Genomic DNA, 115,343 nt, shown 5'->3' on the forward strand with positions numbered 1-115,343 from the left:
GGCCAGCTGATTGTGGTAGGGCTTCCCGGGCAGGAGGTAGACAGCGGCGTTACCGAGATGATCAGAGACTATCATGCCGGCGGAATCATTCTGTTCGACAGAAACATGAAGAACCAGCAGCAAGTGGGAGAATTGAACAGCCAGCTGCAAAACCTGGCCATGAAAGATCCCCTGCAGATTCCACTCATGGTGAGTATTGACCAGGAAGGCGGCCTGATTGTCCGCATGAGAGACCAGGTGGCTCCAAAAGCTTCTCAGCATGATTTGGGAGTGAAAAAGAACCCGCAAGCGGTCTATCAGCAAGCGTCCACTACTGCCAAAGAGCTGTTGAACATGGGAGTGAATGTAAACTTTGCGCCTGTTCTGGATATTTCGGATAAGGATTCCCGATCATTCGGATCAGATCCAAAGCTTGTCAGCAGCTATGGGGCGCAGGTCATTAAAGGCCTTACAGATGGGGGTATAACAGCCACAGTCAAGCATTTTCCCGGTAATGGGAGAAGCAGCATTGACCCTCATAAGGATACGTCTTCGGTGCAGGCGGATAAGAAAGAACTTGAAAGCAGCGATATCTACCCGTTTAAATCCATGATTGACCAAATGGATAATGATAAGTTTTTTGTAATGGTGACACACATCAAGTATCCAGCCTATGATCAGGAGAATCCAGCGAGTTTGTCTTCCAAAATCAAAATCGACCTATTGCGCAAGCAGCTCGGCTTTAAAGGAATTGTTGTGACGGATGACCTGGAGATGGGAGCTGTACATAAATATTACAGCAATGAAGATCTGGGTTATAAAGCGGTCGAAACAGGGGCCGACCTGCTGCTTGTCTGCCATACGCTGCAAAGCCAGAAAGAAGTGTACAACGGAATCTTATCAGCTGTGCAATCTCACAAGCTTTCAGAACAGCGGATTGATGAAGCTGTCGAGCGCATCTTGCGTTTTAAGCTGAAAAATGAAACGTTGAAAAAAAGCGGAATGCAGGAACTGAAGCAATAAAGGAATATGGTGCTTAATCGATGAATACAAAAAGGAAGGAAGCAGGCCATAATAAGCCCGGCTTCCTTCCTTTTCTTTTTGTTCAAGCTTCATACCTAGTTGATTTATTATTTAATATTGATTTTCCAAGGTCCGTTGGCTTGAATACCGATGGCGTAAACGGAATCCTCTGGTATGTTTTCAACAGTGGAACCATGATAATTGCCAATTTCGTTGGCTAGCAGTACTGAGTCGTTGATCTTGACTATAAAATTTTCACTTCCAGAATGGGAGAGAGTAAAGGTACGCGCTCCAGAATCCATTTGTACAAATCGTACATCATCTCCAGAACCGCTAATTGTGCCTTTTTCCTTTTTAGGAATTTCTTGACTGCCCTGGATCGTCCAAGGTCCGTTGGCTTTGACGTTCAGCATGTACTTGCCGCCGTCCGGAATAGCAACCAGCCGTTTACCCTGGTAAGAGCCGATCGCATTGACCAATAGATCAACATCATTGCCGTTCTCGTCCAAAAGTTTAACAATGAAGTTTTCCGAGCCTGAATGTTTAGCCTGGAATACTACAAAACCGGGTTCAAGTTCAAACTGTTTTGTGGCTGTATCTCCCGTACCTGACATTTTTAGTGCATCAGCTTTACGCTTTGCTGCTGCCGCTGCCTTGGCTTTTGCTGCAGCTTCAGCCTTTTTCTTAGCTTCAGCAGCAGCCTTGGCTTTTTGTTTAGCTTCAGCTTTTGCCTTAGCTTCTTCTTTAGCCTTTTGTTCTGCTGCAGCCTTCTGTTTAGCTTCGTCCTTAGCCTTAGCTTTTTCTTCTTTAGTAACTTTTTTTGAAGCCTCTTTTTTAACTGCCTTGTCATCTGTACTGGCGGTCTGTGTTGTATCACCTGCTCCACTTGTAGACACAGCTACTATGAAAATCACAGCACAGATTCCGGCAATTACAAAATTCTTTTTAGCTTTTCCGTTCTTCTTCACCAGGCTAATAAGAGCTAATATTATAAAAACAAAAAGAGCAATTAAACTAGTAAATCCAAAAAACATTCCCATTATTATCTCCCTTTTTTAACTGCGTTTTGTAACATCACAAGAAAAGCTAATCACATGAAAGTGATTAGCTAAAGCTTTTTTACGCTCCAACGTTCTGCCCGGCTGGAGTAGAAGTAATAATTCCTCGAGCTTGCAGCTCAGACTGTGTTTGCTCATCTGAAGGACGGTATCCTTTTTCCAGCAGATCTTTTATATTGATTTTGTTATAAACGAAAGAAAAGATAATTCCAGGAATCCAAGCTCCAAACCCAAAGGTAAATACTGCAGCTAATGCTCCAGTAATGAACATGATGGCTGCCCATTTCAAATCTCCTCTGAAAAGAGCTGGAAAGAATCCGAAAAAGAAAGTTGTCCAGCTAAAACCAATTTTTACTTCTTTTACTACCCCTGCTTCATTTTTTAATCTTGCATGCATTAAAGCATCCCCCTTTTGACCCATGTAGAAATTACTAATTGATTATACCACTATATTAAAAAATATGAAGTATTTTACATAGGAAATAATTAACTTTATTTTAAATAAGTGTAAAATATAATAATTTCCTATCGAAATTATTACTCGCAAGATATATAGGAAAAAAATACCACTATTTTATAAATAAACATAAATATTAAGTAATGTTTAAACGAGTAAATTGTCCCTATATACGCTCCTAATATTTACAATTACGATGTGAAAGTTTGCACCCCCAATGTTAGACACAACAATCAATGGGAGGTGCAGTTTTTTCATGGCCAAGTATTCTTTGGAAACCAAATTAGCTGCTGACGAACTAGTCAAAGCTTCTGAACCACAATAGATCGATTTTATGGCTTTTTGACATAACGGCGATGATCTATAAAACTAGTACGAAATTACCATATAATAGTTATTTCTATATAAAAAACAGAAAATATGGTATATTTTTTCATGGAAAAACCTCGAAATTTTAGTAAATATATCGAATGATTTAGCGATATCTGTCAATAACACAGGGTTCAATTCTTGTTTGAAATTCAAATTCGTAAAAGAGGTGGCAGTATTGAAAGGTATTATTTTGGCCGGAGGTTCAGGCACGAGATTGTATCCGATTACAAAATCGATATCGAAGCAGCTTGTTCCAATATATGATAAACCTATGATCTACTATCCGCTGTCGGTATTGATGCTGGCGGGGATCAAAGAGATCCTGATCATTTCCACTCCTCAGGACATACGGCAGTTCAGGGAGCTGCTTTCGGATGGAAGCGGCTTGGGTCTAACCCTTTCCTATGCTGTCCAGGAAGAACCAAGAGGGCTTGCTGAGGCATTCATTATAGGAGAAGATTTTATCGGTTCAGATAAGGTTGCGTTAGTCCTGGGAGATAATATCTTTTACGGGCAGGGGTTCTCTGAGACACTGTCACGAGCCGTATCGGTCGATGATGGAGCGGTTGTTTTCGGCTATTATGTTATGAATCCAGAAGACTATGGCGTGGTTGAGTTTGACAGCAACGGTAATGCGGTAGCATTAGAAGAAAAGCCAATTAATCCGCGGTCGAATTATGCCGTACCTGGGCTGTATTTCTATGACAATGATGTTGTGAATATTGCAAAAAAGGTTGAACCCTCCCACCGCGGTGAATTGGAGATTACTTCGATTAATGAGGAGTATCTTAAGCAGGGCCGATTAAAAGTACAGGTGCTTGGCCGGGGTATGGCATGGCTCGATACAGGCACACACAGCAGCTTGCTGAAGGCGAGCAATTTTGTAGAAGCTGTACAGAACCGGCAGGGGCTCTATATCGCGTGTATTGAAGAGATCTCTTACCGAATGGGCTACATCAATGAAGCACAGCTTCTTGCCCTGGCAGAGCCTTTGAAAAAGACCGATTACGGAAAATATTTAATTCGTCTTACCGATCGAAGCAGACACTTGTCGGAAATACAGTAAGGGGTTGTGTGAACAGATGAAAACGTATTTAGTTACCGGCGGTGCCGGGTTTATCGGCGCTAACTTTATCCATTATATGCTGAACAGGTATGACAGCATTAAGATCATCAATGTAGATAAACTCACGTATGCCGGGAATTTAGAAAATGTAAAAGAGTTTGAGGGAAATCCTAACTACCATTTTGTACAGGCTGACATATGCGATAAGAGTCTGGAGGACGTTTTTAACAAGTATGATATCGATTATGTCGTAAACTTTGCGGCTGAGTCCCATGTAGACCGAAGCATTGAAGATCCGGAAGTCTTTGTGAAAACGAACGTACTGGGTACTTTGAATCTATTAAATCTTGCAAAGAAGAGCTGGTCTGTCGGTGATGATCTCTATAAAGAAGGAAGGAAGTTTCTTCATGTTTCCACCGATGAGGTGTACGGTTCTTTAGGGGATACCGGATTCTTTGAAGAGAGTACACCGATCGACCCGCATAGCCCGTATTCATCCAGCAAGGCATCTTCTGATCTGATGGTCAAAGCTTATTTCGATACGTACAAATTGCCTGTCAATATCACCAGGTGTTCCAATAACTACGGGCCGTATCAATTCCCGGAGAAACTTATACCGCTAATCATCAATAACTGCCTTAAAGGGAAGGACCTTCCTCTGTATGGCGATGGACTGAACATCAGGGATTGGCTTTATGTAGAGGATCATTGCAAAGCGATTGATATGGTGATTAACAAAGGAAATCCGGGTGAGGTGTACAATGTCGGGGGACACAATGAACGCACCAACATTGACATCATGAAGACCATTATTCACTATCTTCAAACCCATGTGGATGCGAATATCTCGGAAAAGCTGATCACGTATGTGACCGACCGCAAAGGGCACGATCGCAGGTACGGCATCAATCCTGAAAAAATCAAAAGGGAACTTGGCTGGGTACCGGATACGAACTTTGAGGACGGTATTGTTAAAACCATTGAATGGTACTTAACGAGTCAAGATTGGATCAAGAACATAGAGGACGGCAGCTATCAGCAGCAAACCTATGTAAACGTGCAGGAATAAAAAGGTGAAGGGGGTATTCTGTCTTACAGGGTAGCTCCTTCTAACGTATCGCCGTCTTAACGATTGAAACGGTATAGGGGAGGAAGAATGATTGAAAGTCTTTGTAAAAAAGGCCATTAAAAAGTTAATGCTTGGCCATCGAATCAGGCATATTGAAATAGAAGACAACAGCAAGCTGAATGTTACGTTTGATCAGTTAAGCCAGCTCTCGGGAAAAAAATATTTGGTGTTAAAAGATAAAGCGACGGGCAGAAGGCTTCAGAGCAAAATCGAGCAGAACAAGACATCTATCGATCTGACAGAGCTGCATGAAATGTCCGACACCGGCAAGATTGATTTTTACCTTAAGATCTATCTGTTCAACCGTACGCTGCAGACAAGGATCACGCACAACCATGACGTTCCATTGTTTGAACATATCGATGAAGAACGAAAGAAGAAGTTCCGTTTTTATAAGACGATCAGAAATAATGTTTCATTGATGACGGAAAGAACGTCGTTCCGATGCACACTCCTTGAAATCAAGCCGATGGGAAGCAATTTTTATCTTTCAGGGGAAGTTGAACCTTTGGAAGATATGAAGCCGGCTTCGGTTGAAATGGTGCTGGTAAGAAGGGATACACGGCAAGGCTTCGGATATAAGTTTGAACTCAAAAAACCAGGCAGTGAAAACTTGTACACATTCAATGGCATGGTGTTTATTGAAAAGCTGAGAAGCGCCCTTGCGATGAACTCGCGGTGGGATGTCTTTTTCCAGCTGAGAGATGATAAAAATAACCTGATCCACCGTGAAATCATGAACACGCAGGGCTTCAGAAGCTACGAGCGGGAAGAGTACAGGTACCTTGAAACGGCACAGCTGAATGATCAGCATGTGGCGGTCCTTTACGCTACGATGGGGAAAAACAGCCTGGCCCTCTGGTATACCGACAAGAGCCAGTTTGCGAGAACCTATCAGATCGCCAAAGGAAAGAGCATTTTTAATGAAGTCAGCGAAAGAGAAAAACTCAACAGCAGGATGGTGTTCTTTGAGAGTTTCCTGGGGAAAAACTATTCCGGAAATCCAAAATATATTTATGAAGAGATGATTCAAAACAATAGATTTAAAGACTTTATCTTCGTCTGGTCCTATTCAGGTTCAAATCCAGAATGCATACCGGGTAATCCGATCATCGTGAACCGGGAGTCTGAGGATTATTATAAGTATTTGGCGCGTGCGAAGTACTGGGTCAGCAACATCATCCTGCCGATCCACCGGAAGCGCGAAGGCAACGTTTATTTGCAGACTTGGCACGGTACCCCGCTGAAGAAATTGGGCTTTGATATTGAGATTGAAGGACCGGAAACACTCGCTCGTGAAAACTTCTATATCGAGTCTCGAAACTGGGATTATCTCGTTGCAGCCAACAAGTATTCCAGCGATATTTTTAAACGGGCATTTAAGTTTGATAAGAAAGTACTGGAGGCAGGGTATCCTGCGAACGATATTTTTTATCAGGAGGATACTCCAACCAATGCACAGTCGCTCAAGGAAAAGCTTAATATTCCGGCTTCCAAAAAGGTCATCCTTTATGCGCCAACCTGGCGTGACAATGAGATGGCGAATTCATGGGACCATACATTTACACTGCCGTTTAACCTCGATGATCTGTATAACAAGCTGAGTGATGAGTATGTTCTCGTTCTGCGCATGCATCACCTTGTATCAGATATGCTGGAAATTGATCCGAAGTATAAGGATTTTGTCTATGATCTTTCCAAATATGATGACATCCAGGAGCTGTACACCCTTTCAGATCTGTTGATTACGGACTATTCTTCCGTGTTCTTTGATTATGCCAATTCAAAGAAACCGATTCTGTTCTTTGCGTATGACTATGAAATGTACAAAGACAACATCCGCGGATTCTATCTGGATATGGCTAAGGATCTTCCGGGGCCGGTCATCCATACGGGGCCGGAGCTCATTCAGGCGATTCAAAACATTAATTCCGTGAAAAGGCAATACGGACAGAAATATGAGGATTTCTATAACGAATACTGTTCCCTTGAAGACGGGAATGCCGCGAAAAAAATAGCAGAACTCGTGTTTAAATAAGGCTCTTTCGTAACCTTTGTTGCTCTTGGGAGTGGTTGATTTCCGTTTCAAGATGCTCGCTTTTACCGGCGTAAACGCCTACTTTCGCGGGGCATGCGCTGAACCCCTCGGCGCAAGCGCCTACGGGTTTCACCTGTCACGCTCGTCCCGCAGGACAAGGAAGGCTTCGGCAGCGTTATATCGCACGAAGAAAATGTGACGTTCATTTTCGAGGAGTCTCGCACCTTGCACTCCAATCAACTTGTCAATGAAGACCCTTTACAAAATTGTTCCAAAGCAACAATCTTTTCGAAAACAGTCTTAAATAATAACGGATATAAAAGAGGTGTCGGCGGTTTTGAAGAAGAATATCTTGGTTTTCCCTTGTGGATCAGAAATCGGTCTGGAGATTAACAATGCCCTTCGATTTGTAAAGGGCTATGCGTTATTCGGAGGTTCGAGCGTTTCTGATCACGGGAAATATGTTTATCAGAATTATATTGATGGAATTCCAAACATTGATGCACCAGATTTCATCGATTACATCAATGAAGTCGTGAAGAAATTTAATATCGATTATATCTTTCCTGCCCATGACAGTGCGGTCCTGAAGCTCGCTCAGCATCAGGATGTACTGGGGGCGGAAGTGATTACCTCTCCAAAAGAAACCTGTGAAATCTGTCGATCGAAAAAGAAAACATACGAGTATTTTGCAGATTCTGCGTTTGCCCCTGGAATGTATAGTTCGGTCGACGACATTCCAGAATACCCGGTCTTTTTGAAGCCGGATGTTGGACAAGGCTCTAAAGGCGTTGCGCTAGCTAAAAACCGCAGTGAACTGGAGTACCATATAGAGAAAAACGCAGATCTGCTTACGCTTGAGTATCTGCCGGGCAAGGAATATACGATTGATTGCTTTTCCGATTTTAACCGTGAACTCCGGTTCGTCGGAATGCGCGAAAGAAAAAGGATCAAAAGCGGGATCAGTGTGAACTCGGCTTCACTGGAACCGACTGCTGTCATCCGGAAGATGGCAGAAGAGATCAACAAGAAGCTGAACTTCCGCGGTGTATGGTTCTTTCAGGTGAAAGAAGACAAAAACGGAGAATTTAAACTTTTGGAAATCTCGCCAAGAATCGCCGGCACGATGAGTTTGTACCGAAACAAAGGAATCAACTTTCCATTGTTAAGCCTGTTCGACCGTCAGGAGTACAAGCTTGATGTGATTGAGAACAATTTTAGAATTGAAGTCGACCGTGCCCTGATCAACCGTTTCACGCTGGATTTTGAGTATGAACGGGTATTTATTGATTTTGATGATGCCATCACGAAGGATGAGAAGATTAATCCGACGGTCATGATGTACATCTACCAGTGCATTAACAAGGACATTGAACTCGTCCTCATCACCAAGCATGCAAGGGACATTAGGGAAACCCTGACTCATTTAAAAGTAGATCCCAGCATATTCAGTGAGATCGTCCATATCACCAAAGAGGATGACAAACATAAATACATCAAAAATGATAAGCCATCTATTTTTATTGATGACTCGTACAGCGAGCGGAAGATGATGAAAGAGATGACCGGGATGCCTGTTTTCGACCTGGATGCCATTGAATGTCTCATTGACTGGAGAAACTAATATGATTACTGAATTAAAAATTGAGAAACCGATCCCTGTGACAAAGCCAAAGCTTCCGGACTTCGAAATCTACCAGGAGTATATTAAGGGAATCTGGGAGAACAAGTGGCTCACGAATGACGGACCGCTGCATGAACGTTTTAAAGAGAGCTTAAGAGGATACCTGGGTATTAATCACCTTGAGCTGTTCACGAACGGCCATCTTGCGCTGGAAACAGCGATCAAGGCACTGAATATAACAGGAGAAGTAATCACAACGCCGTTTACGTTCGCGTCCACGATCCATGCGATCGTCAACTGCGGATTGACCCCTGTTTTCTGTGATATTGAGATGGAAAACTTCACGATCGATACCGATCAGATCGAAAAGCAAATTACGAGCCGTACGAGTGCGATCATGGCAGTTCATGTTTTTGGGATGCCATGCAATCTTGAGAGAATTGAAGAATTGGCTCAAAAGCATAAACTGGCCGTGATCTATGACGCGGCGCATACATTCGGGGTCGAAGTGAACGGCAGAAGCATCGCCGATTACGGAGATGTATCCATGTTCAGCTTTCATTCGACGAAGGTGTTCCATTCGATTGAAGGAGGTTTGCTGTCGTTCCGGGATGGTGATTTGGCGCCAAGGCTAAAAGCCCTGAAAAACTTTGGGATTACTTCTCCTGATTCTGTTGACTATGTGGGGACGAATGCCAAGATGAATGAGTTCCAGGCGGCGATGGGGTTAAGCAACCTTCAGACCATTGATGAAGATATCCATAAACGAAAACTCGTTCACGATACCTACATCGAGCATTTGAGTTCGGTTGAAGGGATTAGGCATCTGCCGAATTCCATGGAGAATGTGAAGCATAATTATTCGTACTTTCCTATTCTGCTGCACGATCAGGAGACAAGAGATCAGCTGCATGAATCGTTAAAGAACTACAACGTATATACGAGGAAGTATTTTTATCCGTTGTGTACAGAATTCAGCTGTTATGCGGAGTATAAGCAGGATATGCCTATAGCTTCCTCCGTCAGTGAACGCATCTTATGTTTGCCGATGTATACGGAACTGGAAACAGAGATTGTCCATCAAATTTGCAGCATAATCAGATACGAGTTAGGTGAAGGAAGATGAATAACTACAAACTGAGTGTCGTCGTACTGGTCTATAATACGGAAGAGTTTTTACGAGATTGTCTGGAGTCCCTCGTGAATCAAACATTAAAAGGGATTGAGCTCATTCTCGTTAATGACAGCAGCCCGGATAACAGCCACCTGATCCTTGAAGAGTACCGTGAAAAATACGATAACATCACGGTGATTCATCAGGAGAACAGCGGCGGTGCGGTTGCCGGCAACAACGGGATGAAGCGTGCGACCGGCGAGTATGTTACGGTTATGGATTCCGATGATATCGTTCCATTGGATGCGTATGAAAAACTATATAAAAAAGCGAAAGAAACAGATTCCGATATCGTGATTGGGAAACCAAATATATTGGTCAATGGAATTCAAAAGGAGATTATCTATAAAAGGGAAAGGGATGTTTGGAAGAGCAGCCGGGAAGTGAACCATTTGCTTGAGTTTCCCGATATCTTTTACGATGGTTTCTATTGGAATAAGATCTATAAGCGCGACTTCATGATTGATAATGAATGCTTTATGCCTCCGGGGATGCTTTATGCCGACCGGCCGATGGTTCATAAAGCCTTCACAAAGGCGAAGAAGATCAATATCATTACAGACACGGTGTATTTGTGGAGAAAACGTGAGGAAGAGACGGATAACAAATCCATTACCCAGATGAAGAATGATATTAAAAATTTTCTGGACCGCATGAGCTCTCTTCACCATCAATTGAATTACTTCGACAGCCTGCAGGATGAAGAACTAAGAACCGCTTTTCTGAAAAGAAACATCGACAGGTTATTCTTTCCGATCAAAGGGATCGCAGAAGATGAGGAATTCAGAGAAGTATATCTGCGTGAAGTAAAAGCCGTGTTAAGCAGCATAAAAGATGTATATGACAATGACTTGGGTGTCCTGAGAAATCTTTATATCTACATGATTTTAAACGACCTGACAGAGGAATTGCTGTTTTATCTCTCTGAGGAACCGAATGGCCCCATCGTTGAGGAGAACAATCACTATTATTGGGCACTGCCTTTTTTTAGGGATGGCTCAGAACGAATTCCCGATGAATTTTATCGTATTAAAGTGCTGCTGGCGAATTTTGTTAAAATCAGAAGCATTCAGTATTCGGATCATCACTTAACCGTAAGCGGGTTAAGAATTCCGAACGTCTTTGACGTTGAAACGGCGACTGTTATACTCAGATCAAGAACAGACGTCACGGATCGTATTGTGATGCCGCTGGAGGAAAACGGCGATGGAAGCTTTTCTGCTGCTGGAGAAGTGGACCGGCGAAACGAATCAAGTATCTTTGATATCTATGTTGAGTTTATTGATATCAATGGGACCGAGAGTATGTTCCGTGTTTCCAGCAAGATGGTGGAGAGCACGATTGAAGACCAGAAAGCCAATAACAGGATTTATTTCACGGGCAAGGGGAACTTATCACTGCTGATTTCTAATCTTCGAATCTCTCAAGTCACTTGTGATGAACAAAGGATCCTCCTTGATGCGAAGGGGTGGAATACCAATATCGGTTTCTTTATGAGGGACAGGCGATCCAAGGAAAAGATCTTTTTTCAGAAGCTCGATGATTCACAGTTCCAGCTTCCATGGAAGTATTTTCTTGAGAAGCATAGCTCATATGATTTGTACTACCGGCTGATCAACGACAATGTAAGGATCAGTGCCGCCCAGTTTGACCGTTTTGAACCTCAGCTCATCCGTTTCGATGACCGATACATTGATCTGTATAAAACGGGCAATAACAACGTATCCCTCATGTCGTTTACAATGATCAACCGGATTACAGGGAAATTGAAAAAGCTAATAAAAAGAAGAAGTAATGCATAAATGAAGCATACCAACTCATGGTGAACTGTATGCTTAATAATAGAAAGTTTAATTGAGACATGACCTCGGTATTGTTCCGGGGTCATTCTTTCGATCACGTGTTGAATTGCAGTATTTCTTGTAACCGAATGGAAGTACGTTTTCGATTGTTTGGAATAGCGAAAGAGCTGACTCATAAAAAGCGAGGCAGCTCTTTTTTACTTTTCCCTGGGTTATTTCTAGTACGGAAGGGATTTCCATTCATTTATTGTATTAACATGAGTTGAACCGAACTTGGCACTCCAATTGTACGTACTATTAACCGATATAATTGAGCTCGATTTTAAAATTGGCCCACCACTCATTCCACTTGTCACATACGAAGAATGAATGATTGCATTGTATTGAACATCAGTTATGGATCCAGCACTTTTATATAAATAATAATATCCGGAACCCTCCCCTTTATCAGTGGGGTACCCATATGAAATGATAGAGTTTCCAATCCCTGAAGTCGAACTTATAGGCAGATGATAGGAATGGCTGGAGTCAATTTTTATGACTGCGTAATCATATTGTACATCTCTTAAATAAATTTCACCTTCGTTAGGAGCAGTCGAGTTTATCCATCCGATTGGAGCATAAGCTTTGGTGGATGACCATCCGCCATAAGGGAGGGCTGTACCATTATCGCCTGGATAGACAGACCAATAGGAATGGAATTTATGAGTATATGAATCAAATACACAGTGAGCTGCAGTAAGTACGGTGGTTCTGTTTAAAAAGGTTCCAGAACATACATACCAATCGCCGCTTGCATCTTTAAAATCAATTTGTGCCATAGCGTTGTAAGGACTTGTAGTCGTGTTCGTCACTTTCACTCTATGATCTTCAGCAAGTGCAGTAACATCAGAATTGGTAAAAGATATCCCGCTATTAAAAACTGATCTATCCTTTCCTTGTATAATGTCTCCTTGAGAACTAACAGAAGCAAATTTATTTTTCATATTTTTTATTTTATTTCGTTCACTTGCACTAAATTCTTTTACGGGCTTCAGTTTAGCGCTTTTAAGTTTTTCATTTAATCGCGAAACTTTGTCTTTTTCTAGTTTTCGTATATCGATGTTATCATAGAGCTGACTCGGGCTTCCTAATTTTTCTTGTTGTAAAGGGGCTGCCTTGAGGGGAGTTAACAGAGGAGCAACAATGAACAAACATAACAATAAAAAGCTAAGTTTCTTCATATTTCACATCACCTCCTAATACTTTAATGTAACCATTTAAAAATAGGAAAAAAGGAGGAGTTATGCTGAAATACCTTATACGTATCTTGCTTGTCATTTTGTTAGCAAGTTGTTCTTTAACAGGAGAAAAGGACCATTTGAGGTCAAAGGAGATCACCTTGCAAATTGTTAATACACAGGAAAAAAATCAGCATTTCTTACTTACGGTTATAACTGTTGGAAAAGAAACAGATCAGGCCGCCGTATTACCAAAAAGTTTTATCATCATTACAAATGAAAATAAAGAAGCAAAAGTTAAGTTGGATTTGACGACTAAATACACCATTAAAGTAGCGAAGACCACTGTAAAAAACATTAATGAACTCCAAAATAAGAAAAAAGGTGGACAAAAAGTGGCAGGTCCCCTTTTAGCAAATGTTGAATTCACACCTACCAAACATTCAGACACATTGAAAATAAAAATAAATAACAATAATCATTAAAAGTACCCGAATTGCCAAATAGGAATGATCGCTCAGAGCGAAGACAGCAGGCTTAAACGGCGAGGGACATATTTGATATGCTCTCTTTTCGGATGATAGGGTGAACGAAATAGTACATCTCCCTCCTTCTCTATTAAATGCAGATAGCAAAGAAGTGGATACGGACAAGTTGATCACTATTGAAAAAATAGGCCCTTAACTGGTAAACGCAAAAGGGGCTGTCCAAGAAGTCTGTAAGCTGTTGATTTCCGTTCCAGGCTGCTCGCTTTCCGCGGGGCGTGCGGTGAGCCTTACCGGCGTGAACGCCTACTTTTTGGTGCAAGNNAGTCTCACCTGTCACGCTAGTCCCGCAGGACAAGGAAGGCTCCGGCAGCTTTTTATCGCACGAAGAAAATGTGAAGTTCATTTTCGAGGAGTCTCGCATCTTCCACTTCAAATAACTTTTCATTGAAGATTTTTCAAGCCAAAAAGGGGCTGCCTGAAGGTCAATTTTCGACTTTCTGACAGCCCCTTTTTATAGGGAATAAACCTCAATTTTATGTAAGCGCCCCGATCCGAATTAATAAAAGCATATTTGGATTGTGCCTGGTTGCTTTTTTGTTTTATTATTGCAAGAAAATTTCAACATTTACTCTTCCTGTTAACATTCGACAATTTTTGCCGTTAATACTAGAGTAATAAATTTAACGAATAAGGATGAAACCACATGAAACGATATACCGTACTTTTTGTAATATTGGCCGCTCTTCTGATCAACAGCGGCTGTTCGATGGAAAAAGCGCAGTCCGCTGCCGCAAAAAAGAGAGTGAAGATCGGCATCATGCTTTCGGATGCGGGGCTTGGGGACCAGTCGTTTTCAGATGCGGGGTTTGCCGGTCTGGAAAAAGCACGTGACGAACAGGACATCGTCTTCAACTATCGCGAGCTTGCCACAAGCAAGAGCTATGAAGCCGGGATTGAGTCACTTGTAAAGGAAGGAAACGACCTGGTGATCGGACTTGGATTCTCCATGCAGAAGGACTTGGAAAAGGTTGCTCAAAAGTATCCAAAACAGAAATTTTTATTGATTGATTCTCAATCCAAGCTTTCGAATGTCTATTCCATTACCTTTAAGGAAGAAGAAGGATCCTACCTCGTCGGGGCGATTGCCGGAATGAAGACGAAAAGCAATGTGGCAGGATTCATCGGAGGTGTGGATGTTCCGTTGATCCGCAAGTTTGAGAAGGGATTTATCCAAGGAATGAAAGCTTTGAATCCTAAGGCGAAAGTGATTTCGGAATTTGCGGGAACGTTTGATGATGACAAACTCGGCGAAAAAATCGCCAAAAAGATGATCGCTAAAGAAGCGGACTATATTTATCCGCCGGCTGGATTTACAGGAGTCGGGGCCTTGCTGGAAGCGCAAAAAGCAGGAGTTTATGCCTTAGGCGTGGATACGGACCAGTACTACCTTGCAGAAAAAGCGATTGCCACATCGATGGTGAAAAAAGTGGATGTTGCGATCTATCAAGCAGCAAAACAGATGGCCAAAACAGGACATCTAAAAGAAAAAGACAGCGTGCTCGGCATCAAAGAGGGCGGCATCGACATCGCCCCGATCCGTGTGATCCATCTAAACGCCAAGCAGCAAGCCAAATTGAATGAGTTAAAGGAAGGCATCTCACAGGGAACGATTCACATCGAGCTGTAGAGGCCAGAAGGAGTTTACACCATGAAATTGAAAGCAAAAATTTTAATGATATCGATTGTGCCGCTGCTGCTGTCAGTGATCATCATCGGCTATAACATTTTTGGAATGACGAAACTGAATTCTTCAACGGAAAAGATAGTAAAGGTTTTAGTAGAGGTGGAAGAGCTGAACAGCTCCGCCAAGAGCCTTGAAAAATCATTAAGTGCCGACTCCCTGAACATTTCAGCGAGCAATACGAATGATGTGGCCAATGATTTTCAGACACTGAATTCTGATTACAAAAAGATGAAAAAAGGGCTGACAGATAAAAAACAAATACAGCTGATTGAACGGATCGGCAGTAAATTCGATGAGCTGAAAAGCGAGTCTGATGTTGCTGTAAAAGAAGGTGACCAGGCAGAGATCAAACGCCAGTCCCTCAGGACAAAAGGATTAATCAATGATGTGTATCAGCTGAAGCAGCAGATCAATGATCAGTACGAATGGATGCAGGAGGATCTGAAGGAAAAGATTAAGGGCATGATTACTTTCTCAATGGTTGCTCTTATCATTTTGGTTCTCGGAAGCCTTGTCCTATCCATCATCATGACCCGCAGAATTGTCGATCCGCTGAAAAGGATTACCGAAAATGCTGGGGAAGTGGCTAACGGAAATCTGGCTGTACCAGCTGTTACGGTACGAACGAAAGATGAAGTGTACGAATTAAATCAGTCGTTCGGTCAAATGATTGATAACTTAAGAGCCGTTATCACCCAGGTCGGAAACGGATCCGGGCAGGTTGCTGCATCGGCAGAACAGCTTATGGCGAGTGCGGATGAGACGATGAAAGGAAGCGAATTGATTACAGCCTCCATTCAGCAGGTCTCAGAAGGGGCAGAAAACCAGACGAAAATGTCGGTTGAATCCGTCCGGTCTGTTGAGCACAGCAAAAACGCTGTTGAGCAGATCTCCGAAAATGCAGCATTGGTGCTTGAACTGGCGGAGAATGCGAGCGAACAGACGCAGCAGGGCTCGGCGCTTGTGCACGATACACTTCAGCAGATGGATTCCATTCATCACTCGGTGACAGGAACCGACCAGGCATTGAATGACTTAAGCCAGCGTTCCGTGGAGATCGGTTCGATCCTGAACATTATCAATGATATCGCTGAACAGACGAATCTTCTTGCGCTGAATGCAGCGATTGAAGCGGCACGCGCAGGGGATGCGGGTAAAGGGTTTGCCGTCGTGGCCAATGAGGTCCGCAAGCTTGCTGACCAGACACGGAAATCTGTACTTGATATCTCAGCTATGACGAAACACATTCAGGAAGAAACTAAGAATACGGTCACATCGATCAATGATGTGAAGGAAAAAGTAGATTCAGGATTAGAAATCGCTCAAAAGACTAATGAATCGTTTACTACTATATTAAATGCGATCGTTCAAGTAACGCAGCAGATCAAGGAAATCTCCGCTACCTCTCAGAAGATCAATGAGGAAGTGAGCCAGGTTTCCGGCCATGTTGCCGAGATGTCGAACGTAGCGGGCACAACGTCCGCAAGCGCCATGGAAGTGGTCGCGGCTTCAGAAGAACAGCTCGCATCCATGGAAGAAGTAAACGCAGCAGCCACATCTCTTACCAATCTTGCTGAAGAACTGCAGGATGTTGTTTCGAAATTTAAATTGTAGAAAAATAATGGAGCTGTCCAGAAAGTCATAGACTGACCTTCTAGCAGCTTCTTTTGTTTAGAAATCTTCGATGACAAGTTGATCGAAGTGGAAGATGCGAGACTCCTCGAAAATGAATTTCACATTTTCTTCGTGCGATATAACGCTGCCGAAGCCTTCCTAGTCCTGCGGGACGAGCGTGACTGGTGAAACCCGCAGGCGCAAGCGCCGAGGGGTTCAGCGCACGCCCCGCGGAAAGCGAGCAGCCTGGAACGGAAATCAACTGCTTCCAGATATCCAATCTAACAGCTTATTAGACAGCATCATTTTTTCTGTAAAAATTAGAGAGTTCTTCAAAAAAGTAAAAATCTACTAATCGTGTAGGTCATTAGACCGATAATAGGTATATAACTATCTTTTTTATGCAAACGACTAACTGGGAGACTTACTATCAACATGAACATGATTACTGAATACTATCGGCTGCCATTATTACTGCTTTCTATATTTATTGCCTGTGCAGCGTTCTATGCCACACTCGATTTAGGAATTCGAATAGATAAAACAAGAGGAAGACTGCGCTATTTATGGCTTTGGGGCGGGGCCTTCACGATGGGAATGGCATTTGGTCGATGCAAGTTGCCCACTATCCAACCATTCAGGAGAAGCCTTTACTAAAAAAAGCAGATGAAGCTTTATACTTGGCAAAACAAAACGGACGAAATCAGGTTCGGTTTACATAAAAACAAATAGAACAAGAATGGAAGGGAAATGAGACGTGGATCAGGTAAAGATTGAAATTGGACAAGAACTGTTAGACGATCTGTATTCCTCTAGCAATATCTTGCTTCTTCGAAAAGGTACAGTCATTAATGAAATTCATATGCGTCTGCTGGCCAAGTATGATGTGAAAACGATCAAAAGAGACAGCATCAGGCAGAAGCCTCTGTCAGAGGAAGAAAAAGTGAAAAAGGTATACCAAGAGACCCTTTCAAAGCTGAAAGAGCAGTATGCGTCCATTTATAAAAAGGAAGTCTTAACGAGTGAAGATGCCACCAGTATAAAAGGGGCCTTCTCAGGGTTGGTCACCAAGGACAACATCTCACTCATTCAGCTTAAGGAACAGCTCAGCCAGGATGAATATTTGTATCAGCACAGTCTGAATGTTGGTTTGATCGCAAGAAAAATTGGCCAGGTGCTGTATCTGAGCAAGAATGAACAAAACATGCTTGCACAGATGGGTATCTTTCATGATGTCGGCAAATTCAAGATCGACCCGGCGATTCTGAACAAACCAGGACGATTGACGGACGAGGAATTTGAGATCATGAAAAGGCATCCGCAGTATGGCTACAATCTTTTAAAAGAAGCGGGTATCCCTCAGGAAATTCTACTTGGTACACTGATGCATCATGAACGGCTGGATGGAACGGGGTATCCGAATAAAGTCTCTTCGCACATTCCATTTTTAGTCCGGATCCTGTCTGTGGCGGATACGTTTGATGCCATCTGCTCCAGAAGAGTTTATAAAGACAATCGGTCGATCTTTTTTGCCGTGGATGAGCTCATTAAGGATGCACGGGGAAATCGGCTGGATATTGATGTGGTCATACCGTTTGCCAACTACTTGATGGAAGCTCTGAAAGAAAGAAAAATTCCGCTGCGCAATGGGAAAACAGCGGAGATCCGCCATGTGTTCCCGGATAGGCCTAACCAGCCGATCCTCGAGGTAGAAGGCTACCTGCCGCTGAACTTGAAGGAGTCGGGGCTGACCCTTTTGCAGGTGGCGAGTGTATAATATTTGATTGCTCTTGCGTTTTGCGAGGGCTTTTTTTATTTGGTTTTGTTAAAGGATAATGTTGATTTTCTATCATATTGGGCTTCTCATACTGATGTTTAAAAGAGACCCTCAAATCTTTTTCTCCAATAATAAGAGCTATACAATGGTGAGTGCAAAGGTGCCATTTAAAGGTGCCAGGCACCACTCATTACACAAGTGTGTAATGGCGGTGCCTGGCACTCTATTTGCTAGACTAAATGATGTTTTAGATAAACACCATATGTTTTTAATAGCTCCATGTAATTTGGAGGGGGATCTAAATCAGGTTTTTTTTGCCGCACCATTGCAAGTGCCTGATCACGCTCTAGGTTAAATCTCTGCATAAAAAAGGCGGTTATAAAAAATCCCAAACGCTGATAGCCGGCTGTATCATGAACGAGAATACGGTACCCTGAATCAAGCAATTGGTTCATTTGGTTCATCATTTTTACTACCCATGGGATATCCGGAGCATAATATACCGTCAACGGAGCCCAAATCATTACACGTCCAGAAAAGTCAAACGGAGGATCATCCGGAGTTGTTCTTAAGTTAATGATAGCTGTGATATTCTGTTGAATAAATCCCCAATCTTCACTCCTGATTAGACCACCAATATACAGTTTACCTGGAATCATTTCTACCATTATTCATCTCCTGGTTCAGTCCTTTTAATGTATTTATATTGCAGGCGGCGGTCTTAGGGAACAAAGCTTTATTTAGGGATTGCAACGATATTATTAAATAAAAACTTAGGGGCTGTCCAGAAAGTCGAAAATTGACCTTCAGGCAGCCCCTTTTTGGCTTGAAAAATCTTCAATGAAAAGTTAATTGAAGTGGAAGATGCGAGACTCCTGCGGGACTAGCGTGACAGGTGAGACTCCCGCCGGTGCCTGCACCAAAAAGTAGGCGTTCACGCCGGTAAGGCTCAACGCACGCCCCGCGGAAAGCGAGCAGCCTGGAACGGAAATCATCAGCTTACAGACTTCTTGGACAGCCCCTTTATGTGTTCTCAAAGTATGAGTATAGCAGCTGCCACTATGATTATAGATCTATGGCGGTCATAAAGGGGATACAGTACTGTTTTTGCAACACTTAATAGGTGATCGTACTATTTTAGTAGCACTTGTCCTATATCTGAATATGCTAGACAGTGAAGGATGCAAGGTGGTTTTTCTACGGCCCTTTTCATTTTCAGAACAGGCCGGTTGGACAAGCGTGCATCCATTCGGAAATTAAAAATTTTTATAGAAAGTTAGGGATATAGATGTTCGATTATCAAATGGGCGATATGAATGTGATGAGCAATACGTGCAATTCATGCAATAGTGGCAATACGGAAACTATGGGCACCATGGGTACTATGACAAATGAAGAGGTATTTGAAATTGGCGCCAATTGCCTGTTAGTACTCAAAAACCGCTTTTTTGCAGTAGTAGAAATAGAGTCGGCGGTTCCAAATGTTGAGCTTTCAGTGTATGTGATCATCCGTATAGATCAGCAAACCGCTATGCAGCTCCACGATGCTGGATTGGAATTCTGTCAGATTCAAAATAGTATTCCGGTAGCAACAGAGGGTGTAAATGTAGAGTTTCAATGCATTTTTATCAATAAAAACCAGGCGTTTGCTTTATTTGATGTAGAAGATGATTTTGACCGGGCGGTGTTTGTGAGAATTCCTTTGGATGAGGCGAAAAAAATGATCAGGAGGGGCGTACCACAGTGCACCGTTGTTGATGCACGAAACCATCATTAAAAAGGTGCCAGGCACCACTCATTACACAAGTGTGTAATGGGGGTGCCTGGCACCTAATTCTTTATTTCTTTGCTTCGTCGATAATACGGCCCTCAACTTTAGGGTCCACCGTTTTGAGTTTAGCTACATAATCTCTTAGGTTTTCCCAATCAGAGAATCCTAGGTCGGTAACTTTACCGGCTTCGTAGGCTTTTTTGAACACTTCGAAGTTGTCTCCGCCTTTTGCGGTAAAGGCATTGGTAGCCACGACATATTCTTTTGCTGGGTCAAGAGCAGTGAATTGACCTTTTGTTTCCTCAACTTCAGCAGAAACAACGCGCTGTCCAACAGGTTTGCTGCTGTCATATTTCAGTTTCATTCCTGACATATGAAGGAATGCGCCGCTCTCTTTTGGTGACTGGTCTACGCTGTGCTCAAGCGCTTGCTTGATTTCAGCTCCAGTCAGTTTCATTGTTGCCAGTGTGTTGCCGAAAGGGAGAGTTGTAAGTACTTCTCCTAGCGTGATGTCGCCTGCGTTAATTGCTTCACGGATTCCGCCGCCATTTTGGAACGCAATCATAGTTTTACCATTTAATTGTTTCGCTTTATCAAGCATGGCATCTGTGATTAGATTGCCCAGAGCAGTTTCGTTGCTTCGTACGCTCTCTCCGCCATCAGAAGAACGAGGGTTTGGAAGGGCGTTTACCGCAGTTGCTCCAGTTGACGTGTTTTTCAAATCATTAATCTTTGAAGAGTATTTCTTAAGCATTTCCGCTGCTTCAGGGTCATCCTTCTGGTCAGCGAGTTTAATTAGTCTGCCTTCTTCTTTTACTACTTTTCCGTCCTGGTCAAAATCAACATCCAACGTACCAAGGTTATCGCTGTATTGGCCCGTTTGAACGATAACGGTGGAGTCTTTATCCTTGCCGTCTTCGTCTTTGGATACAACAACTGGTGCATTAAGCTGTGTATGGCTGTGTCCGCCTACGATCACGTCAATGCCATCCACTCTTTTAGCAAGCTCAAGGTCATTATCGTACGCAGGGTTGTCGTCATAGCCGATATGAGTTACTGCGATGATCTTGTCGATACCTCGGTCTTCAAATGATTGTACTGCCTTTTGTGCCTGTTCCAAGTAGTTTTGGAATTGAACTTTTTCTGGGCTTGAGATGTCTTTCGTTTCTTCAGTGGTCAGCCCGAAGATTCCAACTTCCTCACCGTTTAATTCTTTAACAATTCCCGTGTAGATGTTTCCGTTTTGCGGCGCTGCACTGATCTTTTTCGTTTGCAGGCCATTAAACAGGCTGTCCTGCGAAAAGTCCACGTTTGCGCTGACAAAAGGAAAGTTTGCTTTTTTTACAAATTCGGATAACGCTTTGTGTCCCTCCGGGCTTGCGCCCAGATCGAATTCATGGTTCCCGAATGTCATTACATCGTATTTTGCAAGGTTCATAAAATCAAGGTCTGCTTGTCCTTTGAACTCGTTAAAGTAAAGGGTACCCGAGAAAACATCGCCTGCATCGATCAATAAAGAGTTAGGCTTTGCAGCACGCACGTCTTTGATTGCTGAGATGCGTTTTGCCACGTTATCAATGTGAGCGTGTGTATCGTTTGTGTGCATGATGGACAATTTGAAGTCCTCAGGTTTTTCACCTTTTAGGTTGTACTTGTAGATGCCGAAGCCTTTATCATCCGTTTTCCCAGTGTAAGAGATCTTGCTGTCCGGAGTAAGGTACTTTGCTCCGTTTGGAGAAGAAGTAAACGTAACGTCTGCGTCTCCTTGGATCGGTGCGATTGACCAGTTGCTGTCAGCCGTGGGAGTGATCTCCTTTTTCTCTGTGATATAGTCCATCAAGATTTGACGGTTTTCTTCTGTAGAGTCAATGACATACTCCGCACCTTTAATACCAGGGAAGTTTCCACCGCCTGATGCGCGGTAGTTGTTTGTCACAACGATGAAGTCTTGATCCGGATCGATCGACTTGCCGTTGAATTTCAGGTTCTTGATACGGCTGGAATCTGAAATTTTCACGCCTCTTACGTCATAGCGAGCTGGTTTTGTAACATCGATTTGGTACGTTACACCGTCGATCACATCGAAGTTGTAAACAGGGAAAGTATCATTAAGCAGCTTTTGCTCTCCTGCTTTGTTCGGATCAATCGTGTTGAACTTGCCTGCCGACATTTCAAGCCATTGCTTGATGTCAGACCCTTTTACTTTAATTGCTTTAATGGTGTTGTCATAAAGATACAGGTCAGCGGCGTTGCGGATCGTCAAGTCGCCTTTGTTGATCTCTGTGTATTCTTCCACACCGTTTCGTCCTGCTTTAAATGGTGCACCTACAGATAGAATTGGCAGGTCTTTGTATTGCGGTTTGTTGGCTGCGATGTATTTTTCCGCATACCATTTTTGCGCGTTCGTTACAACCTGTACGGAAGGATCGTCTTTTACAAGCGCGAAGTAGCTGTAGATATCATCCGTTGTTTTACCGATTGGCGTGTTGACGTATTTGATTGTTGCGTTGACGTCTTTTCTTACCGCGTCAACGATTTCCGGATCTTCGTCAGCTTTGTACCCTGTGTTTTTATTGAAAATGGCTTTTGTGGAGGATTGCGTATTGTTGATCTTCCATTTTCCTTTTACTTTTTGTAGATTAAGATCGATGATTCCAAGGTTGCTTCCGCCATAGCCGGCTTGAACAGCAGCTACACCGTTAATCGTTCCTTTTGCGTTATCCACGCCAGGAAGGACATTACCTTGTGCGTCTTTAAAAAGCGCATCCAGCGATTTTTCATCGGCGGCAGGGAAAACTTTGTGCGTATGAGAGAACGTAATTGCATCGACTCCGGACACTTTGCTCAAGGCATAAATCGTATCTTCGCTGTTCTTGATGTCGCCATTGAAACCAGAGTGAGCCATAACAACCACAACGTCTGCACCGGCTTTTTTCATTTGCGGTACAAATTTTTGTGCAGTTTCGACGACTCCTCGGGCCGTTACTTTGCCTTCGAGGTTGTTTTTATCCCAATCCATGATCTGCGGCGCTACAAGGCCAAGGTAACCGATTTTCACAGTGGTTGTTTTACCGGTTTGGTCTTTCACTTTTTTCGTAACGATTTTATATGGAGTGAATTCGTTTTTATCATTATTCGGGTTGCTGTCTTTGTCTTTTTTATAGATGTTGGCATTGATGTAAGGGAATTTCGCACCCCTGACCGCATTTTGCAGGAAATCCAAGCCGTAGTTGAACTCATGGTTTCCAAACGTAGCAATGTCATAGCCCATGAGATTCATAGCTTTATAGACTGGGTGGACTGCACCCTTTTTAAGTGGGTTGACTTTCGCTGCATACGTTCCGAGTGGAGTTCCTTGGATCAAGTCTCCATTGTCGACAAGAACGTTATTCTTTACTTCATCGCGTGCTTCCTGGACGAGAGTTGCCGTTTTGGACAGGCCGACGACGTCAGATGGAGCGGATTTGTAATAATCATAAGCTACTAGATTTGTATGGATATCTGTTGTTTCCATGATGCGAAGTGTCGTAGGTGATGTTGATACCGGAGTTGCGAGGTTCGAGCCAAACTTGCTGGTGCTGCCGTTGTAATTCTTAACGACAAATACCTGTACCCAGTAGGTTGGGTTTGTTGAATCGAAATAAGCAGAAAAATTGGAGCTTTTCTTGATGTCTGTTTCTACTGCTGCTTGTGAAACGGGTGTTTTGCCTTTCATAAGCTGAAAAACGACAGCTTCTTTACCCGGGTTCCCTTTTTTAGGGGTAACCGTTACAGAAGCTTTCGTGCCTTTTGAGAAATCCACATATGGTGCAGATATTTCAAATGGTACTTTTGGAGCAGGTTTTTTAGCAGGTTTAGAAGCGGCGAGCGTTGGACTGGCTAATTGGGATGATACAAGTCCGACTGCAAGTGATGATGCCAATAACTTCTTGAACGAGCGTGTAAACGACATAGATTCACAGCCTTTCAATTTTTTGCACTGCTAGATTAATATATCACGAAAGACCTAGAAATTTATAGATTTTTTTGAATTATTTTGAAGATAAAAGAAAGTGCGGGGAGTGGTGCCAGGCACCCCTTTTTGACATATGTCAAAACGCGGTGCCTGGCACCAAAAACACAAAAAACAAATCAAAAAAGGATTCGACAGATTTTTGTGGAAATTAATGGGCTGAAAGAAAGTTCGGCCTAACGGGGTACCTGGCTGAGGAGGAGGATGCGGATGGAGAACACCCTGCCATGCAAGGGATGCAGAGGACTATGCTGCGGACCGGTTGCCATAACAGAAGCAGAGCTCAAAAAAATAAAAAAGAAAGTGAAGACCATGCCGCAGAAACTGCGGAGCGAGCTGGAGAACCAGAAACGCTACTACGGAACGTGCATCTTTTATGATCTGGAGCAGGACAAGTGCGGCATCTATTCGGCAAGGCCAGAAGTATGCCAAAAGTTTGGCTTTCATAAAAGCCTTGTTTGCTTTAAGAAGCCGGAGCTGGCGGTAAAGGAGGATCCTTCGCTGAATAGAAGGGTGCCAGCGGGTGTGCTGTCGGTTGATTATACGTGGAAGGATTTTAAATGAAGAAAGGGGCTGTCCAGAAAGTCGAAAATTGACCTTCAGGCAACCCCTTTTTGGCTTGAAAAATCTTCAATGAAAAGTTAATTGAAGTGGAAGATGCGAGACTCCTCGAAAATGAACTTCACATTTTCTTCGTGCGATAAAAAGCTGCCGGAGCCTTCCTTGTCCTGCGGGACTAGCGTGACAAGTGAGACTNCTTGCACCAAAAAGTAGGCGTTCACGCCGGTAAGGCTCACCGCAAGCCCCGCGGAAAGCGAGCAGCCTGGAACGGAAATCAACAGCTTACAGACTTCTTGGACAGCCCCTTTTTTATTTATGGGGGGCTAAGTTAATGGAGCCCGCCGTTGAGGGGGCAGTTACATAATTGTCAATGTGGAAAGAGGTCCTTTTGATTAGGACCTCTTTAGTGATGGATTAATAGCCTTTCTTGTAATCAACAGCGTTAATGGAAGGTGTCTTTCCGTTTACATATTCCTTTAAGTTAGGAATCAAGATGTCCTCGATCACACGCTGGTCGTAATATTGTGTGGATCCGGCGGTATGGGGAGTAATGATGACATTTTCCATCTCCCAAAGCGGGCTGTTATCTCCGAGCGGTTCGGTCTCGAACACATCAAGCCCGGCTCCGGCAATTTCACCGTTCTTCAGCGCTTCAATCATCTCTTCTTCGACCACGATGTCACCGCGTCCTATATTAATGAAGAAAGCAGAATTCTTCATGAGCTGAAACTCTTTTTGGCCAAGAAGGTGATGGGTCTTTTCTGTAAGCGGGAGCGTCACTGCCACATAATCACATTCAGGCAGCAGATCATGCAACTTATCAGATGTATACATTTTATCGATATATTCTTCGGGTTTTCCGGAGTGGCGCATACCTAGAACTCTCATGCCAAACGCTTTTGCAATCTTTGCCGTTTCTTTTCCGATCGCACCTGTACCGAGGATGCCGATCGTCTTTCCGTGAATTTCAAGCTTAAGATTGGAATGATCCCATGTTTTGGACTGCTGGTTGCGGACATACGTATGAATTTTGCGGGTCAGCCCGAGCATGAGAGCGAAAATGGTCTCAGAAATCGGGAAGGCATGAACCCCGTTGGCACTGGTCAGAAGCACATTTTTGCTGGATAGCTTATCTAATGGAAGGCTGTTTACCCCGGCACTCCATGTTTGCACCCATTTTAAAGATGAATTTTCACTGTCAAGGGTGTAATCCTCCATCCCTTTTTTCCATCCGGCGATCACTTCGGCATCGGGAGCTTCCTTTTGCCATATTTCCTTATTTTTGCCTGTCACAATGGTCCATTCCGGTATCACTTCCTGCACTTTTTCAACATAAGCAACATCAACATTTTGAGCGATCAGCAGTTTTCGAGCAGTCATCGTATCCCATCCTATCTATGTATTTTCATTTTCATTAAGTTTACCAGAAGAAGGGAGATTTTTGTGGTGCCAAGACCTGTGAGGGTCCACTTTGATGGCCTTGATGGTGCCAGGCACCGCGTTTTGACACTTGTGTAATTGTGGTGCCTGGCACCATAATAAAAGGAAAAAGGAGGGAATGGCGAAGGGGACGATCAACGGAACGATGAAGGCAATTGCGGTGACGAAATTTGGCGGGCCGGAGAACCTGGAATATCTGGAGGATATGGATGTGCCTTCTATCAAATCCAAACAGGTGTTAATTAAGGTGAAGGCTACTTCTGTAAACTACGCAGACATTAAAGCGAGGCATGGGAATAAGGGAAAGGGAACTCTGCCATTTATTCCGGGTTTGGAAGCGGCTGGGGTGGTGGAGCTGGTGGGTGAAGACGTACAGAGCCTTCAAGTGGGGCAGCGGGTTCTTGCCTTTCCTCATAACGGTTCCTATGCAGAATACATAGCAGCAGACGAAAGTCTGACATTCGCGATACCGGACAGCATGAGCTTTGAAACAGCAGGGGCTTGCGGAATCGTTTCGTTTCTTTCATACCATTTACTCGCTAATTTGGCGCAGATAGAGGAAGAAGAGACTGTTGTCATTCATTCAGCGGCCGGCGGTGTTGGAACGACAGCAGTGCAGATGGCCCTCGCTCTTGGTGCGGGCATTGTGATCGGCACGGTAGGGAATGAAAACAAAATCCAAACGGCCAAGGATTCCGGCGCTCATCATGTCATTTGTTATGAGCAGGATAATGCTGCTCAAAGGATGAATGAGCTGACTAATGGAAGGGGTACTGACATCATACTTGATTCGGTCGGCGGAGATCTGACTGCAGCGAGTTTCAGCTGTCTGGCCAAATACGGACGCCTCGTTGTTTTCGGAAATTCCAGTGGAAGCTATGGCAATATTCCGGCGGGTGAGCTGCATTCAAGCTGCCGTTCGGTGCTCGGTTTCAGCCTTGGTACGACAAGAAAGGAGAGGCCAGATGTACTGCAAAGAATCGCTCCTAAAGTGTTTCCGTTGCTGGAGGATGGCCGAGTGGAGATCGATATTGGACAGCTGTTTTCTTTAAAAGATGCAGCCCGTGCCCACGAATGGGTGGAAAGCAGAAAAAGCACGGGAAAAGTAGTGCTGATGGTGGGAGAGTAATAAAAAGAGCAAGAATGAGGCCAAATATCATTCTTGCTTTTTCTAATATTTTTCGCCGAATAGTGATGAAATTTTACAAATAGGATAAAAGACAGACAGGATTTTCACTTCGTTAAGATGAATATTTATTCAGTGTACTTTTAAAAAAGTAAATAGATTAACAGAGAAGGAGAATAAAATGAAAGCGTTATCTAATTTCTTCACTGCCCTTGTGCAGAGGTTCTTGCCTGATCCATTTGTGTTTGCATTAATCCTGACGATCATTTTATTTTTATCCGGTGTTATTTTTACACATCACAGTCCCATCGAAATGGTAGGTTTCTGGGGATCGGGATTCTGGAACCTACTGGCCTTTGCGATGCAGATGGCTCTCGTACTGGTGACGGGGCATGCCCTAGCCAGTTCACCATTGATCAAAAAATGGATGGTTAAGCTCGCCGGAATTGCTAAAACTCCAGCTCAAGGGGTCATTTTAGTTACGGTAGGTTCTGGACTTGCTTGTTTTATCAACTGGGGGTTCGGGCTGATCGTTGGTGCCCTGTTCGCAAAGGAAGTAGCCAAACGGATTCCTGGCTCGGATTACCGTTTTCTGATCGCGTGTGCGTATATCGGTTTTCTTACATGGCACGGCGGACTGTCAGGTTCTATTCCGCTCGTGGCTGCCACTCCGGGAAATCCGATGGAAAAAACGGCTGGGCTGATTCCCCTGACGGATACCATCTTCACCAGCTATAACCTGTTCATTACGGTCGCACTCCTTATTATCCTGCCTATCATGGCCAGGCTGATGATGCCTACCGGAAAAGACGTGATCGGGATTGATCCAAAGATCCTGGCGGAAGACGAAGCCTCTGCAGCGATAGCGGTCGACCCAACTGAGGTTAAACGAACGTTTGCCGTTACGATGGAAAACAGCAGATTCCTCAGCCTGGCAATTGCGGTGCTCGGCTATTCGTACATCATCTATTACATAGCCACAAACGGTTTTAAAATCGATATCAATACAGTCAATTTGCTGTTCTTTACGACGGGACTTCTGCTGCACGGAACGCCGCTGTCTTATATGAACGCTGTCTCCAATGCGGCAAAAGGAACAGCTGGCATCTTGATTCAATTCCCGTTCTATGCGGGGATTCAAGGGATGATGGAGCTGTCCGGCCTTGGCGGGATGATCACCAACGCATTTATCTCCATTTCCAACCCATCGACGTTTCCGTTCTTTGCGTTCTTGAGCTCAGGATTCGTCAACTTCTTTGTTCCGTCCGGCGGAGGACACTGGGTCGTACAGGGGCCGTTCATCATGCCTGCTGCACAGCAGCTCGGCGTAGAACCCGGCATCGCAGCGATGGCCATCGCCTACGGTGAAGCATGGATGAACATGGCCCAGCCGTTTTGGGCTTTGCCGGCTCTCGCTATTGCCGGACTCGGCGCACGGGACATCATGGGATACTGCGTCACCACCCTGCTAGTATCGGGTGTCATCTTCGCAGTTGGTTTGTCGTTTTTTTAGAGGGGGGTGGAGTAGAGAGGGGTGCCGAGTGAGGTGCCAGGCACCTCCGTTACACATGTATGTGATCGTGGTGCCTGGCACCTCAAAAAAAGGCACCAAAAAATTCATTCAGAGGTAAAATCATGGTGAATGTTGATATTCAACAGGATTGGAATTTTTCAACTGTTGTCACGAGGCTTAGGGCAGCTGGCTGTGTTTATGCGGAGGATGAGGCTCGTTTGCTGATGGCTGAGGCGAATACGCCAGTGCAACTGGTTGCTATGATAGACCAGCGTGCTGCCGGTTTTCCCCTCGAACAAATCATCGGATGGGCGGAATTCTGCGGCTTCCGGATCGAGGTAGATCCGGAAGTTTTTGTTCCTCGCCGACGTACTGAGTTTCTTGTCTCCCAAGCGGCAAATATCATACGGCCGGGAGACATCGCCGTTGATCTCTGCTGTGGTTCAGGTGCGGTTGGCGCCGTGCTGGCTTCAACCCAGGAAAAGATTAAACTGTATGCTGCTGACATCGATCCGAAAGCGGTAACGTGCGCTAGACGTAATGTGACGGCTAGCGGTGGCCGTGTCTACGAAGGTGGCCTGTACGAGCCGTTGCCCAAAATACTTCTCGGGCGCGTCAACCTCCTAGTCGCTAACGCACCTTACGTCCCCACCGATGCGATCGGTATGCTCCCTGCAGAAGCCCGCCTTCACGAGGATCGAGTGGCACTGGACGGCGGGGAGGATGGACTTAAAATCCAGCGGAGGATAGCTACTGGTGCGGCGGCCTGGCTGGCGCCGGGTGGTCATCTGCTTGTTGAGACTAGCGAACGGCAAGCACTGCAGACTCTCGAAATTTTTAATGCTAACGGATTGTTATCACGTGTAGTCAGTTCCAGTGAACTGGACGCAACCGTCGTTATTGGCACTAGACCCGCTCTCTAAAAAAACTAAAAAAAAAGCCGGATCAGCACAAACTGCTGATTCGGCTTTTAGTTTTATCCCCACTACCTATCGCTGAGACTTCCGGTAGCCTGCTTTTTGGGCTTCAGCCTCTGAGCAGAACATGACCTCGGCTTTCGTCCGATCGTAATATTGGCCGCCAGGCATGTGATAGATTCCGGACTGGTTTCCTTTGATGTTGCAGCTTCCCTTTGGTTTCTCTGGCGTTTTCACCTGAGTATTCTGCTTGTTGGTTTGTGACCCTCCGGAAACTGTTCCGTTTGATGTGCTGGTTTTTGAATTGGTATGGAATCCGTCTTGCTGGGCATAGTTCTCAATCGACCAAATGCCAACACCTGCTTTTTGAGCTTTTTCTTGTGTGGCACGGAACTGATCGACGTATTTTGTGTTAGGCGGATACACATAAGCCACACGGGCAAGGCCTTTTTCCAAAAGTAGCTGGTTAAAGTTTTGCTTGCCGATCCATATGTACGCGAGCAGCCTGCCGTATTTATCGCGTTCGGACACATCCAGCTCGACACCGACTTTTTTGCCCGTTAACTGGGTTTTTGTGAATTTCGAGCTTTCCGGCCCGAACGGCTGAACACCGAGCCTCGGATGTTTTGTCTCGGGTGTGTCGATAAGGAGCATGCGGATTCGCTCCGTTTTTCCGTTCTTAAACTTTACATCCAGTGTATCGCCATCGACCACATACGTAACAGTAGCCGGCATGCCTTTAACGGCGGATGTCTGATCTGTGGATGGAGTGGTTTTAACATCATTTGAAGATGAATCTTCTTGTTTTGCAGCAGGTGAATCCGTTTTTTGTCCGGAATCCGTGCTTGATTGGCCTGTGCTAGGTGCCTGTGCACACCCTGTGATGAGCAAAGCCGTTAACAGGAATACAATCAGGCTAGTCAGACTTTTTCTGCGTTTTTCTCTCAAGTTGATCTCCCCTTAATTTTTAGAACGTTCAAGTTGGTTGCCTGGTAAGGGTAATGAAGTTTACGGCGACGCGTCCATAATAAAAATACAAAAGCTATTATACTACGATATTGAATGCAGAAGGGGACAATGTGAACAAGTTTTATGCGGCTTTCTTAATTGAAAGATCAAAAAAGACCAAGCACATTTGCTGTATCTTTCATAGTGGATAGAGATTCTGCAGCAGCTTAAAGACCACGAAGGTGCAGATTTTTTTAAAAAAGGAAGATGAAGAAGTGAAAAAATTAGTTACGGCAGTCATCCTGTTGTTGGCAAGTTTAGTATATGTGTTAGCGCGGCTCACACAAAAAACATTGTATCTGGACAGATTTTCGGTAAATGCGAAAAACCCGGTCAGTTTTCATTGGAACACCATCGCTATCAATACAGGTGCCAGGCACCGCTTTTACACAAGTGTCAAAAGCCGGTGCCTGGCACCTTCAAATTAGAATCATTTATGAGCCAATCGGAGGTTACAGTGATCAGTTCATTGAAATGCATGATGGATGAGAAGGTATGGTTGGCGCCTTTAATAAGCCGAATCTTGCTTTTTCCACATGATCTTTTTTGTGTATTCTCAAAAAATTCCCCGCAATAATGGGCTGGAATTTCTTTGTCGTCCGTTCCGTGAACGAGCAGCACATCACCGGAAAACTGTGATAGCTGGTCTAACGGATTGGAATTCTTGAGGGACTGCAGAAATTTTGTGGTCAGGGAATAACCTAAATGATCCACGAATCCTTTAATGAATAGATGGCTATATTCTTCTTCACCCACGATATTTACGATGTCATCAAACGGCCGTCCTACCGCAGACCAGAGGATTAACTGTTTAACCCTTTCGTCACGGGCCGCAGAGTGTACAGCGACTGCTCCTCCAAGGCTATGGCCAAGCAGGGTAATCTGGTCAGAATCAACGTTAGGAAGCTCCAAGGCAAAGCTAACGGCAGCGTATGTTTGGTCGATTAGATCTTCAAAGCTGTTTTCCCCATAATTCCCCTCACTCTCCCCGCAGCCCGAATAATCAAACCGAACTACAACAAATCCGTTCGAAGAAAGCTGCTGTGCCGTTTTAACAAACAATCGGTCCACACCAATCCGGTTGCTTGTAAATCCATGGCAAATAATAACGGCAGGGGATATCTTATTTTTGCTTAGCATGGATTTCGGATAATGCACGGTTGCGGTAAGCCTTTTTCCCTTCCAGTGTATACAGTCGTGTTTTTCCATATCACCAACTCCTCATTTAACGTTTATTATTTAAAATAACTATTCATATCTATTTAGTGGGAATTGATTCGATAAAAAACCCCTTCCTATGTTTATGGAAACATAAGAAGGGGTTGAAGAGACCGAAGAATGATCAACACAATTCTTATCTTCCAAGCAAAGAAGCTTGTTGAAATTGGCACAGTGCTCATAAAAGAGTCTGTTGCCGAGGTTTCTCAGGGTCAATTCCCTCCACCTCTCTGGATAAGAATATTTAATTTCATTTAATGTAAAATAGAATTAATAGTTTGTCAATTAAAAAATCTGTTTTGGACAGCTTTCTCAAATGTGTATGCATACATCCTATGCACCTGGGGGGAGAGGGATTCAAAAATATACAATAGCCTGCGCCTTTTTTGTAGGGTGCCAGGCACCTGAATTACACAAGTATGTAATTGCGGTGCCTGGCACCGTAAACTTAAATATTTTATAATATAAATTAATATACTATTAGAGTAATAGACTCAGACGGAAGAAGGCTAATCGTGTTAGAAAAGTTAAACCACCAGCTGGAAAAATTTATGCCATTTATTACACCCGCAAGTGTGATCCTTGGAATTTTGCTTACGAGCGAACTAAAGGGTTTGCTTTTTTTAGTTCCTTGGATTTTTGCATTCATGACGTTTTCAGGTAGTTTAGGGTCTAATTTTACCCATCTGCGCAATACACTGTCCCGGCCAGTGCCCATCCTGACAGCACTCATCATCCTCCACATCGTAATGCCGATCTGGGCGTGGGGAGTAGGGCACATTGCGTTTTCCTCGGATTCCCTTACCATAACCGGACTCGTATTGGCGATGGTCATACCGTGCGGCGTGACGAGCAGCATCTGGGTATCCATCTATCGTGGGAACAGCACCCTCGCGCTTTCCATAATATTGATTGATACGCTATTATCGCCGATTGTTGTTCCTTACAGCCTATCACTGTTTGTCGGAGAAACCGTCTCCATTGATGAATGGTCCATGGTGAAGGACCTGTTGATTATGATCGTGATCCCATCTGTCATTGGCATGCTGCTCAATCATTGGACGAAGGGAGAAATAAAGAACACACTCGGGAAAAGAATCTCTCCAGTTTCTAAAATTTGCATGAGTGCTGTGGTCGCCATCAATGCTTCGGTTGCCACCCCGTATTTGGTTCATGTGAACGGGAAACTTTTATTGATTGGTTTGTTCGTCCTGTTGATCGCGGCCAGTGGTTACTTAATATGCTGGCTGACCGGCATGCTTTTTGGATGGGAGAGAGAAACGGTTGTAGCTCTCGTCTTCAGTGGAGGCATGCGGAATATCAGCGCTGGATCTGTTCTTGCGTTAACGTACTTTTCGCCGGCGACAGCTGTTCCCGTCGTTGTTGGCATGCTATTTCAGCAGATTCTGGCGTCTATATACGGCCATCTGTTGGCTAAACACTACGGCAGACATGAACAACTTACTTCGGAAAATAACGAAAAAGTTCCTATTTAATAGTTTTTGTGCCAGGCACGCTTAATTGAGAAAAGGGGCTGTCCAGAAAGTCGAAAATTGACCTTCAGGCAGCCCCTTTTTGGCTTGAAAAATCTTCAATGAAAAGTTAATTGAAGTGAAAGATGCGAGACTCCTCGAAAATGAACTTCACATTTTCTTCGTGCGATAAAAAGCTGCCGGAGCCTTCCTTGTCCTGCGGGACTAGCGTGACAGGTGAGACTNNNCTTGCACCAAAAAGTAGGCGTTCACGCCGGTAAGGCTCACCGCACGCCCCGCGGAAAGCGAGCAGCCTGGAACGGAAATCAACAGCTTACAGACTTCTTGGACAGCCCCTTTTTCTTACTTTCCTTTTTTTACGGACAGGATGAAACGTACCAGCAATGTTTCGAGCTGCTCATCCTTTATCTTCTTTGTGTTGAAATGCTGGTGAATGCGTTTTTTTAGCACTTCACTGCTCATCACCATTCTCCTTTCCTCTTTGTTTTCCTACTTTTTTCTTTCCTTTGAAGATTATACCTGCTAGTTGTCGAAAGAAGGGGTAATATGTCTTATGCGCTATATGTAATGGGCCCGAATTTTTATGATTTTATTACCATGCTTGCTTGATAATATTTCCGGATTTTAGCAGATTGAAACGTGGAATTGGCAATAAAACGAAAATTCTGTTCGTATAAAGGGGAAATTGGATCCCTTCGCTTACTCTTTGATAAAAATCATGATAAACTTGGATTATACATTAATTGTAAATGGCGAGGGGGTTGGTTTGAAACGGCACTTATAAGTAAACGTCGTGCAGTCTTTCAGTTTTAAGAGATTATGCAGAGTGCAAAAATCTTAAAACAAGGGAGAATGGATCAATATGATTTATGAATTGCCTCTAAAACGATACGATAAGGTAAGAAAACTTATTAAAGAACAAAACGATCATCCAGTCATACAAGGAGTCATTTCAGGGATAAATCGCGGAAAAATCTTTGTTGATGATGTTGAATCTCCTTCAACTGCATTAATCTGGGCGGTTAATGAAATGTTTTATTTGGGAGGAGACCATACGAACCACACATTCAACTCCTTTCTGCAGCCATTCATAATAGAAAGAATAAAACCTGATGCCCTTGAACTCGGCGAAAATGATTTTAATCTTGAAGTATATCCTCCTCAAGGCTGGCAGGAAGTAATATCCTCGCTTTTTCCTGCAGGATTAAAAATAGGTGAACGAGTGCCCTTCAAGTTTAACCGTGAACATTTTTTATCTTCAAAATTAAACAATGCTATACCTGAAGAGTACATAGTATCGAGAATTACTCAAGATTTCCTTTTGAAGGATCCACTCCAGACGATCAATAAAGAGATTAAGAAATTCTGGGTCTCGGAGGAAAGCTTTTTAGAACACGGTCTAGGCTGGTGTGCCATGCATAAAAGCAAAGTCATCGGAACGTGCATCAGTGTGTTAGCGTGTGGGGGTGACGTGGAGATTGGCATAAATGTTTATGAAACAGAACATCGAGGCAGAGGGCTTGCAACGAGAATGGCCCGTGGTTTTATCAATGACTGCTTAAAAAGTGGCAGGAAACCCCATTGGACAACAGAAACCTTTAGGCATGATTCGATTGCAATCGCAGAAAAACTTGGTTTTGAAAGACTTCCCAATTATCAAGTATACTTTCTTCCTTTTCATGAGTTTAAGTAAAGTCAGTATTTAATGCTGGCTTTTTTTATAGACAAAAGATTAAGATATAAGCTATACTCAATATAAGAACAAATGTTCGGTTAACTACTCTCATTATTCCTCAGAATCTCTCCTTTGTAAAGTGTCTTAAAAAAAATTTCCATCTTCACTTCTTAAACCCATACATAAATTATTAGGAAATTGTGTGAAATCAGCAGGAATTTCAATCTTCTTTGCAGTAATTGTGCTATCATCAATTGTTGAAGTCAGTGATCAAGCTGAAAGGAGCCTGCTTTTACATGAACATTCTGGTAGCGGAAGACGATTTGCATCTTGGAAAGTTGATTGTCCATATGCTGAAAAAGAATCAACATCATGTAGAGTGGGTGTCAAATGGAGAAGATGCCTATGAGACCGCGATAGCATCTGATTTTGATATTGTGATCCTGGATTGGATGATGCCGGGGCAAACGGGATTGGAAGTTTGCAGGCGATTACGGTCTGGGGGCTATTCTCAAGCTATTCTGATGCTGACAGCAAAAGATTCAGTTCAGGACAGGATCCATGGACTGGATGCAGGAGCCGATGACTACCTTGTCAAACCCTTTGAAATTGACGAGCTTCTTGCAAGGCTTCGTGCTCTGTCGAGAAGGAATTTTGCTCCTATTGTTGAAGAAAAGGTCGTTCTTTATGATATTGTGTTGAATCGTACAAGTTATATAGTAAATTCAGCTAAGCGTGAGATACAGCTGACCCCAAGGGAATTTCAGCTGTTTGACCTTCTTGTGCGGAATAAAGGCCAAGTACTTCCGAGGGAAACCATCCTTGACCGGATCTGGGGTTTCGATGCAGATGTCTCGGCAAAGACTGTGGATGCCACTGTGAAATTGCTTCGGAAAAAACTTGGAAAGCTCACAAAAAAAGAAATTATTGAAAGTGTGCGCGGGGTGGGGTATCGCCTTGAAAACTAGACTTTTTACCCGCTGGAATCTATTGAAAAACTTGAACCTGATCAGCCGTACACAGTGGCGGCTGACGATGATTTATACAGGCATTCTGATGCTGTTCTTAATTCTTTTTATGGTCATCGTTTATTTCTTGCTATACGGAGTGATTGTCAGCAGCCAGGAGGATCAGCTGAAGAAGCTCGTGGACCAGGAAGTAAGTGTGATCAAAGAAAAAATGATAAAAGGCAAAAAACCTTCCATACAAAACTTTGTCATGCTTTCTGACGAACAGTTCTTCTATTACGTCGTCGATGCCAAAGGAAAGCTTTTAACGGGTGATGAACTTTACCATCATCTCCGTCCGAAGCTGTATAAGAAACTAGAGGGCTGGAATCCAAATCCAAAAGAGATCCGGTATGAAAACTTAAAAGTCTCTTATTTTGTTCCGTGGCAAGAGGATTTGAATAAACGAAACATCGACCTCATGATGGCTGGCCGCAAAATTTATAAAGGAAATCAATTCATTGGCATTTTATATGTTGGGAAAAGCATATCTAATAGGGTGGAGCTATTTGACTGGCTATTGAACATTTTTGCCATCATGCTTATCATCTTTTCCTTTGTTTCCTTTTTTATCAGCTATTTTATGTCGAAGCGAGCCATGTCACCTATTATCAGGTCCTATATGAAGCAGCGTGAATTTGCCGCCGATGCTTCACATGAGCTTCGAACCCCGCTGAGTGTCATATTATCTTCTATTAATGCGCTGGAGATGGAAAAACACGTGCAGGAAGATGAATTTTCACACTCTGTTCTATCTAATATGAAATATGAAGTAAAGCGGATGATAAAGCTTGTAGGAGATTTACTCACTCTGGCCCGTTCTGATGCAGAAAACACGGAAGTAAGAAAAGAAGTGTTTGATTTTCATCAGCTTGCTCAAAAAGCGGTTCACTCTATTGAAACGCTTGCGGATGAAAAACGTATAACATTAAAGCTGAATGCACCTGCCCAGCTTTTTGTGTATGGCAACCGTGAGCGTTTGGATCAGCTTCTTTATATTCTGCTGGAGAACGCCATCAAGTATTCTCCTGAAAATGCTGAGGTTAACCTTGAACTTTCGCTGAAAAAAGAAGAAAAAATTAAATTGCTGGTTATATTGGTTGAAGATCAGGGTATAGGGATAAAGCCTGAAGAACGCGAACGGATATTTGAGCGATTTTACCGGACGGATAAATCCCGGTCAAAACAGCTTGGAGGCCACGGTTTGGGGCTTGCGATTGCAAAATGGATTGTGGATTCCCACGGCGGCTGGATCCAGGTTGCGGGCAAGTCCGGAAAAGGAAGCGTTTTTACAATCAAAATACCGCAATAATAAACGAAAACCATGGCTAGAGCTAGTAATTTTAAGGAAAAATAAACAAAAATAAAATTAAATCTTAGCTTTTCATCATATTTTCACTTTTGCTATTTATAATAAAATAGACTAAAATTTACAGGTGCGAATAAAAGTGATTAGACAATAAAGTTATAGAGGTACTAGAAGAGGTGAAAGAATTGAAAGGTCTTTTAAAAGCTGGCCAAAATGTTGTCCAAAAGCATCTTGGTTTTTTCATTTTAGCTGTTGTTCTTTTTTGGCTAAAAACGTATACAGGCTATCTTGTTGAATTTAATCTTGGTATAGAAAATGCAATGCAGAAGTTCTTGCTGCTGATAAACCCGATCAGTTCAGCCATATTCTTTTTTGGATTGGCACTATTTGCAAAAGGTAAAAGAGCGTATATATGGACCATTGTCCTTAACTTTTTCCTTTCCTTTGTTTTATATGCAAATATCGTGTATTACCGATTCTTTAATGATTTCATTACGATGCCGACCCTGACTCAAACGAAAAACTTTGGAGATCTTGGAGGAAGCATCTGGGAACTGCTTAAACCTTATGACCCGCTGTATTTCATTGATACCATCATTCTAACTGTTCTCGTAGCTGCAAAATTCATCAAGCCCGAGCCGGTTCGCATGGCTCGTAAGAAAGTGCAGCTTGTGCTGGTTTCAGCGATTGCCTTGCTTGTCATTAACATCGGCTTGGCGGAAACAGATCGTCCGCAGCTTTTGACGCGTACATTTGACCGCAACTACTTGGTGAAATACCTCGGCACATACAACTATGTGATATATGATGCTATTCAAAGCATGCGTATTTCCGCGCAAAAGGCATCTGCAGATTCAAGCGATATGGGTGACGTCCTTAACTATAAAGACGCTAACTATGCAAAGCCTAACCCTGCTTACTTTGGCAAGGCAAAAGGCATGAATGTGATTTACATTCATTTAGAATCTTTCCAGAACTTTATGATCAATTACAAACTGAAGGGTGAAGAAGTTACACCTTATTTAAACTCATTCACAAAAGATAAGAATACGTTATACTTTGATAACTTTTTCCACCAAACAGGACAGGGCAAAACATCCGATGCAGAATTCATGCTGGAAAATTCCATTTATGGACTTCCGCAAGGCTCAGTATTTACCACCAACGGAAATAACACATTCCAAGCCGCACCTGCTATTTTAGGACAAAAAGGTTACACTTCCGCAGTATTCCACGGAAACTACAAAACGTTCTGGAACCGGGATGAGACCTACAAATCATTTGGTTATGACAAGTTCTTTGATGCGAGCCACTACCAAATGAAGGATGAAGATGTTGTAAACTACGGACTAAAAGATAAACCATTCTTTGAAGAGTCTCTTCCAATGTTGAAAACATTGAAAGAACCTTTCTATACGAAATTTATTACATTGTCCAACCACTTCCCGTATCCGATTGATGACGCGGAAGCAAGCATCGGACCAGATGATACGGGTGACGGATCAGTTGACCGTTACTTCCAGACAGCTCGTTACCTCGATGAATCGGTTAAGAGCTTCATGGACCAATTAAAAGCTTCTGGGCTGTATGACCGTTCTGTTATCGTCATGTACGGAGACCATTATGGTATTTCCGAAAACCATAACGATGCCATGGCTAAAGTATTGAACAAAGAAGCAATCACTCCTTATGACAATGCCCAGCTGCAGCGTGTTCCGTTCATGGTTCACGTACCTGGCATGAAAGGCGGAGTGAAGCATGAATATGGTGGACAGATTGACGTTCTGCCTACGCTTCTTCACTTGCTTGGCATTGATACAAAAGAGTATGTCCAATTTGGAACAGATTTGCTGTCCAAAGATCATCAACAGGTTGTTCCATTCCGTAACGGAAGCTTTGTCAGTCCAAAGGTTACCGCTATCAATGGAAAATACTTTGATGCCAAAACTGGGGAACCGGTTAAAAAGAATAAAGAAATTCAGAAAGAACAGGAATTTGCTGAAAATTCTCTTCAACTTTCTGACAAAGTTGTTTATGGAGATCTGCTTCGCTTCTATACTCCACGTGATTTTAAACCAGTGGACCGCTCGAAGTACGATTACAATAACCGTGATGAAAATAAAAATAAAGCAAAAACTGAAGATCAGACTAAACAGGAAGAAGCACCTGCTGCTGATCAAAAGCAAGAACAGAACTAAACAAGTAAAGCATTGCCTGGAAACAGGCAGTGCTTTTTTTATTAAATAAAACAAGCACCCTTCACATAGTAACGGGTTCGGTTAATGGGGAGAAAACAGTAAATAATAGCGTAATTAGGGACACAATTCACAATATGAATTGGTGTCCCTCTTTTTGTTGTTAAATCAATACTTTTAACGGAATTAATGGGCTAATTAGCATACCAATTCACAAACAAAGCAACAACACCGCATAAATTTATGCGGTGTTGTTGATACCAGTGCTAAAACCATTGCGAATTGGATATTCTAATTGTATGACCAATTTCAGACAGGAGATAGATAAGGATGAAGTTCATTAAACCCAAAAATCACAATGCAGAAAAGGTAGATTGGCTCATATCAGAACGAGCAAGAAATATCGTCAAAAGCTATTGCAGAATACACAGAGCATAGCGAGAGTGAAGTCGTCAATTTATTTCTTCTCAACCTTTTAGAAGACGAAGATTTTATCGCTTGGATTGAAAATAAGAGGAATAACAGAAGGATGGTTAAGCAACTTGGAATTGAAGATTTAGTAGGTGACGAAAAGATTGGCTAAATTAAAGCGATTGGCTACCAAAGAAGATAATTTAGTCGAGGTTCTATCCCCTCTTTCAACGAGTGAAATTGAGGATAGAACGAAAATTAACCAAATCAACCCTTGCTTGAATAAATTCTTCACGAACCTGTTTTCGAGTTTTTGCCCTATCTGTTTGGCACAAAAAATGATGGGCATCACTGAGACAAATTTCCTTCGAGAATACTCGATTGATAGATGTCATAAGGGAATTGTCCTCATCGGTCACAAAACGCCACTCAGGGGATTTTACGAGTTGCTTAATGAGCCATAGATGTGCAGCTGTCGTATAAGTCGAACCAACGTGTAATCCATCCGTATATTTCATTCTCCGTTCCGCATGTACCAATTCTTTATACTCCGTTTTACTTTGCGTATCGTTTGCCGAAGGCGGCATCGGGTAGTGCGAATATTTCGGGTATCTTGCATATTTTTTTGCAAACTCATTCAGATGGTCCTCTTTTTGTAGAACCGTATCTAAGGCAATATCTCCGAGTGTAATCTCCCAATCATAAGCGACATCACCACGAAACACATATCGAGTTAATACATCAGCCGACACCAAAATATCCTAAAATACCTTTCAAATAAAAAAAGATAATAGAACATAACCGCTCGGCTATCTAAGGTAAATAATATCTTTTAGAGAAAATTGCTTGTCTGTTAAACCTAATCGTTAACATCTTTTGGTTCCAATGAAGATAGGTTTGTCGTACAATCTACGGAACGCAAACCTCTATCAATTGTTGCAAGAGGATGCAAGATAGGATTATCTTCATATTCTAAGTGCGTACCCGATGAAGTGAAAACTTTCTTGTGAAAATGATGATGTTCGAACAGCTCTTGTAATTGCAGAAATGCCAATTTTCTTAGGGAACCTGTTCCAAACCCTCGCATTGTTCCCCAATATAAAATCTGAATTGTCCGAAAAACACGAAACTATTATTGTGATTTTTCGTCTAATTCTTTAAGGGGGGGAGTTAAAATTAATATGATAAGAAAATTACCGATTGTGTTAGTTTTTTTAAGTTTATTATTCTTGGCAGCTTGCACATCGAATGAAACAAATAGTGAGGTATCATTACCAGAAGGTGTTCCTGATTTTGTTCAAGAAAGTGATTTTGAAAAAATTAATTGGGATAAAAAAGCAGTCACATTCAATGGCAACATTATTGGGAATGAAAATAAGTCAGGAGTTATCGGTGCAGACGCTCCAAGTTTAATCAATGGTCAAAAATGGATGTGGCATCTTTGGGGAATCGAAAACACAAGGCAAACAGAATTAACAGTAGTCGGTTATCATAAAGAAACAGGTATTGTTCATCAAATATTAACAACTGGTTGGACAATAGGACTTGGAGGAGAAAATAATGGAGCAGATGCTCACGCACCTTCAAGTGTAAAGATTCCTAAGTCGGGAGAATGGGCAATTCTACTTTATACTGATGGAAAATTATTTGATACGTTGATTTATGAAATCAATGAATAAGAAATAAATTGAATGACATTTTATTTTCTTGCAAAACCCGCTCAGAAATATAACTGAGCGGGTTTTATTATTAATTATTGGAATTCTAAAATTGCTTTCCTTAAATAAACCTGTTATAACGAATAACCGTGCTTTTTCTATTGCTAATTAACATACAAATTTACTGTGAATTACTTTGTGAATTCGATTGAGAATTGTCATTTTCTCCTCGTCAACCGAACCCGTTTTTCAAATAGGGTGCTTTGCTGATTTTTACATTTTTATCTGGATAGCAGGTAATCAATGACTCGGTCTGAGGAATTGCCGTCATGCATGCCGCAGAATGTTTTATAAAAATCCTTATATTCAGGAGAGTTGTCTTTTAAGACTTTAGGCAGTGTTTGCAGCAATTCTTCTTCAGTGTAGCAAATCTCTCCTGCTCGCTGCTCACTTAATTCAAAATAAGCTCCTCGTACTGAGCCGACATATTGGTCGTAATCAGGGACATAATAAATAACGGGTTTTAGGCTGCAGTACCAGTCAAACACGATCGATGAGTAATCTGTAATGAGAACATCAGCTGCGCACATAAGTTCAATGGCATCGTCCCAGCCACTGACGTCAATTACACGGCCAGCGAGACTTGTTAATTTATCATCAGAGCTGCTCATATGATGAGAGCGGATAAGCAGGATAGCGTCTTCAGGAGCATGCTCTATAAATTTAAATGGATCTAGCATTAAATTGAATTCAAACATTGAGTTCCCAAGGTGTTTACCGTCCCGCCAAGTTGGAGCATAAAGGTAGATGGGAGCATTGTTATTTTGCACTCCGAGTTTTGCTCTTATTTTTTCTCTGACGTTTGAGTACCTTCTTTTGTCATAGAAAATATCATTGGAAGGATAACCGTATTCAACGATTTCTCCTTCGTATCTAAAAGCAGATTGGAATATCTCTGTAGAATAATGATTGGGAGATAATAAGGCATCCCATTTGGTTGATTTCACATAAAATTCAGGCGTCGACCGTTTTTCTAATGGACGTGATGAAATGTCCCAGTGCAGTCTTTTGAACGGTGTGCCGTGCCATGTTTGAAAGTAGAAGGTCTCTGGCCGGTGGTACCAAAGCGGAAATGTTGTGTTATTAATGATAAACCGTGATCTGGCAAGAAAGTTATAGTAATCAGCGGATGCTCTATCAACAATGATTGGATCTCCGGGAATCTTTTCGTTGCCGGCATAGCACCAGACATATGTATAATTCGGATAACGTTCGATCATGCGTTCATAAATGTACCTTGGATTCCCGGTATACTGTTTGCCTAAGTTACTTTCAAAGAAGAACATGCGCTGATCAACTTTATTGGACTCTGCTGCTTTTTTGTATTGCCAAGGTATTCCGAATCCGCGTGACTGCGCAATTAAATTAAAGACTTCCGGATATTTAGGGAATACATCCTTCTTTAAGTCATCTTGAGAAATAGTCGAAAAATAGTCCAAAACAAAGGGGTTTAAATCCAAAGAATCAGTTTTCATTTCTCCACCTCCAGTGGCATTTGAAAAACATTTTTATCCATTGTTATCTTTTACCTATTATACAGTAAGCCTAAACATCCGCCAACGAAGTGTTCGAGGGATGAATGGCCGTAAAAAAACAGATGTCTTGGAGGGGACATCTGCTTTTGGGAGAAGCTATGCTGTTTTGACCAGTTTCGGAGATATCGTTTTTATTTTACGGTTAGTATTGCCTACCACATACGATCCAAACGGCAGTAAGGATATTACTTTTATGATCGCCATTGAAATTAAAAGCGTTATAAAGAAGAGCGAAAATACTTGCAGATGGGTTTGGTCGAACCATTGAGCCGTATAGGGTGCAAGATAGCGCTGAACCTGCCAGTGGATGAGATAAATGCCAAAAGAGTAATTGCTGATCAAGTTCACGATTTTAATATTTGGCAGCAATTGGCCCCAAGCCAGAACGAGGAGACTAAGCGATACGGTTAATGGAAACAGATCTAAACGCTTCGATCCGACGCTGACATAACCTGATTTGTAAAAAATCAAGACAATTGCGAGACTCAGAACTGCCCCAAAGAGCGTGTGGTATCGGTATTCTTGCAGCTTGGCAGCGATCGATTTGTAATTTTTTCCAATCGCATAAGCAATGGTAAAATACGCAAACCATGCCGTAAACGGAATTTTTAAATACGATAAATTCTCTTTGATCCATGGGTGCTGGCCTTCCATCAATTTAAAATGAAGGCTCATAACAAGAATGCTGATTGGGATCAGCCAGTTCATCTTGATGTTGTATTTCGTGACAAAATAATGCAGGATATAAAATTGAAAAATGATCAGAACGAAGTATCCTTCGTAATTTCCAAGTAGATTGTTTTTAATCATAACAGCAATATCGATATTCGGGTTGAGATGATAGCTGACCAGTGCATCGATCACCGCAAAGGCGAGAAACGGAGCAAGAATCCACTTCACACGCTTTTTCCAAAAGTTTTTCGGAAGCTGATCGGGATAGCGGTTTGCAAGGATGATCTCAGACAGGATGACAAACGTCGGTGTGGCATAACAAAGAGCGATACGCAGCAGGCTGTAAACCCCGGACGCAGGATAACCTCCGACAGAGACAGCTGTCAGCGATGTACTGTGCAGAAATACAATGCTTAAACAGGCTAGGGTGCGTAACAGGTTCCATTCTTTAATCAAGGGTATTTTCCCCCTTTCCTGAAAAATGTGGCGTTCCTAAGCAATTCATGAACACCATAACAATGAAGAAGGAAAGAGAGCAACAGAATTCGACATTCTTAATAATTATTTATAGAAACTTTATAAAATATTTAAAAAGAAACGTACTGAAAAGACGGCAGTTCCTTGATGGTTCAGGAAATTGCCGTCTTCTTTGCAGGTTATTTTATAGGGACCAGAATGTCCATCTGTTTGGATTCAGGGCTTATGCTTCGTTCATCGTACAGCTCGATCTCAACTCCGCCGGCATGTTCGTAGCCGGAAGAAGGGAACCATTCTTTGAAAATGTACTGCCATGTCGCCTGAATGCTGTCGGAAAACTCGTTTTCTGCAACTTTCGGGGTAGTGAATACGGCATACTTGGTTTCTGGGAACGTCCTGGCCACAAGGCCTTCAGGAACGTTATTGGAATCCGTAACTTCAGAGCAGATCAGGTAACTGAACGAGCCGTTTTCCTGGTTAAAATCTGTGCAGATGCCGAGTTCCACTGAAGGGTCCATCTTGTTGGGGATAGCTTCTCTCATCTTATTGTTTTGTAAATAGGTCTGCCAAAAGACAGGGATTTCTTTTAGATTTTTACCATCTTCAGAAGTGGTTTTGAGTTCATAACCGATGACGTTAAATTCAGGCTTCATATAAATTTTCGGCTGCATAAATGGTCCTCCAACAATAGGTTTTTTGATGAGGGCGGCTTTTTCAGGAAGCGTAAAGGTGTACAGCTTCTCTTTTCGGAACTGTGTGGGTGTCACCGCGAATAGCTTTTTGAAAGCTCGGTTAAAGGATTCGTGGGAAGAAAACCCGCAGCTGAAGGCAATGTCCACAATCTTAAGCTCTGAATGGACAAGCAGGTCCGCTGCGTGCGCAAGTCTTCTTTTCCGGATGTAGTCCATCACCGGGTGGCCGACCAGCATCAAAAAGACGCGGTGAAAGTGAAAAGGCGAAAAGCAGGCAATCCTGGCGAGGTCCGGAAGCGTCAAGGGTTCTTCCAAGTTCTCCTCGATATAGTCAATCGTATTCTGAATGCTGTTGAAGTAATCCATACGTCCGCCTCCCTCATGACTCTATCTTAATGTGCAGCAGATATTAATTCTTAACCTTTTTTGCTGTGTTTCGGAGTTTTGTTATTTTGGTGCCAGGCACCCGCGTTTTGACATGTGTGTAATCGTGGTGCCTGGCACCAATTTCTTATTCGGCAAATGGGTGAATGAAGCCTTCTTTTCAGGAAGTAATGTTAAAATGAGGATAAGAATAGAAGACAAAATTGGGTGCCAGGCACCACGCGATGGCACCGTCAATGAAAGGGCGATGTACATGTTTTGCGATCTTGGAGATATTCAGGTTCATTATGAGGTACATGGGGAAGGGAAGCCCATCATCATGATTCATGGTTTCTCGCCGGATTACCGGTTGATGGAAGGCTGTATGGAGCCGGTTTTTAAAGACCGAAGCGGGTTTCAGCGAATCTATTTGGATCTGCCGGGGATGGGCCGGACCAAAGGGGAGTATTGGCTGACCGGGACGGATGATATGCTGGATGTTGTGTTGCGTTTTATTGAAAAAGTAATACCCGGACAATCTTTTTTACTTGCTGGTGAATCCTATGGAGGCTATCTGGCGAGAGGCGTCATGACTAAAATGGGGGATAGGGTAGAAGGCTTGCTCACGATTTGTTCACCGATCTACGCAGAACATGAAAAAAGAGAGCTGCCGGAGCATACGGTCATTAAAACAGATGAGCAGCTAATCGCATCCCTTCCGTTGGAAGAAGCCAGGGAGTTTGCGTCTATAGCAGTTGTACAGGATGAATATGTACTGAAACGAACGAGGGAAGAAATCATACCAGGTGTGATGCTGGCAGATCCTGTTTTTCTGGAAAAAATAAAGCAAAACTACGCTTTTACCTTTTCTATCGACTTACAGAAACCCTTTGAGAAGCCTGTGCTGTTTTTTACTGGCAGGCAGGATGCTGTTGTCGGCTTCAAAGATCATTGGGCCATCATGGATCAATTTCCTCGTGCATCTTTTGCTGTATTGGACCGGGCGGGGCACAACCTGCAGATTGAACAGCCCGCAGTCTTCAATGCTTTAGTTGCCGACTGGCTGGACCGATCAGAAGAAGCCCTTCACCTAAAAAAAGAGCATATTGCAAAATGACTTGTGATATAATGGCTTTTTCCAAAGAATAACTATTTTGCAAAAAGAATTGAAACAAAAAAGGTAAGGTGAAAGAGGCATGAGAATCGGAGAAATAAAAAAGGAAGCAAGGGTTGCCCTGGAAAACAAATGGGGCTTTGCGGTTCTATTGACGTTCCTTTTGGGAATCTTTACGTTTTTTCTTCCTAACTTGATTGATTTTTTTCTATTGGGAGGAAAGGACGAATTTAATGGAGCTGAACGAAATCTATCAGCATATATTTTTTCTTGGATTATTAACGGTTTTGTTTACCCAATCACGATTGGCTTTAGCTGGGTCTTTCTGAGCCTCATAAGGCGTGAGCCTCAAGAAGTGAAGAACATGTTTCAGCCTTTCTTGGACATCGGTACGTTCTTAAAGATTATTGGAACAACGATCCTGGTATGGATTTTCACAGTTCTTTGGACCCTGCTATTGATTGTTCCGGGTATTATCAAAGGGCTTGCATATTCGCAAACATTCTATGTCTTGAAAGACAACCCGGGGATTTCGATTACGGGTGCCATCACCGAAAGCCGCAGATTAATGGACGGCTACAAGTGGAAGTACTTCCTTCTTCAGCTTAGTTTTATCGGCTGGGTGATCCTGGCGGTTGTGACACTGTTTATCGGGTTTCTATGGCTGATGCCTTATATGTCCGCATCTTCAGCTGAATTTTACAATGAAATCCGCCAGGCTAAAAACAATGATTCTTTAGAGGCTTAAAATAAGAAAGGCATCTGTGCAACGAAGCACGGATGCCTTTTTTGTGATGAAATGGAGCCTTACTCTTTCAATAATAAAAATTCCCCTGTCTCGAGGTGGTTTCCGTAATGTTCCGCTTCTTTATGATCTACTCCTAGAAAGACGAGTCTCTCTTTTCCTGAGAGATTCTGTGAGAAGGATGAGTTGTCGGATTGGTCCAAAAAATGCTGTATGATCTCCTCGTTATCTTCTTTTTCTTCAATGGTCTCATAAGGCCCAACGACTAAAAATGTGCTGTTTTCGTTTTTCGGTTTCAGTTGATTCCGTTCTTCCACTGCTTCTTGTTCTGTCTTATAAACACCAACTACCTTAAACATTTTTCTTCCCCTCCCTTACAAGTGTGAAATATTTAAACGATGAAAATAACTTTCCAATCAATACCCGTAATGCTTCAATTTGTAACATTATGTCACAAAAAAAATCCTCTTGGCAGCTTCAAGAGGATTGGTGAGCGTTGTTTAGTTCTGCTTTTCTAAAGCGAGTTTCATGCCGAAGCCGATGAGTACCACACCCGTTACTCCCTGCATGACACGCTGAGACGCCGGCCTTTTCATAAAGACACTGATCTGGTTGATCAAATAGACGTAAAAGAAAAACCAGGCCGCTGTCAGAAGTGTGTAGGTGAGACCCATAATGGAAAATTGCACAAAGGCGTTGCTGCCGCGTTCAAGAAATTGCGGAAGGAACGTTAGGAAGAAAAGTGCGACCTTTGGGTTTAGAAGATTTGTAAGGAATCCCTGTCTGAAACAAGATGAGGACTTTCGGATTCCGGGTGTTTGATCTGCAGGTTCCGCAGAATAGGCTGTTTCAATATTCCGGTCCTTTAATGACCAGAGCGACTTTATTCCGATGTAGATCAGATAGACCGCCCCAGCATACTTGAAAATAGAAAAAAGCATTGCCGATTTCACAATGATGGCAGACAGGCCTACAACAGCTGCTACGGTGTGAATGAGCAAGGCGCCGCATGTTCCAAGCATGGTTTTAAAACCGCCAGTCTTTCCTAGAGATAACGTGTTTTTCGTGGCAATGGCTGTATCAGGGCCGGGAAGAATAATCAGGCAAACCGCCATGACCACAAAAAGAAGAAAATGCTCCATCGTTTTATACCGCCTTCCCCTGTTAAATTTTATTCCAATGTACCACACCCTAATATCTGGTGCCAGGCACCGCGATTACACATATGTCAAAACGCGGTGCCTGGCACCTGAATTTTTAGTAGAATTTTGGTGGATTTTTCCGTCGATTTGCCGATAGAAATAGTAGAAGATAGAAAGTAAGAAAGGGGGCTTACAGCTTTTGAGAAAGTTTACTTCACTGGCTCTCATCCTGGCATTTATTTTATCTCTTTTTACCACACATGCAGACGCTGCAGCGAGCCAAACAAAAGCAAAAGTTACAGCATCGATTCTAAATGTCAGATCGAAGCCCAGTACCAGCAGCAGTATTATCGATAAACTGAAAAAGGATGCAGCCGTTACGATTAAGGCAGAGTCTAACGGATGGTCTCAGGTGACTTTGAAAAAGGGGACAGGCTGGGTATCATCAAAATATCTGAAAAAAATCAGCGTATCCGCATCCTCTGCAACAAAAACAGGATACGTGACGGCTTCCTCTCTCAATCTGAGGGAAAAGGCCACGACCTCCAGCAAATCCGTTTTGCTATTGAAAAAAGGAAACAAGGTTACCATCTTAAAAACGTCAGGTTCTTGGTATTATATTCAGGCAGCCGGAAGCAAGAAAGGCTATGTGTCCAAGAGCTACATCTCTACGAAAGTTCCTGTGCCATCTTCAGCACCAAAGGCAAAAACAGTGTATGGCTATGTGAACGCTTCTTCTTTTTTAACGCTGAGAGAGAAGGCATCAACGACAAGCAAATCTCTGATGCAGCTGAAGAGAGGAACAAAGATTACCATCCTGAAAACATCAGGTTCCTGGCACAATGCAAAGGCTCCTAATGGAAAAACAGGCTGGGTTCTTAAAAGCTATGTAGCCAGCAAGGCCCCTGCCCCTGCCCCGGCTAAAACGGTTTATGCCTATGTTAATACTGACTCTTTGAACCTAAGAGAGAAGGCAACAACCTCAAGCAAGTCGTTGATGACCTTGAAAAAAGGCCAGCAGGTAAAGGTTTTGGACCCGGGAAGCACATGGAGCTATATCCAGGCTTCAAACGGCACAAAAGGATGGTTGTCTAAAAAATACTTATCAGCGACTGCTCCGGTAACCGTACAGCCTTCTGTTAAAAAAGGATACGTCACGACGAATGATTTAAATGTAAGAGAAAACGCGGGTACATCTTACAAGATCTTGGCTAAGCTGAATACCGGAGCCGAAGTGCAAGTGTACTCAAGCAAAGGAGACTGGCTGAACATCAAAACATCCAGCGGAATAAAAGGCTGGGTACATAAAGCCTACATCACCTTTACCAAAATTAATGACAATAACCTTTCTCTCCCTTCAAGTTTCCCCAGCCTAAGAGGGAAGAAAATCATGATTGACCCCGGGCACGGCGGCTATGACGTAGGGGCTGTAGGTGCGGGCTACGGTACATATGAAAAAAATGTAACGTTATCCACCGCGCTTATTTTAGCTCAGAAGCTGCGAGCGGCAGGAGCCAAGGTCTATATGACACGCTCCACCGATACAGCCATCGCGTTAACTTCACGCCCGCAATTAAGCAATAATTATTTGGTCGATGCGTTTGTAAGCATTCACTATAATTCAGGGCCTTCTGCCGGAACAGGAATTGAAACGTTCTATCAGCCCGGTTCTGTATACAGCGGACTGGCTTCCCTTGTACAGCAGGGCGTTGTGAAATATACAGGATTTAAGAGCCGTGGAATTGCTGGGAAAAACCTTCAAGTTCTGCGTACCAACAAGCGTCCATGTGTTCTTGTCGAGCTCGGGTTCTTATCCAATAAAAGTGAAGAGCAGATCGTCCGAACATCCGCTCATCAGCAAAAAGCAGCCGCCGGCATCGCCGAAGGACTGAACAGCTACTTTAGATAACTATGGTGCCAGGCACCGCTTTTACACACTTGTGTAATCGCGGTGCCTGGCACCATATATTTTTTTCTTGCCTTAGGCAGGGAAGTGAGAAAGGCTGTAGAACATAATATTTTACCTCTTCGTTTTGCATCAATCTCTCCCCATCATTTAATCCCCCAATTCCTGAAAGGAGCCCCGTAATGCCGCGCAAACAACGAACCTGGTTTCCGGGTGCGATCTACCACATTACCTGCAGAGGAAACCGTAAAACACCTATTTTTCATGAACGTGAAGATTACCTCTATTACTTATATTTGCTGAGAAAGACAAACAAGCGCCATCCTTTTAACCTTCATGCTTATTGCCTCATGCCCAACCACACCCATCTCCTTCTGGAAACAACCGTAAGCCCCCCTGGTGAAGCTATGGGATACCTGAATACACAATATGCAAAGTACATTAATCGAAAATACGATCAGGTGGGACATGTGTTTCAGGGCCGTTATGGCGCTTCTCTCATTGATTCCATGATGTATTTAATTGATGTCAGCCGGTACATCCATCAAAACCCTGTAGCGGCTAAGATGGTATGCAATGCAGAAGATTACGAGTGGACGAGTTACAGGCACTATATCTCCGTGGGAATAGACCAAGGAGTAAAAGTGAAAACCGATTACATCCTCTCTCAATTCCCAACCCCTAAGCAGGACAATTATAAGAGTTTCATAGAGGGAGCAGAATATGGCGAGATCGTGAGAAGGACACCGGTGCTGTAACTTTTAGTGATTTGAGTTTGGTGCCTGGCACCGGCTTTTGACACTTGTGTAATCGCGGTGCCTGGCACCACACATCATGGCACCGCACACCAACACCGCACACCAACAAAATTTCCAATATTTTTAAGATATTTCATTTTACTAGAAAAGAAAAATGATATAATAAAGCTTGCATAAAATTAGACAAAAGATGGGGAAGAGAATGAATACATTTAAACGCACGATGTCCATTTTAACCGCTGGATTGGTAGGTACAAGCCTATTAGGAACAGCTGTCCATGCGCAAGGAACAGAGCTTGCTAAAAGAAACCTATTCTTTAGCACACAAACGATAGAACAGCCGTCCGAATCCATAGATCTAGCTAACGTTAATAAAAGAGAAATTATTGTAAAAACGAAAGAAGGAAACGCGTTTACACCTTCTTCATACGGCCTGGAAACCACCTCGGCACCTTCTATCCTGAAAGAAGAAGGAATCAGTGTTTACCAGGTTCCTAACGACAAAAACTATGAAAGAACACTGTCACAGATCAAAGCTGATCAAGCTGTGGAATATGCTGAACCGAACTACCTTTCAAAAAGAACAGCTGAGACGGTAAAGCCAAACGATAAACTGTATGACCAGCAGTGGGCATTAAAAAAGATCAACTGGGCAAAAGATCTAGTGAATCCGCCAGCAGGACAGAAACCGGTCATCGTTGCTGTTTTGGACACAGGAGTTAATGCTGCTCATCCCGACCTAAAAGGGAAGGTGCTCAAGGGCAAAGACTTTGTGAACAACCTTAAAACGGCCAATGATACGGTCGGCCACGGGACTGAGGTCTCCGGAATCATAGCCGCAGCGACTGACAATAAGATCGGCATCAGCGGTTTAAACAATCATGTTCAGATTCTTCCTGTACGGGTTGGCGGGAAAGTAAGCATTCCTAATTCAAGCGCGATCGCCGGTCTTCATTACGCTATAGACCACGGTGCGAAAGTCATTAATATGAGCTTTGGATCTGCCGAACCGAGCCAGGCAGAATATGATGCCATCATGGAAGCTGTCCACAAAGGAATTATTCTGGTAGCGGCTTCAGGTAACGAGAATCCAGTGTACGGTGTGAACTATCCGGCTGCCTATCCGCAGGTCATCAGTGTCGGTGCGACGAGATACAACGATGTTATCGCTCCGTTCTCGAGCAGAGGGCCAGAACTCGATGTTGTCGCTCCAGGAACAAACATCATGACGACGCTTATGAACGGGAAATACGGCTCACAGGATGTTTCAGGGACATCATTTTCCGCGCCGATGGTTTCAGGACTGGCATCTCTTTTACTAACGAAAAATCAAGCGCTGACACCTCAGCAAGTCGAATATATGATTGAAAAATCAGCATTCAAGCCTGATCGTGAGGGCTATAAAAACGCTGCCGGGCTGACTGATTTTTATGGATACGGAAGAATTGATGCAGCCAAAGCTTTAGAGACGAAATTTCCTTCTCTTGCTGGAGATACAACGGATATTCCGGCAAAAGCCAAGTGGATGAGCAAGGGAACGGTTTACAAAGATAAGTTTGATGTTCCGTTTGATGGGGACATGTACCGTTTTAAATTAACGAAAGAATACAATGTGAAGATTGAAGTATCAGCCACAGCAGGCATGGATCCAGTCGTTGCCGTAGACAGAATCACAGCTGACGGAAAGCTGACGTATGAAAAAATTGCTGATAAAAGCGGTGTGGGCAAAGCAGAAACATGGTATGCCAAACTGAAACCGGGCATTAATTATGTGACCGTTTATGAAGCGAACAACCACTGGTCAGCAAAGCCTTACAGCGTTAAATTCACTACCTTCGAAGCTGTTGCTCCGGCTGCTCCCAAGGTAAACAAAGTCGATAGTAACGATAAATACGTTACCGGAAAAGCAGAAAAAAAATCAAAAATAGAAGTTAAAAAAGGGAAGACTGTTATCGGAAAAGCGGCGGCGAGCTCTTTAGGTGCCTACAAAGCTCCGATCAAAGCCCAAAAACGCGGAACGGTTCTCTATGTGACCGCGACTGATGCAGCAGGCAACAAAAGCAAATCTACTAAAGTTACTGTAAAATAACGAAATCCAGTCATCAGCTTAAAAAGCTCTCCGATTAGTATCCGGAGAGCTTTTTGTATGTGGTGCAATTGATTGGGTGCCAGGCACCGCCATTTACACACTTGTGTAACGATGGTGCCTGGCACCCTTATAATCAATTAGACCTAAGTCTCCTTCGTTCTACCCAAATATACAAAAAAGTTAAAAAATTCACTTGTCATCTGCCAGTTTCTTCCGATATATTTAGTAGTATATGGCACTTATGGTCGAATAAGGAGGGATACGCATTTGAAAAAGGGTAACACGAACGCGGTTAAAACTCTGGTCATTTCCTCTGCTTGTGCGGGGGCAATTCTGCTTCTTCCGTCCAAAGGAGAGGCAGCATTAGGAGATCAAGTGTTACGGAACGGTATGAAGCATCCGGATGTTAAGGAACTGCAGCGGGCGCTTTTGCATCAAGGCTATTTAAAGTCTTCACATGTTACAGGTTATTACGGGCCGGTTACCACAAACGCGGTAAAAGAGTTTCAGAAAAAGCACCGTCTTGTGATTGATGGCATAACAGGCAAGATGACCGTCCGGGCGATCACACAGAAACCAGTGGTCAAACCGCCTGCCAGTACTCCAAAAACGGTGAAAGCCACCTATAAAACGCTGAAACAAGGCTCTCAAGGGAATGAGGTAGAGCAGCTCCAGCGGAAGCTGAAGGAGCTTAAGTACTTTAAATACCCTAAGATCACAGGTTATTTCGGCAGAGTGACAGCCGATGCTGTAAAGGCTTATCAGAAGGAAAAGAAAATATCGGCATCGGGAATAGCGGATGATAAGACACAAAGATTACTCTTTAAGGCATCATCAGCATCTCCCGTGAAAAGCCAAAAGCCTGTCCCAGCTAAGCCGAAGCCGGCTAACGAGTCTTCGTTCATCCTTCGCTTGAATTCGATAGGTTCCGAAGTCCATGAGCTCCAATCTGATTTGAAAGCTCTTGGTTTTTACAATTATAGCCTGGACAGGATTTTCGGAAAAAAGACAGAGGCAAGCGTCAAGTCATTCCAAAAAGCGTATAAGCTACCGGTTACAGGAGTGGCGGACAGCAAGACCCTCACGATAATCAGTGCCGAAGCAAAGAAAAAAGAAGATGAAACGGCACCTCCTTCATCTGCAGATCTGCGGCTGCATTCGGTAGGTCCCAAGGTTTATCAGCTTCAATCCGACTTAAAAGTGCTTGGTTTTTATACATATAAGGTAGATAACATTTTTGGAAAGATGACAGAGATGAGTGTCAAATCATTTCAAAAAGCCTATAAGCTTTCCGTTACGGGAGTAGCCGACAGCAAGACCATTGAAAAAATCAAAGCTGAAGTAAAAAAGAAGGGGATTGAACCGGCTAAACCGCAAACAACGGCCAAGCCATTCAGCGTTATTAATCTAGTAGGTGATGCAGCAGAGCTTGTCGGAACGCCTTATACGTGGGGAGGCGAAACGGTGGAAGAAGGCTTTGACTGCAGCGGATTCCTTGTATACCTGTTTAAAAAGCAAAATGTACAGCTGCCAAGAACGGTAGCTTCTATTTGGGATGCTGGAAAAACGGTAAGCCAGCCGAAAGTGGGAGACATCGTATTTTTTGAAACCTATAAAAAAGGGCCATCCCATGCGGGCATCTATATCGGCAATAACAATTTTGTCCACAGCGGCTCTCGCGGCGTAGCAGTCAGCGACATTAGGCTGTCCTACTGGACCGACCGCTATCTAGGGGCTAAACAACTTTATTAATCTATAAAATTGGGTGCCAGGCACCGCCTTTTGACATATGTCAAAACGTGGTGCCTGGCACCCTTTTTTAAACTTGAACTTGCTTTTTATTTCTTCATCCCGAGCATTTCGGGAACGGTGACAAAGGTGTATCCTTGCTTTTTGAGGCGCTCGATGATTTTGGGTAAGGCTACTGTTGTGTTGCTCATATTTTTATGGGGGATGGTGTGCTGGAGGATGATCGCTCCAGGACGGGTCTCCTTTTTTACTGTATTCAGGATGGTGCCTGTAGAAACACCAGACCAGTCGCGGGTATCCACTGACCAGATGACGACTTTCATGTGGGCACGCTTCGCTTCAGAGATGACGAGATTGTTATAGCTTCCGTATGGAGGTCTCATAACGGCTGGCTGATATCCGATGAGGGGGTGCAGGAGTTGATTGGTCTTGGTTAGTTCAGAGCGGATTTTGGTGCGGTTTGACTTGGTAAGGGAAGGATGGCTGTAGGTGTGGTTGCCGATATAATGGCCGTCTTTGTGGATCCGTTTAATAACTGATGGATAGGCTTTCACCTGTTTTCCGACAACAAAAAAGGTGGCTTTAACATGATATTTTTTTAAAATGTAAAGAATCTGATCGGTTGTTTTTCCATCAGGGCCGTCATCGAAGGTAAGGGCTGCTACCTTTTTCGTTTTTGGACCGGAAGTGTATACTTCAGATGATTTTGAGGCTGTAACGGATTGGTTTGGAAGGATGAAGGAGCTTGCGAGCAATAAAGCAAATAACCCTAAGAAAAATATCCCCTTTTTCATGTTTTGATCTCCCTTTTCTCAAATGAGTTGCAATGGACAGCAGGCCTTATAGGTACGTGCTGTCCGTGTTTACCATCATTCGTCCCTTCATAAGAAATGAGCTGCATTTATAAGATTAGACGGCGGATTTTCCGAAAGGTTTCATTGTCCAAATAAATTCATGAAATCTTTGAAAAATCGGTTGGAGAGTTATTGACTTTTTACCCGTTCGTTACCATAATAGGAATATAGTACTCTATTTTTGGATAATAAATGGTAATATTATATTAAAATACTACTGGAATATGTAATTGAGGGAAGGGTCCACACCATGAAGGCAGGGGCAATTGAAGTCCATGACTGGAAAAGTAATATTGTTCCTCATCAAACAAACGAATGGTACTATCATTCTTTTAAAACCTTGCTTGGATTGAGGATAAAAGGATATCAAAACCGCCATCGTAATTACTTTTCTCTATATAAAAAAAACATTCGAACATTATATATAACGAAGCATGCGGCTTACCGATGGAACATACGCATTGGTCCGAACATGAGTCTTGTTTCCCTGCAATCATTTATGAATACGTTATGGTGTGAACCGGAACGGATGGTGATCGTCGGACGGAATACCGCCATTATTGACAATGAGATCGTCTTTACCTTTGAAGTCGAGAACGACAGCATGATCGTTACGACTTTCTATGGAAGGATCTCTATTCTGCCTGCCCTGCAAAGCATCACAAACCTGCATAAATTGAATGATTATCCTCATCAGCTGCTTGATCTTTATCTGCCGGAACATGTTTTGCGCCATCAGATGCTGCCGATCCTGCCAATGAATTCAATGATGTTCTCTGGCTCGCGTTTTTCGTATAAACTGGAGGAATTTCTGTTTGACCGCAATACTCAAAAATTGATAAGCGGGTACCGCCATTCCCTTGAAGGCTATGAACGAAAATGGTTCTTGTATACATTTATGAACAGCGGCCAGCTTACGGTAAAGGAATTAATACCGGGGCAAAAGCTTGGTAAAAGTGTGAACAGTGCGCTTCGTCTTTTAGGTCAGCCTCAGATGAAGCACAAGATGGAACTGCAGACGCAATAAATGAAAAAGGAGAAACCCAGCCGGGGTTTCTCCTTTTGCTTTATGATTGTGGAGGATAGACCTTCCACGCCGATAGATCAGGTGTTTTGTTAAGAAGAAGCGCCTCCGGAAAAATGAAGGTCCATGGCTTGCTCGTATTGGCCTTCACTTCAAAATCGGTAAGCTGGAATGCTCCTTTGGCGGTCAGCTCGCCGCTTGCGTCTTCAAAGCATAACGGCAGCTGCTCCACCTTGATGTCCTTGTCGCTTCCGTTGCGGATGAGCAGGGTAACAGACAGATCGCTGTTTTCACCGATACGGGCTTCGATTCCCATAAAGTTGATCTCACCGGCTGTAAGAGGAGGAAGGTTATTCACCATCTCATAGAGCCTCGTTTTCTGCATGTCATTCAAGCTGTTTTCCCAGCTTTCATGGAGCATGAGCTGGTGCTCAGACGGTGCTTTCTTCTTAAGTTCGAACGCAATTCTCCACTCTTCTTCGGCTGGAAAGCCGTTTCCGAGCAGGTCTTCTTCAGAAAACAGGAAGATCCACGGCTGGCAAGTGTTAGCCGGCAGATCGCCCATGAGCTCGAGGTCAAAGGTTTTCCGTGCGAAGACGGTTCCTTCAGTATCAAGAAGGAGCAATGTGACTTCCTCAAAACGGATGCTCTTTGACAGGGTGTTGCGGATAAACGCGTTCACCATAAAACTGTCGTCATCGGATACAACATCAATTTTGGAGATCGAAATCTGGTTCGGTTTTAATTTAGGCAGCTGGGCATGATGAAACTGATACACGTAGCGCTCCTGAACGGTGATATCCCATTCCGGATGGATGTGCAGTACAGTTTCAGCCACTTCAGCAACGGGATCCTGGCTCGCATCCGTATCTTGAACCGGCTCTACGACCGCCACGGGTGCCTCGTTTGTATCTTTACTATTTGTGCTTTTTTTGAAAAAGGATAGCATTACTGTCCTCCGGTTAATTCCGTTTGGCTGTATTGAACAACAGGCGCAAACTGGATGGTAATTTCTTGGTTCCATTCTCTATGCATGTCCAAAAAGGCTTCGTACGCGTCTTTTTCAAACATGCGGTAAGGATCTTCCTGAGAATAGCTCTTCAGGTGCATGCCTTCTTTTATAAAATTCATCGTTTCGAGGTGGCGCAGCCAGAGGGTATCGAGAGACCGGAGGATAAAGCCTTTCACCTCATGGTCACGCTCCATGTTCTCCTCTGCAGCCAAGCGTTCCATCAGGCTGTTCCTCTCAGCCAAAAACCCATCAACAACATCCTGGATCTCATCTTTTTCCATATCGTTAAACATAGAATCGGTCAACGTCTGTTCTGGAAAAATCTTTTGAAGGTCAGCCCGTAAACCATTAAGATCCCAATCCTCAAAAGGCAGTTCTTCCACACAATAGGTGTCGACCACATGTGTGGCATATTCCTTAGTACTGTCCTGGATGAGAGGGTAAACCGATGGTTCGTCCAGGATTCGGTTGCGCAGCGCATAAACGACCTTGCGCTGCTGATCGGAAACGTTATCCACCTTCAGCAGGTGTTCACGTGCGGAATAGAAGATTCCCTCAATCGAAAGCTGTACTTTGTTCACAAATTTAAGAGGGTCAGGCTTGATAACTTCCCCTGTACTGTTTGTTTCGGCTTTTTTGATCCATTTTTCAATTTCTTCTTTATCCATCTTGCTGAAGAGCTCGTCCTCAAGAGACAGAATGAACTGGGAGGAACCTGGGTCTCCCTGGCGTCCGGCACGTCCGCGCAGCTGGTTATCAATACGCCGGCTTTCATGGCGTTCCGTTCCAATAATATGGAGTCCGCCGAGATCAGATACGTCTTCACCAAGCAGGATATCGGTACCGCGTCCGGCCATGTTCGTCGCGATCATGATCGTTCCTTTTTGCCCGGCCATGGAAATGATGCGCGCTTCCTGTTCTTCGCTTTTTGCGTTCAGGATCAGGTATGGCAGGCTCTCCTTGTCGAGAAGGGAAGCCAGGTGTTCGGATTGCTCGATGGAGGTTGTTCCAACAAGGATCGGACGTTTGGTCGCGTGAAATGATTTGATATCGGTCACGATTCGTTTGAACTTATCAGCAAGTGTGCGGTAGACAACATCTGGCAGGTCAACACGCTGTCTCGGGCGGTTCGTAGGAATCTCAACGACATTCAAATGATACGTGTTGTAAAATTCCTGTTTTTCCGTAGACGCTGTACCTGTCATGCCGGACAGTTTGCTGTAGATTCTAAAATAGTTCTGGATGGTAATGGTCGCCTGGGTCTCGTTCTCGTCTTTGATCTCAAGCCCTTCTTTTGCTTCGATCGCCTGCTGCAGCCCGTCACTGTAGCTTCGTCCTTCCATAACGCGTCCAGTGAACGAATCAACAAGCATTACTTCCCCATCTCTTACGATGTAATCCACATCGCGTTTCATGACCGCGTGGGCACGAAGAGATTGAAGAACAAAATGGAACAGCAGCTGATGCTCTTCATCAAAGAGGTTGGAGATGCCGAAAGAACGCTCGATCGTCTGGACACCTTTCTCGGTAAGGAAGAGCTGCTTCGTATCCGCAACAAGTTCATAATGATCATCTCTTTTAAACATGGAGACGATCTGGTTTGTAATAAAGAAAAGATCAGCTGATAGCTGTGATTTATTGGCGATGATCAGCGGAGTTCTTGCTTCATCGATTAAAATAGAATCAATTTCATCGACAATCGCATATTGAAGCGGGCGCTGCACTTTTTCAGAAGAGTGAAGCACCATATGATCGCGCAAATAGTCAAAACCGAACTCATTGCCCGTTCCGTATGTAATGTCGGCGGCATAGGCCCTTTGCTTCTCTTCTTTAGAGATCTGTGATGTGTTCAAACCGACCTCAAGGCCAAGGAAACGATGGATCTTCCCAATGGTTTCAAAGTCACGGCTTGCGAGATATTCATTGACTGTGATAACGTGAACGCCTTTTCCTTCAAGCGCGTTCAGATAGCTTGGCAGTGAGGCAACGAGTGTTTTCCCTTCCCCTGTCTGCATTTCGGCGATCGAGCCCTCATGGAGGACGAGTCCCCCGAGAAGCTGTACGTCATAGTGGCGCTGGCCGAGGATCCGTTTGCCGGCTTCACGAACAACCGCGAAAGCTTCCAGCTTGATATCCTCCAGCGTCTTTCCGCTGTTCAGCAATTCTTTAAAATAAGGTGTCTTCTGCTGCAGCTCCTCATCCGATAAGAGTGAAATTTGGGCTTCCAGCTCATTGATTTGCTGTACTTGCTTGTTAAATCGTTTAATATCTGCGGAAGAGTATCCTTCCATAACCTTTTTTACTATTCCCAGCATAATAAATTTGCTCCCTTTGTCACTTGCATATATATGGCATTTCTATCATATAAAACTATTTATTGGATGTCTATTCCAAATCAATAATATATTAACAGAATTTATCGGTGCCTGGCACCCTGTTTTGACAATTGTCAAAAAGAGGTGCCAGGCACCACTTTTTTGTTTTAAAGGTATTCAAAAATAGAGAAAACCTGCCGATATAACGACTATAAATCTCTGCAAATGCCTTAGCGTTTAAGTCTGTCTTTTCATCCATCAACATTCATCATCCAATCAGCCTTTTTATTTCAAGATAAAAACCTCCTGGAAAACGATCAGCACACCAAGTTGATAGAAAGGCAGTGCTTGCGGCCATATTAGCCGTCTTGCATTCGGATGAGGATAGAAAGGCAGTGAGAGATCCATTGCGTTCAAAGCTGAATATACTTATTCGTCCAATTCCTGTGAAGAAGTCTGTAAATCTGGAGATCCTTACAAAAACCGCTGTGAAGTTATTTCAAAAGAAACACAGACTCAATGAAACAGGAATACCGGATGCCAGCACCCGATTTTTGCTGGCAAGCAAGTTACTGGAGCTGCACAAAAAGCAAACAGCAGCCCAGCCAGCTTTATCGCAGAATGCCGTGTATGCTGAGCCTGCAGGACAGGTCAGCATTCCGGCTCCTTTTATACGTGTCCTTCAAAAAGGAAAGAGTAATAGATTTGGCGGGGGATAGATGCCCTTGCTCTATCTATGTCGAATGAAAATTTTACAAAATTTAAAATAATTGTAGAAAAATGGGCTATTTTTCCTTACTATGTAATTAGTCGTAATTAAATACATATTTATACAATTTATAAGGACTTATGCAGGGGGAGAAGATGAAGAAAAAGAAGTTTCAAAGTTTACTGGTTTTATCCATGGCCATTTCCATTGCCTTTCCGTCTGCCGAGGCAGCGGCAGCGGATTCGCCTGCTTTAAAAATGGGGAGCAAGGGCACAAGTGTGAAACAGCTCCAGCTGGACCTGAAGAAAGAAACCGCCCCCAAAAAAGCACAAAAAGCTGCCTTTCCATCAGGCTTCAGAAGGGATCTAAAAAAGGGGATGAGCGGAAATGATGTCGGCAAGCTCCAGTCCTTTCTGATTAAGCTTGGACAAACCCTTAAGGCGGACAAGAAATTCGGAACTCAAACCTATAATGCGGTGGTCAGCTTTCAGAAAAAGAATAAGCTGAACGCTACTGGAACGGCAGATCTCATAACATTAAACGCCATCGTAAAGGCAAATACAACGGCATCAGCGGCAAAGCCCCTGGCTCCAGCTGTACCGGTGCCTTACCCGGAAGGCTTTAAGCGGACACTAAAATCTGGCCACCAGGGACCTGATGTCCGGCTGCTTCAGGCTTACCTGACGAAAGCGGGATACAGGGTAGGTGTTGACGAAGTGTTTGGGAAAAATACGTTTGAAGCCCTTCGTAAATTCCAGCAGTCCATCAAGTATAAAGACAACGGGATTGCCGGACCGAAAACGCTGACGAGGCTCGTGCTGAAAGCCACTGTTTCGCCTGCCTACAAAGGCTATTCTTTCTCCGGAAAAGGGTGGGGCCACGCCGTTGGAATGACGCAATGGGGAGCACTCGGCATGGCGCAAAAAGGCTTCGGTTATCATGATATCCTGAAGTATTATTACACCGGGGTTGATTTTAAAAAAATCGACACGTCGAAACAGAATATTCGTGTCTGCCTCTCAAAAGAAAAAACATCGGTTGACTTGAACGGAACAGGGAGCTATTCCATCCAGGACATGCAGGGCAATGTATTATTTGAACCGGCTGCTCAAACTCCAACGAACGTTACCGTGGAAGACGGGGAGTTTCTACTTACTAACGGGGACGAAACGGCCTATATTGATCAGCCTTTTAAAGTGGTTTCTGTAAAAGGAAAATATTTGTCTCATAAGAAAATGAATTACAATGGTGTGCTGGAAGTGTCGTTTTCCGACAATAAAAAGAAACGAATCAATGTCATCAACCGCCTAAACGTGGAAACGTATCTGCAGGGAGTGGTGCCATCAGAGGTCAGTTCCAAATGGCATCCTGAAGCCATCAAGGCCCAAACACTCGCTGCTAGAACCTATGCATTAAAGCACCTTAGTCCAGCAGGCAAATGGGACGTTTACGACACAGTCGATTCACAGGTTTATAAAGGTGTGGGCCAGGAAGCAGCCAACGTCAATGCCATCATCAATGGGGAGACAAAAGGCGAGGTCATCACCTACAAAGGTGCCTTGATCAATGCTTACTTTTCTGCCTCAGCCGGCGGGTACACGGTGGGTTCTGGATTCGTCTGGAGTACGGATTTTCCTTATTTAGTCGGTAAGCCAGATCCTTATGATCAGTCGAAATACGCGAAAAACTGGTGGACGTACGAACTAAGTTTTGAAGAGATCAGCAAAAGGACTGCTTCGTTCAATATTGGCGAGGTAGTCGATATCAAGATCGTGGAAAAAAAGTACACCCGGCCTACGAAGGTAAGAATCACAGGGTTTAATGGAACAATTGAAGTATCAGGTTCTGCGTTCCGAAAACTAATGAACGGGGAAGCCATGAAATCGGCCATTTATTCAGCAGATCTCGTTAAAAATGAACCAGTAGAAAAAGAGAGTTATCCAAAAGGATAACTCTCTTTTCAGGGGTTAGGGGTTAGGTGGTGGTTATATTAGCTATGTACCCCGCCTGTCTCTCATCTAAACCTAATTGAACAAATTTTTTTAAGATGCTGCGAAAACTTATTTATAAATCGCATACTGACGCTTTTTCAATAATAAGGGGTGATAGCTGGCGGTTCAATCACACCGGATTTACAAAAAATTGAAATACTGATTGTGGCTTGATTGACTACAGCGTAAAATAAAGGTAGCATGAATCATTAATGAATACATACAGCCTACACAGTTGTACTGAGCGAGGTATAAATATGAAGAAGAAAATTAAAGTAATGACGATTTTCGGCACTCGGCCTGAAGCCGTTAAAATGGCTCCGCTCGTCATGGAGCTGAAAAAGTACAAGGAAGAGATCGAGCCTGTTGTGACAGTAACGGCTCAGCATAGACAGATGCTTGATTCGGTGCTCGATACGTTTAACATCACACCCGACTACGATCTTAATATCATGCAGGACCGGCAGACGCTAAGCCAGATTACGACGAAGGCACTTACCGGACTGGAAGGGATCCTGATCGATGTCAAACCGAACCTTGTGCTGGTCCATGGGGATACAACGACGACGTTTGTGGCGAGCTTGGCCGCTTATTATCAGCAGATCGCGGTCGGCCATGTTGAGGCAGGATTGCGGACGCATAACAAGTTCTCACCGTTTCCTGAGGAGCTGAACCGCCAGCTTACCGGTGTGATCGCTGACCTCCATTTTTCACCGACGCCGGCTGCTGCCCGCAACCTGCTGGATGAAAATAAACAGGGAGACAGTATCTTCGTAACAGGAAATACCGCGATTGATGCGTTAGCCACGACCATTCAGGACGTCTACACGCATGAAGTCCTTGAAAAGGTGGGAAATGACCGCCTCATTCTTGTCACGGCTCACCGCAGGGAAAATCTCGGAGAACCAATGCGAAATATTTTCCGCGCCATTAAAAGAATGGTGGAAGACTTCTCTGATGTGCAGGTCGTCTATCCTGTTCACTTGAACCCAGCCGTTCAAGAGCTGGCTAACGAAATTTTAGGTGACGATCCAAGAATTCACTTGATCGAACCGCTCGGCGTCATCGATTTTCATAACTTCGCTTCACGTGCCCATTTGATTTTGACAGACAGCGGCGGTGTGCAGGAAGAAGCACCGTCACTCGGTGTTCCGGTGCTCGTGCTCCGCAACAACACGGAACGTCCGGAAGGAATCGGAGCAGGAACGTTAAGGCTTGCCGGAACAGAAGAAGAAAACATCTATACGATCACAAAAGAATTGTTAACCAACAGCCAGGCCTATGAGGAAATGGCGAAAGCGTCCAATCCATACGGAGATGGACAGGCATCACGCCGGATCGTCGAGGCTATACTCTACCATTTCGGTTTGCGTACCGAGCGGCCGGATTCCTTTCATGCATAATACTTTTACTATATAGTCCGCATGCCTTCATGAATTTTTCATGAAGGTTTTTTATGTTTTATTAAGGAGCCATCTGGGGAACATAAGGCCGTATGTATTCAATATTTTATTGGAGGGATCGTATGTCTTCACCTTTTCGCCAGACAGCCAGAGAAATACTTCAGAGTGATAAAATCGAAATCGTGAATCACCCTTCGAGGAGGCTGGCCAAATGGTTTGGCCGCAAAAAGAAAATAACCGTCGTTACAGCGGCTTACAATGTAGAGACGTTTATTCAGAAGACCGTTGATTCAGTCATCCAACAAACCATGGACTTTGATGACATAGAATATATTATCGTGGACGACTGCTCCACGGATAAGACGAAGGAAATTCTTCATCAGTATGCGTCTATGCATAAAAACATATGTGTGGTTTCCTTAAAAGAAAACACAGGAACACCTGGTACTCCGCGTAACATTGGGATCGAGCTAGCAACGGGAACGTACATCACGTTTTTAGACGGAGACGATTGGCTTGAGCCAGACGGGCTGGAGACGCTCGTGAACATCCTGGAGGAAACCGGTGATGATTATGCGGTCGGGAAAACGATCAAAGTCACTTCGGATTCTGAGACTGTGATCGGCGAGCATGAGTCGGTAAAAGAGAGGCGCAGCATCACACCGTACGAGATTCCCCGCATGTTTTACCATATGGGACCACGGGCGAGGGCGGTAAAGCTGGATCTTCTCAAAGAGCATGATATCGGCTTCCCGGATATGAAGTTTGGGGAGGACAAGCAGTTTTTCTGTGATGTCTTTTTCCATGTAGAAACGATTTCTACGACAACAAAGCCGGTGTTTTACGTCAACCGGACTGACGAAAATCCTGGTTCACTCACAAAGGTCACTTCTGTGCTGGATAAACGGCGCTGCGATCTGAAGGTCATACAGCATATTAAAGCGCAGAATTTGCCTGTTGAAAAAGAGAGAGCAGCGTTAACACGTCTGTACGAAATCGATATGTTCAAGACCTTTGACAGCCAGGTGTTTGTAAAATCGGATGAAAAAGAGGCGTTTGTTGACGTGCTCCGCGAGGCGATGGCAATGGCCAAAGACCTTCGCTATGACATCAGGGAGTCTTTCCAGGTTCCATTCTACCGAGCGGCCGCTGATCTTTTTCTGGAGGACCGGATCGATGATTTCATCAGGCTGTTCACGTGGCTGAAAAGAGAAAAGAACAAAAAATACGTGATCAAAGAAGGGCTTCCGTATTATGAGCTTCCTTTTTTAAAAGACAAGTATCAGCACATCCGGATCCCGATGCTTGCACGGGCTATCGATTCCTATACCGAAAATGAAGAGTATGTGCAGACCTTCGAAATTTACGGCGATTACCTTGCCAATGTAAACACGGTGTTGATCAGGGACAGAAAAAACTATGTTAATGAAATTCAAGCGGATTTCAAGATCAGCGGCAATAAAGGAGAATTCCGTATCCCATATGAGAAGCTGAACGAATTGAAGACAGCATTCTTTACGGTTTTCATCCGGTACAACGATTATGAACTGATCAATATCAAACGTATCTTAAAAAACGAAATCAACTATAAGGACCGCAAATTTGATTTTTACTCTACAAAAGCAAATAATATCGGACTGAAAATAACGGAATAACCTAGCAAGGGGCTGTCCAAGAAGTCTGTAAGCTGTTGATTTCCGTTCCAGGCTGCTCGCTTTCCGCGGGGCGTGCGGTGAGCCTCTTGGTGCAAGTACCGGCGGGAGTCTCACCTGTCACGCTAGTCCCGCAGGACAAGGAAGGCTCCGGCAGCTTTTTATCGCACGAAGAAAATGTGAAGTTCATTTTCGAGGAGTCTCGCATCTTCCACTTCAATTAACTTTTCATTGAAGATTTTTCAAGCCAAAAAGGGGCTGCCTGAAGGTCAATTTTCGACTTTCTGGACAGCCCCTTTTTTTTTTTTAGCTTCAGCATAGTTCCTCGAGACGCTTCACTCTTACCTCTCAACACAAAAAACGTGTTGCTGTGTAAGAGCTCCAGCGCTTGTCGAACCTTTGCAGGGCGCTTCAGCTTTTCGTAATTTCCAGAAGTTTGAACTAAAAAGATGGAAACCGGTTGTCAAAAAACCAATTATCTCTAAGAATACTATGAGTGGAAAGAAATTTGTCGAATTTTTGGGGGCATTTACGGCTTCTTTAAAAAATGTTTACAAAATAAAGTACAAACGAAAGGACTTTTTTTTATGCTTTTTAGTTCAACTGTATTCTTGTTTTTATTCTTGCCAATCGTATTGGTGCTTTATTTCCTTTCTCCGCGTCCGTTTAAGAATACGGTATTGCTCGGTGCTAGTTTGTTTTTTTATGCATGGGGTGAACCGCGGTTTGCCATTATCATGCTCTTTTCCACCGCGATGAACTATGTGTTTGCACTGATCGTCGATGCGAAGCGTGAGGACACAACGAAGGTGAAGTGGATCATGGGAGCCATGGTTGTTTCTAACCTGCTTCTACTTGGCGTGTTTAAGTATTCGAACTTTATCGTGGATAATATTAACGCAATGTTGGGGACGGGCATCGATATTCCTAAGATTCCGCTGCCGTTGGGAATCTCCTTCTTTACGTTTCACGCCATAAGCTATGTGATCGATGTCTACCATAAAGAAAAAGCGCAGAAAAACCCGATCAACCTGGCGCTTTATATCGCGTTTTTTCCACAGCTGATCGCAGGGCCAATCGTCCGATATCATACGATTTCTGACCAGCTTAAAATGCGTTTTGAGACGTTCCAGCGGTTTGCTTACGGAACAAAGCGGTTCATTATGGGGTTGGGAAAAAAAATGATCCTCGCCAACGGCTGCGCTTATGTGGCTGACCATATTTTCGCCCAGAACCCGGGAAGCATGTCGACTAGTCTTGCCTGGATCGGAATCATCGCCTACTCCCTTCAGATTTACTTTGATTTTTCGGGGTATTCCGATATGGCCATCGGGCTGGCCAAGATGTTTGGCTTTGACTTTCTTGAAAACTTCAACTATCCATACATCTCACGTTCCATCAGTGAGTTCTGGCGCCGCTGGCATATCTCGCTTGGCTCCTGGTTCCGTGATTATGTTTACATTCCTCTCGGGGGAAACCGAAAAGGGGAGATGAGGACGTATTGGAACCTGTTCATTGTCTGGATGGCAACCGGAATCTGGCATGGAGCCAGTTGGACCTTTATCGCCTGGGGTCTGTATTATGGAGCATTCATCATGCTTGAAAAGGCGTTCCTCGGAAAGCTGCTCAAACAGCTGCCGCGTTTTATCCAGCACTCTTATGCTGTTTTTATCGTGATTATCGGCTGGGTGTTCTTCCGTTCTGAAACGTTCAGTTACGCTTATGCTTACATTCAGACCATGTTTGGATTCAATGGTACAGGTCTTTGGGACACACATGTTTCTTATTATCTTACCCAGTATGGAGTAGTCATCCTGCTCGCCATCATTGGATCAACGCCATTATTAAAGCTCTTGATCGACAAGGTCGAGGACAAAGCGGAAATATCCCAAGGAATCCGTATTTTCGGCCGGGATATCGCGGTGACAAGCTATTATGCTGTCATCCTCGTCATTACCGTCGTTTACATGGTGTCTAATTCGTTTAACCCATTCATTTATTTCCGTTTCTAAAAGATTTCATAGAGAAAGGAGAGGATCAAGTCATGAAGAAAAAAGCTGCTGATATTGTTTTGGTTGGATTTTTGCTGCTGTTCATCTTTGGCTTCGGATTATGGACATGGCTGAAGGATGATCAGCACGTGTCAGCCTTGGAGAACAGGGATTTGAAAATGCGCCCAGATGCGACGGTTCAGAGGCTGCTTTCCGGGGATTATTTTAAACAATTTGAAGCATATTTTAATGATCAATTCCCGGGCAGACAGGCCTTTATTGAAGCCAATGCATCGGTTGATAAATACATCATGCAGAAGGATGAGATACGGGATGTGTATTCTCTAAAGAATGGCTACCTGATCAATCCGGTGCATCCGAAAGATAAGACGAAGGAAGTAAACGATAAGGTCAATTCCTTCGCTCATACGCTGAAAAAGAAAAACATTGATGTGTATTTTGCATTGCCACCGAATAAATCCACCATTATGGAGAAAAAACTCCCGGATTACATCGAGGCTCACGGCAATGAACTGTCGGACAAGCTGATGGCAGGTTTCTCAAAGGATGTTCATGCGATGGATTTAAGGCCGACTATTCAGCCTCATCTTCAAGAGGACAATATGTATTTCCACACCGACCATCACTGGAAACCGCGTGCAGCACATTATGCGTATGAAAAGGTTATTGATGAAATGAGCAAACAGCATCCTGGTGTCGGCAAGCCGATTCCGAAAAGCCAGTTTACATGGAAAGAGGCTCCTGAGACATTTTATGGATCCGACGCACGGAAAACAACGAAGTCGTATGCTTCCAAATCGGATACGATCACGATTGCTAAGCCGAAGTTCAAAGAAAAGCCGATTTCCATCTGTTATCGAAAAACGTGCGGCCATAAATTTTATGACATGTCCAAGTTAAAGTCAGAAGGGACATATGCCAACCGTTATGAGACTTATTTCTCTGGAGATGTATCGGAGGCTGTCATCAAGAACCCCAACAAGCCAAAAGGACCTAAAGTGCTGATTCTGAAGGATTCGTATGTGAACCCGATGATTCAGTTCGTGTCCCGCAACTTTAGCGAGACACGGATCATAGATATGCGCCACTACAAACAGAAGAGCGTCTATGAATACATTGACCAGCATGATATTGATGCCGTCTTATTCGTGCACAATATCAACTCCATCAACATCACGCCAGCCTTTGTAGACTTCAAACACCCAGGCGGCGGAGAGAACCAATAACCGTGTTAATGGCGCGGTGCTAATTGTCGCGGTGTCAGGCACCGCTAATAGACAAATTGAGAAAACCATCCATACCGGGAGGACAGCCTCCTGGGAGTGGATGTTTTTTTTCTTTTTAAAATCGAAAAGGACGGCTGGGGCAGCAGTTTTTTTAAAAAAGGACTAATTAGGGGTTTTAAAGCTTACTCAGGGGCAACTAAAGCTGCTTTTTGGAGCTGAAATACTCATTTACTGTCCAAAACACATGATTTACCCGCCAAAACAGAGAAAATACTGTCCAAAATAAGAAAATACAAGCCAAAATCGAAAAAATACGAGCCAAACGGACATTATGGAAACTAACATACGGCCAGGGGCATTCACAAAAAAAAGACATCCAGCCAGACTCGCCAAAAAACCCCCTCTCCGCCAAGGAGAGGGGGTTTCACTTTCTTCCTATTTATTAGGCCGCCTGATGGCGTTCAATACGGGTCTGTAATTTTGGCCAACCAGTCCGACTCCCTCGACAACAAGCTCAATGCCTAGGGTAAGTATGGCGATAATGAACAATGAGCCCCAAAGCGTTGATGTAGAGAAGAGGATCGCTGCAATTCCGAATACTGCGCTCATCGCATAGATGAGCAATACGGTTGTGCGGTGGGAGTATCCCAGGCGCAGCAGGCAGTGATGCAGATGCGATTTATCTGGTGCGGACAGCGGCTGCTTTTGCAGAATCCGTCTGATGATCGCAAAGATCGTATCAGATATGGGAACACCAAGGATGATCACCGGGACCACAAGGGAAAACAACGTAACGTTTTTAAACCCGAGGAGTGATACGACCGAGATGATAAATCCTAAGAACAATGCTCCCGTATCCCCCATGAAAATTTTAGCGGGATGAAAGTTGTAGAACAAAAATCCAAGAGTTCCAGCTAAAACGATACCTGCAATAGCCATAACAAGGACGTTGCCCATAATAAATGCCATTGCGGCAATCGTAAACAGTACTATAGAAGAAACACCTGCAGCAAGCCCGTCCAAACCGTCAATCAGGTTGATCGCGTTAGTGATTGCCAGGATCCACAGAACCGTTAGCGGAATGCTGAACCAGCCCAGCTCCAGGCGCCCATCGAAGGGGAGGTTGATGAAATGTACCTGAATGCCTCCGGAAACGACAACACACAGAGCAGCTGCGATCTGGCCAGCCAGTTTTACTTTTGGTGATAATTCGTAAATATCATCGAGTAAACCGGTTATAATAATGATAGCTGACCCCATTAGGATGGGCATGGTATATGGGCTTTCCGGGTGTAAAATCCAGAAGCCGATTAAAAAGCTGATAAAAATAGCGAGTCCGCCTGCACGAGGCATCACTTTCGCATGTACTTTTCGGTTGTTGGGATTATCGACCGCTCCGATGAAGAAGGCGGCTTTTTTTACTAAAGGTGTTAGTATGATCGATGCTAGAAAACATACGAACAGTGTAACGTAAAGCATATGACACCTCATCAATTTCAAGATATGTTTCTGTATACTCTCATAAGGGTCGAAAAGAATTGTCTATTCTTGTAGGTTGCAACAGAAACAACATGGTTATTGTCAAAATTTTTATTTTTGTCTATCGAATTATATCATAGAAATTCCAATCTAATGTATAAAAATATAAATATTTGGAAATACTGCACAGTCCAATAAAAAATCCCCGGCAGGAGAAGCAAGAATGCTTTCCTTTCCAGGGATGGTTTGATGAAATTTTATCGGACTGGAACTTTCGTCATCTGCTGCATTTTGAGTTGAAGAACTTTAAAAGCAAATTGCGGAAGAGCGATCTGCCGTTTCCAGCGGGATGGCTGCTTCACTAGGCGGTAGAACCACTCCAGGTTCATCTTCTGCCAAACTTCTGGTGCACGCTGCACTTCTCCGGCAAGAACATCAAATGTGCCGCCGACTCCCATGAAGATACCGTGTTCGAAGCGGGAAAGATGCTGGCTGATCCAGGCTTCCTGGCGGCCGGCACCTAGAGCAACCAGGACGATGTCCGGTTTAATGTGCTCGATCGTGCTCGGGATTTTATCATCGTTCAGATCAAAGAATCCATGATGGTAACCGGCGATGGTCACGTTTGGATATTCCGCTTCAATCGCTTCTGCAGCTTTTTCAATCACCTTATCCTGACCGCCAAGCAGATAAACACTGTAGTTTTTCTCATTCGCAAGGCTTAGCAGGCGAAGGGTCAGATCAAAACCAGTCACGCGTTCAGGGAGCGGAAGTCCGAGAAGTCCTGCTGATTTAATGATGCCGATTCCATCTGCTGTCACGTAGTCCGCGTTTTTGATGACACTCATAAAATCTTCTTCTTTACGCGCCTTCATCACGACTTCAGGGTTCGCCGTTACGACGAATGCCTTCTTACGGTCCTCAAGGTGAGATTGAAGTGTATTTATAAAGTTGTTAATCGTTGTATTTAGAAAGTCTATTCCTAATATGTTCACTGTATTGTTCATAGTTAATTCCCCACTTTTAGTGATTAAATCATGCACAGCCTCTGCAAAAGGACTAGGTTTGTCCGACGTCCTGTCTGCAGCTAAATGCCTAGAGCATTCAACAGCTGTTTAATATGTGAGTTGCATTTATTCCGAATGAATCGAGTGAGCAAGAAATAAATGTCATTGTTTATTAAGACCTTGTAAAAAGACCTTAAAGATTATATTATAAGTATTGACGTTCCAAAGGGGAACATCTTTTAAAACCTAGTATACCATGAAACTTCTAAGTTTGTAAAAAGTATATTAAGATTTCGTTAACGTAAGGCTGAAATGAGCTTATTGTCGGCCGCGCAGTGCTTTAACGCTATTATATAAAGAAGCTTTTAATTTGTATTCCCTTTATATTATTCATAAAACATTTACAATAAGTTAATAAAACGTCAAATCCATGCGAAGAGATTAATAGCGAGAGAGACAAGCATCGATATAATTTACAAAATATTTACCTGTTATTAATTTATTGGAAGAAGGGTAAATACAACTAGATCAATTTAAGGAGAGGATTGTAAGATGAAAAAGGTGTTAACATACGGTACATTTGACCTGCTTCATTGGGGGCATATCAACTTATTGAGAAGAGCAAAAGATCTTGGTGACCATCTGACTGTTGGTTTATCAGCAGATGAGTTCAATGCGATCAAAAATAAAAAATCATACCATAGCTTTGAGAATCGTAAAATGATTTTGGAGTCCATCCGTTATGTGGATGAAGTCATTGCGGAAAAGACTTGGGACCAAAAAATCTCTGATGTCGTAGATAACAACATCGATATTTTTGTAATGGGTGACGATTGGGAAGGGAAATTTGACTTCTTGAAAGAGTATTGTGAAGTGGTTTATTTGCCGCGTACGATCGGAATCTCGACTTCTCAGATCAAAAAAGATCTACTTACTGTTAAAAATGGTTAAAGAAATAGCTATCTGGCTGTATCTGTTTTACTTCAAGCTTCAGTTTACATTTTGTAAACTGTTTCCTGTGCGGAAGAATAAGGTAACCTTTGTTGTCTCTTTTGGGGATAACTCCGTGTTTCTTTATGAAGAATTGAAGAAGCTGCAGCCGGATAGCCATATTGTTTTTTTGGCGGCGAAAAAAGCGATTCCTAAATTGCAGCCCTACCAAAACAGTGCAAAACTTATCACCTTTGAAAATTCGATAATGAGCATGGCCAGGTCGGCGTATCACCTGGCAACTTCCAGAGTGGTCCTGGTAGATAATTATTTTGGTTTCCTGTCAGTCACCAATTTTAAGAAAGAAACAGAATGCATACAGCTTTGGCATGCCGCGGGCGCTATTAAAACGTTTGGACTGAAGGATGAATCCATTTCCTTTAGAAGCCGGCGTGCGCATAAGCGGTTTTTACATGTTTACAAAAACTTTCACAAAGTCGTTGTTGGATCGGACGCGATGGCTGATATATTTAAAGAAGCTTTTCAACTTTCATCCGCCAATTTTTTACGGACCGGTGTACCAAGAACCGATCTTTTTTTTAGTGGAAATCGGACGAAAGCTGTTAAAGAAAAACTATATCGGGAAAATACTGTTCTGAAAGACAAAAAAGTGATTTTGTACGCACCGACCTATCGGGATGACCAGTTGGATGAGTTTGAACTGCAGCTTGATCTTGATATGCTGCAGCGTGAACTTGGAGCAGAATATGTGCTTCTGATCCGCAGCCATCCAGTACTTAAGAATAAAATAAATGTTGAAGAGCAGTATCCCGGCTTTGCATTTGATTATTCCACCGGTTCTGATATTAATGAAATTTTATTGATTACCGATATTTTAATTAGTGATTATTCTTCCATTCCTTATGAATTTTCATTATTAAACAGACCGATGATTTTTTACCCGTACGATCTAAAAGAGTATAGTAAAACAAGGGGGCTTTGGGACAGCTATGAAAAACTCGTCCCGGGGCCGATCGTGTTTGACAGCCTCGAAATGGTAAAGGTAATTAAAGAAAAGGGTTATGACATGAATAAGGTTCAGCAATTTTCGGCCATGTGGAACCAATATCACTTCGGGCACTCGAGCCGGTTATTGGCTGAATATATTCTTGAAACAGAAAGAGAGAGAAACGTAAATGCAAGCGGAAGCTAACTTACAGATCCAAGAAGGTTTTGCACCCACCAAAAGAAGAAAATGTATTCTTCATAATATTGAATTCAAACAAGATATTGCTATCGTAAAATATCTTTTGAAATACAATCCAGTCTTTCAGGAGCCTTTAGCCGGGCACCTTCTATTTGTTGAGCGTATGTCAGGCCGTGAATGGCAGATTCCTTTTATGGTGTTAGAGGCAAATGAACAATATTATGTCCTTGAATCCAGGCTGGATCAGGCTGAAATGGTAAAAGGGCTTGTTTGGGACGTTTACCTCATCATTCATGCGGAACAAGCAGTGTCTCCTGACGAACAGGAACAGCCAGGAGACGTTAATGCAGATGATGACGCAGACGAAGGGGAAGCTGCTGAAGAAGAAACAGCAACGGATGCTGACAGTGACAGCGTAAACGAAAATGACAGTGAAGATGATCCCGAACCGGAAGAAACCATTGAAGAGTTTGGAGTTATCGAAAAGAAATACCGTATGAGGACGAAGCATTCATTCCTTGAACTTGGTTCTATAGTCGATCCTGAAACGAAGCAGGCGATTACACCTTATACGACGAACAAAGGAAACCTTTCCTTTAAAGTTCATAACCGCGGTCCAGTTGTTAAAGTGGAAAATGCGGAGCTTGATAAAAGAGGAAACGTGACGCTGGAAGGGTTCTATTTTTCTCCTTTTCCATACGAAAATGAAGAACTGGAAAAAACGTTAGTCATCGGAGGCCCTGAAGGCTTTGAAGAACGTGTGATTCCGTTCGAGAACGTTGTACGGGAAGATCTTAATCCTTACTATCAGGTGCAGCAGCCATATAAAGCAAAAGGCTTTAAGGTGCACCTCCATGTAAAGGATCTGTGCAATACAGATGAGACTTCATTGACATTCCGCCTCTATTTCAAGTGGGAGGATGAGGACACTGCGGGGCCGGATCAAGGAGATTTGGCAATTCCGCTTCAGCTGATTTCTTTTAAAAGAAGGATCAACAAGTATATTATTCTCAATACGGACAGCGGAAAGAAGAAGGTCTCACTCATTGCACGGAAGAAAACGAGATCGATGCTCATTAAGGTGGTTCAATACAGCTTTGTGCAAGAGCTGAAAAAGAAAGTTCGCCGCACAATAACAAAGGCAAAACAGCACAAAAAGACGAAAAAAGCTTATATGGTTGCCTTTAAGATGGCTGGCTATCTGCCTGTTAAGAAGAACCTGGTCATGTTTGAAAGTTTTCTCGGCAAGCAGTACAGCTGTAATCCGCGTGCGATCTACGAATATTTAAAAGAGAACCGTCCTGAACTTGAGCTTGTCTGGAGTGTTGATGGAAGAAGTATCAGCAAGTTTGAGAATGCCGGCATCCCTTATGCCAAACGCTTCTCAATAAAATGGCTCTTTAAGATGGCACGCGCCCGCTATTGGGTGACCAACAGCAGGATGCCGCTATGGATTCCAAAAGCCAAACATACGGTTTATTTCCAAACGTGGCATGGAACACCGCTTAAGCGTCTGGCCGCTGATATGGATGAAGTTCATATGCCTGGAACGAACACAAAGAAATATAAAGCGAACTTCCATAAAGAATCAAGCAAATGGGACTATCTTCTATCACCTAACGCTTATTCGACCGAGATTTTCCGTCGCGCGTTTAATTTCAATAAAGAAGTAGTGGAAGTCGGCTATCCGCGGAACGATGTACTCTACACGAAGAACAATCCTGCGGCCATCAAGGAACTTAGAGAAAAACTTGAGCTTCCTCAAGATAAAAAGATTATCCTTTATGCGCCAACATGGCGTGATGACCAGTTCTACGGCAAAGGACGATATAAGTTTGATCTTGAGCTGGACCTTCTGCAATTGAAGGAAAAATTTGGGGAAGATTATGTTATAGTGTTAAGGATGCATTATCTTGTGGCGGAGAACTTTGATCTGTCGCCATACGAAGGTTTCGCTTATGATTTCTCTTACCATGGGGACATCAATGAGCTTTATCTCGTATCTGACGTCATGATTACCGACTATTCTTCTGTGTTCTTCGATTATGCGAACCTGAAGCGGCCGATGATTTTCTTTGTTTATGATATCGAATCGTACCGCGATAAGCTGAGGGGCTTCTATTTTGACTTTGAACAGCTTGCTCCGGGTCCGCTCGTGAAGACAACAAATGATGTCATTGCAGCAATAGAGAAATTTGAGTCAGACGGATTTACGATTCATTCAGAGATCTTTGATGACTTTTATGAACGATTTTGCTACCTGGAAAATGGACAATCTTCTCACAAAGCCGTTCAAAAAGTATTCTAAACCAATCTCTTTGGGAGAGGATTACGAAAATGATTTCAGCTTTTAAAGTACTAACAGAACAACTTAACAGCTTTTACCTGATGATGCGTTTGTCCATGTATGAGCTTAAAATTAAAAACAACAATAACTATTTGGGGATGCTTTGGGAGATCCTGAATCCTGCCATACAGATCAGTGTGTATTGGATCGTCTTTGGGATGGGAATGCGAAGCAACCGTTCGGTCGATGGTGTGCCTTTCCTACAATGGCTTGTTGCAGGGATTGTCATCTGGTTTTTTATCAGCCCGGCCATCCTGCAAGGGTCAAAATCGATTTATACACGAATTAAAATTATCGCGAAGATGAACTTTCCATTAAGTGTTATTCCAAGCTATGTTATATTTTCGATTCTATATCCTAATGCTATATTATTGGGAATCATAGCAGTTATCTTTCAATTTACTGAAAAAGGAAAGATCTCATTATATTATTTGCAGCTTCCTTATTACATGCTAGCTGCGGTAGCACTCGTTTTTTCACTGTCATTGATCACCTCGACACTGTCAACGATCGTACGCGATGTACAGATGTTTGTGCAATCCATCATGCGGATGCTGTTTTATGTGACTCCAATTCTTTGGGATCCATTTAACAATCCAAAATTGCCGCATTTTCTAAAATTGATTGTAGAAGCCAATCCTTTTACTTATATTGTAGAAGGGTACCGGGATGCCCTCTTAAGCAAAGGCTGGTTTTTCGGTGATAAACTCGAATACACGCTGTATTTCTGGGGACTGGTGCTGGTTCTGTTCCTTATTGGTTCCACGCTGCATGTGAAATTAAGAAACCGATTCGTGGATTACTTATGATGCGGAGAGATGGACATGAGTAAAACTGTTGTAGTACGCAATGTAACGAAAAAATTTAAAATGTATAAAAAGCCCGCTGAAAAGCTGCTGGACATCATTCTGCCCAACGGATATGGCGAAGATTTTTATGCGATTCAAAATATAAGCTTTGAGGCAGATCAAGGCGATGTCATCGGCATCGTCGGGGTCAATGGATCAGGGAAATCCACGCTTTCCAACTTGATCTCCGGGATTATCCCGCCGACGTCGGGTACAATCGATCTAAAGGGAGAGGTATCGCTTATTGCGATCGCCTCTGGCCTGAACAACGAGCTGACCGGCCGTGAAAACATTGAGCTGAAATGCTTGATGCTTGGCTTCAGCAAGCAGGATATCAAAAAGCTTGAACCGGAGATCATAGAGTTTGCTGAAATCGGAAAGTTTATCGATCAGCCGGTTAAAAAATATTCGAGCGGGATGAAGTCGCGTCTCGGGTTTGCTATTTCTGTGACGGTTGATCCTGACATCCTCGTGATTGACGAAGCGCTTTCTGTCGGTGACCAGACGTTTGCCGATAAGTGTCTCGACAAGATGAACGAATTCAAAGAGCGTGGAAAAACGATCTTTTTTATCAGCCACTCCATGGGGCAGGTAAAGAAGTTCTGTGAAAAGATTCTTTGGCTAGAATACGGAGAAGTCAGGGATTACGGCCCAATGAAGGACGTACTTCCGAAGTATCAGGCATTTTTAAAAGAATATAAGGCGATGACAAAAGAAGAGAAGAAACGATTTAAAGAACAAGTGCAAAGAAAGCAAAGCGGACAGCCGCCAGTGGATAAAAAAGAGTTGCAATCAACGAAATAATATATAACTGAAAATAAATTGGGTGCTGCTCTTGAAAAAGAGAATGCATCCTATTTTTTTTAGACAAGATAAGGGAACTTGATACAGTTTCTAACCATAATTTTTCTTTAAACGAAAATGAAAAAACAGATAATGATCTACGGCAACACAAAGGTTCATTTAGAAAAAGGAGAAGTAATGATGAAGAGACAAGGGGATTTCCTAAATCGTATGATTAAGCCTTTTACACCACAACCCAAGATAAAAAAAAGAAACTCTTATAAACAAGCCTTGACGATCCATCAGGACTACGAAATTATTAGGCTGACCGGCCGGTTGGGTAAAGCAGATATTATTGCAAAAGAACTGCTTCTTTCCTCGAGGGAAGATGGAGAGATGATTAAAGTAGCAGAAGGAGGCACTTCGCCAGATTTCACTTTTGAATTCTCCATTCAGCAGATTCTTCCCTATTTTAAAGAAGGGGAAAAGAGCAATTTTGATCTGTATCTAAATATACAGCGACCTAAAGAACACTTTACCGAAGAATCCTTTACAAAGATTGAAGAACGGGCGGTTTTGCAAACGAGAGACGATGAAGGTACAGATGTCATCTACCCCGTCCGCCTCGGCCGTTTTAACGAAATGGAGGTACTGCATTACGTTCCTTATGAGGATCAAGGTCTGCAGACGTTCATTTACGTAACAAAGAAAGGCAACGTGTCGCTGGCTGCCAACGCTATGGTCAGGCTCAAGCCAAAGGTGCAGATCGATGAGATTGTCATCCGTAATCACCAGCTATCCTTTAACGGAAAGCTATTTACAAGGGATGCAAGCATCAAGAAAGCTGTATTGCTGCTGAAAGGGCGCGATACAAATAATGAAGTAAGAATAGATGTTACTACGGAAAAATTAAGTGAACAGACGTTGAATAAATACGGGATGCACCGTTATAAGTACGAAGTGGAAGCTGACTTTCAAAGGATTTATGAAGATTTGGCGTTCGGACAGGACATCTATGATTTCTTCTTTGAACTAACCTTTGATTTTGCTGAAGAACCTCTGCTGATCCGTATAGGAAAACCACGTTTTAGAGCGAGGAACTTCTTAAAAGATGGCTATGTTGAAAGAGGACAGAATATCTATGCTTTGACCCCGTATTTCACATTTAAAGGATTTAATCTATCCCTTCAGGCAGATGAATTCTCTCACGAGGCTTACTGGTATATGAAGAAAATTAAGCGATGGTCATGGCTCCTGCGCCCATTTTACCGCAGCCAAAACATATGGCTTGTCGGTGAGCGGCCTTATAAAGCACAAGATACAGGATTTCATTTCTTTAAATATCTCAGGGAGAAGCATCCGAAAAGAAAAGCGTATTACGTGATCGAAGAAACGTCGCCTGAATTAAATCATGTGAAACCGCTTGGCAATGTTCTCTATTATAAGTCCAAGGAGCATATATTCCATGCATTTATGGCAAGAAAAGTGATTGGGTCTCATCATCCTGATTATCTGTTTCCATTACGCACGAAAAGCTATAAAAAGGCGATTAAAGCAACAAAAGTCTTTTTGCAGCACGGTATTATGGGAACAAAGAACATGGTCGCCAATTATGGAAAGAGAGCACCGGGATTTGATACAGATCTATTTCTTGTCAGTTCTGATTTTGAAAAAAATATGATTGTCCGTGACTTTGGCTACCCTTACGATGAGGTTAAAGTTACGGGGCTCTCAAGGTTTGACAGCCTTCTTGCAGGAGACGTGGAGACGAAACGCCAGATTCTCATCATCCCTACATGGCGGGACTGGATCATCAATGACGATATCTTTTTGGAAAGTGAGTATTTTGAAAGATACCGGGAACTGATCAATCATCCAAAACTGCATGAACTGGCCGACAAACTGGGTTTTGAATTGATCTTCTGCCTTCATCCTAACATGCAGAAATTCACTTCCTATTTTACAGGTACGCGCGTGCGCATCATCAGCCAGGGGGAAGTGGATGTCCAGCGGCTTTTGAAAGAATCGGCTATGATGATTACCGATTATTCATCGGTCGGTTTCGACTTCAGTTTTCTTCATAAGCCCATTTTGTATTATCAGTTTGACAAGAACCGTTTTATCGGGAAAAGACGCTCACACCTTGATCTTGAAAACGATTTACCCGGTCAGATTGTCTATGAAGTGGATGACATTCTTGATGAAGTAGAAAAGTATGCGAATCAGCAATTTAAAGCTGAAGAAGAGTATATTCAGCGTTCGGCTAAGTTTTTAAAATACCGCGATCGGCATCATAATGATCGGATCTATGAAGCGATTCAAGAATTTGAACCCCGTAAGAACTGGTTTGTGAAGCTTAAAGAAAGTGAGCTTTTTCAGGTGTTGTTTAAACGGTACAGAAAGAGCAAATATTATTTTCCTACCATGCGTTTGTTCTATAATGCTGCGCGGCGGTTGATGCCTGTTGACCCAAACCTGATCGTTTTTGAAAGCGGGGTAGGCAAGCAGTATGCCGACAGCCCGCGGGCGATCTATGAAGAAATCGTCAGCCGGGGATTGAACTATAAGAAGGTATGGATCTATAACAAGAATATTAGATTTTCCGATGAGAACACGAAGATTGTTAAGCGGCTCAGCCCGAGCTATTATTACTATCTCGCTAAAGCACGCTACTGGGTGAACAATCAGAACTTCCCGACCTATCTTGGGAAACGCCCGCAAACGACGTATATCCAGACATGGCACGGAACACCGCTCAAGAAAATGCTGTTTGATATCGAAAAGGTTGAAGGCCGTGATGAAGGTTATGTTGAGCGTGTGCATCGGGCGACGAAGACATGGGATTATCTCATCTCACCAAGTGCCTATGCAACGAAAGCCTTCCGCAGTGCGTTCCGCTATGAAGGCGAGTTGCTGGAGATCGGCTATCCGCGCAACGATATCTTTTACCGCGATGACCGCGAGCAGCTGGCCGAAAGGATCCTCCAGCGCCTGAACATCCCAGAGGGAAAAAAGGTTATTCTCTACGCGCCGACCTTCCGGGATAACCAGACGTCGAAAAACAATAAGTTTACGTTCGAGCTGCAGTTTGATTTTGAACAGATGCAGCGAGAACTCGGCGATGAGTATGTGCTGCTGCTTAGGATGCACGTCGTTGTCAGCAATAAAGTGTACATTCCGGAAGAATATCGAGACTTTGTGTACAATGTATCGAACTATCCAGATATTCAGGAACTTTATCTTGTGACTGATGTTTTGATCACCGACTATTCTTCGGTCATGTTTGACTTTGCGAACATGAACCGCCCGATTCTGTTCTTCACCTATGATTTCGAGATGTACCGTGATCAGCTCCGCGGCTTTTATATGGACTTTGAAAATGAAGCGCCCGGCCCGCTGCTGCGCACATCTGATGAAGTAACAGCGGCGATCAAGAACATTGATCAGGTGAAGCATGACTATGAAGGCCGTTATCAAGCCTTTCATGAGAAGTTTTGTTCACTGGAAGACGGGCATGCGGCAAGCCGTGTAGTGGATCGGTTTTTTGATTAAGTGGATTTAAGAGGATTGGAGCCCGGATCTGGGTGCTGCTTGAGGGCAGTGTTCAGGTTCGGGTTTTTTTGTTGTGGGGAGGTGGGGCTTTGACGAAATCATTGTGTTAGAACCGGTCGAACGATGTCGAGCTTATCTTGTTCGATAATATATTGGGCGTTTTCGATAATATAAGATAGCTGCGATCCCGGACGACAGATGTTTCCCTCTGATATGCCTGATTTTGGCCGAAATAACTCGAGAAATGCTCTAAATTAGCTGACATAAGGCTGACGGAAAAGAATAAACCCTAATTAGTCTTCATTTTTATATAAAAACTCACCCAAAACAAACTGAAAGCCAACTAAATCATACAAAATCGCACATCCGCAGCAAAGCCCCAACATCCTATCAAACCCATCACTTCACCAAACCCCCAAAAAAAAGCCGGCCCCGATGGCCGGCTTAAACTTAATTTCCGTTGCTTGCTTCCGAAGTGCTATCTGTAGTGGAATCGGTACTGCTGGAATCTGTTCCGGTACCCGTTCCGCTGTCCTGTGTGCCTGAGCCGTCATAAGCAAGATGCTCTTTCAGCTGGGCGGACACATTTTGTACGGATTGTTCGTTTAAGGAATAGTAATAAATATTATTGATTCTTGCGTCTGTTCCTTCTAATTTAAGCGATTCGACATCCCCTATGGATTTCGCGTATTTGAGAAGTGCGAGCATGTTGCCGAACGTAAAGTTGGTGGACATGTTGTCGCCGACGTTCTCGATAAGCTTGCCGTATTTAGGAATCGATTTGATCTGTGTTGATTCTTTAAGGATAGCTTCGACAATCTGTTTTTGCCTGTCTCCGCGCATGATGTCTGAGTCGGCATGACGCGTACGCGCGTATGCGAGAGCTTCCTCAGCGTTTAGCCTTTGCTGGCCTGGCTCGATTGTGATGGCTCTAGGACGGTCCTTGCTGTCCTGTTCGACGATTTTCTTCTGTACGTCGACATCAACGCCGCCAAGTGTATCTACAATCTGCAAGAATGCATCAAAGTTTACTCTTACATAGTAGTCGACCGGGATGTTGAACAGATGTTCCACTGTATCCACGGTAAGATCCATGCCGCCGAACGCGTGGGCGTGGGTGATCTTGTCCTTGTTGATGCGCCCCGGAATCGTAACGTAGGAGTCACGAGGGATGCTGACCATTTTTACGGATTTTTGATCACGGTTGAAGGTAGCAAGGATGAGGGCGTCTGTCCGGTTGCCTTCAAATCCCTTTTCTCCTTTACGGTGTTTGCTGTCATCGATCCCTGCGATAAGGACGGAAAAGTTGTCCTTGCCCGGGTCGACTTCATTCATACGCAGCTCGGATTTATCCCCCCGTGAAAGGGTCTCCTGTGCTTTGGATGATGCATTGGCTAATTTATAGGTTAAATAAGATCCGAAACCGACTGTTCCTAAAAGAATCAGAATCAATGGGAAGACGATAAACTTTATACGTCTCTTTTTCTTCTTCTTTTTCCGCATTTGTTGACGGTCCATCTATAGTAATCTCCTTTTCTTCTCTACATCTATATCTATGGTTTTGTTGGTCTGTTATTTTCTTTTCTGGTGACAGAATAGGATCGTACAGACAAAGCAACTTCGTAATCCTTGTCGAAATGGCTCGACATAAGGAACGTAAATTTATGGAAGCATACAATAAAGATACCTTTAAAGTTGTGTAAATACAATAAAAATCATATAAAGAATATTACAGTTTAATGAAGAATTCGGTAACTGTAAAGACAATCGGACAAAGATTTACAAAAGCTTCATGAGAAATTTAAGTTGAGTTAATAAATGACCCCTATCATGATAGTTCAGGCCTCCGTTAGGCTTTTTATGCGAAAAACGGAATTGCAAAAATAAAAATCGGCCTGCGAAAGATTAAGAGAACAGCCTTATACATGCTCTTTTTGGCAAGAATGATTAAGAGCTTCAGGATTCAAAGGATGGTGAACACATTGCAGAATGGCATAAAAACAGCAAGAGAGCACATGATCCTGATAACCAACCGTTATCCTTACCTGCCCGGGGAGCAGTTTTTAGAAACCGAAATGAAATACATGGAACACTTATTTGAAAAGATTGAAGTTGCTGCTGTAAACGGAACCGGAGAGCAGCGGCCTGTTCCTGAAAAAGTGCAAGTCCACCAGCTGCCGGGAAGGCCTGGGGGCCCAAAAAAGTACATTCATACGTTTTACAGTGTGACGGCAGATCCTCAGGGACGCCGCTGGCTTTCAAGAGAGCTTCCAAAAGCCCGTATGTTTGGCAGCAGAGGGTTGATGCAGGTGGCTAACTGGCTGAGCCATGCAATTCGGATCCGTGATGAAATCAAGAGAAAGTGGCTGGATGATCCGAATTTTGATATAAGCAATTCCGTTTTTTATTCGTACTGGCTGACGCCTTCAGCGGTAGCTCTTGCGATGCTGAAGGAAACGCACCGGGATCTTTTTGCGGTATCCCGCGCCCACGGAGGGGACGTGTACGATTACCGGCATTCACTGCCTTATCTGCCGTTTCAGGAAAGAGTGATCTCGTCACTCGATTCGGTGCGGATGATTTCTGATGACGGAAAGAACTATTTTGAATCGAAATATCCAAACGCGAATGCTCATCTTCTCGTGAACCGGCTCGGGACTGAAAAACCTGGCTTTACCGCAGCCCCTTCACAAGACGGAATTCTCAGGATTGTTTCCTGTTCATACGTAAAGCCGGTAAAACGGCTGAATCTGTTGGTGCAGGCGTTAAAACAAACGGCATCTCCGATCCACTGGACGCATATTGGAGACGGTGAACAGCGGGAAGAGATCGAAAACAAAGCGAAAAATGAGCTGCCGGAACATGTTACCATCGATTTTAAAGGACATTGGAAGCAGCAGCAGATCTTTGAATTTTATCAGTCACAGCCGGTTGATCTTTTTGTGAACGTGAGCGAGAGTGAAGGAATTCCCGTGACCATTATGGAAGCGTTCAGTACTTCTATTCCGGTCATAGCGACAGATGTCGGCGGTGTAAGGGAACTCGTTGATGAAAGCAATGGTTTCTTGGTTCCGTCAGAGGTATCGTCTGCTGAGCTGGCGGATGATATCGAGCGATTCGCCGCGCTGCCGGATGAAAAGAAAATGAAGTACCGTTCGAACGCCTTTGCAAAATGGGAAAAGGAATATGATGCAAAGAAAAATTACACAGACTTTTTAAAAAGTGTAAAGAAAGGGAGCGGATCGTGATATGAGCGACGGCAATCGAAGCTTCGTCAGAAACAGTTTCTTAACTTTTTCTAGACAGGTGACCAATATCGTCATCGGCATATTGCTGCTTGTCGTGCTGGCCAGGATTCTGGGACCTGCCGGACAAGGTAAGTATGCACTGATCACCCTGCTGCCGACAGTTCTGCTGACCTTTTTGACGCTCGGCATCAACACGTCGACGATCTATTACATCAGCAGGGGAGACGTGAAGCTGAATACGGTCTACAACAATAACATCATCATCGGTACGCTTCTTAGCCTGGTCAGTATGGGGATCGGGGCGATTGTGATCTTCTTTTTTTCGGAAAAGTTTTTCAATCACACCCCTCATACGCTGCTGTACCTTTGCTTATTGGCATTGCCGTTCATGTTTTTGCGCGAGTATTTTCAGACGGTCTTTCAGGGCTTGCAGGATTTTAAACTGTTCAATACGGCCATGGTCGTGAACCAGGTGGGAATTCTCGGCTTTGTCGCTGTTTTCGTCCTTATTTTCAGGCTCGGCCTTCCAGGGGCGATTATGGCGTTCATCGCCGGGAACTTGATCAACGTCGCCTACATGGTCTATCAGCTGAAGAAAAAGCATAGACTGCGTTTTAATATCAGGGGATTCTCTTGGGAGTATTTCCGCAAATCTGTCAATTACGGGCTTAAAGCGCATATCAGTAACTTTGCGAGCTTTTTGAACTATCGTATCGTTGTTTTCCTCATCGGGTTTTTCATGGTGGATTCAGCGGTAGGGATCTACGTAACCGCAATGAATATTGGGGAGAGGCTGACTATCTTTGCGGCTTCTATATCCAATGTCCTATACCCAAAAATCGCAGCCATTGAAACCGATGAAGAGAGAAACCATCTTACTTCTCTCGTATCAAGAAACATTATGGCGATTACGTTAGTCATTGCGCTGATTGGGACTATTGTAGCAAAGGATCTGATCGTTACGCTTTTTGGACATCAGTATGAGAACAGTGCGAGCCTGCTTCAAATCACTCTGCCCGGTGTGGCGCTTCTGTCGGTCGAGAAGATTCTGTCCAATGACATTGCCGGCCGCGGAAAGCCCGAGTTAAACATGTATCTTTCCATCTTCAATGTGCTGTTTAATCTGGTGCTGAACGTGGTGCTCATTCCGAGGTATGGAGTGACCGGAGCCGCATTTTCTGCGACGATCACGTATTTTGTCAGCTTCCTCGTAAAGGTCGTCTTATACAAAAAAGTGACAAACGAGCCGTACCACCGCTTTTTGCTGATCAAGAAAAGCGACCTGCGGCTCTATAGAACGGTTATTCGAAAACTAAAACTCAGGTACTGACGGGAGGATTCAGCATGAATGTATTAGTAACGGGCGGAGCAGGATTCGTCGGGACATTTACGAAAAACGCACTGATGAAGGAAGGGCATACCCCGATTTTGGTGGATAACTTTCTGACGGGAAGCGAAAGCAATGTAAACACGGAAGATGTGATCATCCAGAGTGATATTCTTGATCCCTCTCTGCCGGAACGGCTGCAGCCTTATGAAATTGACGCGATCATCCATCTGGCGGCCCAGACAAGTGTGCCTTCTTCCGTAGCAGACCCGCTTAACGATATGAGGATGAACATTGAAGGGACGGTTCGGATGCTGGAGCTGGCCAAATCTCTGAATGTGAAGAAGTTTGTCTTCGCATCAACAGCGGCCATCTATGGCGATAATGAAAACGCGCCGCTCAAAGAGGGTGAGCATTTTCAGCCAACTGCTCCATACGGGATTTCAAAAGCTACATGTGAAATGTACATCGCCAACTTTTGCGAAACACACAGCATCGGCTACTCGATACTTCGCTATTCCAACATCTATGGACCGAAGCAGACGAAGGATGGAGAAGGCGGCGTTATCAAGATTTTCCTTGATAAGCTGCTGAGCGGACAGCCGGTCTCCATTTATGGCGACGGCCATCAGACCCGTGATTTTATCTTTGTTGAGGACGTGGCCCGGGCCAATACCGCTGCCTTGTTATGTAAGGACGGCATCTTTAACGTGAGCACGAACGAAGAGATCACGGTGAACGAGCTGTACCGCGTTATGGCGAAGGAAATGGACAGCAGCCTGGAGCCTGTTTACGGAGAGCCGCGTGAAGGTGATATCTACCGCAGCTGCCTCGACAACCGCAAGTTCATGGCGCTTGTGAACTGGAAGCCTGAGGTGCCCCTTGCAGAAGGTATCCAGGAGACAGTGAAACAGATGCAACGTGCAGAGAATTTAACATAAATGCACGGACAATAAGAATATATATATAGCACTCTTCTTTTTACAGAGGGGTGCTTTTCTTATGGGCTCATCATGTTCTGCCTGTTTGAGGGGGTCGATTCACATCTGGGGAGAATCTGCTTTATTAGGCTGTTTTTCACTTCATTGACAGGTTAATTGGAGTGCAAGGTGCGAGACTCCTGCGGGGTAAGCGTGACAGGTGAGACCCAAAGGCGCTTGCGCCGTGGGGCTCAGCGCACGCCCCGCGGAAAGCGAGCAGCCTGGAACGGAAATTAACCACCCTCAAGAGCAACAAAGGTTGCGAAAAGAGCGTTTTATTAAGAAAATGTAAATCCTATACCGCATGGCACGACAAGCCTTATCGGAAAAAGCCCCATCCTGCACCGCCTTTTGTAAATGACCTTAACAATCTCTTAACCGAGAATTTACCTGAAATTCCTTGGAAATAATATAAAATGAACGAAGAAATCTAGTGAACAGAAAGTTATTGTTTTTAATCAAAAGGAGTTTTGTCGATGCTTAATTTTGCGATTGTAGGATGCGGACATATTGCGAAGAAACATGCAGAAGCCATTGACCGGGCAGAAGGCGCAGCACTTGCTGCTGTATGTGACATGATCCCGGAAAACATGGAGTTCTATAAGGAAACGTATAACGCCAAAACGTATACAGATTATGCGGAGCTGCTGGCCGATAAGGACATAGACGTGATTAACATTTGTACCCCGAGCGGCTTTCATGCAACGCTTGCCGTACAGGGAGCGGAAGCGAAAAAGCATATAGTCGTAGAAAAGCCGATTGCTCTTTTAATGGATGATACAAATGCCATCATCGAAGCGTGTGAACGCAACGATGTGAAGCTGGCGGTCGTTCACCCGAACCGATTCCGACCGGCGATGAAAAAGCTGAAAGAAGTGGTCGGGAGCGGCAAGCTGGGAAAGATCAGCCACATTAACGCAACGGTCCGCTGGAACAGAAACCAGGCATATTACGATCAGGCGCCATGGAGAGGAACGAAAGGATTGGACGGCGGAGTACTCATGAATCAGGCCATTCATAACCTGGACCTCATGCTCTGGATGATGGGTGATGTGAACGAGGTGTTCAGCATGAGCGCCACTCGCATCCGTGACATCGAAGCAGAAGATGTCTGCACCGGGCTCGTGAAGTTTACGAGCGGAGCCCTTGGAGTGGTTGAAACAGCCACCACCATCTACCCGAAAAACTTTGAAGAATCACTCAGTATCTTTTGTGAAAAAGGAACCATTAAGATCGGCGGTCCTACTGCAGTCAACGTGGAACACTGGAACGTTGAAGGCACGAGTGAAGAAGAAACGGCCGAACTTAAGAAAATGATAGAAGAAGATCCATTTGGAAAGCCCGGCCATCAATGCATCATCGAAGACATGGTCGAGGCAATAAAAGAGAACCGGGAGCCGATCGTAACAGGTGAGGATGGCAAAAAAGCGTTAGAACTGGTCCTTGCCATGTACGAATCAGCAGAAACCAATCAGCCTGTCAAAATGCAACCTCAGGAGGTTTTAAACTAATGGAAACTCTACAGACTACACAGCGAGATGTTACAAAGCAACTATTGAACAAGATCGAAACGAAAGAGGCTGTCATCGGAGTGGTTGGCCTTGGTTATGTCGGACTGCCGCTTGCCGTTGAAAAAGCAAAAGCAGGCTACAAGGTAATTGGCTTTGACGTTCAGGAAAACCGTGTTGAAATGGTGAATGACGGAATCAATTATATCGGAGACGTTGTGGACGAAGAGCTGGCGATGCTTACTTCTTCAAAACAGATTCGTGCGACAACGGATTACTCTCTGATCTCAGAAGTGGATGCCGTTGCGATCTGCGTGCCGACTCCATTGGATATTTACCGCCAGCCGGATACATCCTATGTAGAGAGCTCAGGAAAAGAAATTGCACAGTTCCTTCACGAAGGCATGCTGATCGTCCTTGAAAGCACAACGTATCCAGGGACGACGGAAGAGTTGCTTCGCCCGATCCTTGAATCTTCAGGCTTCACGTGCGGAAAAGACTTTCACCTCGCATACTCGCCAGAGCGTGTCGATCCTGGAAACAAAGTGTTCAATACGAAGAATACCCCGAAAGTGGTAGGCGGAGTAACTCCGGAATGTACAAAAGTGGCTTCTGCTCTCTACCGTGCTGTACTTGAAGGAGAAGTGCATGAAGTTTCCAGTCCTTCAGTGGCTGAGATGGAAAAAATTCTTGAGAATACCTTCCGAAACATTAACATCGGGCTGGCGAACGAAATGGCCATCCTTTGTGACAAGATGAACATTAATGTTTGGGAAGTGATTGATGCCGCTAAAACGAAGCCATACGGATTCATGGCCTTCTATCCAGGACCTGGGCTTGGCGGACACTGCATTCCGATCGATCCATTCTACCTCACTTGGAAAGCACGTGAGTACAACTACCATACCCGCCTGATCGAAACAGCGGGGGAAATCAACAACAGCATGGCTGACTTCGTGATCGAACGCAGCATGAAAATTTTAAATGAGGAAAAGAAAGCGATGAACGGCGCGAAAGTCGTTATTCTAGGAGTCGCTTATAAAAAAGACATCGAGGACATGAGGGAATCACCGGTCATTCCGATTCTTGAAAAGCTGGATGCAGCGGGAGCCAATTACACTGTTGTTGATCCGCACGTTAACACGTTCCGCTACATGGGCGGTATCGTGGAAACTCATGACCTTTCCAAAGAAGTACTTGAAAGTGCCGACCTTGTTCTATTAACAACCGATCATACAACGTTTGACTATGAACTGATCGCTGAACACAGCCCGGTATTGTTCGATACACGAAACGCGATGAAAGATCTGTCAGCGAAAGTGAAAAAGTATCACCTTCTATAAGCTTGTACACTTATAAGATGGTTGTATGTATAATCTTTGTTGCTCTTGAGAGGGGTTGATTTCCGTTCCAGGCTGCTCGCTTTCCGCGGGGCGTGCGCTAAGCCCGCAGGAGTCTCGCACCTTGCACTCCAATCAACTTGTCAAGGAAGATCTTACTAAAATCTTTCAAAGATCCAGTCTTTAGACCAAAAATAAAAAACCAGGCCAGCCAAGGTCTGGTTTTCCATGCGAATGGTTAACTCCCAAACCAAAGGTAGTGAACGTTGCCGTGAAAATCTGTCATTTAACTTCAGTACATCCCGCTGACGACATCCGTATTTTTGTGAAAGAATGCCGGTCACTAGCTCTTGCGGGACACGATGTATATTTAATAGCACCAAATACCGAAAATAAAATAATTGACGGCGTAAAAGTTGTTAGTGTGTCCTCAACGGCAAGCAACCGCTATTCACGGATGATTGCTGCTGCAAAAAGTGTGTATCAGGCGGCGATTGAAGTAGACGCCGATGTATACCATTTCCATGATCCTGAGCTGATGATCATCGGTCTTCTCTTAAAAAAGAAAGGCAAGAAAGTCATCTATGATGTTCATGAAGATGTGCCTGAGCAGGTCCTCTCCAAACAGTGGATTCCGAAGCTGCTCAGAAAGAACATCTCGGTCTCGGTAAAAAAGATGGAGAAATACGCAGCCAGCAGGTTTGATGCCGTTGTGACGGCCACACCGACGATCACGAAGCGTTTTAAAACGTATAACGCCAGCACGGTGACGGTTCACAACTTCCCGATCCTGCAAGAACTGATGGGAAATCCGTCAGAGAGCCATACTGCGAAACGGAAAGAAAACAGCTTCCTTTATATCGGGGGAATCACGGAACTTCGCGGCATCAAAGAGATGGTTTCGGCGATCGAAGTTCTGAACGGACAAGGAAAACAAGGCGAGCTCGTTCTCGCCGGCAAATTTGCTCCGGAACAGCTGGAACAGGAAATGAAGCAGCAGACAGGCTGGAGCCATGTCGACCATAAAGGCTGGCTCAGCCGAAACGAAGTAAAGGACGTGCTTGACGAGTCCACCGCCGGGCTCGTACTGATCCGGCCGGAACCGAGATACATGGTCTCCTACCCGATCAAATTGTTTGAATACATGGCAGCCGGACTTCCATCCATCGCTTCCAACTTCCCGCTCTGGGAGGATTTCGTCATCGGGAACCACTGCGGACTATGTGTGGACCCGCTCGATCCTGACGCGGTAGCCGATGCCATGAGATGGATCATGGAACATCCGGAGGAAGCGAAACAGATGGGTGAAAACGGCAGGAAGGCCGTCATTGAGAAGTACAACTGGGAAAAAGAAAGCCAAGAGCTGGTTGCGTTATACGAAAGGTTGGCCATGGCTGACAACAGGTCTTTAAAACGGGGTGAACAAGCAGATGAAGGTATGGATTTTAAATCACGTAGCGTTAAAACCGTCGGAAACAGGAATAACTAGACACTATGACATTGCCCATGAACTCGTAAAAAAAGACCATAAGATTCGGATTTTCGCAAGCAGCTTTCTGGCTTATCGCTTTGTCTGGAGAAACAAGCAGAAGAAGAATTACAAGGAAAACGTGAACGGCGTTATTTTTGAATGGCTCTGGACATTGCCTTACAAAGGGAACGGGGTCATGCGGATCCTGAACATGATTTCCTTCTTTTTCATGGCGATGTGGCGCGGGATGATGAAAAAAGAGCGTCCTGATGCCATCGTAGGCTCATCGGTTCACTTGTTTGCCTGCCTGGCTGCCTACTTTTTAAGCAAATGGAAGAAGGCTGCTTACATTGTGGAGATCCGGGATCTATGGCCGCGGACGCTGATCGAACTCGGTTCGATGTCGAAGCACCATCCCGCAGTACTTATGTTCGGTGCAATCGAGAAGTTCGTGTATAAACGTGCGGACCAGATCATCGTTACGCTGCCGGGTGCGGCACAGTACATTAAGGAGATGGGAGTGGATGAAAAGATCATCCACGTCATCCCGAACGGCATCAACATGGACCGTATGGAAGAAAAAGAGGGCAAAAGCTCGCTTGAGGATGAGATCAGCAAGATCAAAGAAAAGCACGGACACGTCGCGATGTATGTCGGCTCCCACGGTGTAGCCAACTCACTGGAAACGGTCGTGAACAGCGCCAAGTTTGTCTCTCCGGAGAAAACAGCCTATGTCCTTGTCGGAGACGGTCCGGAAAAAGACAATCTCAAAAATCTCGCCAGTGAATATGAGCACGTGTATTTCTTTGATGGCATTCCGAAAAAAGAAGTGATGCCAACACTTGCTCTTGCAGATGTATTGTTAGTTTCCATGCTGGATACCCAGCTTTATAAATACGGAATTTCGTTAAATAAACTGAACGATTACCTTCTGATCGGAAAACCGATCCTGTTTGCCGGCAATGTGTCCAACGACATTGTGGCAGAAGCGAAAGCCGGCAAGTCGGTTGCTCCTGAAAAGCCGGGAGAGTTTGCTGAAGGATTGGAAGAGTTATTGAATTTAAGTGAAGAAGAAAAAGCAGAGATTTCAAGGAACAGCTATCGGTATGTGAACGAGAAGCACAACATCACGAAGCTTGCTGACCGCTTCCTTGATATCTGCGCCTTCCAGGAAACCGGGAAAACTTCTAAGGCGTATCAGCTCAGTGTTAAAGAGAATTAAGTCATAGCATACTGCCGCTAAAAGAGACCCTCGAAGTCTCCCCTTCAGCGCGTGGCTGGGGTTCGCAAAGCGAGCCCCGCCTAGGCCAACCCGACTAAACATCGGTAGCAAAAGGTTTTAACAACAGTATGCAATACAAATATAGAGGAAGAAAGAGGGATCATAGATGAAAGTGCCTATGCTTGATCTATCAGAACAGTACCAATCATTGAAAGAGGAGATTTTTGCAAGCTTGGAAGATATCATGTCAGGGTCTCGCTTTATTTTGGGAGATAACGTTAAGAAACTGGAGCAGGATGTAGCAGAATACAGCGCGGCAAAGCATGGTGTGGGCGTAGCGAACGGCAGTGACGCTCTGCACATTTCTTTGCTCGGATGCGGAGTGAAACAGGGGGATGAGGTCATCGTTCCTTCTTTTACGTTCTTTGCAACTGCAGGTGCGGTGGCTCGTGCAGGAGCTGTTCCTGTTTTTGTCGACATCGATCCTAAAACGTACAATATTGATCCAGCAAAAATTGAAGCAGCGGTAACAGAAAAAACGAAAGCAATCATCCCGGTTCACTTGTACGGCCAGATGGCAGACATGGAGCCGATCGCTGAAATCGCGAAGAAGCATAACCTGGCGATCATTGAGGATGCAGCTCAAGCCATCGGTTCCAAATACAAAGGGAAAAATGTCGGTGAGCTTGGCACGACAGCAACCTACAGCTTCTTCCCGACGAAAAACCTTGGCGGGTACGGTGACGGCGGCATGATCATCACGAATGATGAAGACATTGCTGAAACGATGCGTGTGATCCGTGTTCACGGCAGCAAGCCGAAATACTATCACCACATCCTGGGGTACAACAGCCGTCTGGACGAGCTGCAGGCTGGAATCCTGAACGTTAAGTTTCCTCATCTGAACACATGGAGCGAAACACGACGTGAAAAAGCTGCGATTTACACGGAACTGTTGAAGGAAAAGCTGGGTGATCTTGTTATCACTCCGTTTGTGGAAGAACACAACTATCATGTGTTCCACCAATACACGATTCAAGTGCCAGACCGCAGCGGTTTGCAGGAGTTTTTGAAAGAGCAGGGAATTGGATCTATGATTTACTATCCAAAACCACTTCACCTTCAGCCGGTATTCAAAGAACTCGGCTACAAGGAAGGTGACCTGCCTGAAACTGAAAAAGCGGCAGACCGAGTACTTTCACTTCCGATGTTCCCTGAACTGAAGAGGGAGCAGCAGGAGTATGTCGTTGAACAGATCGCCGTTTATTTCAGCAAAAATCCTGTAAACGAATCAAAAGAAAAATCATTCGCATAAACGCATTCAGCTTTTAGGAAGAAAGGGTGTTCTCATTGACGGTCAGCCAGGGGAGTAATGTAGTATTAGGAAAAGACGTACAGCTCGGTTCAAACCTGATCATCGGGCATAATGTGGTCATTTACGACGGAGTCTCCATCGGAGATAACTGCATCATCCAGGATAATGCGGTCATCGGCAAGCAGCCGGCAAGAGCAAAGAATTCAGCGCTGCCGGAATTAAAAACACTGCCGCCCGCAAAAATCGGTTCAGGGGTAACGATTGGAACCAATTCGATCATCTACGCCAGCGCAGAGCTGGCTGACGATGTCTTCGTCGCTGACCTTGCGACCATCCGCGAGCGGGTGACGATCGGCCATAAAACGATTATCGGACGTGGCGCTGCGGTCGAGAACGACTGCGTCATCGGAGTAAAATGCAAGATTGAAACAAATGCTTACATTACGGCTTATTCCGAGCTTGAAGACCTCGTGTTCATCGCACCGGGTGTTGTTACGACCAATGACAACTATATGGCCCGGTCCAAAGAACGGTTTAAACATTTTAAAGGCGTTACCGTAAAAAGAGGCGGGAGGATCGGAGCCAACTCCACGATTCTTCCCGGCAAAGTCATTGAACAAGAAGCAGCGGTGGCAGCCGGAAGCCTTGTTACAAAGGATGTAGAAAGCCAAGATCTCGTGGCCGGCCATCCGGCTAGAAAATTCAAAAGCGTGCCAGACGACCAGCTGCTGAAAAATCAAGAGGCGTAATTTCCCGTGTTTCCCTTGAAAACAGCGATGAAACTTGCATCTATGAAGGAAAGGCGAAGGGAGGGAAGTACATGCCTGATTTGCGGAGTCTTTTTCAATCGAAAATTACACAGCTCATTCTGGCGTTATGCTTTGCGGCCATTACGGGCAGCTGGCTGATCGACAGAGTGCCAGTCCAGTCACCGCTGCTTCTGACAGCGGCACTTGCAGGATACGTCGCTTTAATGGCTGTTTTTATCGCTATCAAACCGGTTGTGCAGCAGATTCCGATGATGAACTTGCTGCTTTATCTCCTGATTTTTTCATCATTCCTGGGCGCGGGAATCATGAGCATTCCCGTAGGGCCGATCTCGATGTTTCCGTACAGGATGATTTACGTTTTGATGGTTCCAGCCGTTCTTTATCTCGCCCTTTTTAGAAGAGACGTGCTGGAGTGGGAGAGGGTAAAGGTCAAACCTGTGCTCTACTTCCACCTGTTCTGGGTGCTGTACGCCCTCTTCTCCCTAAGCTGGAGCCGCTCCCTTTCAATGGGTGCGGTTGACCTGATCTTCTTGATCATCGGGATTTCTCTCATCTTTTTTATGGTCTTTCTCATGAAAAAGGAAGAGGAGTTTAAGCATGTGTACTGGATCTGGCTTGGCATGTTCGCCGTGCTGACCGTGATCGGGCTGTGGAACCATGTGACGCATCATCATCTTGCCATCTCAAGGATCAATAAAGTGGCAGAGTATCAAAAGGGGATACCGACATCCGTTTTTGTGAACGAGAATGATTTTGCGAGCTTTATTTCGGTCAGTTTTTTTCTCGTATTAGCCTTTGTACACCGGACGAGGTCATGGCTTCTTAAGGCTGCGGGAACCGTGTTGATGCTTCTCTCTCTTTATGTGATGGTCTTTACGTCATCCAGGGCGAATTTTATCGCGATCCCATTGGGTCTTGCCTTCTGGTTTGTCTTTTTAACAAACAAGAAAGTGAAAAGGAGCCTTGTTATTCTCGGTTTCATAGGCATGGCCGCTTTGGTGGTTTTATTTAAAGAAAAGTTTGCTGCTGCCATCGGAAAAGTAGAAGGCATGCTCCACAGCTTGCTGGCAAGCGGTTCACAAGCCGAGATCGCCTCGGTCGATATCCGGTCCAACCTTATTAAGAACGGACTGCTTTTTTTTGAAAAAAGCTTTGGATTCGGCATCGGTTCGGGGAACTCTAAATACTATCTCATGCATTTTGCGGAATTTCCGACGAAGGGAATCATCAACGTCCATAACTGGTGGATCGAGATTCTCGTCAATTACGGAGCTGTTATTTTTGCCGGTTATGTCCTCCTGTATCTCTGGGTCATCCTGCAGCTTTTCCGCATCTTCAGGCAAAGTGATACCCTTTATGAAAAAATGATCAGTGAAGGGCTGCTTGGCGGCATGATTGCTTTCTCGCTTTCCTGCATCAGCCCAAGCTCGCAAATTTCTCTAAACTACCTCTGGCTGCTTTTCGCATTCTCCATCAGCTATATTAATTTCTGGAGAGTGAAACAAAATGAGGTTCAATATCGACCAAAGAAGTAAGGGAGTAAGTGTATGGACAAGCAAATGAAAGAAATCACGGAAAGTATCTGGCAGCGGTTCAAAAAATTCTTCGTTCTATTGCTGCTGATTCCTGTTTTAACGACAGTGATCGCCTACTTTATGGCTTCAAAAGCGCCGAGCACGTCCCAGGCGACCGCGAAAGTGAAGCTGGGACAAGCTGAAAACTCCATCCTGAACACGCCGGACAGTGCGAAAGAGTACCTTACGAGCGAAGAGTTTTTACGTTCTGTCAAAGGTTTGAACAAGGATGAAGAAAAGGCGATGAAAGACAAACTTCAGGTCGTTCCTGAAACAGATACGATCATCACGCTGTCATTGATGGATGAGGATAAAAGCAAAGCAAAGTCCCAATTGAAGCCAGTGGTGAAAGAATTCATGAAAGAAAGCAACCACCAAACTGAAAAATGGAAAACAACACTGGAGGATCAAATCAAGAAGGTAGAAGGAACACAAGTCTCTGGTGAAGGCACCATTAAGAAAGAAGAATATTTATTTGACCTGAAAACAAGAGTGCTGAAAGTAAAAGAACCAAAGCTTCTTGAAAAAGTAGGTACGACAGACATGGCCGGGGATCCGAAAAGGAAGGCTGTGCTGGGTCTCCTGGTAGGACTGATGCTTAGCGCCTCCATTCTGCTGCTGCCGGAAATTTTTAAAAAGTAGCTTCAAACCTCTGTTTTAGTGGTAAAGAGTAGAGATGATCGGCAATTATGAAGCGGAAATTCCGGTTCTTCGCCGGACAAGCATAGTTTTACTTTTGTTTATCACGGTTTCGAGATATAATTTCTGAAGAAGATGAATGCGAATTTTCATGGGGCGTTGTTGGGCAACATAAGCAGGAGGACCCTTGCTTAAATCCATTGAAGAGTTGGAAAAAGAGGGATAACATGAATGTTCAATTGATCATTGCTGCGGTGGTGTCGTTCGCGGTTGTCGTGGTCGCCATGCCTTTTATCATTAAGCTGGCGGTCCGCCTGAATGTGACCGACAAACCAAATCAACGAAAAGTACATCAAAAATTAATGCCTCGCTGGGGCGGAGTCGGTATCTTCCTTGGCGTAGTTGTCGGATATTTTGTCTCGGGCCTGTATGAAATGCAGCTAACCGGGATTATTGTAGGTGCAGTTCTTATTGTCGTGATTGGCATGATTGACGATAAATACGAATTAAGTGCGAGAGTTAAGCTTGTCGGCCAGATTTTTGCGGCCCTTCTCGTAGCTTCTACAGGATTAACCATTGAATTGATCACCATACCTTTTGTTGGTACATTTCATTTAGGTCCATGGGCATACATCACGACTATCTTCTGGATTATCGCCATCACCAATGCGATCAATCTGATTGACGGCCTGGATGGCCTGGCAGCGGGTGTATCTGTCATCGTGATGGTGACCATCGCGATCATGGCGGGATTAAACGGAAACATGATGATTCTTTCCCTCGCCCTCATCATCGCAGCTTCTACTGCAGGCTTCCTGATGTACAACTTTAATCCGGCCAAAATCTTTATGGGTGATGCAGGATCTCTGTTCCTCGGCTACTCCATATCGATTCTGTCACTGCTCGGACTGTATAAAAGCGTTACTCTGTTTAGTTTCGTTGTACCGATCATCATCCTTGGCGTCCCGGTTTTCGATACTTCCTTTGCCATCATCCGCAGAATGGCCAACAAAAAGCCGATTTCTGCACCGGATAAAGGACATCTGCATCACCGTCTGATCAACTTGGGATGGTCCCACCGCAAGACCGTACTCGTGATCTACGCGCTCAGCATCGTGTTCAGCGTCGCTGCCGTCGTGTTTGAATCCAGTACACTGTGGGGCTCTGTCGTGATCATCATCGGACTTCTGCTGATGCTTGAAGTCATCGCAGAGATCATCGGACTCGTCCATCACAAATACCGCCCGGTGCTCTTCCTCTACAAGAAGTTCATCGGCACCATGCAGGTCAACAGCCCGGACAAGGAATAACTAAATATAAGGTGCCAGGCACCCGTTTTTGACATATGTCAAAAGCCGGTGCCTGGCACCTTTTTTGTTTGTCTCACAGGCTTGTATAGGAATATGTTCAAGTAGAAAACTCTCTCCCCTTAAGCTTGTTCAAAAAGCGTTAAATAAGGGAGATGTGAGGCTTACAGAAGGGGGATGCTCTCCTTCTATACTCTATCACTAGGGTAGTAGGCCCTCATTTAAAGGCATAACTGCGCAGCCAGTGACGCTTACTTGCAAAAATAACTGTTTTACTTGCGAAATTAGTCGGATTACTTGCGGTTCGACACAAAATACTTGCGAAACTTATCCAATTACTTGCGAAAACCTAAACTTTACTTGCAAACTAAAGCATTTTTCAAAAAAGGCACAAAAAAAACCCCGCCAATCGGCGGGTTTCTTCTTTATCTTATTCTCCTGTTCCCTGACTTTGCTCGCTAGTCCCATCAGAACTGCTGCTGTCAGCGGAAGCGGAGCCTTTTCCTTTATAATTAAGGATCTCTCTAATACGGTCTCTTACTTTTTGAACGACTTGCTCATCAGGGCTGAAGTAGTAAACACCGTTAATGTATTCATCCTGTCCACCGATGTTCATGCGTTCAAGTTCTTTACTTTGAATTTGTTTGTAGAAGTTTCTCATGCCGAACATTTCTTTTAAGGAGATATTCGTTTGAACGTTGTCTCCTACAGAGTTCAGCAGGTTGTCCGCCCTTGAGATGGACTTGATGGACAGCGCTTTGTCCGCTACAGCTTTCATTGCCTGCTGCTGGCGTTCCTGGCGTCCAAAGTCCCCGCGTTTATCCTGTTTACGCATTTGTACGTAGGTTAGTGCTTCGTCGCCGTTCAGATCCATTTTTCCTTTATGGAAGTAGATCTTGTGGCCTTTCAAGTTCTTCTGATAGAAGTCGAATGGTACGTCTACTGTAATTCCACCGACAGAGTCAACAACTTCTTTGAAGCCCTGGAAGTTTGTACGTACATAGTAATCGATCGGAACATCAAGGAAATGCTCTACCGCATCAATCGTAGCCTGCTCTTTATGGCCTTTTTTGCCGTAAGCATAAGCATGGGTGATTTTGTCTTTGCGTCCCACATCAGGCAAGTACGTTCTAGTATCCCTTGGGATACTTACAATCGATGCTTCCTTGGTATCCGGGTTGATGGTCAGTACCATCAGCGCATCGGAATGGCCTGGTGAGCCTTTATAGTCTTCGACACCCATCAGGAGAATGTTGACAGGGTCTTTACCCATTGTGACTTTATCCATGCGAAGATCGGATTTGTTGCCATGGGCAAGTCCTTTATAGCTGTTGTCTGCCGTTGATTTAACCTTATACGCTAAATAGCCGGCATACGCGACTCCGCCCAGCATACAAAGCACAAGGAGAACGAGAATAATACGGATCAAGCGCCGAAAAGGACGGCGTTTCCTTTTCTTGACTCTCCTTCTGACAAGCCGTGTAGGCTGCCTTTCTTCATTATAATAACTCATGTTTTATTCCTCACTTTAACGGAAAAGTTCCCTAATTGATCTCTCAATAATTCAACCCTACAGTCCATAGGTTTCGACAATATCTGAGATAAATGGGGATAGAATCACAAGATTTTTTCTTCCAGATATTCCAATGAACCGTCTTCTATTGTAGCATGTGCATTCGTGAGGTTTATTAAGTATTCTTTAAAGTTTTGTAAGTCTTTTACCGCAACATACGTTAAAATTTCGACCTGTTCGAGGTAATTGATCTCTTTGATCATATAGGGAGAGGACCTTATATCGTTTTCTACTTTGCCGAGAAGAGTGTAGTCGATTTTAGTATGCACAATTTGCATGAGTTTCCGTTCGACGACCCCGATGGCGTTCAATCCTTCGCTCACACTCTTCCCGTAAGCGCGTATCAATCCTCCTGCTCCGAGTTTAATGCCGCCGAAGTAACGGGTAACCACAACGACTACATCTTTTAATTTCCTTTTTTTCAGAACTTCTAACATCGGAACACCGGCTGTACCGCTCGGCTCTCCATCATCATTCGCCTTTTGGATATGGTCATGCTCCCCTATCAGATAGGCGGAACAGTTATGGTTGGCGCTATGATGCATTTTTTTGATGCGTTGAATAAATTCTATCGCTTCTGCCTCAGTCGTTGCCCTGGCGAAATGAGCGATGAACCTTGACCGCTCGATGACAATCTCATGCTCGCCGGTTTCTTTGACAGTAAAATAATTGGATAACATTTTTAACGTGCTCCTTACTAATGGATTTAAGTAAAAACCTTTAATTAGTAATAAATTTCAATAAGATAAATGGTAATGGAAAAATGTAAAGTTCTCATAAAAATTATCCCGAAAAAACTACAAATTAAGGGGATTTAGTGCTATCCTTCATTATAAGGCGCGAGCAACCTTCCTACAAATTTCTTTGCAGAATAGACATAAACTTCCTTTTTCATACGAAAGATTTATGGAATAAATGTTTTTATTTGGATTCATGGTAAGAAAGACCCAAGCTTAAATTAGGTAGGATGGTTCTAGAACTAAAGTCTGTTCTTCTTTATCGTTTTAATTGGAGGATATTTACAAGATGGCAGCTAAAACACAAATCGATCCAAAGCTTTTAGATGGCATTCTTACAGAAACCATCAATACCGTTAAAGTAAGCCAGACTCAAGTGTTTGATATCAGCGAGGAATCTCGGCAGGAGTTTCTTCGGCTGAATAAAGAGCTTGAAGATGTGAAGGAAAAAGCGCTCGAGGCCATTGACCGGTCGGACCTGCTTGAAGAAAGGTCCAAGTTTGCCAGGTCAAAGCTCGCTCAAGTAAGCAAACATTTTCAAAAGTACAGTGAGGGCGATATTCGCGACGCATACGAAAGCGCGAACGCCATTCAGATCGAAATGTCCATTGCCCGCCAGACTGAAAAACAGCTGCGGGAAAAACGAAACGATTTGGAAAGGCGCTTAAATGGCCTGAAAGAGACGGTGTCTAAAGCAGAATCACTCGTCGGCCAGATATCGGTTGTCCTGAACTATTTAAGCGGAGATTTACTGAAAATTAATGAGCTTGTGGAAGATGCCAAGCAAAAGCAGGAATTTGGCCTTCAGATCATTGAAGCTCAAGAGGAAGAACGCCGCCGGGTATCACGTGAGATCCATGACGGTCCGGCCCAGCTTATGGCTAATGTGTTGATTCGTTCCGAGCTGGTCGAAAAGGTGTTTAATGAAAAAGGTACAAAAGCAGCAGTAACTGAAATTAGAGACTTAAGAGAGATGGTCAGAGCCTCCTTAAGGGAAGTCAGGAGAATTATCTATGATCTCCGGCCAATGGCGCTTGATGACCTTGGGCTCGTCCCTACATTAAAAAAATACTTGCGCAACGTCCAGGAAAGTACCGGTATTGAGATCGAACTCGTTCCGATGGGGAATGAGCGGAGATTTCATACGAAGATGGAAATAGCGTTATTTCGATTGATTCAAGAAGCTGTCCAGAATTCTTGCAAGCATGCAGAGCCGAAGAACATCTCGGTGAAAATTGAATTCACGGACCGCAATGTATCCTTATTTGTAAAAGATGACGGAAAAGGTTTCGATGCCACAGTACCGCAAAAGACCAATTCATTTGGGCTGATCGGCATGAGAGAACGCGTGGAGCTGCTGGAAGGCACTCTGAAAATCAATTCGCGTCTAAACATTGGAACCAACGTTTATATTCAAATACCTATACGAGATCGGGAGGGTTCAGAATGAGAAGTGTAGATGTTTATGAATCCAGTGCCTCTGCACCGGACAAAACAAGAATTGCAATTATTGATGACCATCGATTGTTCCGGGAAGGCGTAAAGCGCATCCTGGATATGGAGGACGAATTCTCTGTTGTAGCCGAAGGAGATGACGGTTCAGAAGCCGAGGATATCGTGAACGAGCACCATCCTGATGTTGTGCTGATGGATATCAACATGCCGCATATCAATGGTGTAGAAGCAACTCGCCGTTTGGTTGAAAAGGCTCCCGATACGAAAGTGATCATTCTCTCCATCCATGATGACGAGACCTATGTGACGCATGCGGTTCAGACAGGGGCTTCCGGCTACCTGTTAAAAGAAATGGATGCTGACTCCCTGATCGAAGCAGTGAAAGTCGTAGCAGATGGCGGAGCGTATCTTCACCCGAAGATCACGTACAATCTATTAAATGAGTTCCGCCGTTTGTCTACAACAACGAAGAACAATGCCAACAATCCGAACAACATCGGCCTTAACGAAATTGAGTACCGCAAACCGCTTCATATCCTGACACGCCGTGAATGTGAAGTACTGCAATTGCTGGCAGACGGAAAAAGCAACCGCGGTATCGGAGAAGACCTGTTCATCTCTGAGAAAACGGTTAAAAACCATGTGAGCAATATTCTTCAAAAAATGAACGTGAACGACCGAACCCAGGCGGTTGTTGAAGCCATTAAAAACGGCTGGGTAAAAGTAAAATAGTAAATGCTTGTGGAAGCCCGGTTCTGTTTGAGCCAGGCTTTTTTTATTTGTTAACCTTTGCAGCTCATGAGGGCGGTTGATCTCCGTTCCAGGATGCTCGCTTTTACCGGCGTAAACGCCTACTTTCGCAGGGCGTGCGCTGAACCCCTCGGCGCAAGCGCCTGCGGGTTTCACCTGTCACACTCGTCCCGCTGGAGTCTCGCACCTTGCACTCCAATCAACTTGTCAATGAAGGCACTTTACAGAAATGTTTCCAAAGCAACAATCTTTTAGAAAACAGCCTTCATTTAAAACCCTTCAGCTTGCTGTCGGGCTTGGAAGTTCTGTCACACTTTCAGCAGGAAGCGTGATCTCTGCAAGCGTCCCCTCACCAAGCGTACTCGTGAACCGTAAATGCCCCATATGGTTATCCAAAATCTTTTGGCTGACCATCAATCCGAGTCCCTTGCCGTTCTCTTTAGTCGTGAAAAAAGGGTGGAAGAGCTGTTTTAAGTGGACTTCAGATATTCCCACACCTTCGTCCTTGATCTGAATGAGCAGATTTTCGTTTTGAATGCCTGTAACGGTTATTGTTACCTTTCCGCCATCAGGCATAGCTTCGATCGCGTTCTTGATCACATTAACAAACACTTTCTTTAACTGGTTTTCTTCGCCTTTAACTGTTCCGCTGTCAATGTAAAACTGCGTCTCAATCTGTGTATTGTTGAGGCTTGCCTGCCCGGTCAAAAGCAGGGTAACCTGTTTGATCAAGGGGAGCAGGTCGATCCGCTTTGTCATCCTCAAATGAGGCTTAGCCAGCACCATAAATTCATTGGTAATGAGATTAATGGATTCAATCTCTTCCAGCATGATATTTAAATATTCTTCACGGCCAGGAATGTTGGGATGATCTTTGAACATCTGTGTAAAACCTTTAAGCGAGGTGAGGGGATTGCGGATCTCATGGGCAACCCCGGCAGCCAGTTCTCCGACAACGGCTAGTTTTTCCGACAGGCGTAATTTCTCTTCCATGATCCTGAATTCTGTCAGGTCCTTGATCGTACCGATAATGCCAATCAGTTTGTTCTCAACAAAATAAGGGATATTTGTAATTTCTGCCTCGAACTCTGTTCCGTTTTTATGTTTGATGCGTGTCTCGCGTTTGATCGGTTCACCGGCAAGTGTACGCTGAAAAAACTCTTCTGTTCTCTCTGCTTCTGATGGGGCCAGGAGAAAGGTATAGAGAGAGCCCTGCAGTTCATCTGCAGAATAGCCCGTGATCTTTTCTAAAGAATGATTGCCGCCTGTAATCTTTCTGTCCTTGCCGATCATATAAACGCCATCTGGATTCAGTGCGATCAAGGAATGGTTGCGCTGTTCGCTTTCATCCAGCTGCAATGATTTCAGCTTCAGCTGCTGATCACTCATTGCCCCCAGTACATACAGAAGTGCGATGAACAACGAAGCAACGATTACAATAGCCGTAGCGATCAAAGAAAGACTTCCGAGGCGTGGATCGTGCATGATTAGAAAAATGTGATGAGACTTCATAAGCATCGCTTTTTCACCGATATAATGTAATCCCGTCAATGCCAAAACCATAAACAGACTATTGATGAATTGGGTGAATAATGAGGGCTGAGAGGCAGAAAATTGGCGGTAGAGCGCGATGCCTGAAAATAGATAAGCGGCTGCAGCAGCAAGGGTAGATACAAAAAAGTCATAGTGGAGATTGGAGTTTATGGCTGCTGTTTTCATTCCGAAATAATGAAGGGCGATGATGCAGGAGCCCATAAAGAAGGCAGAAAGAAAGACACTGCTTTTTTTATGAAAGGATTTGGTGAAATAAAAGGCCCCATATGTTCCGGCAACGGCGATCAGCATACATTGGCTGATGGCGGGAATATGATGGGCTGCAGTCAAAGACATGTTCACAGACATCATCCCGACGAAATGCGTACCCCATATTCCGATCCCCATGGTCAATGAAGCGCTGAACAGCCACAAACGGCGGGATGACTCCGTTTTACGGTTACTTCTGCGGGCAAAATCTAAGGCGACGAATGTGTAGACAATGGAAACGACGACAGATAGTGCCACGATATATAGATTATGCTGCATAGTATGAAGTACCTCCAATTCATGAATATATTTTACTAATTTCTTACAATTTCGACGTTTTCCTTCTTTTACTCTCAAATTTTTACAAAAAAATTATTAGGTCCATTGAACCCTCTTTAAGAAGGACTCTTACCATAGAACCATGTCCTGTTTTTAAACCGTTTTTTTCTATCCTGCCAGGGGTAATAGTAAGAAAAACAGGAGTGGTGGCATACATGGGAGATAAATATTACCTAACAACAGATATTGGCGGTACCAATGTGGAAGCAGCCCTTTTTGAAGCAGATGGTACAATGCTGGCAAACAGAGAATTTCCGACACAGGAATTTGTGGATTCCGGTGTTTTAATAGAATTGGCGAAACAAGCTAAAGAGATGGCTGAAGAAAAGAATGTCAGCTGGGAGGATATTGTTTCGGCAGGGATCGTGGCACCAGGTGTCATTGATCCGGATACGGGTGTGGTGTTTCATGCCCCTAATCTAAAGTGGCAGGATTATGAGCTGAAAAAAGAAGCAGAAGAAATGCTGGGCGTACCTGTTCATATCGATAATGACGTAAATGGCGGATTGCTGGGCGAGGTCTATTACGGTGCCGCACAGGGAAAGAAAAATGTCCTGCTGTTCATGATCGGAACGAGCATCGGAGCAGGATTGTTGATCAATGGTGAAATCTACCGTGGAGCCCATTGGGCATCAGGGGAGGTGGGCCATATGATCAGCGATCCTGAAGCGGCTACGGGTTCATTTATTCCAATCAAGGACGGATATGGCTTTTTAAGCAGCAAAATGGGCGGTGTGGCTATCGCACACCATTACCGGGAGGCAAAACGGCTGGACGGTGAGGTTTCTGGAGAAGAGCTAAATAGACTGAAAGCATCAGATGTGTTTCAGTTCGCGGAGGAGGGAGACAAGCTCGCCCAGGGCATTATCCGGGAAGGCATCCTTCATATGGGGATGGCCATCGTCAATGCTGCTGCCCTTATCAATCCTGAAACGATTGTCATCGGCGGAGGCGTTGCTCAGTCGGGAAATTGGTTCCTTGGAAAAATAAAAAGCATGCTTGAAGAGTTTGTGCCGTGCCCGACCGAGGTTGTCCTTGCGGGATTAAAGGATCAATCCCCGCTCTATGGGGCGCTGGCTCTTTGTCAGCTCATGGATAAAGAGGAAAAGGTTCAGGAAGGAAATGGATGAAAGATGGAGAAGGAAAGAAAAACAGAGATAAAGAAATGCGCCGTTTTAATGAAAACGGCGCCTGTTTCGTGTAAACTACTACGTAGATGAGACAACGGACGAAATACTGTCAGGAAAGGAAATTACAATGAGCAAGGTAGCGATAATGACAGACAGCACGGCATATATACCAGAACACATCAGAAACGAAAAAAACATTGTAATGATTCCGCTCAACGTTATTTTTGGCAATGAATCGTATAAGGAAGAAGTGGAGCTTAACAAGGATGATTTTTACGGGATGGTTGGCAAGGGAGGAGCCCTTCCTAAAACGTCACAGCCATCCATCGGCGAACTCGCAGACATGGTGGAAGGCATCAAGTTCCATGTGTTTGATTCTGAGATCAGCTGCGCCCCGCAAGCCTTTTATACGTACAAAGCAGTCGAAATGGCGGCGGAGGGAGCAAATGCAACGGAAATCATGGAGAAACTGAACTCTATGAAAGAGCGAGGCATTCCCGCCTATTTCGTGGTCGATGACCTCAACCACCTGCATCGCGGCGGACGAATGAACGCGGCCCAGCTTCTCGTTGGGAATCTTCTGCAGATCAAGCCTGTGCTTCATTTTCAGGATAAAAGAATAGTTCCTTTCGAAAAAATCCGTACAAAGAAAAAAGCGATCTCCCGCATTCATCACCTCATGGAGCAATCGGTAAAGCAGGATGAGAGTTTCAAAGTCAGTGTGATCCATGCCCAGCGTGAAGAAGAGGCAAAGGAAATCGCAGCCGATATTCAGGAGAGATATCCCAATGCTGATGTCGCGGTAGATTATTTTGGCCCTGTTATTGGGACCCACCTTGGCGAAGGATCGATCGGCATCACGTGGATGAAAAATTAAATAAAGGCTGTTTTCGTAACCTTTGTTGCTCATAGGAGTAGTTGATTTCCGTTTCAGGATGCTCGCTTTCCGCGGGGCGGGCGGTGAGCCTCCTCGGCGCATGGCGCCTGTGGGTCTCACCTGTCCCGCATCTCCCGCAGGAGTCTCGCCCCTTGCACTCCAATCAACTTGGCAATGAAGGATTCTTACAGAAGACTTCCCAAAGCAACAATCTTTTAGAAAAGAGCCTTTAGAAAAGAATCAAAGTCTAAATAAACATACGGAGGGATTTTATATGAAAATTCCTATTCAACAGGAGACGGCACCATGAGGTTCGTCTCTTTTTTTGTTGATGGAAAAAGCGTGGCGGTTCCTGAAGTGCTGAAGCCGCCTGATGTCAGTACTGTGCCTGTTTCCTTTCACAAGCTTCAAGTCCTTGATACCCCCGATTTTAGTGAGGTATACCCCTTTTCTGCTGAACTACAAGCCTCTTTATCAGGCAAACTCCTCTTGTTTGAAGAACTTCCCTACTCGATTGATGTGATTCATGAGCACTATCTTAATGGCTGCTTAGCTTATGAAAAAGGAATTGAAGAAGCTGGCGGTTCGTTTGTATGCAAGCGTTGTGGCAACGATAAGCCGCGTTTGTTTTCGTCTTTTTCCTGTTTTCGGTGTAAGGAGAGGGAATGTGTTTACTGCCGGAAGTGCCTTGTGATGGGACGGGTGAGTCAGTGTACACCGCTTGTCCGCTGGTGCGGTCCGGAGGTGGAGTGGAAGGTGAATGAGGTTAGGTTGGAATGGGAAGGGAAGCTGTCGGCTGCTCAGAGGAAGGCTTCGGATGAGTTGGTTTCCCGTGTTGGGGGTAAAGGTGAGTTGCTGATTTGGGCGGTGTGCGGAGCTGGGAAAACAGAGGTGCTTTTTTATGGACTGGAGAGAGCATTGAAGGCTGGACTGAGAGTTTGTTTGGCCACTCCGAGAACCGATGTTGTGCTCGAACTGCTGCCACGGCTTCGTAAAGTGTTTCCTGGTGTTACTTTGGCAGGTTTGTATGGAGGAAGTGAGGAGAAGCTGGAAGGTGCACAGCTTGTGGTTTCAACAATACACCAATTATATCGTTATCGGGATGCGTTTGATCTCGTGGTGGTTGATGAAGTGGATGCTTTTCCGTATTCGTATGACTCGTCTTTGGAGTATGCGGTTCTTCAGGCAAAGAAGGAGGATGCCCTGCTCGTCTATTTGAGTGCAACTCCGGGAAGGAAGATGAAGAAAAGAGCAGTGGCAGGAGGGCTTCCTCATGTGAAGATTCCGCTTCGGTTCCATGGCTACCCGCTGCCTGTTCCTCAGTTTGTATGGTGCGGGAATTGGAAGAAGAGATTGAAGAAAGGCAGATTGCCAAAAAACGTGATGAACTGGGTGGAGCATCAGTTGGAAGTAAAGCGTCAGGGTTTTTTGTTTGTTCCATCTGTTGTGGCTCTACATCAGGTGGCGGCGTTATTGCAGGCAGTTTTCCCGGGTATTGAGGGTGTGCATGCAGAAGATCCTGATCGTAAAGAGAAGGTCATGAAGTTCCGGAATGGTGAGATATCCATATTGGTGACAACGACGATCCTAGAGCGCGGTGTTACAGTTCCCTATACGGATGTAGCAGTGCTCGGTGCAGAAGAGGATATTTTTACGGAGAGTGCACTCGTGCAGATTTCCGGTCGTGCCGGACGAAGCAAGGATGACCCGGCAGGAGAGGTTGTGTTTTTTCATTATGGAAAAACGAATGCGATGGTGGATGCTAGACGGCACATTGAAGGGATGAATCAGGAGGCTGGTTTATGAATTATTGCCTGTTTTGTGATGAAGGTTTTTACGAGACGGTGAGCTGGAGCTTTGTGCTTGGCATTGCAGGTGAAATGCACTTTTGCGAGGAATGCAACTCATCCTTAGAGAGAATTGGAGGGGAAATATGCGAGATCTGCGGACGTTCTTTTTCTTTATTTCCCGAGGAATATCGACAAGATAACCGTTGTAACGACTGTATACGTTGGGAAGAAGACGACAATTGGCGGGGTGTTCTCGTTAAGAACCGGTCATTGTATGTCTATAACGACCTTTTAAAGGAATTGATCAGCCGGCTGAAATATAGAGGTGATGCCGAGCTGGTGAAGGGGTTTGGACAGGAGCTTAGAAAAATCTATTTGCACGAGTTTAAAGGATTTGTGGTCGTTCCTGTGCCGTTAAGTCAGGAAAGGCATTACGAGCGTGGATTTAACCAGGCGCAGTTGCTGGCGGAATTATTGGGTGTGGATATCGTGTATGCACTGAAAAGGGTCTTGCATGAAAAGAAGCAGAGTAAGAAGTCAAGACAGGAGCGGCTGGAGATGAAGGAAACAATTTTTGAGCTGGCTGTTGACGCTAAGTTGACTGAAGGAAAATGCGTCGTTCTTGTTGATGACGTATATACAACGGGGGCAACGCTCAGACAGGCTGCAAGGATGCTGAAGGAAGCAAGTGCTTTGCAGGTTTCGTCCATGACACTCGGCCGTTAAGGAAGGTTTTCACTTTTTTTGTTTAGTTCGGATGAGGGTCTATCAACATTCCAATCTTCCTTCCGATAATTACGGTAGAGATATTAGAGGAGTGATCGGAATGGGAGAATTGAAAAATTGCCCAAGCTGTGGAAATTTATATGTTCAGCACCTTCGTTCAGTATGTGATTCGTGCTACACGGAAGAAGAGCTGATGTTTGAAAAGGTGTTTCAGTATATGAGGAAGCGGGAGAATCGGCAGGCAACCTTGCTTGATGTTCATCAGCAAACCGGGGTGGATGAAGAGAAAATCACAAAGTTTATCCGCCAGGGCAGAATCCGTGTGGTCGGGTTTCCGAATTTTTATTATCCATGTGAAACATGTGAGGGTCCGACCCAGGAAGGGCGACTCTGCTGCTCATGCAAAAAGAAAATCATGGGTGATCTGAAAACCAATGAATTCGAAGCGCAAAAGAAGCTTGTTGATCTAGGAAGGTCTTACTATACCGATTAATCAAAAGTCCTATTTTTACGTGAATAGCTTCAGTCTTGTTATTTTAAACCGATATAAGAAATAGGAAATGCAGGAGCGATCCTGCTTAATAGAGGTGAATCCTATGAAGATCAATAGCTTTAATCATGTCAATATTAACCCTTACACTAAACAAATCCAACAATATTCCAAAAACGAGGAAAAGATGAAGCAGAGCGACGAAATTCAAATCTCAGCTGAAGCGAAAGAACTTCAATCATCACAGCAATTTTCAGTTAGCCGCCAGGATAAAATACATGAAATTAAAACCCAGATTGATTCCGGCCAGTACCACCCCGACGCAAGAGAGGTCGCCCGGAAGTTCTATCAGTTCTGGAATAACTAGGAGGATCTCATGGCGCTAAAGGACATGAAATCTTTATTAAACAAGCTGCTCGACGTCCACCGTGAACTTAACAGCATCGCTGAACAGAAAACAACGATATTAAAAACAGGTGACGTAAAGGCGCTTGATGCCTTGATGCTTAAAGAGAACGAGCATGTGAAAACTCTGATGGAGCTTGAAGAAATGCGGAATGGAACAAGCGCTCTCACGATGTCAGAACTGATTGAGCAGGCTGTTCCAAGTGAGAAAGAGCAGCTTGAAGCTCTTCAATATGAACTTTCTAAAGAATACATGCTTTTAAAGGAACGAAACGAACTGAACCAGCAGCTGATCCATCAGTCGCTGCAGTTTGTGAACATGTCATTGAACATGTTCATGCCTGAGCCGGAAAAAGTAACATACAGCCGTCCGCAGGCAAAGGAATATGCGGGAGCAGGGAGCTTTTCCCTGTTTGATTCAAAAGCCTAGAACGGAGGAACATTCATGGTATCAACGTTTCACGGGTTAGAGACCGCCCGCCGCGGAATGACAACCCAGCAATACGCCCTTCAAGTGACCGGGCAGAATATCGCCAATGCAAACACAGCCGGATACTCACGCCAACGTGTCAACTTTACCCAGACCGAGCCTTATCCCGCACCAGCCATGAACCGCCCGCAAATCCCGGGACAAATGGGAACTGGGGTGCAAGCCGGTTCGATTCAGCGGGTGAGGGAAGATTTTTTGGATGTACAATTCCGCGGAGAAAACACGAAGTCCGGATATTGGGGAGCCAAAAGCGAAGCACTTGGAAAAATGGAAGATATCATGAATGAACCTAGTGATAACGGGCTGTCCAAGACTCTCGATCAGTTCTGGCAATCTCTTCAGGATCTTGCCACAAACCCTGAAGATGACGGGGCTCGTTCCGTCGTACGCCAGCGCGGAGTAGCGGTTGCAGAGACCTTTAATTATCTATCAAACTCGTTATCTACGATTCGTGATGATATTAATAGTCAAGTGGATATATCCGTCAAAGAGATTAATTCCATTGCGGAACAAATCAACAACATCAACCAGCAGATCAGTGAAATCGAACCGCACGGCTATCTGCCAAACGATCTTTATGATGAAAGAGACAACCTGGTGGATCAACTTTCCCAGCTTGTGAATGTAAAGGTAACTAAGACTGCAAGCGGTGGTCAGACTTCACCGCAAGCGATTGGTAAATATACCATAGAGATTACAGATCCATCTGGAGCCTCATTAGGAACATTAGTCGATGGGAACAGTGCACCGCTCTCTTTTCAATCTCTATCAATCAATGAAAGCGACGGGAATATCTCAGGCTTTTCAGTGGGTGGTAAACCATTAACCTCAACTTCTCTTGGAGGTAAGCTGGAAGGAATGACGTCAGCTTATAACAATGATTACCCGGCTATGCTCGATCAGTTAGATAATTTGGCTCTCGATTTTGCGAAGGCATTCAATGATGTTCACAGCAAAGGATGGAGCTTAAACGATATTAATAACGGAACTCAAACACCCCATGACTTCTTTGCTTTACAAGGTGCAGCAAGCGATCAAACGAAAATCGATGATACAACTCAAGCTAAAGGAGCGGCAAAACTTCTTCAAGTTTCAACATCCATAACAGATGATCTGAAAAACATTGCAGCTGCGACAAGTAAAGCAGCTGGTGATGGAAGCAATGCGCTGAATTTAGCAGGTGTAAAAGATACGACAAACTTAAAATCAAAGTATGAAGCAGCGATTGGAAAAATGGCTGTTGATGCTCAGCAGGCCAACCGAATGAGCGCGAACTCAGATACTCTCGCTAGTTCAGTTGACCAGCGCCGTCAATCCGTAAGTGGAGTATCATTGGACGAAGAGATGACGAACATGATTCAATTTCAGCATGCCTATAATGCGTCTGCCCGAATGATTACGGTTGTGGACCAGATGCTCGATAAAATTATTAACGGAATGGGTATGGGAGGAAGGTAGGTGACGATACATGCGTGTAACGCAAAGCATGCTTTCAGGAAATATGCTGCGTAACCTCAGCAACAGCTATGCCAAGATGGGGGGATACCAGGATCAGCTTTCTACAGGAAAGAAGATTACCAGACCGTCCCAAGATCCGGTTGTCGCAATGAAAGGGATGTCTTACCGTACGAATTTGACAGAGGTAGAGCAGTTCAAACGGAATTTTGGTGAGGCTTACAACTGGGTTGAAAACACGGATGCCGCACTTGATAAAGCAACCAGTGCTCTACAGCGTATCCGTGAACTAACGGTTCAGGCTTCAAACGGAACCTATGAAGAAAATCAAAAAGCCGTAATTGGTCAGGAAATCAAGCAGTTGAAGGAATACCTTGTTACAATTGCCAACACACAAGTTGCGGGAAAGTATATTTTTAACGGGAATGACACAACAAATGCTCCGGTTACTTTAACAAACGGAGAAGTGACACAAGTATCGACAAATAACAACGAAGTGAAAATTGAACTCACTAAAGGCATTCAACTTGGTGTCAATGTGAAAGGATCAGAAATTTTCACAACTAGTGCTAACCCAGGAAAGGGCTTGTTCAGTGATCTATCTGCATTGGAAAAAGCGCTGGACTCTCAAACAACCCCTGAAGGTTATTCCAAAGAGATCGGTAACTTCTTAGGTGTGCTGGATGGACACATTAATAAAGTTGTGGCTGAAAGAGCGGAACTTGGTGCGAAAAGCAACCGTCTTGAGTTAATGGAAGACCGCGTGGATGAGCAGGAAGTTATCGCAAACAAGATTCTGTCGGATAACGAAGACGCTGATGTAGAAAAAGTGATTACCGACATGAAGTCACAGGAAAGTGTTCTTCGAGCGGCTATGGGTGTAGGGTCCCGTATCATTCAGCCATCATTATTAGACTTTTTACGTTAAAATGGAGCTATCGATGTAGATAGCTCTATCTTTTTTAGGGGGAATTACCATGAGCGTTCCTCAGCTTAAAATGGAATCGACAAAAGGGCAAATCGTTATAACAACCATACAGCCAGTTCAGGAAATTGAACAGCAGCCCGCAGACCTTGAAATCCAGCAGCCAAAAGCCGATTTAAGTATTGAAACAACGCCAGGAAAGCTTACGATTGACCAATCACAAGCGTGGGCGGACATGGACTTAAAGCCCATATCCAAGCGCATCGAAGAGTTTGCTCAAAAAGGATACAGCGACTGGCTGGATGGACTGGCTAGAATGGCGAGTCAAGGTGATGAACTGATGAGAATCGAAAACGGGGGCCAGCCTATCGCAGAGCAAGCCAAAGAAAATGGTGAAGACTCAATGCTGGAATTCAACATCGGGTTTGTCCCGTCTCCTTTTAGTGTAAAAACAAACTATGAGCCTGCAAAAGTAAACATCGACTGGCAAGTTAACAAGCCAATTATCGAAGCTAGAATTAACAAACCTCGCCACAGCTACAAACCTGGTGAGGTGCATATTGATATGAAGCAATGGCCTTCTTCTAAGGATTGATATTGCAGGCTAGGAGATCGACCAAATAAAGTAAAGTGGTGAAAACATGGAACTCAGAAGCAAATTTCATGGTGATATAGAAATTGAACAAAAAGATGTTATAACATTTGAACACGGAATACCAGGATTTGAAGAGGAAACAGAGTTTGTTATTCTTCCATTTGAAGATACGCCCTTTTCTATCTTGCAGTCCGTTACTACTCCGGGGCTGGCATTTGTTACAGCTGATCCGTTTACGTATTTTCCGGGATATGATTTTACTTTGCCTGAATCTGTTGTTAATGGATTAGCCATCAAAGAACAACAAGATGTTTTTGTACAAGTCATTGTTACTTTACGTGATGAATTGAAGGAATCGACGGCTAACCTTCAAGCGCCGGTCATCATTAATAAAATGAAGAGCCTTGGGAAGCAAGTTGTGCTCAACGATAACCAGTATACGTCAAGACACCTGATTTTTACTGCAGTTGCAGAAGAGCGGGGTGTGTAAAATATGCTAGTGTTAACACGTAAAACAAAAGAAGCAATTCAAATTGGTGACGATATTGAAATCACTGTTTTGGGAATCGAAGGCGATCAGGTAAAACTCGGGATAAACGCACCGAAACAAGTAGAAATCCATCGCAAGGAAGTCTATCTCTCCATCAAACAGGAAAACAGCGAAGCAGCAAATACATCGATCACCCTGATGGATCAATTAAAAACATTAAATAAGTAGTAATTTACTATAAACATTCCCATTCAAAAGACGATATTAGTGGTGAGCAAACAATTAAGATGTTTGACGGCCGCAATCGTCTTTTTTGTTTGAATAAAAAGCCAACCACAAGGATGTGGGCGGAACACATTTCAAGGAGGAAATATAAATGCAAATCAATCACAATATTGCTGCATTAAACACGTACAACAGATTAAATGCGGCATCTAACGCACAATCAAAATCAATGGAAAAATTATCTTCAGGTCTTCGTATTAACCGTGCTGGGGATGATGCTGCAGGACTTGCAATCTCTGAAAAAATGCGAGGACAGATTCGTGGTCTTGATCAAGCTTCTCGTAACGCTCAAGATGGTATCTCGTTGATTCAAACAGCTGAGGGTGCTCTAAATGAGACTCATGATATTCTTCAAAGAATGCGTGAACTAGCAGTTCAATCTACAAACGACACTAATACTGCGGATGACCGTGGAGAAATACAGAAAGAAGTAACACAGTTAAAGGAAGAAATTGACCGTATTGCGAACAACACTGAGTTCAACACACAAAAGTTGTTGAATGGGGATTTGAGTGCTAAACAATTTAAAGATGATTCAGCAACTGTAACAAGCAAGACCGGTGATTTTGGAGTAACTGTCTCTACGACAGGTATTGGGAACGGTAATGCAGGCGACGGTATAGTAACGGCTAATGATACCTTTGTTGTTAAATTTACTGAATATGATGCAACTAATGACCAATATAAATACACGATCACATCAGAAGCCACTGGGTCAACCACCAATGGAGCTGCTCCTTTGAGTAATGCTGCTGCACAATCTATCACAGTTGGTGGTGGAGTAGATGTCAGCTT

96 protein-coding genes, 1 pseudogene and 1 riboswitch (2 of these 98 cut by a window edge) are annotated in these 115,343 nt (G+C 44.0%); of the genes and pseudogenes, 72 read left to right on the forward strand and 25 right to left on the reverse strand.

Annotated elements, in window-relative coordinates; all coding sequences use genetic code 11:
* On the forward strand, positions 1 to 1,002 hold the 3' portion of the coding sequence (locus AR335_RS15580) for a glycoside hydrolase family 3 N-terminal domain-containing protein (protein ID WP_062237613.1). It extends 282 nt beyond the left edge of the window; 1,002 of the gene's 1,284 nt are visible here — the last part of the coding sequence; its start codon lies off the left edge, out of view; the stop codon is at positions 1,000 to 1,002.
* Positions 1,003 to 1,109: 107 nt separating this feature from the next.
* Here AR335_RS15580 and AR335_RS24730 read toward each other — a convergent pair whose 3' ends face one another.
* A complete protein-coding gene (locus tag AR335_RS24730) occupies positions 1,110 to 2,042 on the reverse strand; it encodes a hypothetical protein (RefSeq protein WP_062237615.1) in 933 nt (310 codons plus the stop codon).
* 79 nt (positions 2,043 to 2,121) lie between these two features.
* Positions 2,122 to 2,457 carry a hypothetical protein gene (locus AR335_RS15590; RefSeq protein ID WP_062237617.1) on the reverse strand — a complete coding sequence of 112 codons (336 nt, stop codon included), beginning with the start codon at positions 2,455 to 2,457 and terminating at the stop codon, positions 2,122 to 2,124.
* A 607-nt stretch (positions 2,458 to 3,064) separates the two neighbouring features.
* On the opposite strand from AR335_RS15590, the gene rfbA reads away from it, so the two are divergent.
* From rfbA to AR335_RS15620, 6 genes are all read left to right on the forward strand, one after another.
* A complete protein-coding gene (gene rfbA / locus AR335_RS15595; RefSeq protein ID WP_053356896.1) occupies positions 3,065 to 3,955 on the forward strand; it encodes a glucose-1-phosphate thymidylyltransferase RfbA in 891 nt (296 codons plus the stop codon).
* 16 nt (positions 3,956 to 3,971) lie between these two features.
* The gene (gene rfbB / locus AR335_RS15600) at positions 3,972 to 5,024 is read left to right on the forward strand and encodes a dTDP-glucose 4,6-dehydratase (RefSeq protein WP_062237618.1); all 1,053 of its coding nucleotides are present in this window, start codon (positions 3,972 to 3,974) and stop codon (positions 5,022 to 5,024) included.
* 91 nt (positions 5,025 to 5,115) lie between these two features.
* Positions 5,116 to 7,122 (forward strand): CDP-glycerol glycerophosphotransferase family protein, encoded by a 2,007-nt coding sequence (locus AR335_RS15605; protein WP_062237622.1) that lies wholly within the window; start codon positions 5,116 to 5,118, stop codon positions 7,120 to 7,122.
* 337 nt (positions 7,123 to 7,459) lie between these two features.
* Positions 7,460 to 8,746 carry an ATP-grasp domain-containing protein gene (locus AR335_RS15610; protein WP_062237623.1) on the forward strand — a complete coding sequence of 429 codons (1,287 nt, stop codon included), beginning with the start codon at positions 7,460 to 7,462 and terminating at the stop codon, positions 8,744 to 8,746.
* A gap of 1 nt (position 8,747) precedes the next feature.
* On the forward strand, positions 8,748 to 9,872 hold the full coding sequence (locus AR335_RS15615) for a DegT/DnrJ/EryC1/StrS family aminotransferase (RefSeq protein WP_062237625.1): 1,125 nt from the start codon (positions 8,748 to 8,750) through the stop codon (positions 9,870 to 9,872).
* Positions 9,869 to 11,722 (forward strand): glycosyltransferase, encoded by a 1,854-nt coding sequence (locus AR335_RS15620; RefSeq protein WP_062237626.1) that lies wholly within the window; start codon positions 9,869 to 9,871, stop codon positions 11,720 to 11,722. The genes AR335_RS15615 and AR335_RS15620 overlap by 4 nt, the downstream gene beginning before the upstream one ends.
* A gap of 218 nt (positions 11,723 to 11,940) precedes the next feature.
* On the opposite strand, the gene AR335_RS15625 is transcribed toward AR335_RS15620, so the two are convergent.
* Complete coding sequence (locus AR335_RS15625; RefSeq protein ID WP_062237628.1) at positions 11,941 to 12,945, reverse strand: trypsin-like serine peptidase; 1,005 nt, start codon at positions 12,943 to 12,945, stop codon at positions 11,941 to 11,943.
* A gap of 62 nt (positions 12,946 to 13,007) precedes the next feature.
* Here AR335_RS15625 and AR335_RS15630 point away from each other — a divergent pair, with 62 nt between their 5' ends.
* The 3 genes from AR335_RS15630 to AR335_RS15640 all read left to right on the forward strand — a co-directional run bounded on the left by AR335_RS15630 (position 13,008) and on the right by AR335_RS15640 (position 16,788).
* A complete protein-coding gene (locus tag AR335_RS15630; RefSeq protein WP_062237630.1) occupies positions 13,008 to 13,427 on the forward strand; it encodes a hypothetical protein in 420 nt (139 codons plus the stop codon).
* Between the two features lie 706 nt (positions 13,428 to 14,133).
* Complete coding sequence (locus tag AR335_RS15635) at positions 14,134 to 15,117, forward strand: BMP family lipoprotein (protein ID WP_062237632.1); 984 nt, start codon at positions 14,134 to 14,136, stop codon at positions 15,115 to 15,117.
* Positions 15,118 to 15,138: 21 nt separating this feature from the next.
* Positions 15,139 to 16,788 (forward strand): methyl-accepting chemotaxis protein, encoded by a 1,650-nt coding sequence (locus AR335_RS15640; RefSeq protein ID WP_062237634.1) that lies wholly within the window; start codon positions 15,139 to 15,141, stop codon positions 16,786 to 16,788.
* A 40-nt stretch (positions 16,789 to 16,828) separates the two neighbouring features.
* Here AR335_RS15640 and AR335_RS24225 read toward each other — a convergent pair whose 3' ends face one another.
* Entirely contained in the window at positions 16,829 to 17,050 is a 222-nt protein-coding gene (locus AR335_RS24225) for a hypothetical protein (RefSeq protein WP_156419029.1), read from the reverse strand.
* Positions 17,051 to 17,354: 304 nt separating this feature from the next.
* Here AR335_RS24225 and AR335_RS24230 point away from each other — a divergent pair, with 304 nt between their 5' ends.
* Both AR335_RS24230 and AR335_RS15645 read left to right on the forward strand, forming a co-directional pair.
* Positions 17,355 to 17,510, forward strand: a complete 156-nt coding sequence (locus AR335_RS24230) for a hypothetical protein (protein ID WP_156419030.1) — start codon at positions 17,355 to 17,357, stop codon at positions 17,508 to 17,510.
* Between the two features lie 35 nt (positions 17,511 to 17,545).
* Positions 17,546 to 18,565, forward strand: coding sequence for an HD-GYP domain-containing protein (locus tag AR335_RS15645; protein WP_062237636.1), 1,020 nt, complete (start codon positions 17,546 to 17,548; stop codon positions 18,563 to 18,565).
* Between the two features lie 230 nt (positions 18,566 to 18,795).
* Here the strand turns inward: AR335_RS15645 and AR335_RS15650 are convergent, their stop codons facing one another.
* Together AR335_RS15650 and AR335_RS24235 are read right to left on the reverse strand one after the other, a co-directional pair.
* Positions 18,796 to 19,233, reverse strand: a complete 438-nt coding sequence (locus AR335_RS15650) for a dual specificity protein phosphatase family protein (protein WP_062237638.1) — start codon at positions 19,231 to 19,233, stop codon at positions 18,796 to 18,798.
* A gap of 180 nt (positions 19,234 to 19,413) precedes the next feature.
* Entirely contained in the window at positions 19,414 to 19,560 is a 147-nt protein-coding gene (locus AR335_RS24235; RefSeq protein WP_156419031.1) for a hypothetical protein, read from the reverse strand.
* A 293-nt stretch (positions 19,561 to 19,853) separates the two neighbouring features.
* On the opposite strand from AR335_RS24235, the gene AR335_RS15655 reads away from it, so the two are divergent.
* Positions 19,854 to 20,342 carry a hypothetical protein gene (locus tag AR335_RS15655; protein ID WP_234293317.1) on the forward strand — a complete coding sequence of 163 codons (489 nt, stop codon included), beginning with the start codon at positions 19,854 to 19,856 and terminating at the stop codon, positions 20,340 to 20,342.
* 61 nt (positions 20,343 to 20,403) lie between these two features.
* On the opposite strand, the gene AR335_RS15660 is transcribed toward AR335_RS15655, so the two are convergent.
* Positions 20,404 to 24,288, reverse strand: a complete 3,885-nt coding sequence (locus AR335_RS15660; protein ID WP_156419032.1) for a bifunctional 2',3'-cyclic-nucleotide 2'-phosphodiesterase/3'-nucleotidase — start codon at positions 24,286 to 24,288, stop codon at positions 20,404 to 20,406.
* Positions 24,289 to 24,558: 270 nt separating this feature from the next.
* On the opposite strand from AR335_RS15660, the gene AR335_RS15665 reads away from it, so the two are divergent.
* On the forward strand, positions 24,559 to 24,912 hold the full coding sequence (locus tag AR335_RS15665) for a YkgJ family cysteine cluster protein (RefSeq protein ID WP_062237642.1): 354 nt from the start codon (positions 24,559 to 24,561) through the stop codon (positions 24,910 to 24,912).
* Positions 24,913 to 25,323: 411 nt separating this feature from the next.
* Here the strand turns inward: AR335_RS15665 and AR335_RS15670 are convergent, their stop codons facing one another.
* Positions 25,324 to 26,289 (reverse strand): D-2-hydroxyacid dehydrogenase, encoded by a 966-nt coding sequence (locus AR335_RS15670; protein WP_062237644.1) that lies wholly within the window; start codon positions 26,287 to 26,289, stop codon positions 25,324 to 25,326.
* Between the two features lie 205 nt (positions 26,290 to 26,494).
* Here AR335_RS15670 and AR335_RS15675 point away from each other — a divergent pair, with 205 nt between their 5' ends.
* From AR335_RS15675 to AR335_RS15685, 3 genes are all read left to right on the forward strand, one after another.
* The gene (locus tag AR335_RS15675; RefSeq protein ID WP_062238019.1) at positions 26,495 to 27,478 is read left to right on the forward strand and encodes a quinone oxidoreductase family protein; all 984 of its coding nucleotides are present in this window, start codon (positions 26,495 to 26,497) and stop codon (positions 27,476 to 27,478) included.
* A gap of 178 nt (positions 27,479 to 27,656) precedes the next feature.
* Positions 27,657 to 28,988: a TIGR00366 family protein gene (locus AR335_RS15680; protein ID WP_062237646.1), complete on the forward strand. Its 1,332-nt coding sequence runs from the start codon at positions 27,657 to 27,659 to the stop codon at positions 28,986 to 28,988.
* A gap of 122 nt (positions 28,989 to 29,110) precedes the next feature.
* Positions 29,111 to 29,911: a putative protein N(5)-glutamine methyltransferase gene (locus tag AR335_RS15685; protein WP_062237648.1), complete on the forward strand. Its 801-nt coding sequence runs from the start codon at positions 29,111 to 29,113 to the stop codon at positions 29,909 to 29,911.
* Positions 29,912 to 29,977: 66 nt separating this feature from the next.
* Here AR335_RS15685 and AR335_RS15690 read toward each other — a convergent pair whose 3' ends face one another.
* Positions 29,978 to 30,853, reverse strand: a complete 876-nt coding sequence (locus tag AR335_RS15690; protein ID WP_082683557.1) for a thermonuclease family protein — start codon at positions 30,851 to 30,853, stop codon at positions 29,978 to 29,980.
* A 456-nt stretch (positions 30,854 to 31,309) separates the two neighbouring features.
* The gene (locus AR335_RS15700; protein WP_062237652.1) at positions 31,310 to 32,122 is read right to left on the reverse strand and encodes an alpha/beta hydrolase; all 813 of its coding nucleotides are present in this window, start codon (positions 32,120 to 32,122) and stop codon (positions 31,310 to 31,312) included.
* 142 nt (positions 32,123 to 32,264) lie between these two features.
* Positions 32,265 to 32,372: riboswitch (SAM riboswitch) on the reverse strand.
* 274 nt (positions 32,373 to 32,646) lie between these two features.
* Here AR335_RS15700 and AR335_RS15705 point away from each other — a divergent pair.
* The 5 genes from AR335_RS15705 to AR335_RS15730 all read left to right on the forward strand — a co-directional run bounded on the left by AR335_RS15705 (position 32,647) and on the right by AR335_RS15730 (position 39,813).
* Entirely contained in the window at positions 32,647 to 33,627 is a 981-nt protein-coding gene (locus AR335_RS15705) for a bile acid:sodium symporter family protein (RefSeq protein ID WP_062237654.1), read from the forward strand.
* An 859-nt stretch (positions 33,628 to 34,486) separates the two neighbouring features.
* A complete protein-coding gene (locus AR335_RS15715; RefSeq protein ID WP_062237659.1) occupies positions 34,487 to 35,317 on the forward strand; it encodes a GNAT family N-acetyltransferase in 831 nt (276 codons plus the stop codon).
* Between the two features lie 278 nt (positions 35,318 to 35,595).
* Positions 35,596 to 36,267 (forward strand): response regulator transcription factor, encoded by a 672-nt coding sequence (locus AR335_RS15720; protein WP_053356916.1) that lies wholly within the window; start codon positions 35,596 to 35,598, stop codon positions 36,265 to 36,267.
* Entirely contained in the window at positions 36,257 to 37,618 is a 1,362-nt protein-coding gene (locus AR335_RS15725) for a sensor histidine kinase (RefSeq protein ID WP_082683558.1), read from the forward strand. Before AR335_RS15720 ends, AR335_RS15725 begins: the two co-directional genes overlap by 11 nt.
* A 182-nt stretch (positions 37,619 to 37,800) precedes the next feature.
* The gene (locus AR335_RS15730) at positions 37,801 to 39,813 is read left to right on the forward strand and encodes an LTA synthase family protein (RefSeq protein WP_062237661.1); all 2,013 of its coding nucleotides are present in this window, start codon (positions 37,801 to 37,803) and stop codon (positions 39,811 to 39,813) included.
* 635 nt (positions 39,814 to 40,448) lie between these two features.
* Here the strand turns inward: AR335_RS15730 and AR335_RS15740 are convergent.
* Complete coding sequence (locus AR335_RS15740) at positions 40,449 to 40,973, reverse strand: hypothetical protein (protein ID WP_062237663.1); 525 nt, start codon at positions 40,971 to 40,973, stop codon at positions 40,449 to 40,451.
* A 429-nt stretch (positions 40,974 to 41,402) separates the two neighbouring features.
* Between AR335_RS15740 and AR335_RS15745 the strand changes: the two genes are divergently transcribed.
* Positions 41,403 to 41,900 carry a hypothetical protein gene (locus AR335_RS15745; RefSeq protein WP_062237665.1) on the forward strand — a complete coding sequence of 166 codons (498 nt, stop codon included), beginning with the start codon at positions 41,403 to 41,405 and terminating at the stop codon, positions 41,898 to 41,900.
* Positions 41,901 to 42,160: 260 nt separating this feature from the next.
* Here AR335_RS15745 and AR335_RS15750 read toward each other — a convergent pair whose 3' ends face one another.
* The 3 genes from AR335_RS15750 to AR335_RS15760 all read right to left on the reverse strand — a co-directional run bounded on the left by AR335_RS15750 (position 42,161) and on the right by AR335_RS15760 (position 45,681).
* On the reverse strand, positions 42,161 to 43,414 hold the full coding sequence (locus tag AR335_RS15750) for a CDP-glycerol glycerophosphotransferase family protein (protein WP_062237667.1): 1,254 nt from the start codon (positions 43,412 to 43,414) through the stop codon (positions 42,161 to 42,163).
* 156 nt (positions 43,415 to 43,570) lie between these two features.
* On the reverse strand, positions 43,571 to 44,602 hold the full coding sequence (locus AR335_RS15755) for an acyltransferase family protein (RefSeq protein ID WP_062237670.1): 1,032 nt from the start codon (positions 44,600 to 44,602) through the stop codon (positions 43,571 to 43,573).
* Between the two features lie 200 nt (positions 44,603 to 44,802).
* The gene (locus tag AR335_RS15760; RefSeq protein ID WP_062237672.1) at positions 44,803 to 45,681 is read right to left on the reverse strand and encodes an AraC family transcriptional regulator; all 879 of its coding nucleotides are present in this window, start codon (positions 45,679 to 45,681) and stop codon (positions 44,803 to 44,805) included.
* A 196-nt stretch (positions 45,682 to 45,877) separates the two neighbouring features.
* On the opposite strand from AR335_RS15760, the gene AR335_RS15765 reads away from it, so the two are divergent.
* Both AR335_RS15765 and AR335_RS15770 read left to right on the forward strand, forming a co-directional pair.
* On the forward strand, positions 45,878 to 46,795 hold the full coding sequence (locus AR335_RS15765; RefSeq protein ID WP_369795848.1) for an alpha/beta fold hydrolase: 918 nt from the start codon (positions 45,878 to 45,880) through the stop codon (positions 46,793 to 46,795).
* Between the two features lie 79 nt (positions 46,796 to 46,874).
* Positions 46,875 to 47,540 (forward strand): DUF975 family protein, encoded by a 666-nt coding sequence (locus tag AR335_RS15770; protein WP_062237674.1) that lies wholly within the window; start codon positions 46,875 to 46,877, stop codon positions 47,538 to 47,540.
* Positions 47,541 to 47,599: 59 nt separating this feature from the next.
* Here AR335_RS15770 and AR335_RS15775 read toward each other — a convergent pair whose 3' ends face one another.
* Both AR335_RS15775 and AR335_RS15780 read right to left on the reverse strand, forming a co-directional pair.
* The gene (locus AR335_RS15775; protein ID WP_062237676.1) at positions 47,600 to 47,896 is read right to left on the reverse strand and encodes a hypothetical protein; all 297 of its coding nucleotides are present in this window, start codon (positions 47,894 to 47,896) and stop codon (positions 47,600 to 47,602) included.
* A gap of 141 nt (positions 47,897 to 48,037) precedes the next feature.
* Complete coding sequence (locus tag AR335_RS15780) at positions 48,038 to 48,679, reverse strand: LysE family translocator (RefSeq protein ID WP_062237679.1); 642 nt, start codon at positions 48,677 to 48,679, stop codon at positions 48,038 to 48,040.
* Between the two features lie 199 nt (positions 48,680 to 48,878).
* Between AR335_RS15780 and AR335_RS15785 the strand changes: the two genes are divergently transcribed.
* The 4 genes from AR335_RS15785 (at position 48,879) to AR335_RS15800 (ending at position 55,184) form a co-directional block, all read left to right on the forward strand.
* On the forward strand, positions 48,879 to 50,588 hold the full coding sequence (locus AR335_RS15785) for an SH3 domain-containing protein (protein WP_062237681.1): 1,710 nt from the start codon (positions 48,879 to 48,881) through the stop codon (positions 50,586 to 50,588).
* A gap of 179 nt (positions 50,589 to 50,767) precedes the next feature.
* Positions 50,768 to 51,343 carry a transposase gene (locus tag AR335_RS15790; RefSeq protein ID WP_053356929.1) on the forward strand — a complete coding sequence of 192 codons (576 nt, stop codon included), beginning with the start codon at positions 50,768 to 50,770 and terminating at the stop codon, positions 51,341 to 51,343.
* Between the two features lie 202 nt (positions 51,344 to 51,545).
* On the forward strand, positions 51,546 to 53,432 hold the full coding sequence (locus AR335_RS15795; RefSeq protein WP_062237683.1) for a S8 family serine peptidase: 1,887 nt from the start codon (positions 51,546 to 51,548) through the stop codon (positions 53,430 to 53,432).
* A 267-nt stretch (positions 53,433 to 53,699) separates the two neighbouring features.
* On the forward strand, positions 53,700 to 55,184 hold the full coding sequence (locus AR335_RS15800) for a peptidoglycan-binding protein (protein ID WP_062237686.1): 1,485 nt from the start codon (positions 53,700 to 53,702) through the stop codon (positions 55,182 to 55,184).
* A gap of 86 nt (positions 55,185 to 55,270) precedes the next feature.
* On the opposite strand, the gene AR335_RS15805 is transcribed toward AR335_RS15800, so the two are convergent.
* Entirely contained in the window at positions 55,271 to 55,975 is a 705-nt protein-coding gene (locus AR335_RS15805) for a polysaccharide deacetylase family protein (RefSeq protein WP_082683561.1), read from the reverse strand.
* Positions 55,976 to 56,285: 310 nt separating this feature from the next.
* Here AR335_RS15805 and AR335_RS15810 point away from each other — a divergent pair, with 310 nt between their 5' ends.
* Positions 56,286 to 57,062, forward strand: a complete 777-nt coding sequence (locus tag AR335_RS15810) for a hypothetical protein (protein WP_062237688.1) — start codon at positions 56,286 to 56,288, stop codon at positions 57,060 to 57,062.
* A 40-nt stretch (positions 57,063 to 57,102) separates the two neighbouring features.
* Here AR335_RS15810 and AR335_RS15815 read toward each other — a convergent pair whose 3' ends face one another.
* Entirely contained in the window at positions 57,103 to 58,008 is a 906-nt protein-coding gene (locus AR335_RS15815) for an accessory Sec system S-layer assembly protein (protein WP_062237691.1), read from the reverse strand.
* Positions 58,008 to 60,386, reverse strand: coding sequence for an accessory Sec system translocase SecA2 (gene secA2, locus AR335_RS15820; protein WP_062237693.1), 2,379 nt, complete (start codon positions 60,384 to 60,386; stop codon positions 58,008 to 58,010). The genes AR335_RS15815 and secA2 overlap by 1 nt, the downstream gene beginning before the upstream one ends.
* 395 nt (positions 60,387 to 60,781) lie before the next feature.
* Between secA2 and AR335_RS15825 the strand changes: the two genes are divergently transcribed.
* The 7 genes from AR335_RS15825 to AR335_RS15850 all read left to right on the forward strand — a co-directional run bounded on the left by AR335_RS15825 (position 60,782) and on the right by AR335_RS15850 (position 69,379).
* A complete protein-coding gene (locus AR335_RS15825) occupies positions 60,782 to 61,105 on the forward strand; it encodes a peptidoglycan-binding domain-containing protein (RefSeq protein WP_062237695.1) in 324 nt (107 codons plus the stop codon).
* A 145-nt stretch (positions 61,106 to 61,250) separates the two neighbouring features.
* Positions 61,251 to 63,047, forward strand: coding sequence for a SpoIID/LytB domain-containing protein (locus AR335_RS15830; RefSeq protein WP_062237697.1), 1,797 nt, complete (start codon positions 61,251 to 61,253; stop codon positions 63,045 to 63,047).
* A gap of 296 nt (positions 63,048 to 63,343) precedes the next feature.
* Positions 63,344 to 64,489, forward strand: coding sequence for a non-hydrolyzing UDP-N-acetylglucosamine 2-epimerase (wecB, locus tag AR335_RS15835; RefSeq protein WP_062237699.1), 1,146 nt, complete (start codon positions 63,344 to 63,346; stop codon positions 64,487 to 64,489).
* A gap of 122 nt (positions 64,490 to 64,611) precedes the next feature.
* A complete protein-coding gene (locus AR335_RS15840) occupies positions 64,612 to 66,144 on the forward strand; it encodes a glycosyltransferase family 2 protein (RefSeq protein ID WP_062237701.1) in 1,533 nt (510 codons plus the stop codon).
* Positions 66,145 to 66,179: 35 nt separating this feature from the next.
* Positions 66,180 to 66,365 carry a hypothetical protein gene (locus tag AR335_RS24245; protein WP_156419035.1) on the forward strand — a complete coding sequence of 62 codons (186 nt, stop codon included), beginning with the start codon at positions 66,180 to 66,182 and terminating at the stop codon, positions 66,363 to 66,365.
* A gap of 363 nt (positions 66,366 to 66,728) precedes the next feature.
* Positions 66,729 to 68,153 carry an MBOAT family O-acyltransferase gene (locus tag AR335_RS15845; protein ID WP_062237703.1) on the forward strand — a complete coding sequence of 475 codons (1,425 nt, stop codon included), beginning with the start codon at positions 66,729 to 66,731 and terminating at the stop codon, positions 68,151 to 68,153.
* Positions 68,154 to 68,185: 32 nt separating this feature from the next.
* Positions 68,186 to 69,379 (forward strand): DHHW family protein, encoded by a 1,194-nt coding sequence (locus AR335_RS15850; protein WP_053356942.1) that lies wholly within the window; start codon positions 68,186 to 68,188, stop codon positions 69,377 to 69,379.
* Between the two features lie 435 nt (positions 69,380 to 69,814).
* Here AR335_RS15850 and AR335_RS15855 read toward each other — a convergent pair whose 3' ends face one another.
* Both AR335_RS15855 and AR335_RS15860 read right to left on the reverse strand, forming a co-directional pair.
* Complete coding sequence (locus tag AR335_RS15855) at positions 69,815 to 70,858, reverse strand: MraY family glycosyltransferase (protein ID WP_062237705.1); 1,044 nt, start codon at positions 70,856 to 70,858, stop codon at positions 69,815 to 69,817.
* 257 nt (positions 70,859 to 71,115) lie between these two features.
* Positions 71,116 to 71,865 carry a WecB/TagA/CpsF family glycosyltransferase gene (locus AR335_RS15860; RefSeq protein ID WP_062237708.1) on the reverse strand — a complete coding sequence of 250 codons (750 nt, stop codon included), beginning with the start codon at positions 71,863 to 71,865 and terminating at the stop codon, positions 71,116 to 71,118.
* A gap of 552 nt (positions 71,866 to 72,417) precedes the next feature.
* Between AR335_RS15860 and tagD the strand changes: the two genes are divergently transcribed.
* The 6 genes and pseudogenes from tagD to AR335_RS15890 all read left to right on the forward strand — a co-directional run bounded on the left by tagD (position 72,418) and on the right by AR335_RS15890 (position 81,532).
* Positions 72,418 to 72,816, forward strand: a complete 399-nt coding sequence (gene tagD, locus AR335_RS15865) for a glycerol-3-phosphate cytidylyltransferase (RefSeq protein ID WP_062237710.1) — start codon at positions 72,418 to 72,420, stop codon at positions 72,814 to 72,816.
* Positions 72,809 to 74,008 carry a CDP-glycerol glycerophosphotransferase family protein gene (locus AR335_RS15870; protein WP_062237712.1) on the forward strand — a complete coding sequence of 400 codons (1,200 nt, stop codon included), beginning with the start codon at positions 72,809 to 72,811 and terminating at the stop codon, positions 74,006 to 74,008. Before tagD ends, AR335_RS15870 begins: the two co-directional genes overlap by 8 nt.
* The gene (locus tag AR335_RS15875; RefSeq protein ID WP_062237714.1) at positions 73,992 to 76,310 is read left to right on the forward strand and encodes a CDP-glycerol glycerophosphotransferase family protein; all 2,319 of its coding nucleotides are present in this window, start codon (positions 73,992 to 73,994) and stop codon (positions 76,308 to 76,310) included. Before AR335_RS15870 ends, AR335_RS15875 begins: the two co-directional genes overlap by 17 nt.
* A 29-nt stretch (positions 76,311 to 76,339) precedes the next feature.
* A complete protein-coding gene (locus tag AR335_RS15880) occupies positions 76,340 to 77,158 on the forward strand; it encodes an ABC transporter permease (protein WP_053356949.1) in 819 nt (272 codons plus the stop codon).
* Positions 77,159 to 77,173: 15 nt separating this feature from the next.
* Positions 77,174 to 77,962 (forward strand): annotated as a pseudogene (tagH, locus tag AR335_RS15885) (teichoic acids export ABC transporter ATP-binding subunit TagH); the annotation flags it as partial.
* A gap of 219 nt (positions 77,963 to 78,181) precedes the next feature.
* Positions 78,182 to 81,532, forward strand: a complete 3,351-nt coding sequence (locus tag AR335_RS15890; RefSeq protein WP_234293320.1) for a CDP-glycerol glycerophosphotransferase family protein — start codon at positions 78,182 to 78,184, stop codon at positions 81,530 to 81,532.
* A gap of 450 nt (positions 81,533 to 81,982) precedes the next feature.
* On the opposite strand, the gene AR335_RS15895 is transcribed toward AR335_RS15890, so the two are convergent.
* Positions 81,983 to 83,050 carry an LCP family protein gene (locus AR335_RS15895; protein WP_062237716.1) on the reverse strand — a complete coding sequence of 356 codons (1,068 nt, stop codon included), beginning with the start codon at positions 83,048 to 83,050 and terminating at the stop codon, positions 81,983 to 81,985.
* 452 nt (positions 83,051 to 83,502) lie between these two features.
* Between AR335_RS15895 and AR335_RS15900 the strand changes: the two genes are divergently transcribed.
* The 13 genes from AR335_RS15900 to AR335_RS15955 all read left to right on the forward strand — a co-directional run bounded on the left by AR335_RS15900 (position 83,503) and on the right by AR335_RS15955 (position 98,236).
* Positions 83,503 to 84,780 (forward strand): glycosyltransferase, encoded by a 1,278-nt coding sequence (locus tag AR335_RS15900; RefSeq protein ID WP_199805099.1) that lies wholly within the window; start codon positions 83,503 to 83,505, stop codon positions 84,778 to 84,780.
* A 1-nt stretch (position 84,781) separates the two neighbouring features.
* The gene (locus tag AR335_RS15905; RefSeq protein WP_062237720.1) at positions 84,782 to 86,110 is read left to right on the forward strand and encodes a flippase; all 1,329 of its coding nucleotides are present in this window, start codon (positions 84,782 to 84,784) and stop codon (positions 86,108 to 86,110) included.
* A 14-nt stretch (positions 86,111 to 86,124) separates the two neighbouring features.
* On the forward strand, positions 86,125 to 87,048 hold the full coding sequence (locus AR335_RS15910; protein ID WP_062237722.1) for an NAD-dependent epimerase/dehydratase family protein: 924 nt from the start codon (positions 86,125 to 86,127) through the stop codon (positions 87,046 to 87,048).
* A 515-nt stretch (positions 87,049 to 87,563) separates the two neighbouring features.
* The gene (locus AR335_RS15915; RefSeq protein ID WP_062237724.1) at positions 87,564 to 88,598 is read left to right on the forward strand and encodes a Gfo/Idh/MocA family protein; all 1,035 of its coding nucleotides are present in this window, start codon (positions 87,564 to 87,566) and stop codon (positions 88,596 to 88,598) included.
* Positions 88,598 to 89,938 (forward strand): nucleotide sugar dehydrogenase, encoded by a 1,341-nt coding sequence (locus AR335_RS15920; RefSeq protein ID WP_062237726.1) that lies wholly within the window; start codon positions 88,598 to 88,600, stop codon positions 89,936 to 89,938. The genes AR335_RS15915 and AR335_RS15920 overlap by 1 nt, the downstream gene beginning before the upstream one ends.
* 55 nt (positions 89,939 to 89,993) lie before the next feature.
* Positions 89,994 to 90,122 carry a hypothetical protein gene (locus AR335_RS25250; protein WP_255357592.1) on the forward strand — a complete coding sequence of 43 codons (129 nt, stop codon included), beginning with the start codon at positions 89,994 to 89,996 and terminating at the stop codon, positions 90,120 to 90,122.
* Between the two features lie 84 nt (positions 90,123 to 90,206).
* A complete protein-coding gene (locus AR335_RS15925; RefSeq protein ID WP_062237728.1) occupies positions 90,207 to 91,424 on the forward strand; it encodes a glycosyltransferase family 4 protein in 1,218 nt (405 codons plus the stop codon).
* Complete coding sequence (locus tag AR335_RS15930) at positions 91,366 to 92,628, forward strand: glycosyltransferase family 4 protein (RefSeq protein WP_062237730.1); 1,263 nt, start codon at positions 91,366 to 91,368, stop codon at positions 92,626 to 92,628. Before AR335_RS15925 ends, AR335_RS15930 begins: the two co-directional genes overlap by 59 nt.
* Before the next feature lie 166 nt (positions 92,629 to 92,794).
* A complete protein-coding gene (locus tag AR335_RS15935; protein WP_062237732.1) occupies positions 92,795 to 93,943 on the forward strand; it encodes a DegT/DnrJ/EryC1/StrS family aminotransferase in 1,149 nt (382 codons plus the stop codon).
* Positions 93,944 to 93,969: 26 nt separating this feature from the next.
* Positions 93,970 to 94,692 carry an acyltransferase gene (locus AR335_RS15940; protein WP_062237734.1) on the forward strand — a complete coding sequence of 241 codons (723 nt, stop codon included), beginning with the start codon at positions 93,970 to 93,972 and terminating at the stop codon, positions 94,690 to 94,692.
* Positions 94,693 to 94,763: 71 nt separating this feature from the next.
* Positions 94,764 to 96,248 (forward strand): O-antigen ligase family protein, encoded by a 1,485-nt coding sequence (locus tag AR335_RS15945; RefSeq protein WP_062237736.1) that lies wholly within the window; start codon positions 94,764 to 94,766, stop codon positions 96,246 to 96,248.
* Positions 96,249 to 96,260: 12 nt separating this feature from the next.
* Entirely contained in the window at positions 96,261 to 96,929 is a 669-nt protein-coding gene (locus AR335_RS15950) for a hypothetical protein (RefSeq protein ID WP_062237738.1), read from the forward strand.
* Positions 96,930 to 97,153: 224 nt separating this feature from the next.
* Positions 97,154 to 98,236 (forward strand): MraY family glycosyltransferase, encoded by a 1,083-nt coding sequence (locus AR335_RS15955; protein WP_062237740.1) that lies wholly within the window; start codon positions 97,154 to 97,156, stop codon positions 98,234 to 98,236.
* A 427-nt stretch (positions 98,237 to 98,663) separates the two neighbouring features.
* Here AR335_RS15955 and AR335_RS15960 read toward each other — a convergent pair whose 3' ends face one another.
* Both AR335_RS15960 and AR335_RS15965 read right to left on the reverse strand, forming a co-directional pair.
* Positions 98,664 to 99,746: an LCP family protein gene (locus tag AR335_RS15960; protein WP_062237742.1), complete on the reverse strand. Its 1,083-nt coding sequence runs from the start codon at positions 99,744 to 99,746 to the stop codon at positions 98,664 to 98,666.
* 104 nt (positions 99,747 to 99,850) lie between these two features.
* Positions 99,851 to 100,486, reverse strand: coding sequence for a YigZ family protein (locus AR335_RS15965; protein ID WP_062237744.1), 636 nt, complete (start codon positions 100,484 to 100,486; stop codon positions 99,851 to 99,853).
* A gap of 346 nt (positions 100,487 to 100,832) precedes the next feature.
* On the opposite strand from AR335_RS15965, the gene AR335_RS15970 reads away from it, so the two are divergent.
* Complete coding sequence (locus tag AR335_RS15970) at positions 100,833 to 101,993, forward strand: sensor histidine kinase (protein ID WP_062237745.1); 1,161 nt, start codon at positions 100,833 to 100,835, stop codon at positions 101,991 to 101,993.
* The gene (locus AR335_RS15975; RefSeq protein ID WP_053356968.1) at positions 101,990 to 102,730 is read left to right on the forward strand and encodes a response regulator; all 741 of its coding nucleotides are present in this window, start codon (positions 101,990 to 101,992) and stop codon (positions 102,728 to 102,730) included. The genes AR335_RS15970 and AR335_RS15975 overlap by 4 nt, the downstream gene beginning before the upstream one ends.
* 297 nt (positions 102,731 to 103,027) lie before the next feature.
* Here the strand turns inward: AR335_RS15975 and AR335_RS15980 are convergent, their stop codons facing one another.
* Entirely contained in the window at positions 103,028 to 104,830 is a 1,803-nt protein-coding gene (locus AR335_RS15980) for an ATP-binding protein (protein ID WP_062237747.1), read from the reverse strand.
* Between the two features lie 215 nt (positions 104,831 to 105,045).
* On the opposite strand from AR335_RS15980, the gene AR335_RS15985 reads away from it, so the two are divergent.
* The 14 genes from AR335_RS15985 to AR335_RS16045 form a co-directional block, all read left to right on the forward strand.
* Positions 105,046 to 106,020: an ROK family protein gene (locus tag AR335_RS15985; RefSeq protein WP_062237748.1), complete on the forward strand. Its 975-nt coding sequence runs from the start codon at positions 105,046 to 105,048 to the stop codon at positions 106,018 to 106,020.
* A gap of 127 nt (positions 106,021 to 106,147) precedes the next feature.
* A complete protein-coding gene (locus AR335_RS15990) occupies positions 106,148 to 106,897 on the forward strand; it encodes a DegV family protein (protein ID WP_062237750.1) in 750 nt (249 codons plus the stop codon).
* Positions 106,898 to 106,938: 41 nt separating this feature from the next.
* Entirely contained in the window at positions 106,939 to 107,130 is a 192-nt protein-coding gene (locus tag AR335_RS24250) for a hypothetical protein (RefSeq protein WP_156419036.1), read from the forward strand.
* Positions 107,131 to 107,203: 73 nt separating this feature from the next.
* Positions 107,204 to 108,703, forward strand: a complete 1,500-nt coding sequence (locus AR335_RS15995) for a DEAD/DEAH box helicase (RefSeq protein WP_062237752.1) — start codon at positions 107,204 to 107,206, stop codon at positions 108,701 to 108,703.
* Entirely contained in the window at positions 108,700 to 109,413 is a 714-nt protein-coding gene (locus tag AR335_RS16000) for a ComF family protein (RefSeq protein ID WP_062237754.1), read from the forward strand. Before AR335_RS15995 ends, AR335_RS16000 begins: the two co-directional genes overlap by 4 nt.
* 100 nt (positions 109,414 to 109,513) lie before the next feature.
* Positions 109,514 to 109,906 carry a TIGR03826 family flagellar region protein gene (locus AR335_RS16005; protein ID WP_062237756.1) on the forward strand — a complete coding sequence of 131 codons (393 nt, stop codon included), beginning with the start codon at positions 109,514 to 109,516 and terminating at the stop codon, positions 109,904 to 109,906.
* A gap of 103 nt (positions 109,907 to 110,009) precedes the next feature.
* A complete protein-coding gene (gene flgM / locus AR335_RS16010) occupies positions 110,010 to 110,270 on the forward strand; it encodes a flagellar biosynthesis anti-sigma factor FlgM (protein ID WP_062237758.1) in 261 nt (86 codons plus the stop codon).
* A 9-nt stretch (positions 110,271 to 110,279) separates the two neighbouring features.
* On the forward strand, positions 110,280 to 110,738 hold the full coding sequence (locus AR335_RS16015; protein ID WP_062237760.1) for a flagellar protein FlgN: 459 nt from the start codon (positions 110,280 to 110,282) through the stop codon (positions 110,736 to 110,738).
* 15 nt (positions 110,739 to 110,753) lie between these two features.
* Complete coding sequence (gene flgK, locus AR335_RS16020; protein WP_062237763.1) at positions 110,754 to 112,256, forward strand: flagellar hook-associated protein FlgK; 1,503 nt, start codon at positions 110,754 to 110,756, stop codon at positions 112,254 to 112,256.
* Between the two features lie 10 nt (positions 112,257 to 112,266).
* Positions 112,267 to 113,181, forward strand: coding sequence for a flagellar hook-associated protein FlgL (gene flgL, locus AR335_RS16025; RefSeq protein ID WP_062237765.1), 915 nt, complete (start codon positions 112,267 to 112,269; stop codon positions 113,179 to 113,181).
* A gap of 49 nt (positions 113,182 to 113,230) precedes the next feature.
* Positions 113,231 to 113,773 (forward strand): DUF6470 family protein, encoded by a 543-nt coding sequence (locus tag AR335_RS16030; RefSeq protein ID WP_062237766.1) that lies wholly within the window; start codon positions 113,231 to 113,233, stop codon positions 113,771 to 113,773.
* Positions 113,774 to 113,819: 46 nt separating this feature from the next.
* Entirely contained in the window at positions 113,820 to 114,263 is a 444-nt protein-coding gene (gene fliW, locus AR335_RS16035; RefSeq protein ID WP_062237769.1) for a flagellar assembly protein FliW, read from the forward strand.
* A 3-nt stretch (positions 114,264 to 114,266) separates the two neighbouring features.
* Positions 114,267 to 114,491 carry a carbon storage regulator CsrA gene (gene csrA / locus AR335_RS16040; protein ID WP_062237771.1) on the forward strand — a complete coding sequence of 75 codons (225 nt, stop codon included), beginning with the start codon at positions 114,267 to 114,269 and terminating at the stop codon, positions 114,489 to 114,491.
* Positions 114,492 to 114,639: 148 nt separating this feature from the next.
* Positions 114,640 to 115,343: the 5' portion of a flagellin gene (locus AR335_RS16045; RefSeq protein ID WP_062237773.1), read on the forward strand. The gene runs 472 nt beyond the window's last position; 704 of the gene's 1,176 nt are visible here — the first part of the coding sequence; it begins with the start codon at positions 114,640 to 114,642; its stop codon lies off the right edge, out of view.

It is taken from the genome of Fictibacillus sp. FJAT-27399 (assembly GCF_001510655.1).
In the GTDB taxonomy this organism is placed as follows: Bacteria; Bacillota; Bacilli; order Bacillales; family Fictibacillaceae; genus Fictibacillus_C; species Fictibacillus_C marinisediminis.

Excerpts from the sequence above, each read along its gene's own strand:
- AR335_RS24730 (WP_062237615.1), bottom strand. The coding sequence starts at position 2,042 with ATGGGAATGTTTTTTGGATTTACTAGTTTAATTGCTCTTTTTGTTTTT.
- AR335_RS15590 (WP_062237617.1), bottom strand. The coding sequence starts at position 2,457 with ATGCATGCAAGATTAAAAAATGAAGCAGGGGTAGTAAAAGAAGTAAAA.
- rfbB (WP_062237618.1), top strand. The coding sequence starts at position 3,972 with ATGAAAACGTATTTAGTTACCGGCGGTGCCGGGTTTATCGGCGCTAAC.
- AR335_RS15615 (WP_062237625.1), top strand. The coding sequence starts at position 8,748 with ATGATTACTGAATTAAAAATTGAGAAACCGATCCCTGTGACAAAGCCA.
- AR335_RS15620 (WP_062237626.1), top strand. The coding sequence starts at position 9,869 with ATGAATAACTACAAACTGAGTGTCGTCGTACTGGTCTATAATACGGAA.
- AR335_RS15625 (WP_062237628.1), bottom strand. The coding sequence starts at position 12,945 with ATGAAGAAACTTAGCTTTTTATTGTTATGTTTGTTCATTGTTGCTCCT.
- AR335_RS15630 (WP_062237630.1), top strand. The coding sequence starts at position 13,008 with ATGCTGAAATACCTTATACGTATCTTGCTTGTCATTTTGTTAGCAAGT.
- AR335_RS15635 (WP_062237632.1), top strand. The coding sequence starts at position 14,134 with ATGAAACGATATACCGTACTTTTTGTAATATTGGCCGCTCTTCTGATC.
- AR335_RS15640 (WP_062237634.1), top strand. The coding sequence starts at position 15,139 with ATGAAATTGAAAGCAAAAATTTTAATGATATCGATTGTGCCGCTGCTG.
- AR335_RS24230 (WP_156419030.1), top strand. The coding sequence starts at position 17,355 with ATGGCTTTGGGGCGGGGCCTTCACGATGGGAATGGCATTTGGTCGATG.
- AR335_RS15650 (WP_062237638.1), bottom strand. The coding sequence starts at position 19,233 with ATGGTAGAAATGATTCCAGGTAAACTGTATATTGGTGGTCTAATCAGG.
- AR335_RS24235 (WP_156419031.1), bottom strand. The coding sequence starts at position 19,560 with ATGATTTCCGTTCCAGGCTGCTCGCTTTCCGCGGGGCGTGCGTTGAGC.
- AR335_RS15655 (WP_234293317.1), top strand. The coding sequence starts at position 19,854 with ATGTTCGATTATCAAATGGGCGATATGAATGTGATGAGCAATACGTGC.
- AR335_RS15660 (WP_156419032.1), bottom strand. The coding sequence starts at position 24,288 with ATGTCGTTTACACGCTCGTTCAAGAAGTTATTGGCATCATCACTTGCA.
- AR335_RS15665 (WP_062237642.1), top strand. The coding sequence starts at position 24,559 with ATGGAGAACACCCTGCCATGCAAGGGATGCAGAGGACTATGCTGCGGA.
- AR335_RS15670 (WP_062237644.1), bottom strand. The coding sequence starts at position 26,289 with ATGACTGCTCGAAAACTGCTGATCGCTCAAAATGTTGATGTTGCTTAT.
- AR335_RS15675 (WP_062238019.1), top strand. The coding sequence starts at position 26,495 with ATGAAGGCAATTGCGGTGACGAAATTTGGCGGGCCGGAGAACCTGGAA.
- AR335_RS15680 (WP_062237646.1), top strand. The coding sequence starts at position 27,657 with ATGAAAGCGTTATCTAATTTCTTCACTGCCCTTGTGCAGAGGTTCTTG.
- AR335_RS15685 (WP_062237648.1), top strand. The coding sequence starts at position 29,111 with ATGGTGAATGTTGATATTCAACAGGATTGGAATTTTTCAACTGTTGTC.
- AR335_RS15700 (WP_062237652.1), bottom strand. The coding sequence starts at position 32,122 with ATGGAAAAACACGACTGTATACACTGGAAGGGAAAAAGGCTTACCGCA.
- AR335_RS15715 (WP_062237659.1), top strand. The coding sequence starts at position 34,487 with ATGATTTATGAATTGCCTCTAAAACGATACGATAAGGTAAGAAAACTT.
- AR335_RS15720 (WP_053356916.1), top strand. The coding sequence starts at position 35,596 with ATGAACATTCTGGTAGCGGAAGACGATTTGCATCTTGGAAAGTTGATT.
- AR335_RS15745 (WP_062237665.1), top strand. The coding sequence starts at position 41,403 with ATGATAAGAAAATTACCGATTGTGTTAGTTTTTTTAAGTTTATTATTC.
- AR335_RS15750 (WP_062237667.1), bottom strand. The coding sequence starts at position 43,414 with ATGAAAACTGATTCTTTGGATTTAAACCCCTTTGTTTTGGACTATTTT.
- AR335_RS15760 (WP_062237672.1), bottom strand. The coding sequence starts at position 45,681 with ATGGATTACTTCAACAGCATTCAGAATACGATTGACTATATCGAGGAG.
- AR335_RS15765 (WP_369795848.1), top strand. The coding sequence starts at position 45,878 with ATGAGGATAAGAATAGAAGACAAAATTGGGTGCCAGGCACCACGCGAT.
- AR335_RS15770 (WP_062237674.1), top strand. The coding sequence starts at position 46,875 with ATGAGAATCGGAGAAATAAAAAAGGAAGCAAGGGTTGCCCTGGAAAAC.
- AR335_RS15775 (WP_062237676.1), bottom strand. The coding sequence starts at position 47,896 with ATGTTTAAGGTAGTTGGTGTTTATAAGACAGAACAAGAAGCAGTGGAA.
- AR335_RS15780 (WP_062237679.1), bottom strand. The coding sequence starts at position 48,679 with ATGGAGCATTTTCTTCTTTTTGTGGTCATGGCGGTTTGCCTGATTATT.
- AR335_RS15790 (WP_053356929.1), top strand. The coding sequence starts at position 50,768 with ATGCCGCGCAAACAACGAACCTGGTTTCCGGGTGCGATCTACCACATT.
- AR335_RS15795 (WP_062237683.1), top strand. The coding sequence starts at position 51,546 with ATGAATACATTTAAACGCACGATGTCCATTTTAACCGCTGGATTGGTA.
- AR335_RS15805 (WP_082683561.1), bottom strand. The coding sequence starts at position 55,975 with ATGAAAAAGGGGATATTTTTCTTAGGGTTATTTGCTTTATTGCTCGCA.
- AR335_RS15810 (WP_062237688.1), top strand. The coding sequence starts at position 56,286 with ATGAAGGCAGGGGCAATTGAAGTCCATGACTGGAAAAGTAATATTGTT.
- AR335_RS15815 (WP_062237691.1), bottom strand. The coding sequence starts at position 58,008 with ATGCTATCCTTTTTCAAAAAAAGCACAAATAGTAAAGATACAAACGAG.
- secA2 (WP_062237693.1), bottom strand. The coding sequence starts at position 60,386 with ATGCTGGGAATAGTAAAAAAGGTTATGGAAGGATACTCTTCCGCAGAT.
- AR335_RS15830 (WP_062237697.1), top strand. The coding sequence starts at position 61,251 with ATGAAGAAAAAGAAGTTTCAAAGTTTACTGGTTTTATCCATGGCCATT.
- wecB (WP_062237699.1), top strand. The coding sequence starts at position 63,344 with ATGAAGAAGAAAATTAAAGTAATGACGATTTTCGGCACTCGGCCTGAA.
- AR335_RS15840 (WP_062237701.1), top strand. The coding sequence starts at position 64,612 with ATGTCTTCACCTTTTCGCCAGACAGCCAGAGAAATACTTCAGAGTGAT.
- AR335_RS15845 (WP_062237703.1), top strand. The coding sequence starts at position 66,729 with ATGCTTTTTAGTTCAACTGTATTCTTGTTTTTATTCTTGCCAATCGTA.
- AR335_RS15850 (WP_053356942.1), top strand. The coding sequence starts at position 68,186 with ATGAAGAAAAAAGCTGCTGATATTGTTTTGGTTGGATTTTTGCTGCTG.
- AR335_RS15855 (WP_062237705.1), bottom strand. The coding sequence starts at position 70,858 with ATGCTTTACGTTACACTGTTCGTATGTTTTCTAGCATCGATCATACTA.
- AR335_RS15860 (WP_062237708.1), bottom strand. The coding sequence starts at position 71,865 with ATGAACAATACAGTGAACATATTAGGAATAGACTTTCTAAATACAACG.
- tagD (WP_062237710.1), top strand. The coding sequence starts at position 72,418 with ATGAAAAAGGTGTTAACATACGGTACATTTGACCTGCTTCATTGGGGG.
- AR335_RS15870 (WP_062237712.1), top strand. The coding sequence starts at position 72,809 with ATGGTTAAAGAAATAGCTATCTGGCTGTATCTGTTTTACTTCAAGCTT.
- AR335_RS15875 (WP_062237714.1), top strand. The coding sequence starts at position 73,992 with ATGCAAGCGGAAGCTAACTTACAGATCCAAGAAGGTTTTGCACCCACC.
- AR335_RS15880 (WP_053356949.1), top strand. The coding sequence starts at position 76,340 with ATGATTTCAGCTTTTAAAGTACTAACAGAACAACTTAACAGCTTTTAC.
- AR335_RS15890 (WP_234293320.1), top strand. The coding sequence starts at position 78,182 with ATGAAGAGACAAGGGGATTTCCTAAATCGTATGATTAAGCCTTTTACA.
- AR335_RS15895 (WP_062237716.1), bottom strand. The coding sequence starts at position 83,050 with ATGGACCGTCAACAAATGCGGAAAAAGAAGAAGAAAAAGAGACGTATA.
- AR335_RS15900 (WP_199805099.1), top strand. The coding sequence starts at position 83,503 with ATGGTGAACACATTGCAGAATGGCATAAAAACAGCAAGAGAGCACATG.
- AR335_RS15905 (WP_062237720.1), top strand. The coding sequence starts at position 84,782 with ATGAGCGACGGCAATCGAAGCTTCGTCAGAAACAGTTTCTTAACTTTT.
- AR335_RS15910 (WP_062237722.1), top strand. The coding sequence starts at position 86,125 with ATGAATGTATTAGTAACGGGCGGAGCAGGATTCGTCGGGACATTTACG.
- AR335_RS15915 (WP_062237724.1), top strand. The coding sequence starts at position 87,564 with ATGCTTAATTTTGCGATTGTAGGATGCGGACATATTGCGAAGAAACAT.
- AR335_RS15920 (WP_062237726.1), top strand. The coding sequence starts at position 88,598 with ATGGAAACTCTACAGACTACACAGCGAGATGTTACAAAGCAACTATTG.
- AR335_RS15930 (WP_062237730.1), top strand. The coding sequence starts at position 91,366 with ATGAAGGTATGGATTTTAAATCACGTAGCGTTAAAACCGTCGGAAACA.
- AR335_RS15935 (WP_062237732.1), top strand. The coding sequence starts at position 92,795 with ATGAAAGTGCCTATGCTTGATCTATCAGAACAGTACCAATCATTGAAA.
- AR335_RS15945 (WP_062237736.1), top strand. The coding sequence starts at position 94,764 with ATGCCTGATTTGCGGAGTCTTTTTCAATCGAAAATTACACAGCTCATT.
- AR335_RS15950 (WP_062237738.1), top strand. The coding sequence starts at position 96,261 with ATGGACAAGCAAATGAAAGAAATCACGGAAAGTATCTGGCAGCGGTTC.
- AR335_RS15955 (WP_062237740.1), top strand. The coding sequence starts at position 97,154 with ATGAATGTTCAATTGATCATTGCTGCGGTGGTGTCGTTCGCGGTTGTC.
- AR335_RS15960 (WP_062237742.1), bottom strand. The coding sequence starts at position 99,746 with ATGAGTTATTATAATGAAGAAAGGCAGCCTACACGGCTTGTCAGAAGG.
- AR335_RS15965 (WP_062237744.1), bottom strand. The coding sequence starts at position 100,486 with ATGTTATCCAATTATTTTACTGTCAAAGAAACCGGCGAGCATGAGATT.
- AR335_RS15970 (WP_062237745.1), top strand. The coding sequence starts at position 100,833 with ATGGCAGCTAAAACACAAATCGATCCAAAGCTTTTAGATGGCATTCTT.
- AR335_RS15975 (WP_053356968.1), top strand. The coding sequence starts at position 101,990 with ATGAGAAGTGTAGATGTTTATGAATCCAGTGCCTCTGCACCGGACAAA.
- AR335_RS15980 (WP_062237747.1), bottom strand. The coding sequence starts at position 104,830 with ATGCAGCATAATCTATATATCGTGGCACTATCTGTCGTCGTTTCCATT.
- AR335_RS15985 (WP_062237748.1), top strand. The coding sequence starts at position 105,046 with ATGGGAGATAAATATTACCTAACAACAGATATTGGCGGTACCAATGTG.
- AR335_RS15990 (WP_062237750.1), top strand. The coding sequence starts at position 106,148 with ATGAGCAAGGTAGCGATAATGACAGACAGCACGGCATATATACCAGAA.
- AR335_RS15995 (WP_062237752.1), top strand. The coding sequence starts at position 107,204 with ATGAGGTTCGTCTCTTTTTTTGTTGATGGAAAAAGCGTGGCGGTTCCT.
- AR335_RS16000 (WP_062237754.1), top strand. The coding sequence starts at position 108,700 with ATGAATTATTGCCTGTTTTGTGATGAAGGTTTTTACGAGACGGTGAGC.
- AR335_RS16005 (WP_062237756.1), top strand. The coding sequence starts at position 109,514 with ATGGGAGAATTGAAAAATTGCCCAAGCTGTGGAAATTTATATGTTCAG.
- flgM (WP_062237758.1), top strand. The coding sequence starts at position 110,010 with ATGAAGATCAATAGCTTTAATCATGTCAATATTAACCCTTACACTAAA.
- AR335_RS16015 (WP_062237760.1), top strand. The coding sequence starts at position 110,280 with ATGGCGCTAAAGGACATGAAATCTTTATTAAACAAGCTGCTCGACGTC.
- flgK (WP_062237763.1), top strand. The coding sequence starts at position 110,754 with ATGGTATCAACGTTTCACGGGTTAGAGACCGCCCGCCGCGGAATGACA.
- flgL (WP_062237765.1), top strand. The coding sequence starts at position 112,267 with ATGCGTGTAACGCAAAGCATGCTTTCAGGAAATATGCTGCGTAACCTC.
- AR335_RS16030 (WP_062237766.1), top strand. The coding sequence starts at position 113,231 with ATGAGCGTTCCTCAGCTTAAAATGGAATCGACAAAAGGGCAAATCGTT.
- fliW (WP_062237769.1), top strand. The coding sequence starts at position 113,820 with ATGGAACTCAGAAGCAAATTTCATGGTGATATAGAAATTGAACAAAAA.
- csrA (WP_062237771.1), top strand. The coding sequence starts at position 114,267 with ATGCTAGTGTTAACACGTAAAACAAAAGAAGCAATTCAAATTGGTGAC.